Consider the following 85,864-nt stretch of genomic DNA (forward strand, 5'->3'; position numbering starts at 1 on the left):
GGATGACTCAACAGATAACGGGTACATAGCCTTTTTTATTACCGTCAAGTTGCTGTTACAGCAGCGGCAGGGTGTAGCTGACGATCAGGCGGTTCTCGTCGATGTCGTTGGCAAAGTTCGAGCGTACAGTCGCATTGCGCCAGCGCACGCCGAGGTTCTTCAATGCGCCTTCTTGGAATACATACATCAGCTCGCTGTTGCGTTCCCATTCCTTACCTTCGGAACGGTTGGCGCCCAGCTCAACGTTGTCACCGGTCAGGTAACGGGTCATAAAGGTCAGACCCGGAATGCCGATGCTGGCAAAGTTGAAGTCATAGCGCGCTTGCCAGGACTGCTCGTCCTTGTTGGCAAAGTCGCTGATCTGCACATAGTTGACCAGGAACGGATCGGTGCCGTTGATATAGGCAAAACCGGTGTCGCCGCTCATTTTCTGGTAACCCAGACCAAAGCTGTGTCCTTCAATGCCGTAGGTAAGCATGGCGCCAAGGGCTTTGTTATCAATGTTGCTGCGGCTGTCGTCGGTGGAGCGGGCATAGCGCAGATCGGTCTTCAGGGTCTGCTTGTCGGCCAGGGGCAGTACGTGCACCAGGCTGAAGGAATTTTGCTTGTACATATCCTCCAGTTGGGAGTGATAGTAACCAGCTGTCAGATCCTGGGTGATCTTGTAGTTGCCACCGAAGAAGCTGAACGAGTCGGTGGTAGCCCCGCCGGTAGTGGTGATGCCGCGACGGCCACCAGTGGTCAGGGCGATATCTTCATAGTCATTGGAGTTACGACCGTTGACTTCGCGCACATGGCCCATGTCCAGGGTCAGACCGTCGATTTCCTGGGAAAGCAGGTGCCCGCCCTGGAATACCTGAGGCAGCAGGCGTGCGTCGCTGGAGGCAATGGCTTGGTTTTTAAACTGCATACCGCCGACACGCAGGGTGCTTTTGGACATCTTGGCTTTGGCTGCTACGGCCAGACCGGAGTAGTTGTCCTGCGAACCGCCGGACGAACGGTCCGGGACCAGCAGGCCGCTACCAGCGGTGCCGTTACCGGAATCCAGCTTGAAGCCGAACATGCCGATGGCGTCAGCACCGAAACCAACGGTGCCTTCGGTGTAACCTGAGTCCATACGCAGGATAAAGCCCTGCGCCCATTCTTCTTGCTTGTGCTGGGCAGCGCCTTCCTGCCGGAAGTCACGGTTGAAGTAGAAGTTACGCGCTTCAACGGTGGCTTTGCTGTCCTTGATAAACTCTGCCTGGGCCAGCGATGGCAGGGTGAGGCAGGTGCCCAGTGTGGCGAGTGCCACAGCGCGGGCGAGGGGAGATTGAGTCATTATTGTTAGCTCCTCGTGTGTGCGGGTCGGCTTGTGGCCGATCTGTTACAGCGAGGCGCAATAAAGCATGGGGGCTTATGCTTGGCTTTTAGACTTTGGTCTGCTCGGGCAAGGTCTGTGCCGGCTCGGCATGCAGCAGTTGCTGCCGCAATCGCTCTAGCCTGCCAGGCGCACCGCTGATCGGGTTATCCCTAATCAGGCTAAAGTTTTATCCCACACGGCCGCCAACCAGTCAGATACACCGCCTAGGTACTTTGCCATGAACCCCCTGGCCGCAAATTTATCCTCCGCTTCACGTCCCACTTCCGTTACCGCTCAGCCGGTTGTACGCAATGCTGCCGATGCGCAGGCGACGCTGGCCAACCGCCTGGCTGAACGCCTTGGGCTGGAGCCGGGTGCGCTGGCCGGTAAGGCCAATGACTACACCCCGGAGAAAGTTGCCGGGCGCATTCTCAGCTTTATCGAGCAGCGCCTGCAAAGCGAGCAAGCCGCCGGTGCCGATACCGGCAAGCTGCAGAAGCTTCTCGACCAGGCCCGCAGCGGCGTGGAAAAGGGCTTTGCCGAAGCGCGCAAGATTCTCGACGGTATGGGCGTTTTGCAAGGCAAGGTGGCGAGCGATATCGACGACACCTACCAGAAGATTCAGGACGGTTTCAGCGACCTGAACAAGCGCTTTAATCCAGATGCGGCGCTGGTTGAGGGCACTACCAAGCTTGCTGCCTACAGCGAGCGCTTTGCCGCCAAGGCCGAAACCTTCGATATGCAGGTGACCACCCGTGATGGTGATCGCCTGCGTATTTCCATTGCCCAGGCCTCGGCCAACTGGTCGCAGAGTGGTGTTGTTACCAGCAGCAACGGCAACGGCAGCTCGGTGGTTGCCAGTAGCCAGTCCGGCAGCTTGCAGATTGGTGCCTGGCAGGTCAGCGTTGAAGGCGAGCTGGATGATAAAGAGCTTGCTGCACTGGAAAAACTCTTCGGCCAGGTGCAGGAGCTGTCCAACAAGTTCTATGCCGGCGATCTGTCCGGCGCCTTCGACCGCGCCATGGCGCTGGAAATGGATGGCGAACAGTTGGCGTCCATGTCCCTGCGTCTGACGCAAACCACTGTGCGCCAGGCGACCGATGCCTACAGCGCTGTAGCGCAAGGCGGCGGCCAGGCTGCCAGTGCAGTCAACAACTCGCTGATCGAGTACGCCCAGGGTCTGCTCGAAGCGCTGCGCAGCGCCAATCAGGTGGCTGAAGAAGGCACAGGCAAAGCCAGCCTGCTGGAGCTGCTCAAAGGCGGCTTCTCGCTGGATGAGCGTTTTGATGGCGCTCGTCTGGACAAGGCCGAGCAGCTCAACAGCCGTCTGCTTGATGGCCTGCAGAACCTGCTCAACCCCGCCCTAGACAGCAGCAAGTCCACGGACGCCTGAGCCTGGGGCAGTGCTAAACTGCACCTCCAGTAGTCAGTGGAGGTGCGCAGATGCTCCCGGAATGTCAATTATTCGGTACGCTCGGCTGCCACCTGTGCGAGGTGGCCGAAGCGTTGCTGATGCCTTTTGTCGAGCACGGCCTGCTGGTCGAACTGGTCGATATTGCCGAGCAGGAACACTGGGTCGAAGACTATGCTCTGCGCATTCCGGTGCTGCGCCGCAGCGACACCGGGGCCGAGTTGAACTGGCCATTCGAAGCCGAACAGATTGTCGATTTTTTGCGTAGCGCCTGATGCTCGATAGGCGCGCGGCGGTTAATGATTTAGTGAAGGAAGAAGATCAATGAGCATGGTGCTTGGAGACGCCCTGTCGCTGCTGCTGTTTCGTTTGCACAGTGGTCGCTTGTTGGGGATCAACCTGCTCAAGGTTCAGGAAATCATTCCCTGCCCGGCGCTGACCAAACTGCCCAGCCGTCATCCCCATGTACGTGGCGTGGCCACCCTGCGAGGGGCGGCGCTGACGGTGATCGACCTGGGCAAGGCCATCGGCGAGCAGGGCGTGCCAGGTAACAATGACGGCTGCCTGATTGTCACCGAGCTCAGTCGTTCGCGTCAGGGCCTGCATGTACAAAGCGTAGAGCGCATCGTGCAGTGCTACACCCGCGATGTCCGTCCGCCGCCGGCAGGTTCTGGCAGCAAAGCTTTTATCACCGGGGTGACGCAGATCGACGGCAAGATTGTGCAGATTCTCGATATCGAGAAAGTCCTGCACGAACTCGCGCCGATGAGTGTCGAGGAACTGGATGAGCGGCTGCTCTCAGAACGCGAGCGCGCGCTGCTCAAGGGGCGTCGCGTGCTGGTGGTGGATGACTCCCACGTCGCGCTGCACCAGACCATGATTACCCTGCGCAAGCTGGAACTGGATTGCCAGATGGTGCGCAGCGCTGCCGACGCGCTTGAGTTGCTACAGCGGCAATTCGATGCTGGGGAGCCCATCGAGGTGCTGGTGTCGGATATCGAAATGCCGGAAATGGACGGCTACGACCTGGTGCGCACGCTGCGTAAGAAACCGGATATCGGGCAGATCTATGTGCTGCTGCACACCTCGCTCGACAGCACCATGAACACCGAAAAAGCCAAGGCAGTCGGCGCCAATGACGTGTTGACCAAGTTCTCCACCGTGGACCTCAGCAAGGCTCTGGTGTATGCATTCGAAAGCCTGCAATAGGCTTGCTGCAGACACAAAAAAGCCCGCAATTAAGCGGGCTTTTTTGTGTGATCTGGTCGGAGAGACAGGATTCGAACCTGCGACCTTCTCGTCCCGAACGAGACGCGCTACCAAGCTGCGCTACACTCCGAATGGGTCAAGATTTTACTGAGAAAGTTTTACCGCACAAGCGGTTAGCTTTTGATTTTTTCTATTGACCAAACGTGTTGAATATATCGTTCAGAGCCCAGGCGCTGGGCAAGTAGTACATGGCAACGCCTGGGTTATCGGCTTACAGCTCTTTGACGGTACGCACTTGATCCTTGTTGACCTTGGCGCGTTTGCCATCGAGTTGTTCGAACTCGTAGAAGCCCGAATCCTCGTCAAAATTCGGCTCGTCGATGGTCTGGATTTCGCGGCCATCATTGAGTGTGATTACAGTCGGGGACGCGCAACCAGTCAGCGCGACCAGGCCCAAGGTAAGCAGCAATGCTGGAATAATCCGCTGAGTCATGGGTTTCTCCTTGATTGATAGGGGTTTTTACCCTGCTTGTGACGAAACTTTGCCGATCAAGTTCCCTTGCCGGCATTTATCCGCGTGTCGCCAGCAAGTCCGGGGTGTTTAGGTTGGCCAGGCGAGGGTCATCGAGTGGGCACGCCACTGTCAATGGATCAAGGCTGCGCAACCAGCGTTGCGGGCTGCGTTCACCGGCTTGCCAGGCCTGTTCCAGGTCGGCATGCAGTGCGCGGGGAATAACGCTAAACAGCGGTTCGAGAAACGCGCCCTGGCGCACCACGACTGCGCGCTCACCGGCCAGGCTCAGTAGCGCTTCGAGCAGCGACCTGTCGAGTTGTGGGGCATCACACGGCAGGATCAGCATATTCGCCTGGCGTGCGGCGCGCAGGCCGGCGCGAATGCCCGCCAGTGGGCCCTGGAAGTCAGCCTCATCATCACTGACCAAACGATCCGCGTAGGGCGCATAGCGCTCGGCGTTGCGGTTGCAGGAGATGATCAGATCATCGGTCAGCGGTCGTACCAGCTCCTGCAGCCAGGCGATCAGAGGGCGACCTTGCCAGTTGAGCAGGCCCTTGTCGGCGCCGCCCATGCGTTGCCCACGGCCGCCAGCAAGCAGCAAAACAGAACAACGCGGCAGGGTGGTTGCAGCGGGCATGCGCAGTCTCCGAAAGCGGGCCTGTGATATAACGGCGGGCATTATCGCCCATAACTGGAAGCCTGCCATGAACCACAAGGCCGAGGCACATTTCGTGCCCTTGAATATCGCGGTGTTGACCGTCAGCGACACCCGCAGCCTGGATACCGACACCTCCGGCCAGCTGTTTGTCGACCGCCTGCAGGCCGCCGGCCACCAGCTCGCTGCACGGGTTTTGCTCAAGGACGATCTGTACAAAATTCGCGCCCAGGTTGCTACCTGGATTGCCGAAGACCAGGTGCAGGTGGTGCTGATTACTGGCGGCACCGGCTTTACCGGCCGTGACAGTACGCCGGAAGCGGTGAGCTGTTTGCTGGATAAGCAGGTGGATGGTTTTGGTGAGCTGTTCCGGCAGATTTCCGTGCCTGATATCGGCACCTCGACCATTCAATCCCGCGCCCTGGCTGGCCTGGCTAACGGCACCCTGGTGTGCTGCCTGCCGGGTTCGACCAATGCCTGCCGCACTGCCTGGGATGGCATCCTCGGTGAGCAGCTGGATAACCGTCATCGCCCGTGCAATTTTGTCCCGCACCTCAAGTCGGTGGCCGCCTGCGAGAGCCGTGGATGAGCGGCTGTGACAAGCCGGGATTGATGCCCGTTGAGGCGGCGTTGGCGCGTTTGCTGGCCCAGGCTGAGACCAGCGCGATTGTTGAATGCGAGCGGGTCAATCTGAGCGACGCCGCTGGCCGGGTATTGGCCGAGCCGCTGGTTGCTGCGCTTGATCTGCCGCCTTGGGACAACAGCGCCATGGATGGCTACGCCTTGCGCCTGGCCGATTGGAGTGGCGAGCCGCTGGTCGTCAGTCAACGTATCCAGGCCGGTAGCGCGCCGCAGCCGTTACAGCCTGGCACCTGCGCGCGGATCTTTACCGGCGCGCCATTGCCGGCCGGCGCCGATAGCGTGGAAATGCAGGAAAACGCCGTGCTCGACGAAGACGGCCGCGTTGCCTTTAGCGAGCCGCTCAAGCTCGGGCAGAACGTGCGCGCCCAGGGGCAGGAAACCCGTATCGGCGATTCGGTATTGCCGGCCGGCACGCGTCTGGGCCCGATTGAACTGGGGCTGGCTGCGTCCCTGGGTTGCGCCGAATTGACCGTACGCCGGCGGCCACGCGTGGCTGTGCTGTCTACGGGGGATGAGCTGGTCGAACCGGGCCAGCCGCTGGGGCCCGGGCAGATCTACAACAGCAACCGACGTTTACTGATTGCCTGGCTGCAACGTCTGGGTTGCGAGGTGGTGGACGGCGGCATTCTGCTTGATGACCTGGAACTGACCCGCGCGGCGCTAGGTGCTTTAAGTGATGTCGACCTGATCCTCTCCACCGGCGGGGTGTCGGTAGGCGAGGCGGATTTCCTGGGTATGGCCCTGCGTGAAGAGGGCGAACTGGCGCTGTGGAAATTGGCGATCAAACCGGGAAAACCGCTGACCTGCGGGCAGTTCCGTGGCGTGCCGGTGATCGGCCTGCCGGGCAACCCGGCCTCGACGCTGGTGACCTTCGGTTTGCTGGCGCGGCCGTATCTGCTGCGCCGCCTTGGCGTGCAGCGGGTCGAGCCTTTGGGCTTTCCGATGCCGGCCGGTTTCGCTTGGAGCAAGCCGGGCAATCGCCGCGAATACCTGCGTGCGCGTCTGGAGAATGGCCGCGTGGTGCCTTACTCGAACCAGAGTTCCGGGGTGCTGCGCAGCGCCGCTTGGGCCGAGGGTTTTGCCGAAGTGTTGGAAAACACCACGCTGGCCGAGGGCGATAGCCTGAGGTTTATTCCGCTTAGCGAGATTCTTGGGTAGGACCTGGCTGGCTTTATGGTGGATGAAAACAGCGTCATCCACCCTACGGTGATGGTGTAGCGCGTGCCTGGGAGTAGGGTGGATGGCACTTCACCCATCCACCATGGGTGTCAGCTATTGCGCCGGCTTTCGCGAAATTCGCCCGGCGTCTGCCCAGTCCAGCCTTTGAAACTGCGGTGGAACGAGCGTGACTCGGTAAAGCCCAGGTAGCTGGCGATATCCTGAATCGCCAGGTCGCTGCGCAGCAGGTAGTGCTCGGCCAGTTCCTGGCGAAGTTCATCGAGAATCTGCTGGTAGCTGGTGCCGGCCAGCTGCAGATGACGCTGCAGGGTGCGCACCGTCATATTGAATTTCTCCGCCACCCGTTCCTTGCGCGGCAAACCATCCCTGAGCAGCAGGCGCAGGGCGTTCTTCACCCGTTGCGGCAGCGGCTCGTTGTCGTCCAGTCCGGCCATCAGGGTCAGTGCGTGTTCTTCCAGGGTGCGCAACAGGTTGGCGTCGGCCTGGCGCAGCGGCACGGCGAGGTATTCCAGCGGCACGATCAGCGCATTGCTGCTTTGCTCGAAGCGGATCGGGCAGCCGAAAATCGCCTGGTACTCGGCAATATCGACGCCCTCAGGTGGGGCGTGCTCGAACCATACCTCCCGCGGCGAACTGTCCGAATCGGAGATCCAGCGCGCATAGAGCAACCACGAAGCCAGTACGTTCTCCACCATATGCCGGCGGATCGGTTCAGCCTGATGACGGCAGGTCCAGATCAGGCGAACGTGGTCTGCGCCTGCCTCGACCCGGCTGACGCCCATATCACCCACCAATTTTTCATAAGGCACGATGCGGCTCATGGCCTCACCGAGGGTCGCGCAGTTCATGGTGATATAGCCCAGCACGCTCCAGGAGCCTGGCTGCACAAAGCGCGCGCAATGCAGGCCGAACAGCGGGTCATTGGAGACGCGCAGCAGGTGCGCAAGCAGGCGCTCATGGGTTTCGCTGGGGATGCGCCGGCTGTTGTCCGCCAGGTCCTCGGCTGTGAGCCCGGCCGCCGTCAGGGCCTGGTCGATATCCAGATCCAATTGCTCGGCGTGGCGCAGGTACTTAAGCAGGGAGGGGACTGAGGTGTAGCCGAGGTTGTCGGTCATCTTCTTATTCTGAATGTCTTGATTGGCGATAGCGCCTGTCCCGATTCGACAGTGACGCCCTGACGCGGCCAGCTAGTATAGGCAGCCATCGAGGGTGACTGAAATATCCGGGAGACACAGATGCGACGTTGGAACGGCTGGGGTGATGAAGCAACAGTGGTGGAACTGCCGGCCCATGGCGAGGCTTTTCTCGCTGAACTGGTCGGCCCTGGCCAGTTGCTTGCCGATGCCAGCCTGGAGCAGGTGCTGGCGACGGTGCCGACCTCGCGTTTGCAGGCCCATCCGCTGATCTGTCTGAATGCCGAAGACCGCCTGCGCCACGCCCGTGGCCAGAGCCTGCCGGACTGGCTGGCGATGCGTTCCGGTGATTTTGGTGTGTTCCCCGATGGCGTCGCTTATCCGGAGAGCGCCGCGCAGATCCGCGAGTTGCTAGCCTGGGCCAGCCAGCAGGATCTGATCGTGATTCCCTACGGCGGCGGCACCTCGGTGGCCGGGCATATCAACCCGCAGGCCGGCAGCAAACCGGTGCTAACCCTGTCGCTTGAGCGCATGGGCAAGCTGATCGAGATCGACCACGACAGCCTGATCGCCACTTTCGGCCCCGGTGCCACTGGCCCGCAGGTGGAAAGCCAGTTGCGCGCCCAGGGCTACACCCTCGGTCATTTCCCGCAGTCCTGGGAGCTGTCGACCCTCGGCGGTTGGGTGGCCAGCCGCTCCAGCGGCCAGCAATCGCTGCGCTACGGGCGCATCGAACAGCTGTTTGCCGGCGGTAAGGTCGAGACCTTCGCCGGCACCCTGGAGATTCCGACCTTCCCGGCTTCTGCCGCCGGCCCCGACCTGCGTGAAATCCTGATGGGTTCGGAAGGGCGCTTCGGCATCATTTCCGAGGTCAAGGTGCGCATCACTCGCCTGGCCGAACAGGAGCATTTCTATGCGGTGTTCCTGCCCAACTGGCAGCAGGCGCTGAACGCTATTCGCAGCCTGGCTCAGGCGCGGGTGCCGCTGTCGATGCTGCGCCTGTCCAACGCCATCGAAACCCAGACTCAGCTGGCCCTGGCCGGCCATCCGCAGCAGATCGCCTGGCTGGAGAAATACCTGGCCCTGCGCGGCGCCCGTGAGGGCAAGTGCATGCTGACTTTCGGCGTGACCGGCAGCCGCACACAGAACGCCGCCTCGCTGAAACAGGCGAAGAAGTTGCTGAAGAGCTTTGGTGGCGTATTTACCGGCACTTTGCTGGGCAAAAAATGGGCAGAAAACCGCTTCCGTTTCCCCTACCTGCGTCATGGCCTGTGGGCAGCCGGCTACGCGGTGGACACCCTGGAAACCGCCACCGACTGGAGTAATGTCGACAGCTTGCTGAACAAGGTCGAAACCAGCCTGCGCACTGGCCTGAGCGAGGAGGGCGAGCAGGTGCATGTGTTTACCCACCTGTCCCACGTCTACAACCAAGGCTCAAGCATTTACACCACCTATGTGTTCCGTCCTGGCAATAGCTACGCCGAGGCCATGGCGCGCTGGCACAAGCTCAAGCACGCCGCCAGCCTGACCATCGCCGAGAACCGCGGCACCATTAGCCATCAGCACGGCGTCGGTCGCGATCACGCGCCTTACCTGCCGGTGGAGAAGGGCGAACTGGGCATGGCCACGCTCAAGGCCTTGGCCGGGCATTTCGACCCCGAGCAGCGCCTGGCACCTGGCGTGCTCCTGCAGGATTGATGATGACTCAGTGGAACGCCGCCTGGCGCGAACAGGCCTTGCCTGAGCTGGCCGCACGCGACTGGGACTTGATCGTGGTGGGCGGCGGTATCAGCGGTGCCGGGATTCTGCGTGAAGCAGCGCGGCGCGGCTGGAAATGCCTGTTGCTGGAACAGCGCGACTTCGCCTGGGGCACTTCCAGTCGCTCCTCGAAGATGGTGCATGGCGGGCTGCGCTATATCGCCAAGGGCCAGTTTGCTCTGACCCGGGATTCGGTGCGCGAGCGCCAGCGCCTGCTGCAGGAAGCGCCGGGGTTGGTCGACCCCTTGAGTTTTCTTATGGCGCATTACCAGGGTGGCTTTCCTGGCCCCAAGGTATTTGGCGGGCTGCTGGCGGTGTATGACGCCCTGGCCGGCAAGCGCAATCATCTGTACTACCCCTTGCAGCAGCTGCGCTACCTGGCCCCAGGCCTGAAGGAAGACGGCCTGCTCGGTGGTACACGGTTTTTCGATGCGGTGACCGACGATGCGCGGCTGGTGCAGCGCGTACTGGGCGAGGCCCGTGCCGAAGGCGGCGAAGCGCTGAATGGCATACGCGTGGTCGAGTTGCTGCGCGAGGGTGGGCGGGTCACCGGCCTGCTTGCCGAAGATGTTGAAAGCGGCCTGCAGTATCGCTTCAAGACTCGCGCCGTGGCGCAGGCCACCGGTGCCTGGGCCGATCAGCTGCGGCAGAAAACCGGGCTGGAGCATATCCGCCCACTGCGCGGCAGCCACCTGCTGCTGGCGGCCTGGCGCTTACCGGTGGCGCATGCCTTTAGCTTCATGCACGCGTCTGATAAACGCCCGGTATTTGTCTTCCCTTGGGAAGGCGCAACGGTGATTGGCACCACTGATCTGGATCACCCGGCCCCGTTGGCTGAAGAAGCACGGATCAGTCCGGACGAAGTCACTTATCTGCTCGATGCCTGCGCTCAGCAGTTTCCCGCAGCCGGGATAGGTGCGGCCGATGTGCTGTCGACTTGGGCCGGCGTGCGCCCGGTGGTCAGCGATGGTGAACCGGGACGCAAACCCTCGGATGAAAAGCGTGAGCATGCGCTGTGGGTCGAGCCCGGCTGCGTCACGCTGGCCGGCGGCAAGCTGACCACCTTCCGCCTGCTGGCCCTGGAAGTGCTGCAGGCCTGCGCAACCATGGTCGGGCGTACGGTGGATGACCAGGGCGCGGCGACCTTTGCAGCGGTGCCCAGCCAACCAATGCCAACCCTAAGCCCAGCTCAGCAGAAGCGCCTGATCGGTCGTTATGGCCGAGCGCTGCCGCAATTGCTTGCGCTGCTCGAAGAGCTAGGCGTCGAGCAGGTGGCCGGCACGGATACGCTGTGGGCCGAAATGGCCTGGGCCGCCGAGCAGGAGCTGGTGCTGCACCTGGATGATCTGCTACTGCGCCGCACCCGCCTTGGCCTGTTGTTGGCTCAGGGCGCAGCGGCCGAGCTGCCGAATGTGCGTGCGTTGTGTCAGGCCCGCCTGGGTTGGAGTGATGCGCGCTGGCAGCAGGAAGAAACGGATTATTTGGCGTTGTGGCAGCAGTGCTACAGCTTGCCGGCATCGAAATGATGGGTATCGCCTTGCTCCACCCATCCTACATAGCCCGCGTTCGACCGTAGGATGGGTTGAGCGCAGCGATACCAATCAGGCGGTAGCCCGGATGCAATCCGGGAACGATCATCCCGGATTGCATCCGGGCTATAACAAGAAGGATTGTGCCTTGAGCGATAAAAACTACCTGCTGGCCATCGACAACGGCACCCAGAGTATCCGGGCGCTGTTGTTCGATCTTCAGGGCAACCTGCTCGGCAAGGGCAAGGTGGAGCTTGAGGCCTACTACTCCAAACAGCCCGGCTGGGCCGAGCAGGACCCCGAGTATTACTGGGCCAGCCTCGGTGAGGCCTGCGCTCAGCTGTGGCAACAGGTGGAGATCGACCGCAGTCACATCCGTGGCGTATCGCTGACCACCCAGCGCGGCACCCTGATCAATGTCGATCAGCAGGGCCAACCGCTGCGCCCGGCCATGCTCTGGCTCGATCAGCGCCAGGCCAAGGTCGAAGGGCGGATCACCGGGCCCTGGGGCTGGCTGTTCAAGATCGCCGGAGTACAGGCCACTGTGGATTACTTTCGCGCCCAGGCCGAGGTCAACTGGATCGCCCAGAACCAGCCGGACATCTGGGCCAATACCCACAAGGTGCTGCTGCTCTCGGGGTTTCTTACTCACCGGCTGTGCGACCGGTTTGTCGACTCGGTGGGCTGTTGCGTGGCCTATCTGCCGTTCGACTACAAAGGCTTGCAGTGGGCCAAGGACAGCGACTGGAAGTGGCAGGCCATGCCGGTGCGCCGTGAGCAGTTGCCTGAGTTACGCAAGCCGGGTGAGTTGCTCGGCCATATCACGGCAGCCGCCAGCCGCCACACTGGTATTCCCGAAGGCCTGCCACTGATTGCTGCCGGCGCCGACAAGGCCTGTGAGGTGCTTGGCGCTGGCGGGGTCGAGGCGAGCACGGCCTGTTTGTCCTATGGCACCACGGCGACGATTAACACCACGCGCAGCAACTACCTGGAAACCATCCCGCTGATTCCGCCATACCCCTCGGCGATTCCCGATCACTTCAATACCGAGGTGATGATCTATCGCGGCTTCTGGATGGTCAGCTGGTTTAAGCAGGAATTCGGCCTGCGCGAAATGCAGCGGGCCAAGGAGCTGGGCGTCGAGCCTGAGGCATTATTCGATGAGCTGGTCAATAGTGTGCCAGCCGGCTCCATGGGCCTGATGCTGCAGCCGTACTGGTCGCCGGGCATCCGCGAACCAGGGCTTGAGGCCAAGGGTTCGATCATCGGTTTTGGCGATGTGCACACCCGTGCGCACATCTACCGGGCGATTCTGGAAGGGTTGGCTTATGCCCTACGCCAGGGCAAGGAGAAGATCGAGAAGCGTTCGGGCACGAAAATTACCCGCCTGCGCGTCTCCGGTGGCGGCTCGCAGAGCGATGCGGCGATGCAGCTGACCGCCGATATCTTTGGCCTGCCGGCCGAGCGCCCGCATTTGTATGAAACCAGCGGTTTGGGCGCGGCGATCAACTGCGCGGTGGGCCTGGGGTTGCATCCGGATTACCCGACAGCGATCAAAGCCATGACCCGGGTCGGTGACGTGTTCACACCCAATCCAGAAGCGCAGCGCGTGTATCAGCAGCTATACACGCAGGTCTATCAGCGTATGTACAAGCAACTGAAGCCGCTGTATCAGACGATTCGTAAAATCACCGGTTACCCGGCGTAGGATGGGTTGAGCAAAGCGATACCCATCGGCATATCGATGGGTTACGCCTTTGGCTAACCTGCGCGGCCCGACCCATCCTACGGGCCAAGCCATCACCGCTGTTAGGCCACATCCACCAGGATGATTTCGCTGTCTTCGATAGCCATCACCCGGATCACCTCGACATCGCTGACTGCCACCCCATCACGGGCCTGAGCGCTGACGCCGTTGACCTCGATGCTGCCGCTGGCGGCCACCAGATAAGCCCGGCGCGCTGCACCAATCGGGTACTCGGTGCTCTGGCCTGCTTGCAGGGTAGCGGCGGCCATCCGTGCGTTGGTGCGGATCGGCAGGGCGTCCTGGTCTTCGGCAAAGCCGCTGGCCAGGGTGACGAAGGTGCCGGCGCGTTCACCTTTGGGGAACGGCTTGGCGCCCCAGGATGGCGGCAGGCCCGACTGGTTGGGCTGAATCCAAATCTGGAAGATCTTGGTGGTGGTGTCTTCCAGGTTGTATTCGCTGTGTGCAATCCCGGTGCCGGCGCTCATTACCTGCACATCACCGGCTTCGGTACGGCCATGGTTTCCCAGGTTGTCCTTGTGGGTGATGGCCCCTTGGCGTACATAGGTGATGATTTCCATATCGCGGTGCGGATGGGTTGGAAAGCCCGTCTGCGGCGCGATTTCATCATCGTTCCAGACCCGCAGTGGCCCCCAGCTCATGCGCTCTGGGTCATAGTATTCGGCAAAGGAAAAGTGATGACGGGCATTCAGCCAGCCGTGATGGGCACCGCCGAGCTCGGCGAGGGGGCGTACTTCGATCATCTGCATATCCTCATTGATAACACCGGCTGTTGGCGGCAGTGTTGGTGGGCGATGGACAGATGATCTAATAAATCAATACGATTAAAAATGCGTAAATATTGAGCTTAATAATCAGATTATTTGATGTTTTATGCGTGGCTAGCAAGCTAGCGCAACCCCAAGCCGTGTCGCTGAGTCTTTACCTAGAAGCGTGAAAAGGATGCCGGGAATGCAAGAACGTAAAGCGCTGCTGATTCTGCATGGCAAGCAAACCCTCAATGCCGAGGTGCGTGCTGCCGTGCAGGCGCGTCGTGAAGAGGGCTGGCAGCTGGATGTGCGAGTTACCTGGGAAGGCGGCGATGCGCAGCGTCTGGTCAATGAGGCGTTGCAGGCCGGTTATCCGACCCTGATTGCCGGCGGTGGTGATGGCACCCTGCGCGATGTGGCCGAAGCCATGGCACTGGCAAAAACCCAGGCCAGCCTGGCGCTGTTGCCACTGGGTACGGCCAATGATTTTGCCCGTGCCGCCGGCGTGCCGCTTGAGCCTTTGGCGGCGTTGGCCTTGTTGGATAGGCCGGCGCAGCCAATCGATCTGGGCGAAGTCGACGGTCAAGTGTTTCTCAATATGGCCACCGGCGGTTTTGGTTCCAACGTCACCGCCAATACCTCAGAAGACCTCAAGCGCGTACTTGGTGGCGCGGCTTATTTTTTGACAGGGCTGACTCGTTTTGCCGAAGTGCAGTCGTCGTTCGGCCGCTTTACCGGGCCGGATTTTCAATGGGAGGGCGAGTTTCTTGCCCTCGGCATCGGCAATGGTCGCCAGGCCGGCGGCGGGCATGTGCTGTGCCCGCAGGCGTGGGTCAATGATGGCTTGCTGGATATCTGCATCGTGCCGGCGGCGGCTGATGTGGTCGGCACCCTGGGCACGCTGCTGTCTGGCGGTATCAACGGTTTGCAGAGCGTGGCCTTGAGCGCGCGGCTGCCTTGGCTGGAGGTCGAGGCAGCGCAAGGCCTGGATCTCAATCTGGATGGCGAGCCGATGGAAAGTCGCAAGCTGCGCTTTGCGGTAATGCCGAACGCGCTGCGCGTGCATTTGCCGGAAAATTCGTTGCTGTTGGTGGAATAAGCCGGGCGGTACTGTCGCCTGGCTGGTCTCGTCGCTGCGCTTGTCGCATGATGGCGCAGCGCCATCTGCCTTCAGATGCGCGGCAGATGGCCGATACACCAGGGCATGGCTATTTGAGCTAGGCTAGATCGATAAGTGAACAGGAGCGCATGATGGCCGGCATTCTCGACTCAGTGAACCAACGCACCCAGCTGGTGGGTGAGAACCGCCTGGAAATCCTCATGTTCCGCCTGGCGGGTCGGCAGTTGTTTGCGATCAACGTATTCAAGGTGCAGGAAGTTCTGCAGATGCCCAAACTGACCCTGATGCCGCAGCGGCACCGGTTTGTCTGTGGCGTGGTTAACCTGCGCGGGCAAACGCTGCCGGTGATCGACCTGTCCCAAGCCATCGGCATGCGCCCGATAGTGCCGGATGAGCGCAGCACCATCATCGTCACCGAGTACAACCGTTCGGTGCAGGCTTTTTTGGTTGGTGGGGTCGAGCGCATCCTCAATCTCAACTGGGAATCCATCCTGCCGCCGCCGGGCGGGGCAGGGCGTCAGCATTACCTGACTGCCATCACCAAGGTTGAAGACCAGATCGTCGAAGTCATCGACGTGGAAAAGGTGCTGGCGGAAATCAGCCCGATGAGCACCAAGGTTTCCCCGGAAAAACTCGCCGATCCGCTGCTGGAATACGCCAAGGGCCGCGAAGTGCTGCTGGTGGACGATTCCAACGTGGCCATGAGTCAGCTCAAGGGCACCATGGCGCAACTGGATATTCGTTGCCACGCCGCCAGTGATGGCCTGCGCGCGCTGAACCTGTTGAAAAGCTGGGCTGACGCAGGGGTTGATGTGCACGAGAAGCTGCTGATGGTGATCACCGATGCGGAAATGCCGGAGATGGATGGCTACCGCCTGACCACCGAAATCCGCAACGATTCACGCCTCAAGGACTTGTATGTGGTGCTGCACACCTCGCTGTCCGGCAGCTTCAACGAAGCTATGGTGAAGAAGGTCGGCTGCGACAACTTCCTCTCCAAATTTCAGCCGGACAAACTGGTGGATGTGGTGCACGAGCGCTTGGCGCTGATCCACCAGCAGGAGTAGCGCTGGCCAGGGCTGCGCTACTCGCCAAGGCGCTGGCGCAGTCGCTCGATGCGTTCGCGGTTGACGTCGAAATCCGCATAGCCCAGCCGCGATGCCGAGCGCACATCCACGGCGCTCGCGCCGATCATAAATTCCACATCATCGACAAAGCGCATCAGCTTGCTGCTGAACTCCGCGCGCAGGTAACCCGGCGCTTCCTCTACAAGGCTTACGCGTGACTCTTCACTGAGTAGCGCTTTGAGGTGTGCCTGGGTTTCTTCGGTTGAGCCTTTCAGCGGCAGCGGCGCAATGGCGTGTCGCGCGTCACTGGCCTGGCTGTTTACGCAGTTCGGTGAGTCTGGGCAGGCGCTCAGTTGGCCGTTATGGATGCCCAGGTTATCCGGCGCGGTGCCGCTGCAGGCGCTGAGCAGCACCAGCAGCGGCAGGGCCAAGACGGGCTTGTGAGCGCGGCGGGTTGCTCGTATAAGTGCGTTTTGCCAAACGGAAGCTGGGCTCATGTTGCATCTCTCCGGGTTGTACCGTTATCCACTGAAATCGGCGGCAGGCGAGGTCTTGCGCGAAACGGCGCTGGACGCCTTGGGCGTGCAGGGTGATCGTCGCTGGATGGTAGTCGATGCTGAAAGTGGGCGCTTCCTTACGCAACGTTTGCTGGCGCAGATGACTCAGTTGCAGGCGCGCTGGTTGGGCAGCACGCATCTGCAACTGAGTGCACCAGGTATGGCCGAGCTGCAGGTGGCGGTGCCGGATGAGCAGGCACCGCTGCGCGGTGTGACGATCTGGCGCGACAGCTTGCAAGTAGCGGATGCCGGTGATCAGGCGGCGCAGTGGCTGAGCCAGTTTCTCGGCCGTGCCTGCCGCCTGGTGCAGGTGTCAGAGCCGCGTGCGCGGCAGGTCGATACGGCCTATGCCGAGGTGGGCAACAAGGTGGCGTTTGCCGATGGCTTCCCTTTGCTGCTGATCGGTCAGGCATCGCTGGATGATCTGTCTGCGCGGGTCGGTCGGTCGTTGCCGATGCTGCGTTTTCGCCCCAATCTGGTGGTCAGCGGCAGCGAGCCCTATGCCGAGGACAGTTGGAAGCGCATCCGCATCGGTGAGCTGGAGTTTCGTGTGGTCAAGGGTTGCTCGCGCTGCATCATGACCACTCTCGACCCGCAGACCGGCGAGCGCAGTGCGGATCGCGAACCGCTGAGCACCCTGAAAACCTACCGTGAGCGTGACGGCGAAGTGTACTTCGGGCAGAACCTGATCGCCTGTGACAAGGGGCACTTGCGCTTGGATATGCCGGTGCAGGTGCTGGAATAGGCGGGCAAGGCACGCGCAACAGGTGCTGTTGAGCGTGCCTGTTAGCTGTTATTGGTCGAAGTAACGTTCGTGCCAGGCTACCAGTGGCTGCGGCGCGTTGAGCTTCTCGCCGTAGATCACCGAGTAGGACAGCACGTTCTGCACGTACTGGCGCGTTTCATCAAACGGAATGTTCTCGATCCACACGTCATACGACAGGTGATCCGCACCGCGTAGCCACTGCCGGACACGGCCTGGGCCGGCGTTGTAGGCGGCAGACGCCAGTACGCGGTTGCCGTTGAACTGACCGTAGATCTGGCTCAGGTAGGCCGCACCCAGCTGAATATTGATATCCGGGCGATACGCCAGCTGCGGCGATGACAGTGGAATACCAAAGCGCTTGGCAGTTTCCTTGGCGGTGGCCGGCATCAGCTGCATCAGACCCATGGCGCCGACGTGGGATTTGGCATCGGCCATAAAGGCGCTTTCCTGGCGGGTGATGGCAAATACCCAGCTGGAGTGAATGTCTCGGTTCTTCGCTTCACGCACCAACTGGTCGCGGTGGGCCATCGGAAAGCGTACGTCCAGATCGTCCCAGTACTGCGCCTGGCTGATGGTACGAATGGCTGGGAAGTACCAGCCCATCTCGTAGGCCAGGCGCGCCTGGGCGACCATTTCGTCACGGCTAAACAGGCGGCTGACGTTGTACCACTCGCGCCTGCCATCGGCGACCTGGCCACGGGCGTGGAACTCCAAGGCACGGCGAATCGCCGCTGAGTTGCGTACTTTCTGGATGGTCTGCGGGCTCAGCGCCAGCGGCTTGTTATTCAGCTGGTAGGGCGCCTGCACCTGGTCGGCGGCCATAAAGCCGTAGAAATCACGTTCCTTGGCCAGCGCCTGGTACAGCACTTTCGGTTCCTGGCTGTTGGGTTGCGCCAGTTGCAGGCTGCGTGCCTGCCAGTAGCGCCAGCGGTTAGTGTTGCCCAGCTCGGCCGGCATCTGGCGCGTTAGCTGGTTGGCCTCATCCCAACGGCCCAGGCGCAGCAGCAGGCGGGCGCGCCATTCACTGACAGTGTTGTCGCGCAGCTCAGGGTCGTACTTGGCCATGACTTGCAGCGCGCGGGCATCGAAACGCTTGGCCAGGGTCAGGCCGATTTCGCGGGCGATGGCGACCTGTTCCTCGCTGGAGAACTTCATCCGTTGGGCATAGCCGTCGAGCAGCTTGAGTGCGCTTTCCGGGTCCTGGCGGGCCAGGCGGCGCAGGCCCAGGCCAACCACATCGGCCATGGCCGGGTCGGTTTGGGTAAAGCGTGCGGTTTGCTTAAGTAGCTCAGGTTTCTGTGCTACCTCCAGCAGGCTTTTGCCGTGGTTACCCAAGGTCGGCATGGTCTTGATCAGGTGAGTGACCAGGCCATAGTTGCGGGCTTCGGCCGCCAGTTTGGCGCGCTGCCAGCGCTTCTGTTCGGTGAGCTGGCCTTCAGCGGCCCACAGTGCGAACAGCGGATCGCAGGCGTTGGGCTGAGATTTACCCACCAGCCAGAGTTTCTCGGCAGTGGCACTGCCTTCGGCGCGCATGCCATGGCTCAGCTGGTATTGGCCATACAAACAGTCGAGCTCGGTGAAATTCAGCGCCGGGTCGTAGTAGTTGATAAAGGTTTTCCACTCGCCGCGCTCGGCCAGCCAGCGCAGCCAGCGCAGCTTCATCCAGCTGATCTGCGGCAGGTCGCCATGTTCGGCGAGGAATTTCTCGATTTCGTCATTGCTCGCCCATTTCAGTCGGGCGGTCAGTTCGTCATACGCCAGGTACGGCTCCAGCGGATAGTCACGCAGGGCGCTGGCATAGCGCTGGTAAGGGCCTTTGTCGCCCTTGGCCAGTGCGGCTTTGGCTTGGTCGTAATATTGACGTTGTTGCGTCAGGGTGGCGGCCTGGGCCGCAGAGACGCTCAGGGAGGAAACCAACAGGCAGGACAGCAGGCTGAACAGGGGACCGCGCATGACACTTCCAGGCAAATAGTGCGTATGGCCCTAGCTTAGTCGTTTGCCTATGGGCGGTGAAGGCGCAAAGCGTTTCAACGCGTAATTGTCGGCACTAATCGCCCTTGAGCCTTGGCCAGCGCGCTAGAGCGCTTGCTGCCAGGGCGGCGTATGGTCAGGGAGAATTTAGCGCGCCTGGCGCTGAAATTGCCTGCTCGGCCTGTGTGCTTCTCGGTTAGAATGCGCGCCCTGTTTTGCGGGTGCCTTGGGCAGCTGCGGATGATTTTCTGGGTGTTCCAGGTTACCGCTGTGCGCTGAATGCAACGAAGCCGTTGCTCGGCCGCGGTTTTACCGGCTTTCACCCGTCGTTTTTTGTTGAGGCGTGCCATGACCCTGCTCAAGTTCACCGATATTTCCCTGGCCTACGGCGCAATGCCGCTATTGGACAAGGTGTCTTGGCAGATCGCCCGTGGCGAGCGGGTGTGCATCATTGGCCGCAACGGCACCGGCAAGTCGAGCATGATGAAGCTGGTCAAGGGCGACCAGAAGGCCGATGACGGCGCCGTTTGGCGCGCACCGGGGTTGAAGATCGGCGAGTTGCCGCAGGAGTTGCCACAGGCTGATGATCGCACCGTGTTTGATGTGGTCGCCCAGGGCCTGGACGGTGTGGGTGAGCTACTCGCGCAGTACCACCACTTGGCGCAGAACTGTGTCACTGAAGCCGATCTGGACAAGCTCATGCATGTGCAGCAGGACCTTGAAGCCCGTGACGGCTGGCGTTTGCAGCAACTGGTCGACAGCACCCTGAGCCGCCTGCAACTGCCGGCCGACAAGACCCTTGCTGAGCTGTCCGGCGGCTGGCGTCGCCGCGTGCTACTGGCTCAGGCGCTGGTGTCCGAGCCGGATCTGCTGCTGCTCGACGAACCCACCAACCACCTGGATATCGGCGCGATTGCCTGGCTCGAAGAAGCCTTGACCGATTTCCAGGGGGCAGTGCTGTTTATCACCCACGACCGTTCCTTCCTGCAGAACCTGGCCACGCGCATCCTCGAACTGGACCGTGGCGGCTTGATCGACTGGAACGGCGACTACGCCAGTTTCCTGGTACACAAGGAAGCCACCCTGGCCGCCGAAGAGACCGCCAACGCGCTGTTCGACAAACGCCTGGCCCAGGAAGAAGTGTGGATTCGCCAGGGCATCAAGGCCCGCCGCACCCGTAACGAAGGCCGCGTGCGCGCACTCAAAGCCCTGCGCGTGGAGCGCAGCGAGCGCCGTGAGCGTACCGGCAAGGCCAATATCATGCTGGAAACTGCAGAGAAATCCGGCAAGCAGGTGATGGTGCTGGAAAACGTCAGCTTTGCGCATCCAGGTGGGCCGTTCCTGATCAAGGACTTCTCCATGGTGCTGCAGCGCGGCGACCGTATCGGCCTGCTCGGGGCCAACGGTACCGGCAAAACCACTCTGCTCAAGCTGATGCTCGGCGGTTTGCAGCCCACCAGCGGTGAAGTGGCCGAAGGCACACGCATCGATGTGGCTTATTTTGACCAATTGCGTCACCAGCTCGACCTGGAAAAGACCGTGATCGATAACGTCGCCGAAGGCCGCGACTTTATCGAGATCGATGGGCAGAACCGCCATGTGCTGAGCTACCTGGGCGACTTCCTGTTCAGCCCGCAGCGTGCGCGTACACCGGTTAAGGCGCTGTCTGGCGGTGAGCGGGCACGTCTTTTGCTCGCCAAGCTGTTCAGCAAACCGGCCAACCTGCTGGTGCTGGACGAACCGACCAACGACCTCGACGTGGAAACCCTGGAATTGCTGGAAGAAGTGCTGCTGACCTTCCCGGGCACCGTGCTGATGGTTAGCCACGACCGGGCCTTCCTCGACAACGTGGTGACCAGCACTCTGGTCTTCGAGGGCGAAGGGCGCGTGCGCGAATACGTCGGCGGTTACCAGGATTGGCTGCGTCAAGGCGGTTCGCCGCGCCTGCTGGGGGTGGGTGAAAGCAAAGCCGGTAAGCCTGAACTAGCCTCTGCAGTGGTTCCGACGCCAGTTGCGGAGGAACCTGCGGCTGCCGCTTCAAGCAAGAAAAAGCTCAGTTACAAGCTGCAGCGCGAGTTGGAAGCCATTCCAGGGCAGATTGATGTGCTCGAGGGGCAGGTCGCCAGCTTGCAGGAGCAGATCGGTTCGTCAAGTTTCTATCAGCAGCCTGCGGAAAAGACCGCTGAGGTGCTGGCGAAACTGCAGGCCGTACAGCATGAGCTGGAACTATTGGTCGAGCGTTGGGCCGAGCTGGAAGGTTAAACCCGATGTATTAGTACGTAACGCGCTCAAACAGGATTTTGAGACTTCTGGCGGAGACAGACATGGCCATCGAGTACCGCATCACTCTCGACGACAATCATCAGTTCAGCTATAGGATCGAGCTGGATCGGGTGTATGAGGCAGAGGCTGCGCAGAGCGCCCCGGCCTGGACGCGTCTTGAATACCAGCAGTGCAGCAATTGCCCGCTGAGCAAGGACAACTTCAGTCATTGCCCGGCGGCTGTCGACCTGCACCGGGTTATCGAGGATTTCCAGGGCCTGCCTGCGTTCAAGAAGGTAGCTGTATGGGTGCGTACACCTGAGCGCGAGTACAACAAGCAGGTGGGCCTCGAAGAGGGGCTGCGTGCGCTACTCGGGGTGATCATGGCAACCAGTGCCTGCCCGGTGCTGGGTAAGCTCAAACCCATGGCGCAGCATCACCTGCCGTTCGCCAATAGTCAGGAGTTCATCCTGCGTACGGTGTCGTTGTACCTGACGCAGCAGTACTTCAATTTGCGCGAGGGGCGCACTGCGGATTGGGAATTGAAAGGCCTGGTGCGCATGTTTCAGCAGCTGCAACTGGTCAATCAGGCGTTCTGGCAGCGCATTCACGCCACCTGCGAGGGTGACTCCAACCTCAAGGCGTTCCTGACTTTCTTCTCCATGGCCTCGAGCATGACCTATTCGCTGGAAACCCAGCTGCAGAAGATTCGCCCGCTGGTCATGAGCTCACCCGATAGCGGTGAATAACGCGGCGACGTTATTCACCCGCAGCTTGCGTCAGCCGTTTTTTTTCAGGCGCACGGCCAGCACATCGCAGGGCGCGCCGTGCAGCACGTCATTGGCCGTTGAGCCCAGCAGCAGCGCCAGGCCGTGGCGGCCGTGGCTGCCGACGACGATCAGGTCGCACTGCTGTTCTTCGGCCAGGCGATGGATTTCCTGGCGCGGTTGGCCGTAGGCCAGGTGGCGATGTTCGGCGCTCAGGTCGGGATACTTCCCGGAAAACTTGTCCAGGCGCTCGCGGGCCTGGTCGAATTGCTGTTGTTGCAGCATCGACAGGTCCATTGGTACGTCGCCGCCAAAGGCCATGGCCATGGGCTCGACGATATGCACCACAGACAATTTGGCCCCGCTGCTGGCGGCCAGTTTCTGCGCGCGGTGCATAACCGGGTCGCATTCCTCGGTAAGGTCGACGGCGACCAGAATGTGCTGGTAAGGCATGGGGTAACTCTCCTTGCAAGTGGATCAATGGTTTTAGTATGGCCGTCCTGAGCGCTGATGACAGGCTTTTGCCGGTGAGATAACGATATGAGTCCCTGGTTTCTGCTTTTGCTCCTGGCTTTTTTGCTCAGCCCGCTGGCCTGGCTGGTGCCCTCGCGCCATCAGCGTGGGCAGATGGATGTGCGCCTGCAGGCACGCCGTATGGGCGTGGCGATGCAGTTGTCGCGTCAGGAATGGCCGCATTGGTTGCTGCGTCAGCCGCCGCATTCCTGTCCGCAATACCACCGTGCACGCCGCCGCGGTCAGGTCGATAGCTGGTGCTATTGGCAGCTGGAACCAGGGCAGTGGGTGAATAAATGGCGCGAGCCTTGCGCCGATCAGGCCTTGTTGACGCAACTGCAGGCGCTGCCGGCGGATGCATTCAAGGTCGAGGCGACTAATCAGATGCTCTCGGTTTGCTGGGGCGAGCGAGGCGCTAGCGAGGCGTTGGAGAACATTGTTGCGTTTCTGCAGGCCAAAGCCTGAACAAAAATTGTCTGGAACATTTTTTAACGTCGCGCAGCGACGGCCCGAAGGGTGGCTGCCAGGGGTGGCAGGCCATAATAAAGAAAGCCCAGTGCAAGCACTGGGCCGGAGTACGGCCAGGCAGGCCGGTAAAGCGAATACGGATGGCAGCGGTCGCGATCAGAGGTTAGCGGCCGCGTACTGGCCGGAAATCTGTTCAATGCCCTGGATGATGGTGTTGGAATACTTGTTGACCAGAAATGGCACGCTGTTTTCGTTGTAATTAATCAGCGACTTTTCAATATAGCGCCATTTGGTAGCGACCCCTTCCCAGGATTGCTTGAGCTGCGGTGTGTTCTTCGGGTCTTTCTCCAGTGCCGCCATCTTGCTGGCGAATTCGCTGACCAACTCCTCGATTGGTCGTGCATCGCCGCCGCCCATAAAGGTGGCGCCTACCGAGGCGCTGCGCGAGGCGTAATCCACGGCAATACCTTGCATCAGAATGCTCTGCTCGCGGCTGCGTTGGGTTAGCGCAGGCACGCTGTAGCTGCCTTCCTGTTGAATCTTGGTATACAGCTCCTGGCTCAGGGTCATCAGCTGCTGGTTGCGGGCTGCCAGGTCGGCTACTGGTTGCAGGTCGGTAAAGCCCTGGCTCTTTAGTGCGTTGATCAGGTTGTTGAGGTCGATCTGATAACCCTTCCATTGCTGATCAAGCTGCGAGCGCAGCGCTTTGGCGCCTTCGCCGGGCATATCGGTCAGTGCTGTCAGGTGGCTATTCACCTCGCTCAGCGAGTCATTGATCATCCGCGCGTAGCGTTGGTCACCTTCCATGCCATTGAACATATAGAAGTCGCCAAGGGATTTTTGTGCAGCCAGGCGCAGTTGGTGCAGTTTCAGCAGGCTGGTGGCGGCATCTGCAGCCTGGGTTACGGCGCTGAACAGGGGGAGGGTGATCGCGAGCAGGGTGCTCAAAACAATGGCAAGCATGCGGCTCGACATGGGCAAAACTCCGTGCGCCCTTGATTGGGCTCTAATTGTTTTTGTTTTGGCTACGGGCGGTCTAAAACGGCCGTATTGAAACGACTGTACCTGCAGCCAAATCATTTGGCTAGGTATGCGCTGGATCACACTTCTCTTGGCAGAGTTGCCGAAGTAACCGTATATCGCTGCGGATGGCCGCCTGTTCGCCGCAGAGTAATCCACCCGCCTGGGTAAGCCTGAACGTAATTTTTTGTACGCCTTTGCAGTCACTACAGGCCAATTGACAAGTAGAGGCTTTTCCTTGAAGGTGTGCACACCCAAATCAAACGGGCGTATGAATTGAGCGTTTACCTTAAGAGGTACCGCCTTTACAGCCCGATTATCGCGTCGGTGGGTGTGCCAGGCTGATTGGGGCTACTCTGAGACGGCTATGCCGTGGAGTAGCTTGCTGGTTGGCTCCGATGTGTACTGTTCAGCTTCCATACCGTGGAGATCAGTTGATGATTTACGAAGGTAAAGCCATCACGGTTAAGGCTCTTGAGAGTGGCATCGTCGAATTGAAATTCGACCTCAAGGGTGAATCCGTCAACAAATTCAACCGTCTTACCCTCAATGAACTGCGTCAATCCGTTGATGCGATCAAGGCCGATGGTTCGATCAAGGGCGTGATTGTCACCAGTGGCAAAGACGTATTTATCGTCGGCGCCGACATCACCGAGTTCGTCGACAACTTCAAGTTGCCGGACGAAGAACTGGTGGCTGGCAACCTCGAAGCCAACAAGATCTTCAGTGATTTTGAAGACCTCAATGTTCCGACTGTTGTCGCGATCAATGGCATCGCCCTGGGCGGTGGTTTTGAGATGTGCCTGGCCGCGGATTACCGCGTCATGGCCGAAAGCGCCAAAGTTGGCCTGCCGGAAGTCAAGCTGGGCATCTACCCAGGCTTCGGCGGCACCGTGCGTCTGCCACGGATTATCGGTACCGATAATGCCGTTGAGTGGATTGCCGGTGGTAAAGAAAACAAAGCGGCTGACGCCCTGAAGATGGGTGCAGTGGATGCCGTGGTTGCTGCTGACAAGCTGCAAGCCGCTGCTCTGGACCTGATCAAGCGCGCCATCTCCGGCGAGCTGGACTACAAGGCCAAGCGTCAGCCGAAGCTGGAAAAGCTCAAGCTCAACGCGATTGAGCAGATGATGTGCTTCGAAACTGCCAAAGGTTTCGTCGCAGGCCAGGCCGGCCCGAACTACCCGGCGCCGGTTGAAGCGATCAAAACCATTCAGAAAGCCGCCAACTTCGGTCGCGATAAAGCGCTGGAAGTGGAAGCTGCTGGCTTCGTCAAACTGGCTAAAACCCCGGTTGCTGCCAGCCTGATCGGCCTGTTCCTGAATGATCAGGAACTGAAGAAGAAGTCCAAGCAGTACGACGAAATCGCCAAAGACGTGAAACTGGCTGCCGTACTCGGCGCTGGCATCATGGGTGGCGGTATCGCCTACCAGTCCGCTTCCAAGGGCACCCCGATCCTGATGAAGGATATCCGTGAAGAGGGTATCCAGATGGGGCTGGCCGAGGCTTCCAAGCTGCTCGGCGGTCGCGTTGCCAAAGGTCGTATGACTGCAGCGAAGATGGCTGAAGCCCTCACTGCGATTCGTCCAACCATGTCCTACGGCGACTTCGGCGCTGTCGACATTGTTGTCGAAGCCGTGGTTGAGAACCCGAAGGTCAAGCAGATCGTGCTGGCCGAAGTGGAAGGCGTGGTTAAAGAAGACGCAATCCTCGCGTCGAACACCTCGACCATTTCCATCAACTTGCTGGCCAAGGCCCTCAAGCGTCCGGAAAACTTCGTCGGCATGCACTTCTTCAACCCGGTGCACATGATGCCGCTGGTTGAAGTGATTCGTGGCGAGAAGTCCAGCGACGTAGCCGTGGCTACCACCGTTGCTTACGCCAAGAAAATGGGCAAGACCCCAGTTGTGGTCAACGACTGCCCAGGCTTCCTGGTTAACCGCGTGCTGTTCCCGTACTTCGGTGGCTTCTCCAAGCTGCTGGCATTCGGCGTGGACTTCGTGCGTATCGACAAGGTCATGGAGAAGTTCGGCTGGCCGATGGGCCCGGCGTACCTGTCCGACGTGGTCGGTATCGACACCGGTCACCACGGCCGTGACGTAATGGCTGAAGGCTTCCCGGATCGTATGGCGGTTGAAGGCCGTACCGCAGTTGACGTGATGTATGAAGCAGATCGCCTGGGCCAGAAGAACGGCAAAGGCTTCTACTCCTACGAAATGGACAAGCGCGGCAAGCCGAAGAAGGTTTCTGATCCGGTTGCCTACGATCTGCTCAAGTCCATCGTGACCGAGCAGCGTGAAGTGACTGATGAAGACATCATCAACTTCATGATGATTCCTCTGTGCATGGAAACCGTGCGTTGTCTGGAAGATGGCATCGTTGATACCGCAGCTGAGGCCGATATGGGCCTGATCTACGGCATCGGCTTCCCGCCGTTCCGCGGTGGTGCGCTGCGTTACATCGATACCGTCGGTGTAGCCGAGTTCGTTGCCCTGGCCGACAAATATGCCGAGCTGGGCGCGCTGTACACCCCGACTGCCAAGCTTCGCGAAATGGCCGCTAACGGCCAGAAGTTTTTCGGTTAATCGCGCAACGACTAGAGCGAGAGTGAATTTATGAGCCTGAATCCTAGAGATGCAGTCATCGTCGACTTCGGTCGTACCCCGATGGGTCGTTCCAAGGGCGGCATGCATCGCAACACCCGTGCCGAGACCATGTCGGCCAACCTGATCAGCGGCGTGCTGGCACGTAACACCAAGCTGGATCCAGCTGAAGTGGAAGACGTGATCTGGGGCTGCGTTAACCAGACCCTGGAGCAGGGCTGGAACATCGCGCGCATGGCGTCGTTGATGACCCAGATCCCGCACACCGCTGCTGGCCAGACTGTAAGCCGCCTGTGCGGTTCGTCCATGAGCGCGCTGCACACTGCTGTGCAGGCGATCCAGACCGGTAACGGTGACGTATTCGTCATCGGCGGTGTGGAGCACATGGGCCACGTTGGCATGATGCACGGCGTCGATCCAAACCCGCACCTGTCGCTGTACGCGGCTAAGGCCTCGGGCATGATGGGTCTGACCGCTGAAATGCTCGGCAAGATGCATGGCATCAGCCGTGAGCAGCAGGACGCATTCGGTGAGCGTTCGCACCGTCTGGCCCACAAAGCTACCGTCGAAGGCAAGTTCAAGGATGAAATCATCCCGATGCAAGGCTACGACGAGAACGGCTTCCTGAAGGTTTTCGACTACGACGAAACCATTCGTCCGGAAACTACCTTGGCAAGCCTGGCTGCACTGAAGCCTGCGTTCAACCCGAAAGGCGGCACCGTGACTGCAGGTACGTCCTCGCAGATCACTGACGGCGCTTCCTGCATGATCGTCATGAGCGCCCAGCGCGCCCAAGACCTCGGCATTCAGCCAATGGCAGTGGTTCGCGCCATGGCAGTGGCCGGTGTTGATCCGGCTATCATGGGTTACGGTCCAGTACCGTCGACTCAGAAAGCGCTTAAGCGTGCTGGCCTGACCATCAATGACATCGACTTCTTCGAGCTCAACGAAGCCTTCGCTGCCCAGGCCCTGCCTGTGCTGAAGGACCTGAAAGTGCTCGACAAGATGGAAGAAAAGGTCAACCTGCATGGCGGCGCGATCGCCCTGGGTCACCCGTTCGGTTGTTCCGGTGCGCGTATCTCCGGTACCCTGCTGAACGTGATGAAGCAGAATGGCGGCACCTTCGGTGTGTCGACCATGTGCGTAGGTCTCGGCCAAGGCATCACCACCGTCTTCGAACGCCTCTAAGCTTCAACGGTGTAAGAGATGGAAAAAACCGGGGCCCAGTGCCCCGGTTTTTGTTTATCAGCAGAAAATCTTCAAGGACATGCCTCATGCAGCTACAGCCCGGCCTCTACCGCCACTACAAAGGCCCTGAATACCGTGTGTTTGGCGTAGCCCAGCACTCCGAAACGGAGCAGGCGATGGTGGTCTATCAGGCGCTGTATGGCGAGTTTGGCTTGTGGGTACGACCGTTGGAGATGTTCTGCGAAAGCGTTGAGGTGGACGGCGAGACGGTTCCACGCTTTGCTTTGATTCAGGCTGAAACCGCACTCTTTACTCGGCCTTGAGCTGACATCGGGCCACTGCTGCGCTTGACCTCGGCCGGACCACCACTATATATAGCGGTGCCGCGCTAGCAGGCAGCACAGCGCCTCCCGCATTTTTTATCGAATTTCAGGAATTTTCCAATCCATGGGCAAATCGCTGGTCATCGTGGAATCCCCGGCCAAGGCCAAGACCATCAACAAGTACTTGGGCAACGAGTACGTGGTGAAGTCGAGCATCGGCCACATCCGTGACCTACCCACCAGTGGTTCGGCGAGCACCGCCAAAGAGCCGGTCAAGCGTGGTAAAGCCGCTGCAGGTGAAGTACCGGCGCTGTCGCCCAAGGAAAAAGCCAAGCGTCAGCTGTTTGCGCGCATGGGGGTTGATCCTGAACACGGCTGGAAGGCCAAGTACGAGATCCTTCCGGGCAAAGAGAAGGTGGTCGAAGAGCTGCGCCGTTTAGCCAAGGACGCTGACACCATCTATCTCGCAACCGACTTGGACCGCGAGGGGGAAGCCATTGCCTGGCACCTGCGCGAATCCATCGGTGGCGACGACAGCCGCTACAAGCGCGTGGTGTTCAACGAAATCACCAAGAAGGCCATTCAGGAAGCGTTCTCCAAGCCCGGTGAGCTGGATATCAACCGGGTCAACGCCCAGCAGGCGCGGCGCTTCCTCGACCGCGTAGTGGGTTACATGGTCTCGCCGCTGCTGTGGGCGAAGATCGCCCGTGGCCTGTCTGCCGGTCGTGTGCAATCGGTAGCGGTGAAGCTGGTGGTAGAGCGCGAGAAAGAGATCCGCGCTTTCGTCCCGGAAGAATACTGGGAAGTACACGCTGATCTGGGCACCGCCAAAGGCGCCAATGTGCGCTTTGAAGTGGCGCGTGAGAACGGCGCAGCCTTCAAACCGCTGAATGAAGCCCAGGCCATGGCGGCCCTGGCTACGCTGAAAGCCTCCAGCTACAGCATCACTAAACGCGAAGACAAGCCGACCAGCAGCAAGCCTTCGGCACCGTTTATTACCTCCACCCTGCAGCAGGCAGCGAGCAACCGCCTGGGCTTTGGGGTGAAGAAGACCATGATGATGGCCCAGCGTCTGTATGAGGCCGGTTACATCACCTATATGCGTACCGACTCGACCAATCTCTCGGCGGATGCCGTGAGCATGGTGCGTGACTTTATCGAAGGCGAGTTCGGCAAGAAGTACCTGCCGGCCAACCCGATTGCCTACAGCAGCAAGGAAGGCGCCCAGGAAGCGCACGAAGCGATTCGCCCTTCCGACGTCAACCTTAAGCCGACGCAATTGTCGGGTATGGAGCGCGACGCCGAGCGTTTGTACGAGCTGATCTGGCGCCAGTTCGTGGCCTGCCAGATGCCGCCGGCTGAGTACCTGTCGACTACCGTGACCGTCACTGCTGCGCAGTTCGAGCTGCGTGCCAAGGGACGTATCCTTAAGTTCGATGGCTACACCCGGGCGTTGCCGCAGCTGAGCAAGCCGGGCGATGACGATGTATTGCCCGAAATGAATCAAGGTGAAGTGCTCAAGCTGGTCAAGCTCGATCCGAGCCAGCACTTCACCAAGCCGCCTGCTCGCTACTCGGAAGCCAGCTTGGTTAAAGAGATGGAGAAGCGCGGTATTGGTCGACCTTCGACCTACGCTGCAATTATCGGCACTATTCAGGATCGCGGTTATGTGGCGCTGCACAACCGTCGTTTCTACTCCGAAAAGATGGGCGATATCGTCACTGAGCGTCTCTGCGAGAGTTTCTCTAATTTGATGGACTACGGCTTTACCGCCGGCATGGAAGAGCATCTGGACGACGTAGCCCAGGGCGAGCGCGAGTGGAAGCATGTGCTTGATGAATTCTACGGTGACTTCAAGAAGAAGCTTGAAGTGGCAGGCGACAGCGATGGTGGTATGCGCGCCAATACACCAACGCTCACGGATATTGCTTGTCGCGATTGCGCTCGGCCGATGACTATTCGTACCGCCTCGACAGGTGTATTCCTTGGCTGTTCCGGTTATGCATTGCCGCCCAAAGAGCGCTGCAAGGCGACGGTCAATCTGGTTCCGGGCGATGAGATTGCTGCGGACGATGAGGGGGAGTCGGAATCGCGTGTGCTGCTTGGCAAGCATCGCTGCCCAATCTGTTCGACCGCGATGGATGCCTACCTGCTTGATGAGACCCGCAAGCTGCATATTTGCGGTAATAACCCCGATTGCAGTGGTTATGAAGTGGAGCAGGGCCAGTACCGCATCAAGGGCTACGAAGGCCCGAGCCTGGACTGCGACAAGTGTGGCAGTCAGATGCAGCTCAAGACTGGCCGTTTTGGCAAGTTCTTCGGTTGTACTAACAGCGAGTGCAAGAACACCCGCAAACTGCTGAAAAGCGGTGAAGCGGCGCCGCCGAAAATGGACCCGGTGAAGATGCCGGAGCTCAAGTGCGAGAAGGTCAACGACACCTACATCCTGCGCGATGGCGCTTCGGGTCTGTTCCTGGCTGCCAGTCAGTTCCCGAAAAACCGCGAAACCCGCGCACCGCTGGTGTTGGAACTGATCCCGCATCGCGACGAGATCGATCCCAAGTACCACTTTCTCTGCGACGCACCGAAGAAAGACCCGCAAGGCCGTGCCGCGGTGATCCGTTACAGCCGCAAGACCAAAGAGCAGTACGTGCAGACCGAGGTCGATGGCAAGCCGACGGGCTGGCGTGCGTTCTTTGATGGTGGCAAGTGGAAAGTCGAAGACAAGAGCTGATTTAGCACAACGCGCGCCTGTCCCTGGCCAGCGCGCGTATGCTTATCCAATCCGTTATGGAGCGCGCCGCAATGGCCAATGAACTCTATACCCGCACCAATCAGAAAATTTTCTACGCCGGCCTGGCGCTGGAGTCCTGGCGCAAAGCCGAGCAGGGTCAGAGCATGAATGCCCTGGCTTTGATCCAGGCCGAGCGTGAGGCTGCGTTGTTTCATCTGTACGGTGCGCTGCTCGGCCTGTGCCATGAGATTGCCGGTTACTACCGTTTGCCGGATAGTGCCGCGCCGCGTGCCGAGCGCTTTCTCACTGATGAGGTGTTACAAGCAGCGCCGAGCCAGGAACTGGGTGAGCTGGTCGAGCTGGCGCAGGCAGCCGATAGCTGGGTAGCTCAGCTGCTCAAGGCCTATGCCGAGCTGTTTCAACCGCCGCAGGCCGGTAAAAAAGCCAAGGTCGATCCTGCAACGCCGTTGATCACAGCGGTCAGCCTGGATGAAGAAGTTGCGCCCTTGGCGCAGGCGACGCTTGAGGTCTGGCGTCAGCAGTTGAAGGCTCTGGCGCAGCGTTTTCGGCAAACCTTAAGCGAGTGGTGAGAGGCTGATTGGACCGGCGGACTAGGGCGAGCCCGGGTCGGCTGTTACACTGTTAGCCTATTGTGGAGAGCTAAGCCAATGCCTACATCATTCCTGGAAATTGTTGAATTGCCCGACGGGCGCATTGCCTTGCGTCGTGCAGAGGATGAAGAGTCGCTGGTAGTGCTGGATTTCTCTGCTGATGCCAAGGCATTTCTGCAGGGGCAGCACGTCGAGGTGGCCAAGGCCATGCTCAATGTCGGTGTGCAGATGGCGGGGCGCCTGGCGGAAAATAATTTTCAGCAGGAAGAAGGGCCACGGGTTCTGCATTGATTGCAGAACACCTTTGGACTCAGAGTTAGAGCGTTCTGCTCGCGTTAGCTGTTTCTTAAATCAGGTTTCTAATGGCTGAAACGCACATTCCTTGTGCGTGACCTTTGGCCAATTACCCCAGACTGATATTTAGGCTTTGCGCTTTGCCCTGGCGGGCCGCTTGCTCAAGCTGTTGCCGCGCTTCGCGTTCCAGTGGGTGCAGCCAGCTAACTACGGTATGACTGCGGCCCAGCGTCAGTGCCTGTTGCGCCAATTCCAGCGCACTTTGTTCGCCGCGTGGGTGCAGCAGCAGGATACGTTCGCGGTTCAGGCCTGCTTCGCGCAGCCAAGCCTGGGTAAGGCTTGAGGGTGGCGCGATCAGGGTTAGCCAGCGTGCGTCGTGGTTGTCGCTAAGCTCACGCAGAATCGGCGCGAGAAGGTTCAGGCAGTGCCCGGCTGCGCCACGCAGCGACAGTTCACTGAACGCCTCTGTCCCATCATCCTGCCAGGGCAGCTCAGCGCTATCGGCAAGTAATGGCGTCACCGTTGATGCCAGAAACGCATCGAACAAAGGCAATTGTGTACGGTTCAGTGAATGTGGGAACTGCATAGATCCTCCACTAGCAGGTGGTTGAAAACTACCTGCGTTGTCGATACTGCGTTAAAAATGCCCTCGGAATACTCATTTACAGCCGTAAACTCCGCTTCCTCGGCCATTTTTTCCTTGTCTCGCCTGCCTCGCCTACGTTTTCAACGGCCTGCTAGCGGCGGATAACGCCGACGCTCAAACCTTCAATAATCAGGTCCTGTTCTTCCAGGTTTACTTCGATCGGTGCGAACTCCGGGTTTTCCGCAATCAGCCAGACCTTATTGCCTTCGCGTTTGAAACGTTTGACGGTCACTTCATCGTCGAGGCGCGCCACCACTACTTGGCCATTTCGTGCTTCGCGGGTGGTGTGAACGGCCAGCAGGTCACCATCGAAGATGCCAATGTCTTTCATGCTCATGCCGCGTACGCGCAGCAGGTAGTCGGCCTTGGGGTGGAAGAAGTCTGGATTGATCTTGCAGGACTCTTCGACATGTTGCTGCGCCAGAATCGGCGCGCCTGCGGCAACGCGACCAATCACCGGCAGGCCTTCGTCCTCCTCGGCATTGGGTTCGAAGCCTGGAATGCGAATGCCGCGTGAAGCCCCGGGAGTCATTTCGATGGCACCCTTACGAGCCAAGGCCTTGAGGTGCTCTTCCGCAGCGTTGGGGGATTTGAAACCCAGTTTCAAGGCGATTTCCGCTCGGGTAGGCGGGTAGCCGTTGTCTTCAAGACACTGCTTGATGAAGGCGAGAATTTCAGCTTGGCGCGGCGTCAGTTTTAGCATGGTCGGCTCTGTTTTTTTGTACAGTGACTGGGATTATATACAGTGATCGGCGGTTGGCAATCCTTGTGTTCTGATCTCTACTCAATTGACCTCCATATCGTCTGTTGCAGCGCACTGTTACTCGGGCCGCGTGCGGGGCGTCTAGCTAGGGTTAGCCTGTGCCTTTAGCGGATGTCTGTGACCACCCGGCCATAAGATGGTTTGCCCGGCTTGACAAGGCGGGCGGCTGAAACGTATGTTTCAAACAAGTGTTTGTTCAGATGAAAAGAGTCATGGCCCAGTCGGAAACCGTTGAACGCATTCTCGATGCGGCAGAGCAGCTTTTTGCGGAGAAAGGTTTCGCAGAAACCTCTCTACGTTTGATCACCAGCAAGGCAGGGGTAAACCTGGCTGCGGTGAATTACCACTTCGGCTCGAAGAAGGCCCTGATTCAGGCGGTGTTCTCGCGCTTTCTCGGGCCTTTCTGTGTAAGCCTGGAGCGGGAACTGGATCGCCGTCAGGCCAAGCCGGAAACCAAGGTCAGCCTGGAAGAGCTACTTGAGTTGCTGGTCGAGCAGGCACTGGCAGTAAAGCCGCGTAGTGGTAATGATCTTTCAATCTTTATGCGCTTGCTGGGCCTGGCCTTTAGCCAGAGCCAGGGGCACCTGCGCAAGTACCTCGAAGAGGTGTACGGCAAGGTGTTCCGCCGTTACATGCAACTGGTGCATGAAGCTGCTCCACGCATTCCTCCACTGGAACTGTTCTGGCGTGTGCACTTTATGCTCGGCGCCGCAGCGTTCAGCATGTCCGGGATCAAGGCTCTGCGGGCCATGTCGGAAACCGATTTCGGGGTTAACACCTCGATTGAGCAGGTGATGCGCCTGATGGTGCCGTTTCTGGCTGCCGGCATGCGCTCGGAAACCGGCCTGACCGACGAAGCTCTAGCCAGCGCCCAGCTCAAGCCGCGCACCAAGACTCCAGCCATCCCCAGCAAAGTTTGACCTCGGCGGGTGGGCTTGGTGGATGCTATCCGCTAAGCTAGCCGCCCATGGTTGCTCTCGATTTCCTGCATATTTCCCTCGCTGATCAGTGCCTGTATGGCTTTGCCAACGGGCAGCTGCAGCTGCGCCTGAGCGTTTCCACCGCGCTCAATGGCGCCGGTGAGCGCAATGGTTCCGGCTGCACGCCGCGTGGCCTGCACAAGGTGCGGGCGAAGATTGGTGAGGGTTTGCCAAATGCCGCTGTGCTGCGTGGGCGGCGATGGACGGGCGAGGTCTGGTCGTCCGAGTTGCATGCGCAATTTCCCGGGCGTGACTGGATTCTTACGCGCATTCTCTGGCTGAGTGGCTGTGAGCCTGGGCGCAATCGTCTGGGCGCTGTCGATACCTTTCGCCGCTATATCTACATACACGGTACGCCGGACAGCGAGCCCATGGGCGTGGCGCTGTCGCATGGCTGTGTGCGTGTGCGCAACAGCGATTTGCTGGAACTCTTTGCGCGCGTTCCGGTTCACTGTGCGGTACAGATTGCCGAGGCCGCCTGCCCCGAGTGGGCTACGGCGCCTCTTATTTAAGGACGAGTTGTGAGTTCACCCATGCAAGGTTCATTGATGCTGGATATCGCCGGCACCTGGTTGACTGCTGAGGATCGGCAGATCCTGCGTCAGCCGCAGGTGGCTGGGTTGATTCTGTTCGCACGCAATATCGAAGATCCGCGCCAGGTGCGCGAGCTGTCTGCGGCCATTCGCGCAGTGCGCCCGGATTTGCTGCTGGCGGTTGATCAGGAAGGCGGCCGGGTGCAGCGTCTGCGCCAGGGCTTTGTGCGCTTGCCGGCGATGCGCGCGCTGGCTGATAACACCAATGCCGAGCATCTGGCTGAGCAGTGTGGCTGGGTTATGGCCACCGAGGTGCTGGCTGCAGGGTTAGACCTGAGCTTTGCCCCGGTGCTGGATCTGGATCATCAGCGCAGTACCGTGGTTGGTAGCCGTTCTTTTGAGGGTGATGCGCAGCGCGCCACTTTACTGGCCGGCGCGTTTATCCGTGGGATGAACGCTGCGGGCATGGCCGCTACTGGCAAGCATTTCCCAGGTCACGGCTGGGCCGAGGCGGATTCCCATGTGGCCATCCCGGTCGATGAGCGCAGTCTGGAACAGATTCGCGCAGTCGATTTACAGCCTTTTGCGCAATTGAGTCGGCAGTTGGCTGCGGTGATGCCCGCCCATGTGATCTACCCTCAGGTGGACAGTCAGCCTGCAGGGTTTTCTCGGCGCTGGTTGCAGGACATCCTGCGTGGCGAGCTGGCCTTTGATGGGGTGATTTTCAGCGACGATCTGTCCATGGCTGGCGCCCATGTGGTCGGTGATGCGGCCTGCCGCATCGAGGCAGCGCTGGTGGCAGGTTGTGACATGGGCCTGGTGTGTAATGACCGGGCAGCGGCTGAACTGGCCTTGAGCGCTCTGCAGCGCCTCAAGGTGGAACCGCCGCAAGGTCTGGCGCGGATGCGTCGGCAGGCTTTTCCAGGTATTGAGTATCGGCAGAGCCCGCGTTGGCTTGCAGCACTTGGCAGCCTGCGCGATGCGCAATTAATCGACTGAGGAGTAATGGATGACGGTTTACGCGATTATCGGTGGTACCGGTCTGACCAAGCTGGACGGACTGACCATCAAGGCCGCGCTGCATATCGATACCCCCTATGGCGCACCCTCTGCGGCGGTGCTCAAGGGGGACTATGCCGGCCGTGAAGTGCTGTTCCTCGCCCGTCACGGGCATCCACATCGCATCCCGCCGCATCAGGTCAACTACCGCGCCAACCTCTGGGCGCTGCGCGAGGCTGGGGCTAAGGCGATCATCGCGGTGAATGCCGTCGGCGGTATCCACTCGGCCATGGGTACCGGTCATTTTTGCTTGCCGCACCAGATCATCGACTACACCTACGGGCGTGAGCACACCTATTTTGAAGGTGAGTTGGATCACGTCACCCACGTCGATTTCAGTCACCCCTATGACGCGGGTCTGCGTACCAAGTTGGCCAACGCCCTGACTGCCGAACACTGTGCGTTCAGTAATCACGGCCTGTATGGCTGCACCCAGGGGCCGCGCCTGGAAACGGTTGCCGAGATCGCGCGAATGGAGCGCGATGGCTGTGACATTGTTGGTATGACCGGTATGCCAGAAGCGGTGCTGGCCCGTGAGCTAGCTTTGCCCTATGCCTGTCTGGCGTTGGTGGTAAACCCAGCGGCCGGCAAGTCCCGCGCGCTGATCACCATGGCGGAAATCGAACGCGCCCTGGAAGAAGGCATGGGCACGGTCAAGGCCGTATTGGCGCGAGTGCTGGCCAGCTGATTGAGTCGTGTTGCAATAAAAAAAGGGCCGCGTAATGCGGCCCTTTTTTTGAGTTCTTAGAAGCTAGTTAGGATCTTGCGAGCTAGAGCCATGCAAGGCGCTACGTAGTAACAGCCTATGGCTGGTCAAAGCGGCGAGGAAGCGGAGTTTACTGATGTAAATGAGCAGTACTCGCTTCGCTCGCCCTTCGTGCCGCGCTGAAGCGCGTTAGCTGCAAGCGGCTTGCCGAGTCTGTTTTTAACGCACTAGGGCCGACGCGCAGCTGATCGTAAGAAGGTTCTACAGTGGGCTGACGCGAATCAGCATGCCAAGGCTGCCATTATCAACAAAGGTCAGCTCGCCGCTTTTCAGGCGGCTGCTCTGCTTGATGCGCTCGCTGTCGTTGAGGATGCCGCTGGCGTCGAGCTGGTTGACCCAGATGTCGCTGTCCAGCTCGATCACGCGGCCAGCCTTGAGGCTGATGGTGCCTTCGACGGGGTAGTGGCCGAACTGTTCATTGCCGGTGCTGATGGCAACGCGGCTGCTCGACTCGCCCAGGTTTTGCGACCAGGCCTTGTGCAGCAATACCTGATAACCGTTGGACGGGCTGAGTTTGCCGGCTTCGGCATTCAGTGCGGTGCTGCGGCTGTTGCTGCCATCCACCGGCAGCGCGTTCTGCGCCCAGTTGTCGGGCGGCAGCTGGCCGGCGGAAATCGGCGTGACGGCCTGGCGGAAGACGATGACTTCAACCTGATAGAGGCTTTCAGCCAGGGCAGCTGTGCTGCTTAGCAGGCCCAGCAGGAGAAGCGGCAGCAGGGCCAGGGTGCGGAATGCGCGCATGGGTCAGTCCTTTAGGTTGAAGGTGTCAGGCGCTCGAACAGCGCCTCTAAGGTGTTGAATCGTTCTTCCGGGCGCTCCATGGCTACCTGGATTTTAAACATCGTCGCGCCTTCGAACTTGTAGCGGTTCGGCGCGCTCTGGATCAGCTTGATCAAGGTGAGCGGATCGACGCAGGTATCGGCGGCGAATTCGATACGTCCGCCTTGCGGGCCGGCATCGACCTTCTTGATCCCCAGTTTTTCCGCCTGCAGCTTCATCAGGGTGATGCGTATCAGGTTCTTGCTTGCATCCGGCAGTAGGCCGAAACGGTCGATCATCTCCACTTGCAGCTCTTTCAGGCCATCCTCGTCGGCAGCGTTGGCGATGCGTTTGTAGAGGATCAGCCGCGCATGCACGTCGGGCAGGTAATCCTCGGGGATCAACGCCGGTACGCGCAGGTTGATCTCCGGGCCGCCGCCGAGTGGCTGGTCGAGGTTGGGCTGCTCGCCCTTGCGGATCGATTTCACTGCGCGTTCGAGCATTTCCATATACAGGGTGAAACCGACCGCCTGGATCTGCCCGCTCTGGCCGTCGCCGAGCAGCTCGCCGGCACCGCGGATTTCCAGGTCATGGGTGGCCAGCAGGAAACCGGCGCCGAGGTCCTGAGCGCCGGAGATGGCTTCCAGACGTTTTTGCGCATCGTCGGTCATCTGCTTGCGCGGCGGCGTCAGCAGGTAGGCATAGGCCTGGTGGTGACTACGGCCGACGCGGCCACGCAGCTGATGCAGTTGAGCCAGGCCGAACTTGTCGGCACGCTCGATGATGATGGTGTTGGCACTCGGTACATCGATACCGGTTTCGATGATGGTCGAGGCGATCAGCACGTTGAAGCGCTTGTGGTAGAAGTCGCCCATCACCTGTTCCAGCTCGCGCTCGCGCATCTGCCCGTGGCCGATGCCTATGCGTGCTTCGGGCACCAGTTCGGCGAGGTCGGCGGCGCATTTCTCGATGGTTTTCACATCGTTGTGCAGGTAGTACACCTGGCCGCCACGCAGCAGCTCACGCAGCAGCGCTTCCTTGATCGTCGGGTTGTTCTGCTCCATGACGAAGGTGCGCACCGACAGGCGCCGTGCCGGCGGTGTGGCGATGATCGACAGGTCGCGCATGCCGGCTACGGCCATGTTCAGGGTGCGTGGAATTGGTGTGGCGGTCAGGGTAAGGATGTCGACTTCGCTGCGCAGGGCCTTGAGCTGCTCCTTCTGGCGCACGCCGAAGCGGTGCTCCTCGTCGATGATCACCAGGCCCAGGTTGCTAAACTTGACGTCTTCCTGCAGCAACTTGTGGGTGCCGATCACGATATCCACCTTGCCCTCGGCCAGCTGCTGCACGGCGTCGCTGACTTCTTTTGCGCTTTTGAAGCGGCTCATCACCTCGACTTTTACCGGCCAGTCGGCGAAGCGGTCGCGGAAGCTGTTGTAGTGCTGCTGGGCGAGCAGGGTGGTCGGTACCAGCACCGCCACCTGCTTGCCGCCATGCACGGCGATAAAGGCTGCGCGCATCGCCACTTCGGTCTTGCCGAAGCCAACATCGCCGCAGACCAGGCGGTCCATCGGCTTGGGCGCGAGCATGTCGTCATGCACCGCGTCGATGGCGGCTTGCTGGTCCGGGGTTTCCTCGAAGGGAAAACCGGCGCTGAAGGTGGCGTAATCGGCTTTCGGGTCGGCAAACGCATAGCCTTCGCGGGCGGCGCGGCGGGCGTAGATGTCGAGCAGTTCGGCGGCGACATCACGCACCTGTTCGGCGGCCTTGCGCTTGGCCTTTTGCCAGATTTCCGAGCCTAAGCGGTGCAGCGGGGCGAGGGCGTCGTCGCTGCCGGTGTAGCGCGCGATCAGGTGCAGGCTGGCCACCGGCACGTAGAGCTTGGCTTCCTCGGCGTACATCAGGGCGAGAAATTCGGCGGTCTGGCCGTCGAATTCCATGGTCACCAGGCCCAGGTAGCGGCCGACGCCATGGTCGATATGCACCACCGGTGCGCCTTCGCGCAGCTCGGTAAGGTTCTTGATGACGTTGTCGCCGCCATCGCGAGATTTCTCCCGGCGCCGGCGCTGCATCACGCGTTGGCCGAACAGCGGACTTTCCGCCACCAGGGCCAGGTCTTCGAGCAACAGGCCGTCATCCAGCGGGGCGATGCAGATGCCTAAGCGCTGTTTGCTGGCGGTAAAGGCTGGCCAGCTGTCGAATTCGTTGGGCTTGAGCTTGAGGCGTGCGAGCAATTCCAGTAGCACTTCGCGCCGTCCCGCGGATTCGGCGCAGAACAGTACGCGGCCAGGGTATTCCTCGATAAAGCGCCGCAGCGCCGCCAGTGGCTCGCCGGCCTTGGCTTGAATCGCCAGATCGGGCAGTGGTTTGGCGTTGAAACGCAGGCGACCGACGCCTTCTTCGATATCGTCCTGGCTGACCACCACCCGTGGCCAGTTTTTCAGGCGGGCAAAGCAGTCTTCCACTGGCAAGAAGATATCGGCCGGCGGCAGCAGCGGGCGTTCCGGGTCAATGCGGCGATCCTCGTAGCGGCTGCGTGCATCTACCCAGAACTGCTCGGCGGCTTTTTCGATGCCCGGCAGGGAAAACACCTGGGTGTCGGCGGGCAAGTAGTCGAAGAGGGTGGCGGTTTCCTCGAAGAACAGCGGCAGGTAGTACTCGATACCGGCCGGGGTGATGCCGGTGCTGAGGTCTTGGTAGATCGGGCAGCGGCGGAAATCCACGTCGAAGCGTTCGCGAAAGCGTCCGCGGAAATCGGTAACGGCTTTCTTTTCCAGCGGGAATTCGCGCGCCGGCAGCAGCTTGATCGACTCGACCTTGTCGATGGAGCGCTGGTTTTCCGGATCAAAGGTACGCAGGGTTTCGATTTCATCATCGAACAGGTCGATACGGTAGGGCAGGCGGCTGCCCATCGGGAACAGGTCAATCAGTGCGCCGCGTACAGCGAATTCGCCATGTTCGTACACCGTGTCGACGCAGCGATAGCCGGCGGCTTCCAGGTTGCTGCGCATCTGGTTGACGTCGAGTTGCTGGCCGACCTGCATGACCAGGCTGCTGCCGAGCAGAAAACGCTTGGGCGCCAGGCGGTGTAGGGCGGTGGTGATCGGGACTACCAATACACCGTGTTTCAGTTCAGGCAGGCGATAAAGCGCGGCGATGCGTTGGGAAATGATGTCCTGGTGCGGCGAAAACAGGTCGTAGGGCAGGGTTTCCCAGTCAGGGAAATGCAGCACCGGCAAATCCGGAGCGAAAAAACTCAGCTCCTCTTGCAGGCGCTCGGCGCTCTCGCTGCCTTCCGTCAGCAGCAGGGTGAAGCGTTTGGCATTGCTGGCGGCTTCGGCAATCGCCAGGCTCAGCGCGGCACCGGGCAGGTTGCCCCAGTGTTGTTTGCCGGCAGTGGCCGGCAGGGACGGTAGACGCAGTACAGGCACGGGCGGCTCACGGTCAGGACACAAGGTCGGCGATTGTAGCGGGCGTTTATATGCGGTGTCAGTTACGACAGTCGTGCATTGCTCATGCTGCCCTGCGCCGTCATAATGTAGCCCCTTTTTTCAGCCCCTACATGTGGAAGGTACTGCCCGTGACTCAGAAGCCCGACCAGTGTCTCGGTGAGTGGATCGATCGAGAAGCCCTTGCGGAAGCGATGATTCCGATGATTGGCCAACTCTACCGTAACAACAACGTGGTCACCTCGATCTACGGCCGTGGTCTGATCAACCGTTCGGTGATCGACATTCTCAAGGCCCACCGCTTCGCGCGTCACCGCCTGACCGGCGACAGCGAACTGTCGGTGCACGATACCTTCCTGGTGCTCAAGGCCATGAGCGAGCTCAAACTGGGCGCCGCTTCGGTGGACCTGGGCAAGATGGTCAGTAAGTTCAAGGCTGAAGGCCAGGGCCGCAGCATCGAACAGTTCGTCAAGGACGAGCTGGTTGAAGTGGCCGGTAAGCAGAACAGTGAAGCCCGCGAAGGCACCGACGTGGTGCTCTACGGCTTCGGTCGTATCGGTCGTCTGCTGGCGCGCATCCTGATCGAGAAAACCGGTGGTGGCGACGGCCTGCGTCTGCGCGCCATCGTTGTGCGCAAAGGCGCGACCAATGACCTGGTCAAGCGCGCCAGCCTGCTGCGCCGCGACTCGGTACACGGCAAGTTCGATGGCACCATTACCATCGACGAAGAAAACAACACCCTGACGGCCAACGGCAACCTGATTCAGGTGATCTACGCCAAGTCGCCAGCCGAGGTGGATTACACCCAATACGGCATCAAGAACGCTCTGCTGGTCGACAACACTGGTGTATGGCGTGACGCCGAGGGCCTGGGCCAGCACCTGGCTTGCCCTGGTGTTGATCGCGTTGTTCTGACCGCGCCTGGCAAGGGCGCGCTGAAGAACATCGTGCACGGCATCAACCACGGCGAAATCACCCCAGAAGACAAGATCATCTCGGCCGCTTCCTGCACCACCAACGCCATCGTGCCGGTGCTCAAAGCGATCAATGATCAGTACGGCATCGTTAATGGTCACGTCGAAACCGTTCACTCGTACACCAACGACCAGAACCTGATCGACAACTTCCATAAAGGCGACCGCCGTGGTCGCAGCGCACCGCTGAACATGGTGATCACCGAAACCGGTGCTGCCACCGCTGCTGCCAAGGCGCTGCCTGTGCTGAAAGGCAAGTTGACCGGTAATGCCATTCGCGTACCAACGCCGAACGTGTCGATGGCCATTCTCAACCTCAACCTTGAGAAAGCCACCAGCCGTGAGGAAGTCAACGAGTACCTGCGCCAGATGGCCATGCACTCCGACCTGCAGAAGCAGATCGACTTCGTCCAGTCGCAGGAAGTGGTCTCCACCGACTTCGTCGGTTCGCGTCACGCCGGTGTGGTCGATGCTGAGGCCACCATCTGCAATGACAACCGCGTTGTGCTGTACGTGTGGTACGACAACGAGTTCGGTTACAGCTGCCAGGTGGTTCGCGTGATGGAAGACATGGCCGGGGTTAACCCGCCCGCCTTCCCGCGCTAAGCGCAGGCAATGCATAAAAACGGGAGCTTCGGCTCCCGTTTTTTATGGTCTGGAATTTCGGGAATTAGTCGGCCAGCAAGCTAGTGCGCAACTTATCTGACAGGCCGTTGGGCGACAGCCAGATGCCCAGGTAGGCCCTGGCCAGGGCTGGGTCCTGGCTGGTGTAGACGACCTTGCCATTCACTTCCAGGGTCAGGCCGCTGCCTGCGTTGAAGTTCAGCGCGTAACGGTCGCCTGGGCGAATATCCCTGAACGTGGCATGCAGGGCGTCTACTTCGGGGCGCAGGCGCTGCAGTGTAGTGGCGTCGTGCTGGCGTTCGAGGGTGACCCAGGCCGCCTTGATCACGTCTTGGCTGTCGATGTTGCGGAAGTAGTAAAGCTCCAGACGTTGTGTGAGTGGCTTGGCGACCGCCTGGCTGGCACTGGCCTCGGTTGGGGCATAAAAAGCGGCCGCGTAGACATCGGCCCACAGGTAAGTCAGTACGCTCTGGTTCTTGCGTTCCAGGCTGTTCTGCTCAAGCTCGTGGGTGGCGGCGAAGTTGGCTTCTTGCAGGCGTTCGCGGTTGCTGGCGAATAACTCGCCGCTGAGCAGCAGTAGGGTGGTAAGCGCGAGTAGCAGGCGCATGGCAGGGCTCCGGTTGGTCTATTAGTCTTATGTCGCGCGCGGCGGCTTGGCAGTCAAGCCGCCATCTGTTGCCTTCTGTTACGTTAAACCGGATAAAAGCAAGCGCTTGGGTGGCCAGTGGCCGAAGGTGCGACTTATAATCGGCCAGATTTTTTCCCGCGACCGACATCCTGCAAAGCGCCTGACGTGTTTTTGGCGTTGTGCCGCATTTTTCTGCGTTGGTGTCGTCCGTATTCTAAAAAAGCTTATAAATCAGTGGTTAGGCAAACCTATGATCAAAATAAAACATGGGCTTGATTTGCCCATAACAGGCGTGCCGGCGCAGCGCATTGAGGCTGCAAGGCCGGTGCGTAGCGTCGCCGTCATAGGCTTCGATTATCACGGTATGAAGCCTTCGATGGAGGTTCAGGTCGGTGACCGGGTCAAGCTTGGCCAGGTGCTGTTCTCGGACAAGAAGTCGCCAGGCGTGCAATACACCGCTCCAGCCGCAGGCGTGATCAGCGCCATCCATCGCGGAGAGAAGCGGGTACTGCAATCGGTGGTAATCGATGTCGAGGGCGATGAGCAAATCACCTTTGATCAGGTAGCGGTGGATCAGCTGGCGACTGTCGGCGACGCCAAAGTGCGTGAAGTGCTGTTGCAATCGGGCCTGTGGACCGCATTGCGCGCTCGTCCGTTCAGCAAGGTGCCGGCTGCTGATGCGCAGCCGAGCTCGATTTTCGTCACCGCCATTGATACCCACCCGCTGGCAGCCGATCCGGCTGTGGTGATTGCCGAGTACGCCGCCGACTTTACTAACGGTCTGCAGGTGCTGAGCAATCTGGCCAAGGTATTTCTGTGCAAGGCTGAGGGTGCCAGCCTGCCTGGCGAGCAACTGAGCAAGGTGCACACCGAAGCCTTCGCCGGCCCGCACCCAGCGGGCTTGCCGGGTACGCACATCCACTTCCTCGATCCGGTCAGCGCCAGCAAGAGCGTCTGGTCGATCAATTATCAGGACGTGATTGCCGTCGGCAAACTGTTCACCACCGGGCAGCTTTGGACCGAGCGTGTTGTCGCACTGGCCGGCCCTGTGGTTGAGCAGCCGCGCCTGCTGCGCACGCGCCTGGGCGCCAGCCTCAGCGAGTTGACGGCTGGTCAACTGCAGCCTGGTTTCAACCGGGTTATTTCCGGCTCGGTGCTGGGTGGTCGTACCGCGCAGGGCGCTTTCGCCTTCCTCGGTCGCTATCACCTGCAGGTGTCCTGTCTGGTTGAAGGGCATGAGCGTGAGCTGATGCATTACCTGCGTGCCGGGGTCAACAAGCACTCGGTGATGAACATCTTCGTTTCCAAGCTCAATGCTGCGAAGAAGTTCGCCTTCTCCACTACTACCAATGGCAGCCCGCGCGCCATGGTGCCGGTGGGTAACTACGAAGCTGTGATGCCGCTGGATATTTTGCCAACGCAATTGCTGCGCTACCTGATCGTCGGTGACACCGAGATGGCTCAGAAACTGGGCTGCCTGGAACTCGATGAAGAAGACCTTGCGCTGTGCACCTATGTCTGTGCCGGCAAGTATGAGTACGGCCCGATCCTGCGCGATAACCTCGCCCGTATTGAGAAGGAGGGTTAAGTCATGGGTATTCGTGCATTCCTCGACAAAGTCGAGCATAACTTCGAAAAAGGCGGCAGATACGAGAAGTGGTACGCCCTCTATGAGGCTGTCGACACCTTCTTCTATCGCCCTGGCAGCGTAACCAAGACCACCGCCCACGTGCGTGACGGCATCGACCTCAAGCGCATGATGATCACCGTGTGGTTGTGTACCTTCCCGATGATGTTTTTCGGCATGTGGAACACCGGTTATCAGGCCAACCTGATCTTCGCTAACAGCCCTGAACTACTGGCCGCCCAGGAAGGCTGGCGCTTCGCGCTGATCGGCTCGATGGCCGGGTTCGACCCGAACAGCCTGTGGGATAACTTTATCCAGGGCGCGGCTTACTTCCTGCCGGTGTATGCCACGGCGTTTATCGTCGGTGGCTTCTGGGAAGTGCTGTTCGCGTCGATCCGCAAGCATGAAGTCAACGAAGGCTTCTTCGTCACCTCGGTACTCTTTGCCCTGATTCTGCCGCCGAGCATTCCGCTGTGGCAGGTCGCCCTCGGTATCAGCTTCGGCGTGGTGATCGGCAAGGAAGTGTTTGGCGGTACTGGCAAGAACTTCCTCAACCCGGCGCTGACCGGTCGTGCCTTCCTGTTCTTCGCCTACCCGGCGCAGATGTCCGGTGATGCGGTATGGACTGCGGTGGACGGCTTTGCCGGTGCCACTTCGCTGAGCCTGGCGGCTGCTGGCGGCATCGACAACGTGATCAATAATGGCATTACCTGGATGGACGCCTTTGTCGGCACCATTCACGGCTCGCTCGGCGAGACCAGCACCCTGGCCATTGCCATCGGCGGCCTGGTGTTGCTGATCACCAAGATTGCCGCCTGGCGCATCGTCGCTGGTGTGATGCTGGGCATGGTTGGTCTGAGCTTGTTGCTCAATGCCCTCGGCTCGACCACCAACCCGATGTTTGCCATGCCCTGGTACTGGCACCTGGTGGTGGGTGGTTTTGCGTTCGGTATGTTCTTTATGGCCACCGACCCGGTGTCGGCGTCCATGACCAATACCGGCAAGTGGATTTTCGGTGCCTTGATCGGTGTGATGGTGGTGTTGATCCGTGTGGTCAACCCAGCGTTCCCGGAAGGCATGATGCTGGCGATTCTGTTCGCCAACCTGTTCGCACCGTTGATCGACCACTTCGTCGTTCAAGCCAATATCAAGCGGAGGCTGGCGCGCAATGTCTAGTCAAAAAGAATCCACCGTCCGCACACTGGTGGTGGCCCTGTTGGTCTGCCTGGTGTGCTCGGTGTTTGTTGCCGGTGCAGCCGTGGCGCTGAAGCCGACCCAGGTGGACAACCGTCTGCTGGACAAGCAGCGCAGCATTCTGGCGATCGCCGGTCTGGGCGATGCCAGCATGTCCAGCGCTCAGGTTAAGGACATGTTCAAAGGCACCATCAGCGCCAAGCTGGTGGACCTGCAAACCGGCAAGTTTTCCGATGCCCAAGACCCAGTCACCTTTGACCCGCTTAAAGCCTCCAAGGACCCGAAACTGTCCTCGGTGCTCAAGGGCAGTGATGACATTGCCGGGATCAAGCGTCAGGAGCGCTTCAGCACCGTGTATGTGGTGGAGAAGGATGGTCAGGTTGAAACCCTGATTCTGCCGGTGCGTGGTTACGGTCTGTGGTCGACCCTGCATGGCTTTATCGCCGTCAAGGGCGACCTCAATACCGTGGTTGGCATGGGCTTCTACCAGCACGGCGAAACGCCGGGCCTGGGTGGCGAAGTCGACAATCCGAAGTGGAAAGGCCAATGGCCAGGCAAAACCCTGTTCGATGAGGACGGCAAACTGGCCGTGCAAATCGTCAAGGGTGGTGTCGATGCACAGAGCCCCAAGGCCGTGCATCAGGTTGATGGCCTGGCGGGCGCTACCCTGACGAGTAATGGGGTGGACAACCTGCTGAAGTTCTGGCTCGGCCAGAATGGCTTCGGTCCGTTTATCGCGAACCTGCGTGCAGGGGAGGCTTGATCATGTCGCAGCCGACTATTAAAGAAGTCCTGCTTAATCCGATTTTCAACAACAACCCCATCGGGTTGCAGATTCTCGGTATCTGTTCCGCTTTGGCGGTGACCTCGAACCTGAAAACCGCGCTGGTGATGTCTGCCGCGCTGACTCTGGTAACCGGGTTCTCCAACCTGTTTATCTCGATGATTCGCAGCCAGATCCCTGGCTCGATTCGCATGATCGTGCAGATGGTGATCATTGCTTCTCTGGTAATCGTGGTTGATCAGGTGCTCAAGGCCTTTGCCTTCAGTCTGTCCAAACAGCTCTCGGTGTTTGTCGGTCTGATCATCACCAACTGCATCGTGATGGGCCGCGCCGAAGCCTTTGCCATGCAGAACCCGCCAGTGCTGTCGTTCTTCGATGGTATCGGTAACGGTCTGGGCTACAGCGCCATGTTGATTGCCCTAGGCATCATTCGTGAGCTGTTTGGCGCAGGCAAACTGATGGGTTACGAGATCATTCCGGTGATCAACGACGGTGGCTGGTACCAGCCTAACGGTATGCTGCTGCTGCCGCCTTCGGCGTTCTTCCTGATCGGTCTGTTTATCTGGGGTATTCGCGTCTGGAAAAAAGACCAGATCGAGAAGCCGAGCTTCAAGATGGCGCCTCAGGTTTCCAATAAGGAGGCCTACTAATGGAGCACTACATCAGCCTGTTCGTCCGTGCGGTGTTTGTTGAGAACATGGCCCTGGCGTTCTTCCTCGGCATGTGCACCTTTATCGCCATCTCGAAAAAGGTCGAAACCGCCATTGGTCTCGGTATTGCCGTAGTGGTGGTGCTGGGTATCACCATGCCGGTGAACAACCTGATCTACACCAACCTGCTCAAGGACGGTGCGCTGGCCTGGGCCGGTTACCCACAAGTCGATCTGAGCTTTCTCGGCCTGCTGACCTTTATCGGCGTGATCGCGGCGATCGTACAGATCCTCGAGATGACCCTGGATAAGTACGTGCCCTCGCTGTACAACGCCCTCGGCGTGTTCCTGCCGTTGATCACTGTGAACTGCGCCATCATGGGTGGCTCGCTGTTTATGGTCGAGCGTGACTACAACCTGGCGGAAAGCACCGTCTATGGTGTCGGCGCCGGTGTTTCCTGGGCCCTGGCGATTGCCGCTCTGGCGGGGATTCGCGAGAAGCTCAAGTACAGCGATGTACCTGAAGGTCTGCAGGGACTGGGCATCACCTTTATCACCATCGGTCTGATGTCTCTGGGCTTCATGTCCTTCTCCGGCGTGCAGTTGTAAGGAAGGGATGAATAGATGATCAATTTTGAGATTTTCATCGCCATCGGCATGTTCACCGGCATTGTGCTGGCGTTGGTGCTGATCATTATCGCGGCGCGCGCCAAGCTGGTTTCCAGCGGTGACGTAAGCATCGAGATCAACGGCGAAAAAACCATTGTGGTACCGGCTGGCGGCAAGCTGCTGCAGACCCTGGCGGCCAACAATATCTTCCTCTCTTCGGCCTGCGGTGGCGGCGGTACCTGCGCCCAGTGCAAGTGCGTGGTCGAGCATGGCGGCGGCGAAATGCTGCCGACTGAAGAGGCGGCCTTCACCCGTCGCGAAGCCAAGGCTGGCTGGCGTCTGTCCTGCCAGACCCCGGTCAAGCAGGACATGAAGATCGAAGTGCCGGAAGAAGTCTTCGGCGTGAAGAAGTGGGAGTGCACTGTTGAGTCCAACCCCAACGTGGCCACCTTCATCAAGGAACTAACGCTGAAACTGCCGGAAGGCGAAAGCGTCGACTTCCGCGCCGGTGGCTATGTGCAGCTGGAGTGCCCGCCGCACGAAGTGCACTACAAGGACTTCGACATTCAGGAAGAGTACCGCGGCGACTGGGACAAGTTTAACCAGTGGAAGTACGTGTCCAAGGTCGAAGAGACCGTGATCCGTGCCTACTCCATGGCCAACTACCCGGAAGAAGTGGGCCTGGTGAAGTTCAATATCCGTATTGCTTCGCCGCCACCGGGCAAGGACGATCTGCCACCGGGCAAGATGAGTTCCTACGTGTTCAGCCTCAAGCCGGGCGACAAGATCGATGTGTATGGTCCGTTCGGCGAGTTCTTCGCCAAGGAAACCGACGCCGAGATGGTGTTTATCGGTGGTGGTGCCGGTATGGCGCCGATGCGTTCGCACATCTTCGACCAGCTCAAGCGCTTGAAGTCGACCCGCAAGATCAGCTTCTGGTACGGCGCGCGCTCCATGCGTGAAGCCTTCTACGTTGAAGAATACGATCAGTTGCAGGCCGAGAACCCCAACTTCAAGTGGCACCTGGCATTGTCCGATCCGCTGCCGGAAGACAACTGGACCGGTCTCAAGGGCTTTATCCACAACGTGCTGTACGAGAACTACCTCAAGGACCATCCGGCTCCGGAAGAGTGTGAGTTCTACATGTGCGGCCCGCCCATGATGAACGCTGCCGTGATCAAGATGCTGATCGACCTGGGTGTGGAGGAGGAGAACATCCTGCTCGACGACTTCGGCGGTTAAGTATGAGCCATGTGCTACTGCGGCCCGTTATCGCTGTCAGCTTGCTGACAGCCCTAACGGGCTGTTGGTTTTCAGAGCGGGTAGAAGAATTTGGCGGCCCGACCATGGGCAGCACCTACACCGTCAAATATGTGCGCAGCAAGGATTCGCCGAGCCTTGAGTTACTCAAGCGCGAGACCGATGCCATCCTGGCTGAGGTTGACCAACAGATGTCGACCTATCGCGATGATTCCGCAATCGAGCAATTCAACCAGGCTCCGGCGGGTACCTGTCAGGCGATGCCTGCTGGGGTGCTGGAGTTGGTCGAGGCAGGGCGCGTGTTGCATGAGCAAAGTGCCGGCGCGTTCGATCTGACTTTGGAGCCGTTGCTCAACCTGTGGGGCTTTGGCCCCAAGGCGCGCGCCGAAAAGGTGCCGACCGCTGAGCAACTCGCCGCCGCGCGTGCGCAAGTGGGCATGCAACACCTGCGTCGTGAAGGTGAGCAGCTGTGCAAGGATGTTGATGTGCAGGTCGACTTCAACAGCATTGCCGCCGGCTATGCGGTGGACAAGATCGTGCAGCGCTTCACTGAGCTGGGTGTGACCAGCTATATGGTTGAGGCCACCGGTGAGCTCAAGGCCGCAGGCAAAAAGCCCGATGGTCAGCCTTGGCGCATCGGCCTGGAAGCCCCGCAAGACGGTCAGCGTGTCGCCCAGCGCGTGCTGGCAGTGGATGGTTACGGTATTTCCACTTCGGGTGATTACCGCAACTACTTCGAGGAAGAGGGGCGGCGTTACTCGCACACCCTCGATCCGTTGACCGGTGCACCGATCACCCACACGCTGGCAGCGGTAACCGTGGTGGATAAATCGACCTTACGCGCCGATGGCTTGTCTACAGTGCTCATGGTCATGGGCACTGAGCCTGGCCTGGCATTTGCTGAGCGCATGGGCATTGCAGCGTTTTTCGTGACCCGTGAAGGTGACGCCTTCGTCACACAGACAACTCAGGCTTTCGAGCAGCTATTCGCTGCAGGAGACGAGCAATGACGTTTTTAGTGGTATTTCTGACCATGCTGCTAGTTGTTGGCATGATGGCTGTAGGCGTGATGATGGGCCGCAAGCCCATCGCCGGTTCGTGCGGTGGTATCGCCAACCTGGGTATCGAGAAGGAATGCTCGATCTGTGGTGGCAGTCGTGAGAAGTGCGAGGAGATCAACAGCGACCCGCAAGGCAAAACCGCAGCCCTGGCCTACGACGCGAGCAAAGGCTAATCGTCCTGCGGCCAGCTAACGGGCTAGGCTTGCAGTGAACGTATTGATTGCCAGGCTGCGTATGCAGTGCTGGCCCTGCCGAGAGCGCGGTACAAGTGCTCCGGTGTGATCTGAAGGAGTAAACATGGCGGTCTACAACTACGACGTAGTGGTGCTGGGTTCCGGCCCTGCGGGTGAAGGCGCGGCAATGAACGCGGCCAAGGCCGGGCGCAAGGTGGCAGTGGTCGACAGCCGCCGTGAAGTCGGCGGCAACTGCACCCACCTGGGCACCATCCCGTCCAAGGCGCTGCGCCATTCGGTGCGGCAGATCATGCAGTTCAACACCAACCCGATGTTCCGCCAGATCGGCGAACCGCGCTGGTTCTCCTTCCCTGACGTGTTGAAAAGCGCCGAGCGGGTGATCGCCAAGCAGGTGAGCTCGCGCACCGGTTACTACGCGCGCAACCGTATCGATGTGTTTTTCGGCACTGGCAGTTTTGCTGATGAGCACACCATCGAAGTGGTCTGCGCCAATGGTGTGGTGGAGAAACTGGTGGCCAAGCAGATCGTTATCGCTACCGGTTCGCGGCCTTACCGCCCGGTGGACGTGGATTTCCACCACCCACGCATCTACGACAGCGACACCATCCTCAGCCTCGGCCATACCCCGCGCCGCATCATCATCTACGGCGCCGGGGTCATCGGTTCCGAGTACGCCTCGATCTTCAGTGGCCTGGGTGTGCTGGTTGACCTGATCGACAACCGTGACCAGTTGCTGAGCTTCCTCGATGCGGAAATTTCCGATGCCTTGAGCTATCACCTGCGCAACAACAACGTGCTGATTCGTCATAACGAAGAGTACGAAAGTGTTGAAGGGGTGGAGAACGGGGTGATCCTGCACCTCAAGTCCGGCAAGAAGATCAAGGCGGACGCCTTCCTCTGGTGCAACGGCCGTACCGGTAATACCGATCAGCTGGGCCTGGAAAACATCGGCATCAAGGTCAATAGCCGTGGGCAGATCGAGGTTGACCAGAGCTACCGCACCGAGGTGTCGAACGTCTACGCGGCGGGCGACGTGATTGGTTGGCCGAGCCTGGCCAGTGCGGCAGCCGACCAGGGCCGATCGGCTGCCGGCAGCATCGTCGACAATGGCAGCTGGCGCTTCGTTGATGACGTGCCGACCGGCATTTACACCATTCCGGAAATCAGCTCGATTGGTAAGAACGAGCGCGAGTTGACCCAGGCCAAGATCCCTTACGAAGTCGGTAAGGCGTTCTTCAAAGGCATGGCTCGGGCACAGATTTCCCACGAGCCAGTGGGCATGCTCAAGCTGCTGTTCCATCGCGAAACCCTGGAAGTGCTGGGCGTGCACTGCTTCGGTTACCAGGCGTCGGAGATCGTGCACATCGGCCAGGCAATCATGAATCAGAAGGGTGAGGCCAACAGCATCAAGTACTTCGTCAACACCACCTTCAACTACCCGACTATGGCGGAAGCCTACCGGGTGGCTGCGTTCGATGGTCTCAACCGGCTTTTTTGAGCGGCTCCGGCCGGTGGCCTGAGCCGGCCGGGGAGAACCCGTTCAGCGACTCCAGCGACTGGCGTTGGCCTAATCGCGAAAGTTTCTGATCAGGCTTAACGAAAAACCGGCCCTTTTGGCCGGTTTTTTCGTTTCTGTAGCTGGGGCTATCCGGGAGGTTATTCCAGGGTTGCCACGGCCAGGCCGGGAAAATCGGTGATGATGCTATCCACGCCGAAGTCCGCCAGGCGGCGCATCAGTGCCGGCTCGTTGACCGTCCACACCGAGACATGCAAACCGGCTTTCTGCGCCTTCAGTAGACGCTCCGGAGTGCACAGCGTCCAGTTCAGCGCGAGCAGGTGGCAGCCGTAATGCCTGGCGACTTTTATAGGGTCGAGCCAGGCGTATTCGGCGACCAGGCCGCGTTGCAGGTGCGGAGTCAGGCGCTGCAGAGCGCCGAGCACTTCGCGGGAGCTGGAGGTTACGGTGACCTTGTCCGTGAGCTGGTAGCGTTCAGCCAGTTCGGCAATCGCCTTGACCATGCGCGCCGAGCGAACCTTCGAGGCGCTTTTGACTTCCAGCTGCCAGTGCTCGAAATCGCAGTGCTGGAACAGCTCTTCCAACCGTGGGATCGGGCAGGGCGTGACGGCGCCAGGGCCACCTTTACGGGCGTCATAGGTCACCAGTTCGGCGGCGTCATGCTCGACGACTTTGCCACGATGGCCGGTGGTGCGCTTGAGGGTTGGGTCGTGAATCACCATCAGCTCGCCATCGCGCGACAGGTGCAGGTCCAGCTCGCAGCGGCGCACGCCGTGCTTGAGGCATTGCTGGAAGCTGGCCAGGGTGTTTTCCGGCACCTCGCCTTTGGCGCCGCGATGTCCATAGATGACTGTCACTGTTGCTCCTTGTCGGGCAGGGCGGCGCCGGGCTGGTGATGGCGCACGCTGTTGATTACGTGTTTATGCTCGAAGTAGACACTGAACTCACGGTAATCCCAGCGGGTGATCGGCGGGTTGCCAACGCTGGGGTGCTCTTCATCCGCCAGGCCGAAACGCTCCAGTACCGCGCGTTGGGATTCGCCGAGTTGCGGCAGGCGCAATTCGCCGGCACCTTGCTGGCCGATAGGGATTTGCAGGGTATCGGCATCAGCGCCGAAAGGCAGGAGCAGGGCGAGAAGCAGGAACAGACGGGGCATGGTGGCTCGCTATCAGGGTTGCAGAGGTTGCTCGCGGGCCTGGCGACGCTCCAGGGCCTGGCGTTGCAGGATATGCCGGGCAAGCAACTGGCGCTGGGCGTCGCTCACAGCTTCAAATTCCGCGCCAATCTCAAACTGCTGTGAGGGCAGTGGTTGGCAATGCACCACCTTGGCCCGTAGCAGTAGACCCAGGGCCTGCGGCATCAGCACCATCTTCACCGCCAGGTGCGCGCCTGTTGCCACGGGCTGAGGGTTATTGAAGCTGACGCCGCCCTCGGACAGGCTGACCTTGCGCGGCGTGCCGATGTCGCGCAGCAGGCTCTGCGCCACGGCCTGACCGAGCAGGTCGATGCGCTTGTTCATGACCTTGAGGTAATTGGCCAGGGTGCGGTCGCGCTCAGTGATATGCCGCAGCAGATGCTGCGACTCGAAGTCCATCAGATGCAGATCGCTGAGCAGGTTAAACAGCGGCGAGCTGTCGTGAAGCTCGTCACTGGCCAGGGCTTCTGCGCCCGAGAGCAGGGTGAATTCCAGTGCGATCGTATCGTCGATACGATAGTATTCGCGGCGATCATCTTCATCTTGAGTCGGCATGGCGAACCCATGGCAGCAGTAGTGGTCGAAGAACCTGTTCAAAGTCTTGCGAGCTAGCGGCATGCAAGGCGAAAAGTGGTGAGGAAGCGCAGTTTACGAATGTAAATGAGCATTCCGAGACAGTTTTCAACGTAGCAGGTCCGACGCGCAGCAGACTTTACCCTGGTTTAGAGTGTAAGGCTGCTCGCCAAGCCCCCACAAGGACGTTTCTTTTTCCCTCGAATCAGCCCCGACATGTTCAGACCTCTGTTCGTATTTATCGGCACGCGCTACACGCGGGCCAAGCGTCGCAACCACTTCGTATCCTTTATTTCTCTGACTTCGATGATCGGGCTAGCACTTGGCGTGCTGGTGATGATTCTGGTGCTGTCGGTGATGAACGGCTTCGACCATGAAATGCGCACCCGCGTGCTCGGCATGGTGCCGCACGCCACGGTCGAGAGCGCCACGCCGATCAAGGATTGGCGCAGCCTGGCCGACAAGGCGCAGAGCAACCCGCAAGTGCTGGCGGTTGCGCCGTTCAGCCAGATGCAGGGCTTGCTGACCAACGACGGCAAGGTGCAGAAAGTGCTGATCAATGCGGTCGATCCGCTGGAAGAAGCCAAGGTCTCGATCATCGGTAATTTCTTTCAGCAGGGCAGCCTGGATGCACTGCAGCCCGGTGAGTTCGGCATGGTGCTGGGCGACAAGGCCGCCGCCAAGCTCGGCGTCGGCCTGGGTGGCAAGGTGACCTTTGTCGCCCCGGAAGTCACTGTTACTCCAGCCGGCATGTTCCCACGGCTCAAGCGCTTTACCGTGGTTGGCATATTCCATGTCGGCGCTGGCGAAATCGACGGCCACCTGGCCCTGACCCATGTGCAGGATTTGGCGCGTTTGCAGCGCTGGCAGGCCGATCAGGTGCAGGGCATTCGCCTGAAGTTTTCCGACCTGTTTGAGGCGCCGCGCACCGCCTGGGCGCTGGCGCAAACGTTGGGTGAGGGTGATTACTACGCCCGCGACTGGACCCGCACCCACGGCAACCTGTATCAGGCGATCCGCATGGAAAAAGCCATGATTGGTCTGCTGCTGCTGCTGATCGTCGCGGTTGCCGCCTTCAACATCATCTCCACCCTGGTCATGGTCGTCACCGACAAGAAGGGCGATATCGCCATTCTGCGCACCCTGGGCGCCACACCGCGACAGATTATGGCGATCTTTATGGTTCAGGGCACGGTGATCGGCGTGTTCGGCACCGCCATTGGTGCGGTGCTGGGCTGCCTTGCCGCCTTGAATATCAGCCGTGCGATTGCCGCGCTGGAAGGGCTGTTGGGGATCAAATTCCTCAATGCCGATGTGTATTTCATCGACTACCTGCCCTCGCAGCTGATGCTGGCCGATGTGCTGCTGGTCTGCGGCGCGGCGTTGATTCTAAGTTTCTTCGCCACCCTATATCCGGCCTGGCGCGCAGCGCGTACCCAGCCTGCGGAGGCGCTACGTTATGAGTGATCAGGTTATGAATGATCAGGTTATGAGTGATTCGGTTATGCAAGATCGTGCAGTGTTGAGTTGTCGCAACCTCGGTAAAAGCTACGACGAGGGCCCGCAATCGGTGGTGGTGCTGCAGGACCTGCAGCTGGAGCTGCACCCCGGTGAGCGCGTGGCGATTGTCGGCAGTTCTGGCTCGGGCAAGAGCACCTTGCTGAATATGCTTGGCGGCCTGGATACGCCGAGCACCGGCAGCGTCTGGCTGGCCGGCGAGGAGTTGTCGGCGCTGAATGAAAAGCAGCGCGGCCTGCTGCGTAACCGCGCCCTGGGTTTCGTTTACCAGTTTCACCACCTGCTGCCGGAATTCACCGCGCTGGAGAACGTGTGCATGCCGTTACTGATTGGCCGCACGCCGATCAGCGAAGCACGTCAGCGTGCCACGGCGTTGCTGGAGCGGGTTGGCCTGGGCCATCGCCTGGCGCACAAGCCGTCGGAGTTGTCCGGTGGTGAGCGTCAACGTGTGGCGATTGCTCGTGCGCTGGTCAATCAGCCCGGTTTGGTGCTGCTCGATGAGCCCACCGGTAACCTCGATCATCACACCGCGCAGGGCATTCAGGATCTGATGAAGGAGCTGAGCAGCTCGTCGCAGACCGCCTTTCTGGTGGTGACCCACGACATGGCGCTGGCCCAGCAGATGGACCGCATCCTGCGTCTGGAAGACGGCAAGTTGGTGGCCGCCTGATGTTTCGTCCGCTGAGTATCTTTATCGGTATCCGCTATACCGGGGCCAAGCGGCGCAACCACTTTATTTCCTTTATCTCGATGACTTCGATGATCGGTCTGGCCTTGGGTGTTCTGGCGATGATCGTGGTGCTGTCGGTGATGAATGGTTTCCAGAAGGAAATGAGCACGCGCATCCTTGGTATGGTGCCGCATGCCAGCATCGCCGGGGCGCAACCGCTGGATGATTGGCAGCAGGTTGCCGCAGCCGCGAAGAACAACCCGCAGGTGCTCGCCGCTGTGCCGTTTGCTGAGCTCGAAGGCATGCTCTCGGTACGCGGGGCGATGCAGCCGGTGCAGTTGCACGGCATCGATCCGGCGTTGGAGCCTCAGGTGTCGATCATCGACAAACATATGCAGCAAGGCCGTCTGAGCGATTTGCGTGAGGGTGAGTTTGGTGTGGTGCTCGGCGAGATCACCGCGCGGCGCTTCCAGCTGCGGGTGGGCGACAAGCTGGCGCTGATCGTGCCGGAGCTGAGCAGCGTGCCGGGCGGTATCAGCCCGCGCATGCAGCGCCTTAACGTGGTCGGCATCTTCAAGGTTGGCGCCGAGCTGGACAGCTCGCTGGCGCTGATTCATGTCGCCGATGCGGCGCATATCCAGCGCATGCAGCCGGGCCAGGTGCAGAGCGTGCGCCTGAAGTTGAAAGACCTGTACCAGGCGCCGCAAGTGGCCGCGCAGATTGTCGGTGAACTGGGCGTCGGTTACAGCTCCGCAGACTGGACCCTGACTCAGGGCAGCCTGTTCAGCGCGATGAAAATGGAAAAGACCATGATTGGTCTGTTGCTGCTGCTGATCGTTGCCGTGGCGGCCTTCAATATCATCGCCACGCTGATCATGGTGGTGGCAGACAAGGGGGCGGATATCGCCATCCTGCGCACCTTGGGCGCGACGCCAGGGCAGATTATGGGCATCTTTATGGTCCAAGGTACGGTGATCGGCGTGATCGGTACGGTGATCGGCGCGGTGCTGGGTATTCTCGCGGCGCTGAATGTCAGTCAGCTGGTGGGTTGGATCGAGCGCTTGAGCGGCCAGCAGGTGATGAGCTCTGACGTGTACTTCATCAGCAACCTGCCGTCGGAGCTGCTGCTGTCCGATGTCCTGCTGATCTGCGGCGCGGCGTTTAGCCTGAGCTTTTTGGCCACCGTCTACCCGTCCTGGCGGGCCGCGCAGATTCAGCCAGCCGATGCGCTGCGTTACGAATAAGCTACGCTGCCTGAAACAAAAAAGCCGTTACTCAGTAACGGCTTTTTTGTTTCAGCGTTGCGCGTCGCGCTGCCGGCGTTTTTCCTGGCGTTTGCGCCAGTTGTGCCGCACCCACCAGCGCCAGTAAGCGTTGGTGCCGAAGTAACCAACGAGCGCCAGGACAATAGCTAAAGCCAGAGAGCCAAGGTAGAGCGGCTGCCAGTGGGTCTGCAGCATTTGTCCAACCCAGGCCAGGCTGATGTTCTCAGGCATGTGCATGGTTGGGGTGCCCATCAGCCAGGCGCCGATCTTGTAGTTGCAGTAAAACACCGCAGGCATGGTGATAGGGTTGGTCAGCCAGACCAGCCCGACCGAGATGGGTAAATTACCCCGCGCCGGTACGGCAACAGCCGCTGCAGCTAACATTTGCAGAGGCATGGGGATCATCGCCCAGAACAGACCAATGGCCATGGCGCGTGACACAGAATGGCGGTTGAGGTGCCAGAGGTTGGGATCGTGGATCAGGCTGCCCAGAAAGCGCAGGGATTTATTGCCCTTGATGCGGTCTGGGTGGGGCATGTAGCGCTTGAATAAACGACGCGGCATGAAGGCTCTCTGGCGGGTAAAAGCGCCGACATTATGCACCCTTTGATGACAGCCTGCTTTCACACTTTGTGACAGCAAATAAGCAAAAGCTGATCGATGGGTTAAATGCTGTATTCGACTCACGGAGCGAGTCTATGCGCACAGGGATTTTCGCGCTGGTGGCTGGGATGCTGGTGCTGCGCTTCCTTCTTACTTTGCCGCCGTTGTGGCTGCTGGCTGTTCTGCCGGTGGCCGGTTTGATGCTGTTGCCGTTTCGCAGCTATCCCATGGCCTTGTTTCTGTTTGGGTTCAGCTGGGCGTGTGTATCGGCGCAGTGGGCGCTGGATGATCGGTTGGCGCGGCAATTGGACTTGCGCACCCTGTGGTTGCAGGGGCAGGTGGTCGGCCTGCCAGAAGTAGGCGATGGCGTGGTGCGCTTCCAGTTGGAACAGGTGCTCTCACGTCGCGACAAACTGCCCGCGCGTCTGCGCCTGGCCTGGTATGGCGGGCCAGCAGTACGCGCCGGTGAAACCTGGCGCCTGGCAGTACGCCTCAAGCGTCCCCATGGTTTGGTTAACCCACAGACATTCGATTACGAAGCCTGGTTGCTAGCGCAGCGCATTGGCGCTACGGGCACGGTGAAAAGTGGCGAGCTGATGACCTCTGCCAGTGGAGCGGGGGCCTGGCGTGACCGCTTGCGTCAGCAGTTATTGGCAACCCCCGCGCATGGCCGCGAAGGCGCGTTGGCGGCTTTGGTATTGGGGGATGGCTCGGGGCTGTCGACGGCAGATTGGCAGGTGCTGCAGAACACCGGAACGGTGCATCTGATGGTGATTTCCGGCCAGCATATCGGTCTGCTGGCGGCGCTTTTATATGGTCTGGTTGCTGGCTTGGCGCGCCTGGGGTTTTGGCCGCGCAACTGGCCCTGGCTGTCCTGCGCCTGTGTGTTGGGCTTTACCGGGGCATTGGCATATGGCCTGTTGGCCGGCTTCGAGGTGCCGGTGCAGCGCGCCTGTGTGATGGTCGGCCTGGTATTGCTCTGGCGCTGGCGCTTTCGTCATTTGGGTGTGTGGTTGCCTTTATTGCTGGCATTGCTTGCGGTGTTGCTGGGCGAGCCGCTGGCCAGTTTGCAGCCTGGCTTCTGGTTGTCCTTTGGCGCGGTGATGCTGTTGATCCTGATTTTCAGTGGCCGCCTGGGCGCCTGGCCCTGGTGGGGCACCTTGTTGCGCGCGCAATGGGCCATGGCCATTGGTTTGCTGCCGTTGTTACTGGCGCTCGGTTTGCCGGTGAGTGCCAGTGGCCCTTTGGCCAACCTAGTGGCGGTGCCTGTGGTGGGGTTGCTGGTGGTGCCGCTGGCTTTGCTCGGCACATTATTGCTGCCCGTGCCTGGGGTGGGGGCTGCGCTGCTTTGGGTGGCGGGCTGGGTGTTGGGTCTACTGTTCTCTCTGCTCGCGCAATTGGCCTTATGGCTACCGGCTTGGTTGCCCAGCGCCTTGCCATTCTGGGCCTGGCTGCTGGTGGCGTTGGGCGCACTGGTATTGTTAGTGCCGGCCGCCTTGCCAATGCGCAGCCTGGGCGCGTTACTGCTGCTGCCCTTGTTATTTAGCCCGCAGCAGCGTCCTGAGTTCGGACGAGCCGAGGTGTGGATGCTGGATGTCGGCCAGGGCCTGGCGGTACTGGTGCGCACCCAGGGGCATGATCTGCTGTATGACGCCGGGCCGCGCTTTGGCGAGTTCGATAGCGGCGAGCGCATAGTGCTGCCATCGTTACGCGCATTGGATGTGCGTGGGCTTGATCTGCTGCTGATCAGCCATGCCGATAACGACCACGCTGGTGGCGCCGCAGCGATCAACCGCGGTCTGCCAGTTAGGCGCATACTCAGTGGTGAGCCCGCTAAGCTGGCGCGCTCGCTTGCGGCCGAAGCCTGCAGCCGTGAACATTGGCGGTGGGATGGCGTTGAGTTCAGCACCTGGCAATGGGCCGACGCAACCACTGGCAATCAGGCGTCCTGCGTGTTGCGCATCGAGGCCAATGGCGAACGGCTGTGGCTAACCGGTGATATCGATAGCCAGGCCGAGCGAGCACTGCTCAATAGCGGTCTGGCAATGCCAGCAGAGTGGCTGCTCGCACCGCACCATGGCAGTCGCAGCTCGTCATCTGCGGCGTTACTGGCACAGGTTAAGCCGGCTGCTGTATTGATCTCCCGTGGCGCACACAACAGCTTTGCTCATCCGCATGCGGAGGTCATGACGCGTTATCGCGCGGTGGCGGCGCAGCCCTATGACACAGCTTTGCACGGTGCAGTACGGATTCGCCTGGGCGCATTCGAGCAGGCGCAGAGTTTGCGCGACCACGCACGTTTTTGGCGGGAAAAATGAGAACGGCAGCGGTCGGCGAGGCCGCGACCCTATGCTAGAGTGGCGCCACTTTTGTGAAGGGGATCTGCCACCGTGTGGGAACTGGTTAAAGCTGGCGGCTGGATGATGCTGCCAATCATTCTGTGTTCTATCGCTGCGGCCGGCATCATTGCCGAGCGCCTGTGGACACTGCGGCCGAGCCGCATCACCCCACCCAACCTGCTCGGTCAGGTGTGGAAGTGGATCAAGGATAAAAAACTCAATAATCAGAAACTCAAGGAACTGCGCGCCAACTCGCCGTTGGGGCAGATCCTCGCAGCCGGCCTGGCTAACTCCAAACATGGTCGCGAGATCATGAAAGAGTGCATTCAGGAAGCCGCCGCGCGGGTGATTCACGACCTGGAGCGCTACCTCAATGCTCTTGGCACCATCGCCGGTATTGCGCCGCTGCTCGGTTTGCTCGGTACGGTGCTGGGCATGATCGAAATTTTCAGCTCCTTTATGGGTTCGGGCATGGCTAATGCGGCGTTGCTCGCGGGCGGTATTTCCAAGGCGTTGATCACCACGGCGGCAGGTCTGATGGTGGCTATTCCGGCACTGTTCTTCCACCGTTACCTGCAACGCCGGATCGATGAGCTGGTGGTCGGTATGGAGCAGGAGGCGATTCGCCTGGTGGAAGTGGTGCAGGGCGACCGTGATGTCGACATGGGCGAGGACAAGGCGTGAAATTCCGGCGCAAACCGCGGGAGAGCGTCGAGATCAACTTGGCCTCGTTGATCGACGTAGTGTTTATCCTGCTGCTGTTCTTTGTGGTCACCACAACCTTTACTCGGGAGACCCAGCTGAAGGTCGATCTGCCGGAAGCCGTCACTGGCACACCACCAGAACAGACCGAGCTGAAGCAGTTGGAAATCCTGATCGCCGCCGATGGCAGCTATTCGCTGAATGCCAAGCAGTTGCTGAAAAGCGATCTGCCAAGCCTGATGGCGGCGCTGCAGAAGGAGTCGGAAGGCGATAACAGTCTGCCGCTGATCATCAGCGCCGATGCCAAGACGCAGCATCAGGCGGTAATTACTGCTATGGATGCTGCCGGCAAACTGGGCTTTGCCCACCTGCGCATGACCACCATTGAGGCGCAAGCCGCGCCTTGAGGCTTGCCTGCTGATGAGCCTGTCCGCACGACTCACTGCTGCCTGGTACGCCGGTCATCCGGCGCTGGGCCTGCTGCGTCCGTTGGAATGGCTCTATCGTATGGTGGTACAGCGCAAGCGGTCGCGCTTTCTGGCGGGTGAGGGCGAGATATACCGTGCTCCGGTGCCAGTCGTGGTGGTCGGCAACATCACCGTCGGCGGCACCGGCAAGACCCCGATGATTCTCTGGTTGATCGAGCATTGCCGCCGCCAAGGGCTGCGCGTCGGTGTGGTCAGTCGCGGTTATGGCGCGCAGCCGCCGCAGCTGCCCTGGCGCGTGCAGGCTGATCAGGCGGCCAGCGTGGCCGGCGATGAACCGCTGCTGATTGTGCAGCGCAGCGGCGTGCCGTTGATGATCGATCCTGATCGCAGTCGTGCCGTGGCGGCCTTACTGGCGGCCGAGCCGCTGGACCTGATCCTCAGTGACGACGGCCTGCAACACTACCGCCTGGCCCGAGATCTCGAACTGGTGCTGATCGATGCAGCGCGTGGCCTGGGTAATCGCCATTGCCTGCCAGTCGGTCCGCTGCGTGAGCCGGTCGAGCGTCTGCAGAGCGTCGATGCGCTGCTGTATAACGGCGCATCCAGTGATCCGCAGGATGGCTACGGCTTTACGCTGCAGCCGCGCACCTTGGTTAACCTGCGCAGTGGCGAGCAACAGCCGCTCAGTCACTTTCCAGCTGGCCATGCCCTGCATGCGGTCGCCGGTATTGGCAACCCGCAGCGTTTCTTCAACACCCTCGAAGGGCTACACTGGCGGCCTGTCGCGCATGCCTTTGCCGACCACGCGCCGTACAGCGCCGAGCTTCTGAATTTCAGCCCGGCGCTGCCGGTGTTGATGACGGAAAAGGATGCGGTCAAGTGCCGTGCCTTTGCGGCTGACGATTGGTGGTACCTGGCGGTGGATGCCGAGCCTTCGGCCGCGTTTGTCGCCTGGTTTGATCAGCAATTGCAGCGTCTTGTGCCGCGCGCCTGACTGTTCTGATCATTCGGCGGCCTCGTCCGCCCCAGCAGCTGCTTCCTCTCAAGGATCTCCCATGGACCCGAAACTACTCGACATTCTCGCCTGCCCACTGTGCAAGGGCCCGCTGAAGCTCGCCGCTGACAAGAGCGAGCTGATCTGCAAAGCCGACGCATTGGCTTTCCCGGTTCGCGATGGCATCCCGGTGATGCTGGAAACCGAAGCCCGCACCCTCACCGTCGACGAGCGTCTGGACAAGTAAATGAGTACTGCCTTTACCGTTGTGATTCCGGCGCGCTTTGCTTCCAGCCGTCTACTGGGCAAGCCGCTGCAGGATATTGCCGGCAAACCGATGATTCAGCATGTCTGGGAGCAGGCGTGCAAAAGCAGCGCCCAGCAGGTGGTCGTCGCCACTGACGATGCGCGCATCGTTGAGGTGTGCCGCAGCTTTGGTGCGCAGGTGGTACTGACCGACGCCTCCCACAACTCCGGCACCGACCGCCTGGCTGAAGTGGCCGCGGCGCTGGGCCTGGCGGCTGACGCCATCGTGGTCAACGTGCAGGGCGACGAGCCGCTGATTCCGCCATCAATCATCGATCAGGTGGCGGCCAATCTGGCGGCCAATCCACAGGCGGCCATCGCCACCCTGGCTGAGCCGATTGAGGATGTGCAGGCGCTGTTCAACCCCAATGTGGTCAAGGTGGTCAGCGACAAGACTGGCTTGGCCCTGACCTTCAGCCGCGCGCCGCTGGCCTGGGCGCGGGATGCCTTCGCCAAGAACCGTGACGAGCTGCCAGCAGGCGTCCCATACCGTCGCCATATCGGCATCTACGCCTACCGTGCGCAGTTTCTGCATGACTTCGTCGCCTGGGGTCCGTGCTGGCTGGAAGACACCGAGTGCCTGGAGCAGCTGCGCGCGCTCTGGCATGGCGTGCGTATCCATGTCGCCGATGCCCTGCAAGCGCCACCTGCGGGCGTCGACACGCCGGAAGACCTGGAGCGGGTTCGTCGCCTGCTGGGGGCCTGATGCGCGTTCTGTTCGTCTGTCTGGGCAATATCTGCCGCTCGCCCACGGCCGAGGGCGTGTTGCGCCACAAGCTGCGTGAAGCAGGACTGGAAGGGCGCATCGAGGTCGATTCGGCCGGAACCGGCGACTGGCACGTGGGCAAGGCGGCGGATATCCGCACGCGTCAGGCTGCGCAGCAGCGTGGCTATGATCTGTCCGCGCTGCGCGGCCGGCAGGTCAAGGCGGCGGATTTTCACGCCTTTGACCTGATTCTAGCGATGGATAATAGCAACCTGCGCGACCTGCAGCAGCTGCGCCCGGGTAATGCTGCGGCTGAGCTGGATCTGTTTCTGCGCCGTTATCAGCTGGAACTGGATGAGGTGCCAGACCCCTATTACGGTGGTGAAGCCGGTTTTGCCCAGGTGCTGGATTTGCTCGAACAGGCCTGTGATGCCCTGGTTATCGAACTCAAGGGGCGCTTATGAGCTTGCAGGTGCGCACTCAGGTGTCGCTGAAACCCTATAACAGCTTTGCCGTCGAGGCCCAGGCCAGCCATTTTGCCGAAGCCGAGAACGATCAGCAGGTGTGCGAAGCGCTGAGCTATGCGCAAGCGCAGCAGTTGCCGCTGTTATTGCTCGGTGGCGGCAGCAATCTGCTGCTGACCCGCGATGTCGATGCGCTGGTGCTGCGTATGGCCAGTCGCGGTATTCGCGTACTCAGCGATGACGGCGAGCAGGTGGTGATTGAGGCAGAGGCGGGGGAGTCCTGGCATCCCTTTGTACAGTGGACGCTGGCGCAGGGCTTTGCCGGCCTGGAAAACCTTAGCCTGATCCCCGGCACCGTGGGTGCGGCTCCGGTGCAGAATATCGGCGCCTACGGCGTTGAGCTGAAGGATCTGTTTGTCGGTTTGACCGCCTTGGATCGACACCGTGGCGAGCTGCGCGAGTTCTCTCTGGCGGACTGCGCCTTTGCCTACCGCGACAGCCTGTTCAAGCGCGAAAGCGGGCGCTGGGTGATCCTGCGGGTACGCTTTGCCTTGAGCCGCGCGGCTGCGCTGCACCTGGATTATGGCCCGGTGCGTCAGCGTCTGGCGGAGCAGGGCATCAGTGCCCCGACTGCGCTGGATGTCAGCCAGGCCATCTGCGCCATTCGCAGCGAAAAATTGCCTGACCCGGCTGAGCTAGGCAATGCCGGCAGCTTCTTCAAGAACCCGTTGGTATCGAGTGAGCTGGCGCAACGCTTGCGCGCTGAGCATGCCGATCTGGTGGCCTATCCCCAGGTGGTGAATGGCCAGGCAGACGGACAGGTCAAGCTGGCCGCGGGCTGGTTGATCGAGCGTGCGGGTTGGAAAGGGTTTCGTGAGGGTGATGCAGGTGTGCATCGTTTGCAGGCGTTGGTGCTGGTCAATTACGGCGGCGCCACGGGTGCGCAGTTGTTGGCGCTGGCACAGCGTATCCAGACGGATATCGCCCAGCGTTTCGCGGTCGACTTGGAGATCGAGCCAAACGTGTTGTAAGGCGTTTGGCGGCAGGCTGCGACCAGCGTATTGATCGCGCTGTAATAAAAGCCAGAACGCAAAAGGGGATGCCGAAGCATCCCCTTTCTTATTACGTGAGGCGGATCAGACCTGCGGTTTGACCGCTTCTTTATCCTGCTCGTCAGCTTCTACTGCAGTAAACAGTGAGCTTTGCGGCCCCTGGCTTACTTCTGCTTCTACTTGCGCGGCGGTTTCGGCCTTGGGCTCGACTGCTTCGATGCTCGCAGGTGCTTCGGCTGCAGTTTCAACTACGGCTTCGGCAACCACTTCTGCAGGCGGCTCTTCAGCTACCGGTGCAGCAGCTTCAACCTGTACGGAGGCTGCTGGGGCTTCGGCGGCTTCGCGGGCCAGACGCTCGGCTTCACGCTGACGACGACGCACTTCGCGTGGATCGTTCGGTGCACGGCCAGTGCTGCTGACAGCGACTGCAGGTGCAGCTTCAACTGCCACAACCTCAGCCACTGCAACTTCGGCAATCGGCTCGGCAACTTCAACCACAGCTGGCGCTTCAACAACTTCTGCGACCGGGGCAGGTGCTTCTACAACAGCAGGTGCTGGTGCAGCTTCGCTGACTTCGGCCTGTACAGGTGCTTCGCTGGCCTCGACAACCGGGCTGCTTACTGCTTCTACAACAACGGCTTGTGGCGCTTCAGCTGCAGCGACTTTGCGTGGCTGCTCCTGCTCGACAACTACCGGTGCTGTTTCAACGGTTGCTTGGACGGCTTCGTCTGCGCCAGTGATAACGGCGGCGGTCACTGCTGCTGCAGTTACTGCGTTGTCGGCATCGGCTGGGGCTTCTGCGCCTTCTTCGCTGCCTTCGATCGGGTTGCCGTTGGCATCGTTCTGGCGCTCGCGACGATTGCTGCGACGACGCTGACCACGGGAGCGGCGACGTGGGCGATCGCCACCTTCGCTGCCTTCCTGCTCATCGTCCTGCAGTGCTTCTTCAGCGTTCAGTGCTTCGTCGTCGCTGGCGGCTGCAGCCTGTTCAGCGCGTGGCTGGCGTTCTTCGCGCGGTGCGCGCGGCTGGCGCGGTTCGCGTTGCGGGCGTTCGGCACGCACTTCTTCGCTGGCGGTTGCGCTATCACCCGGTGCGGCATCCAGCGGCTCACGCAGTTCGCGCGGCTGGCGCTCTTCACGTGGCTTGCGATCGCGTGGCTGACGCTCTTCGCGCGGTGGGCGCGACTGACGAACTTCCTGCGGCTCGCGAACTTCTACAACGTCACGCGGGCTGCGTTCTTCGCGCGGTGCGCGGTCCTCGCGCGGGGCGCGCTCCTCACGTGGAGCACGCTCTTCACGGGCTGCGCGAGGCTGACGTTCTTCACGCGGTGCACGTTCTTCGCGCGGTGCGCGGTCCTCACGTGGGCCACGCTCTTCGCGCGGCTTGCGCTCTTCGTTGTTGCGACCACCGCGGCTGCGGTTTTGTTGGCGACCATTGCGGCGCTCATCACTGCGCTGTGGGCGTTCGCTGGTTTTCTTCTCGACGACGGCAGGCTTTTCTTCTTCCTTGCCGGCGAACAGGCTGACCAGCGACTTGACCAGGCCTTTGAACAGGCTTGGCTCGACGGCAGCTACAGGCTGTGCGGCTACTGCTTCAACCGGGGTTGGTGCAGTGCGCTGCGGCGCGGTCTTGATTGCGGCTTCCTGGCGAACCAGGGTGCGCGTTGCGGCGGCCTGCTTCTCTTCTTCCACTTCAATGGTCGCCATTTCATAGCTGGATTGAGTGGACTGAGCTTCCGGACTGTCGTCACGGATGCGGGTGACTTCGAAGTGCGGAGTCTCCAGGTGATCGTTCGGCACGATCACGATGCGCGCACGGGTACGCAGTTCGGTCTTGGTGATCGAGTTGCGTTTTTCGTTGAGCAGGAAGGCGGCAACTGGAATCGGCACCTGGGCGCGAACTTCAGCAGTGCGGTCTTTCAGGGCTTCTTCTTCGATCAGGCGCAGAATGGCCAGCGACAGCGATTCGACGTCGCGGATGATGCCTTGACCATTGCAGCGTGGGCAGACGATGCCGCTGCTTTCGCCCAGCGACGGACGCAGGCGCTGACGCGACATTTCCAGCAGGCCGAAGCGCGAGATGCGACCCACTTGTACGCGGGCACGGTCGGCTTCCAGGCTTTCACGGACTTTTTCTTCCACGGCGCGTTGGTTCTTCGCCGGGGTCATGTCGATAAAGTCGATGACGATCAGGCCGCCGATGTCACGCAGACGCAGTTGGCGGGCGATTTCTTCAGCCGCTTCCAGATTGGTCTGCAGGGCAGTTTCTTCGATGTCGCTGCCTTTGGTCGCACGCGCCGAGTTGATGTCGATGGACACCAGGGCTTCGGTCGGGTCGATGACGATGGAGCCACCGGACGGCAGTTTCACTTCGCGCTGGAAGGCGGTTTCGATCTGGCTTTCGATCTGGAAGCGGTTGAACAGCGGCACGCTGTCTTCATACAGCTTGATCTTGCTGGCGTACTGCGGCATCACCTGATTGATAAAGCTCAGTGCTTCCTGCTGCGCTTCGATGCTATCGACCAGTACTTCGCCGATGTCCTGGCGCAGGTAGTCGCGGATGGCGCGGATGATCACGTTGCTTTCCTGATAGATCAGGAAGGGCGCAGCGCGGTCGAGCGAGGCTTCTTTGATAGCGGTCCAGAGTTGCAGCAGGTAATCAAGGTCCCACTGCATTTCTTCGCTGGAGCGGCCCAGGCCTGCGGTGCGCACGATCAAACCCATGTCGCTAGGGGCGACCAGGCCATTCAGTGCTTCGCGCAGTTCGTTGCGCTCTTCGCCTTCGATGCGGCGCGAGATACCACCAGCACGCGGGTTGTTCGGCATCAGCACCAGGTAACGACCGGCGAGGCTGATAAAGGTGGTCAGGGCAGCGCCCTTGTTGCCACGCTCTTCTTTCTCGACCTGAACGATAACTTCCTGGCCTTCCTTGAGCACGTCTTTAATGTTGACGCGGCCTTCTGGGGCCTTGCTGAAGTACTCGCGGGAGATTTCTTTGAGCGGGAGAAAGCCGTGACGCTCAGAGCCGAAGTCGACGAAAGCGGCTTCCAGGCTGGGTTCTACACGGGTGATTTTACCCTTGTAGATGTTGGATTTTTTCTGCTCACGGGCGCCGGACTCGATGTCCAGGTCGTAGAGTTTTTGCCCATCTACCAGGGCGACACGCAGCTCTTCGGGTTGAGTTGCGTTAATCAGCATTCTTTTCATGTAATACCGTCGGTTTCCGGTGCTGGCGGAAGCGGCGTTCGGCACACACGACTTCAGGGTCGGTGTCAGGTGCGTCAGGAACGGTCGTAAAGCGTTCCAGTGTCTAGCGGCGATCAGCCAATTGTGCTGGGCCGCGACGGACGTCTCCTGCTCGCTGTGATAACAGAAAGCACTAAGTCAGGAGGAGGAATCAGCTGTTGGTAGCGGACGAGATGAAGCGTCTTGGTAAAGCGAGCTGCTACGCGGACCAACAGTTGTACATCTCCACCCTACACGTATCGCTGAAACTCGGGTGCCGCTCGCGAAAATCCGCAGCGGGTTAACTATTACCGCAACCGTCCAAAGGGGCAGGCTGCGCATCATGGCTTAAAGGCTTTATTTCCGAGTTATTCACAGCCGTGGAGGCTTTTCTTTCGTTGAATAACCCGTCGGACGGCCTTACGTCCCAAATGAATTGCGTTGGTTGGGGGTGGCAGTTTTGGCGATCACCCGCAAACCAGGCCGCTTTTGGCGGCGTCCCGACTATAGCAGTAATGATTAAGTGCTTCAATTCCATAAAAAATTGTTATGATTGCGCGATGACAAATCCTTCCCCTCCAACCTCCGGCGTCCAGCTGCTCGAGGTTGCGCCGGAACTTGCCGGCCAACGTATCGATAACTTCCTTCGCACCCAGCTCAAGGGTGTGCCCAAGACTTTGATTTACCGAATTTTGCGTAAAGGCGAAGTGCGCGTAAATAAAGGTCGGATCAAGCCCGAGTACAAGCTGCAGGCCGGCGACATCATTCGTGTGCCGCCGCTGCGTTTGGCTGAGCGCGATGAGCCCGAGCCGCTGGCCCAAGGTCTTTTGCAGCGTCTGGAAGCAGCGATTGTCTATGAAGACAAGGCACTGATCGTGCTGAACAAGCCGGCTGGCATTGCCGTGCATGGCGGTAGCGGCCTGAATTACGGGGTTATTGAAGCCTTTCGCCAGTTGCGCCCGGACGCTAAGGATCTGGAGCTGGTGCATCGCCTCGATCGTGATACGTCCGGCCTGTTGATGATTGCCAAGAAGCGCAGCATGTTGCGTCACCTGCATGAGGCCTTGCGTGGCGATGGTATGGACAAGCGTTATATGGCCTTGGTGCGGGGCAACTGGGCGACGGCCAAGAAGCAGGTCAATGCGCCGCTGCTAAAGAGCAATCTGCGTTCCGGTGAGCGCATGGTTGAGGTCAACCCGGAAGGTAAGGAGGCTTTGACCATCTTCCGTGTGCTGCGCCGTTTCGGTGAGTTCGCCACCTTGGTCGAGGCCAAGCCCGTGACCGGGCGTACCCACCAGATTCGTGTGCATGCGCAGCATGCTGGGCACTGCATTGCCGGTGACAGCAAGTACGGTGATGACGATTTCACCAAGGAAATTCGCGATCTGGGCGGTAAGCGCTTGTTCTTGCATGCCTATGAATTGGTCGTGCCGCTGCCTGAAGGTGGCCAGCTCAAGCTTGCCGCGCCAGTCGATGAAATGTGGGCGCGGACCATGGTGCGTCTCGGTGCCTGATTCTCAGGAGCGTGGCTATCAGCTGCTGATCTTCGATTGGGATGGCACCTTGGTCGATTCCATCGGTCGGATCGTTGCGGCGATGCACCTGGCTGCCGATGCCTGTGAGCTACCGCGCTGCACGGATGAGCAGGTGCGCGGCATTATCGGTCTGGGCTTGCCTGAGGCGATTCGTTGCCTGTATCCGGATATGCATGATGCGGTCCGGGCGCAGCGCTTGCGACAAAGCTACAGCGAAAATTACCTGGCTCTGGAGTCCGAGCCGTCGGCACTGTTTCGCGGCGTAGCTGAAGGATTGGAAGCGTTTCGTGCTGAGGGCTATAGGTTGGCGGTGGCAACAGGTAAAGGTCGGCACGGTTTGCAGCGGGTGCTGGCGGATCGCGGCTGGTTGGATTATTTCGACTACAGCCGCTGCGCCGATGAAACGGCGAGCAAGCCGGACCCGCTGATGCTGCACGAGATCCTTGCGCAAAGCGGCGTTGCTGCCAGTCAGGCGTTGATGGTGGGTGACTCGTCCTTCGATCTGTTGATGGCGCAGCGCGCGGGCATGGATTGTGTGGCGGTGGGTTATGGCGCGCAGCCTTTGCAGGTGCTGCGTGCGTGTCAGCCAACGCTGGCAATAGAATGTTTTACCGAGTTGCGCGCCTGGCTAAGTCGGCGTGCGTCTAATCAGTCAGTTGAGGTGGTGTTGCATGGCAGATGAATGGAAGGCGTCGGCAGCGGCTGATGGCGACGGAAAAAGCTGGCAGCTGCTGGAGAAAACCCTGCTGGCCGGTGTGCAGGAGCAGCGTCGGGCGCGGCGCTGGGGGATTTTCTTCAAGCTGCTGACCTTTATTTACATTTTTGGCGCGCTGGCGTTGTTCTCGCCCATGCTGGCGATGAAAAAAGGCGCAACCACGGGCAGCCATACTGCGGTGATCGAAGTGCGTGGGATGATTGCCGATCAGGAGTCGGCCAGTGCCGACAATATTGTTAGCAGTCTGCGTGCGGCGTTTGAGGATGCTAATACCAAGGGTGTGATCCTGCGCATCAACAGTCCGGGTGGCAGTCCGGTGCAGTCGGGCTACATCTATGACGAGATTCGCCGTCTGCGCGCAGAATACCCGGCGATCAAGCTGTATGCGGTGATCACTGATCTGGGTGCTTCCGGTGCTTATTACATTGCCAGTGCCGCTGATGAGATCTATGCCGATAAAGCCAGTCTGGTCGGCTCTATCGGTGTGACTGCGGCAACCTTTGGCTTTGTTGGGGTGATGGAGAAGCTCGGCGTGGATCGCCGCGTGTATACCTCCGGGGAGCACAAGGCCTTTCTCGACCCGTTCCAGCCGCAAAAAGCTGAGGAAACTGAGTTTTGGCAGGGTGTGTTGAAAGCAACCCATCAGCAGTTTATTGCCAGTGTTAAGCAGGGGCGTGGTGATCGTTTGAAGGATGCCGAGCATCCTGAGTTGTTCTCCGGCCTGGTTTGGTCGGGTGAGCAAGCTTTGCCATTGGGCTTAATTGATGCGCTGGGTAATACCAGCTACGTCGCGCGCGAAGTGATTGGTGAGAAAGAGTTGGTCGACTTTACCGTGAAGGAGTCGCCATTCGACCGTTTCGCGAAAACCCTGGGCGCCAGCATGGCTGAGCGTATTGCCCTATGGATGGGTTTTCAGGGGCCGGCACTGCGTTAACACTTGAGTCTGCTGAAAGCGAGCCCGGTCATTGATCGGGCTTGTTGCTTTTAGGGGGTGTCGATACCGCTGGCTTGCAGCATGTCCACCAGGCGAATCAGTGGCAGGCCGATCAGGCTGTTGCTGTCGCTGCCTTCTGTGCTGCGAAACAGGCTGATGCCCAGGCCTTCGGCTTTGAAGCTGCCGGCACAGTCGAAGGGTTGTTCGGCTGTCAGGTAGCGCATGATTTGCGCCTCGCTGAGCGGCCGAAAATGCACGGTGAAGGGTACGCAGTCGGTTTGCTGTTGGCCGGTGGCGCTGTTGAGTAGTGTGAGGCCGGTCAGAAAGGTGACGCTGTTGCCGCTGGCGGCCAGTAACTGCTCGCGAGCGCGCTCTAGGGTGTGTGGTTTGCCGAGGATCTGCGTGCCGAGTACTGCGACCTGGTCCGAACCGATGATCAGGTGCTGGGAGTGGGTTGCGCTGAGTGCCTGGGCTTTTTCCAATGACAGGCGGCGCACCAAGGTGTCTGCGTCTTCATCGGGGTGCCGTGTTTCATCGATGTGCGGGGCGCTCCAGGTAAAGGGTAGGCGCAGGCGGGTGAGCAGTTCGCGTCGGTAGGGTGAGCTGGAGGCGAGCACCAGAGGCAGCACGGCGATTTCCTTCTATATAGGAGTTTGCAGGGGGGGGGCGATTCTAGCTGTCGGCCCATATGCTGGACAGGCCGAATTTCCTTTGACAGCGGCGGGTTGCATCCCTAAAATGCGCCGCCTATGTCAAATGGCCCGATTCCACCTCACGTTGATCCGCGCAAATTAGCCGATCGCAGCGCCACCCTCGAAGGTGAGCTGCAACTGTCAGATTTGCAGCGACTCTGCGGCCCGCTTGCCGATAACCAAGGCATGGTGCGTACGAAGTTCTTCTTCGAGCGCGACGAGCGCAATGCTGTAGTTTTTCACAGCGAGCTTGAGGTTGAAGTCAAGATGGTTTGCCAGCGTTGTCTGGAGCTGGTCACTTTACCGATCCATAGCGCGTGTGATTACGCTGTGGTGAAAGAGGGTGCGAATACCCAGTCAGTGCCGCAAGGCTATGACGTGATTGAGTTGGGTGAAGACCCATTGGATCTGCTGGCGCTGGTTGAGGAGGAGCTTCTGCTTGCCTTGCCCATTGTCCCGGCTCATGACCCTAAAGATTGCCAGCAGCCGACCGGCCTCGAAGAGCCCGAGTCGAGCGAGGACGAGGTAACGCGGTCCAACCCGTTCAGTGTATTGGCGCAGTTAAAGCGTGACCCAAACGTTTAGGAGTTAATTAGTTATGGCTGTTCAGCAGAACAAAAAATCCCGTTCCGCCCGTGACATGCGTCGTTCGCACGATGCCCTCGAGGCCAGCACCCTGTCGGTCGAGAAAACCACCGGTGAAATTCACCTGCGTCACCACGTATCGCCAGAAGGCGTTTACCGTGGTCGTAAAGTGATCGACAAGGGCGCTGACGAGTAAATCTTGTCCGCTCCGATCATCGCGATTGATGCAATGGGTGGGGACTTCGGTCCCCACTGCATTGTTCCAGCCTGCATCTCCTGCTTGGCTGAATACCCTTCGTTGCATCTGGTCCTCGTCGGCCAATCCTCTCTGCTTGAATCTCTGATTGCCCGCTACCCCCATGTTGATCGTGCACGCCTGCGCGTTGAGCATGCTGGCGAAATTATCGCCATGGACGAGCGGCCGGCGCAGGCGCTGCGTGGCAAGCCGGATTCGTCGATGCGTATCAGTCTTGAGTTGCTGCGCAGCGGTGCGGCGCAGGCCTGTGTCAGTGCTGGTAATACCGGGGCGCTGATGGCGCTATCGCGCTACGTGCTGAAAACCCTACCGGGGATTGATCGTCCGGCCATGGTCACGGCCATTCCGACGCAGGCGGGCTTCTGCCATTTGCTCGATTTGGGCGCCAATGTCGATTGCAGTGCCGAGCATCTTTACCAGTTTGCTGTGATGGGCTCGGTTACCGCTGAGGCGCTGGGTACTGTGCGTCCGCGTGTGGCGTTGTTGAACGTGGGTACTGAAGACATCAAGGGTAATCAGCAGGTCAAGTTGGCAGCCAGCCTGCTACAGCAGGCGGAGGGCCTGAACTACATCGGTTTTGTCGAGGGTGATGGGCTGTATCGCGGTGAGGCTGATGTGGTGGTGTGCGACGGTTTTGTCGGCAATATCTTGCTCAAGTCCAGCGAGGGCCTGGCGGCGATGATTGCTGGGCGGATTGAGGCGCTGTTTAAATCCAGCCTGGCTGCGCGCATGGTCGGTGCTTTGGCGTTGCCGCTGTTGCGGCGCTTGCAGGGTGAATTGGCCCCGGCGCAGCACAATGGTGCGAGTTTTGTTGGGTTGCAGGGTATTGTGGTGAAAAGCCATGGTGCGGCTGGGCCTGATGGCTTTAAAAGCGCTATTCGCCGAGCATTGCGGGAGATTGAAGAAAATCTACCGCAGCGATTGCATGGTCGCCTGGGTGAGCACCTGCTTTAGAATGTGACCGCAGCGGGCAGCCTGTCATCCAACTGTCAGTTTCTTGCGCTTGGCTAGGCTGGGCGCGTATTACCGACGATCACGATCATTAGGAACAGGTTTCCATGTCTGCATCTCTCGCATTCGTCTTTCCGGGTCAGGGTTCCCAGTCGCTGAGCATGCTCGCCGAGCATGGTGCACAACGACCGCTGATCCTCGAAACCTTCGCCGAGGCTTCTGAAGCCCTCGGTTATGACCTCTGGGCGTTGACCCAGCAAGGTCCTGAAGAGCAACTCAATCAAACTGACAAAACCCAGCCGGCGATTCTCACCGCCTCTGTTGCGCTGTGGCGCGCTTGGCTTGCCGAGAGCGCCGCGCGGCCGACTTTTGTTGCTGGGCACAGCCTGGGTGAATACTCGGCGTTGGTAGCGACGGGCAGCTTGTCGCTGGCTGCTGCGGTCAAGCTGGTGGAGCATCGCGGTCAGCTGATGCAGCAGGCGGTTCCAGCCGGGCAGGGCGGCATGGCGGCGATTCTCGGTCTGGAAGATGCTGATGTATTGGCTGCCTGCGCCGAAGCTGCGCAGGGTGAAGTGGTCAGTGCGGTGAATTTCAATGCGCCGGGCCAGGTGGTGATCGCCGGTGGCGCTGCTGCCGTTGAACGCGCCATTGAGGCGTGCAAGGCACGTGGCGCCAAGCGCGCCATGCCCTTGCCGGTTAGCGTGCCGTCGCATTGCGCGTTGATGCGCCCTGCGGCTGAGCGCTTTGCCGAGGCGGTGGCGGCGATTGACTGGCAGGCCCCGCAGATTGCTTTGGTGCAGAACGTCAGCGCTGCGGCAGTGACTGATCTGGAAGGGCTCAAGCGTGATCTGCTGGCTCAGCTCTACAGCCCGGTGCGTTGGGTTGAGTCGATTGTTTGCTTGTCTGCGCAAGGTGTGACCGATCTGGTCGAGTGCGGTCCAGGCAAGGTGCTGTCTGGTTTGAACAAGCGCTGCGTAAAGGGCATCAATACCCATAACCTGGACACCCCGGACGCCTTCGCTGCGGCGAACGCGGCCCTGGTCTGATTAAGGAGAAACGTTATGAGCCTGCAAGGTAAAGTTGCACTGGTCACCGGCGCGAGCCGCGGTATTGGTCAGGCGATTGCCCTGGAGTTGGGGCGTCAGGGTGCCGTGGTTATCGGTACCGCTACCACCGCTTCGGGTGCTGAACGCATTGCTGAAACCCTGAAAGCCAATGGCATTGAAGGGGCCGGTCTGGTACTCGATGTCAGTGACAGCGAGTCTGTCGCCAGCACCCTCGAACATATCCAGCAACATCTTGGTCAGCCGTTGATTCTGGTCAATAACGCCGGCATCACCCGCGATAACCTGATGCTGCGGATGAAAGATGACGAGTGGTTCGATGTCATCAACACCAACCTGAGCAGCTTGTACCGGCTGACCAAGGCGGTGCTGCGCGGCATGACCAAGGCGCGTTACGGTCGCATCATTAATATCGGTTCGGTGGTGGGCGCCATGGGCAACGCCGGGCAGGTCAACTACGCAGCTGCTAAGGCCGGTCTTGAAGGTTTTGGCCGTGCGCTGGCGCGTGAAGTGGGTTCTCGGGCGATTACCGTGAACGCCGTGGCACCAGGCTTTATCGACACCGATATGACCCGCGAATTGCCAGAAGCACAGCGTGATGCGCTGCTGACTCAGATTCCGTTGGGCCGTTTGGGGCAGGCCGAAGAGATCGCAAAAGTGGTCGCTTTCCTCGCTTCTGATGGCGCGGCTTACGTTACAGGCGCTACTATCCCTGTGAACGGCGGGATGTACATGAGCTGAATGTGACGGATGGCTTCAGAAAACTGTCATAGATGCTGTCTAAAATCCGTTATAAAGCTGCAACAGGTTTGTAGGCAGGTCGTTGAAGTGTTTGTGGGGCTCCCCGGCATTCAGCTTGAAATGCTAAAAACCCTTTCTATACACTTGGCCGCAGCACAGTGGCCAAGATTTGTCCCATTAGGAGTGAGAACAACGTATGAGCACCATCGAAGAACGCGTCAAGAAAATCGTTGCCGAGCAACTGGGCGTCAAAGAAGAGGAAGTAACCAACAGCGCTTCCTTCGTTGAAGACCTGGGTGCCGACTCTCTTGACACCGTTGAGCTGGTGATGGCTCTCGAAGAAGAGTTCGAGACCGAGATCCCGGACGAACAAGCCGAGAAGATCACCACCGTTCAGGAAGCGATCGACTACGTTACCGCTCACGCGTAAGACGTAATCGTCGGCTCCCGACTCGGAAAAGCCGCACTCCCTTATCAGGTGTGCGGCTTTTCTTTAAGCGCTTTCCAGGCGTTGATAACTAGAAAAGGAGATTGCTGTGTCGCGTAGACGCGTCGTGGTTACCGGTATGGGCATGCTGTCGCCATTGGGTAACGATGTGCCGAGTAGCTGGCAGGGCATTTTGGCTGGTCGCAGTGGCATTGGCCTGCTTGAGCACATGGATCTTTCCGCTTTTTCCACGCGCTTTGGTGGTGCGGTAAAGGGCTTCAACGTCGAGGAATACTTGTCGGCCAAAGAGGCGCGCAAGCTCGATCTGTTTATCCAGTACGGCCTCGCTGCCAGCTTTCAGGCTGTGCGCAACTCCGGCCTGGAGGTCACCGATGCCAACCGTGAGCGCATCGGCGTGGCCATGGGCTCCGGTATCGGCGGCCTGACCAATATTGAGAACAACTGCAAATCGCTGCATGAGCAAGGGCCACGGCGCATCTCGCCGTTCTTCGTGCCAGGCTCGATCATCAATATGATTTCCGGCTTCCTGTCGATCCATCTTGGGCTGCAGGGACCGAACTACGCCATTGCCACGGCCTGTACCACCGGTACGCATTGCATCGGCATGGCGGCGCGCAATATCGCTTATGGCGAAGCCGATGTAATGGTCGCCGGCGGCGCCGAGATGGCCGCCTGCGGACTGGGTATGGGCGGCTTCGGTGCTGCCCGCGCACTGTCGACCCGCAATGATGAGCCGGCCAAGGCCAGCCGTCCGTGGGACAAGGATCGCGATGGTTTCGTGCTCTCCGATGGCGCTGGCGCGCTGGTGCTGGAAGAGTTGGAGCACGCCAAGGCGCGTGGCGCGACCATCCACGCTGAGCTGATCGGCTTTGGTATGAGCGGTGATGCCTACCACATGACCTCGCCGCCGGAAGATGGCGCAGGTGCGGCGCGCTGCATGACCAATGCTCTGCGCGATGCCGGGCTGAATCCTGAGCAGGTGCAGTACATCAATGCTCATGGCACCTCGACTTCGGCTGGCGACAAAGCCGAAGTGGCGGCGGTGAAGTCGGTGTTTGGCGAGCACGCTTACAAGCTGGCCGTCAGCTCGACAAAGTCCATGACCGGTCACCTGCTCGGTGCTGCCGGCGCGGTGGAGGCGATCTTCAGCATCCTCGCGCTGCGTGATCAGGTGGCGCCGCCCACCATCAACCTGGATAACCCTGACGAAGGTTGCGATCTGGACTTCGTTGCGCACCAGGCCAAGGCCATGGCGCTGGACATAGTGCTGTCCAACTCCTTTGGTTTTGGTGGCACCAACGGCTCGCTGGTGTTCCGCCGGTTCGCCGGTTAATGCTGAGCTGGGTCGATGGCCAGCCGGTCGAGTTGCTGTCCGTCAAGGATCGTGGCTTGGCCTACGGCGATGGGCTGTTTGAGACCATCGCCGTAAATGCCGGGCAGCCGGTTCTGCTGGAGCGCCATCTGACTCGTTTGGCCGAAGGCTGTGTGCGGCTGAAAATCCCCCTCGACCTACCCGCTGTGCGTGCCCAGCTGCTGGCCTTCAGTCAGCAGTTGGGCGAGGGTGTGGCCAAGTTGATCCTCACTCGTGGTGATGGGCAGCGTGGCTATGCGCCGCCTCAGCCTGCTCAACCGCGAGTGATTTTGCAGGCAACTGCCAAACCGGTTTATCCCGCAGCCTATGCCGAACAAGGTATACGCCTGTTTGCCTGCGCTACGCGTTTGGCTGAGCAGCCGTTGCTGGCGGGCCTGAAGCATCTCAATCGACTGGAGCAGGTGCTGGCGCGCAGTGAGTGGCAGGACGCCGAACATGCCGAGGGTCTGATGCTGGACACCAGCGGCCGGGTGGTCGAGGGCGTTTACAGCAACCTGTTGCTGGCCAGTGACGGTGTGCTGATTACCGCTGACCTGTCGCGTTGTGGGGTTGCCGGGGTGATGCGCGCTGAGTTGCTGGCCCAGGCGGCCGCGCTTGGGATTGAGTGTCAGGTACGCGATATCAGCTACGCCGAGTTGCTGGCGGCGGACGAAGTCATGCTGTGCAACAGCGTCTACGGCGTGTGGCCAGTTCGCGCTTTGCTTGCACACGACTGGCCGGTCGGCCCGCTCACCCGTAAACTGCAGGCCATTGCCCGCGATCTACTGGACTGCTGATTCGTGATACGTAAAATTTTGCTGCTGCTGGAAGGCGGTGTGTTGCTGGCTGGCCTGCTGGTGGCGTTTGCCGCCTGGCAACAACACACGGCGCTGCATCAGCCGCTGAACCTGACTGAAGAGTACCTGGTGGATGTGCCGGCAGGCGCGACGCCGGGTGGTGTGCTCAATCGTCTTGAGGCTGATGGCATCCTCGATCAGGCCTTCTGGCTGCGCCTTTACTGGCGCTTCAATCTGCGCAATCAACCCCTGCACAGTGGCGAGTATCGCCTGACCCCAGGTGCCACCGCGCTGGATATGCTCGGCCAATGGCGCCGCGGTGAAGTGCTGCAATACAGCCTGACACTGGTTGAAGGCTGGAATTTTCGCCAGGTTCGCGCCGCACTGGCCCGCGAAACACGCCTTGAGTTGACCCTGAGTGAACTGAACGATGCCGAGCTGATGAAGACGCTCGGCTTGCCCGGCTTGAACCCGGAAGGGCGCTTCTTTCCTGATACCTACAGCTTTGTCCGTGGCATGAGTGATGTTGAGCTGCTCAAGCAGGCGCATGTGCGGCTGGAGCAGGTGCTGGCTGAGGAGTGGGCGCAGCGGGCCAAGGACCTGCCGTACAAGGAGCCCTACGACGCCTTGATCATGGCCTCGATGATCGAGAAGGAAACCGGCGTGCCGCAAGAGCGTGGCGAAATTGCCGGGGTATTTGTGCGGCGTCTGCGCATCGGCATGCGCCTGCAAACCGATCCAACGGTGATTTACGGCATGGGCGAGCGCTACAACGGTCGCATTACCCGCGATGACCTGCGTCAGCCAACGGCTTACAACACCTACACCATCGACGGCATGCCGCCGACGCCTATCGCTCTGGTCGGCCGTGAAGCGATTCATGCGGCGCTCAATCCGGTGGCCGGCAGCAGCCTGTACTTCGTCGCCCGTGGTGATGGCAGCCATGTATTTTCCGACACCCTGGAACAGCACAACCGGGCCGTGCGTGAGTATCAACTCAAGCGCCGCGCCGACTATCGTTCCAGCCCGGCCCCAGTCGCGCCCAATAATCAGTAAGGACAGCCTGTGAGCGGTTTGTTTATCACCCTGGAAGGCCCGGAGGGCGCAGGCAAGAGTACCAACCGTGATTACCTGGCCGAGCGTCTGCGTGAGCACGGCATCGATGTGTTGCTGACCCGTGAGCCAGGTGGCACGCCGTTGGCCGAACGGGTGCGCGAACTACTACTGGCACCCAGTGATGAGCCGATGGCGGCCGATACCGAGCTGCTACTGGTGTTTGCCGCGCGCGCGCAGCACCTGGCGCAGGTGATTCGTCCGGCCTTGGCGCGGGGCGCTGTGGTGCTCTGTGATCGCTTTACCGATGCGACCTATGCCTACCAGGGCGGCGGTCGGGGGCTCTCCGAGGTGCGTATCGCCTTGCTGGAAGAGTTCGTTCAGGGCTCACTCCGCCCGGACCTGACCCTGGTGTTCGATCTGCCGGTCGAGGTGGGTCTGGCCCGCGCCGCGGCACGAGGTCGGCTGGATCGCTTCGAACAGGAAGGTCGGCAGTTCTTTGATGCCGTACGCCAGACTTACCTGCGCCGCGCCGCTGAGCAACCGCAGCGCTACCGTATTCTGGATGCCGCGCGATCCTTGAGCGAAGTGCAACAGGCTCTGGATAAGCTGCTGCCGCAACTGCTGGAGCTGCAGCGTGGCTGAAGCCTACCCCTGGCAGGATTCACTCTGGCAGCAACTCGCTGGCCGTAGCCAGCATGCCCACGCTTATCTGCTGCATGGGCCTGCCGGCATCGGCAAGCGCGCGCTGGCCGAGCGGCTGATGGCGCGGTTGTTGTGCCAGCAGCCCGATGGTTTGAACGCCTGTGGTCAGTGCAAGTCTTGCCATCTTCTGGCGGCTGGCACCCATCCGGATAACTACATTCTGGAGCCGGAGGAGGCCGACAAGGCGATCAAGGTCGATCAGGTGCGTGATCTAGTCAGCTTCGTGGTGCAGACCGCGCAATTGGCCGGGCGCAAGGTGGTGTTGGTCGAGCCAACCGAGTCGATGAACGTCAACGCCGCCAACGCCTTGCTGAAAAGTCTGGAAGAACCGTCCGGTAATACCGTGCTGCTGTTGATCAGTCACCAGCCCAGCCGCCTGTTGCCGACGGTGAAAAGCCGCTGTGTGCAGCAGGCTTGTCCATTGCCAAGTGAGGCGATGAGCCTGGCATGGCTGGCGCAGGCATTGCCCGGTTGTAGCACCGAAGAACATAACGAGTTGCTGTTTCTTGCTGCAGGCTCGCCGCTGGCCGCGCTGAAGATGCATGAGCAGGGCGTGATCGCGCAGCGTGCGCAGGTGGTTGAGGGGGTAAAGAAGCTGCTTAAACAGCAGATCGCGCCCAGCCAGCTGGCCGAAAGCTGGAATGCGGTCTCCCTGCAATTGCTGTTCGACTGGTTCTGCCAGTGGTCGCAGCTGATGCTGCGCTACCAATTGACCCGTGATGAAGACGGGCTTGGCCAGGCTGACATGCGCAAGGTGGTGCAGTACCTGGCGGATAAAACCCCGCAGCCGAAAGTGCTGAATATGCAGGATTGGTTGTTGGCGCAGCGTCAGAAAGTCCTCGGCAAGGCTAACCTTAACCGTGTCTTGCTTCTCGAAGCCTTGCTGGTGCAGTGGGCAAGCTTGCCCGGACCGGGCTAGAATCGGCCATTAAGTGAATAAAATCAGGAATGCCGCATGAGTCTGCCTCCTAACTTGGGCCCGCGTAACGGAATTTTGTCGCTGACAATCAAGGACAAATCCGTGCTTTATGCCGCTTACATGCCCTTTATCAAGAACGGCGGCCTGTTTATTCCAACCAATAAGAGCTACAAGCTCGGCGATGAAGTGTTCATGCTGCTCAACCTGATGGACGAGCCGGAAAAGATTCCGGTCGCCGGCAAGGTCGTCTGGATCACCCCCAAGGGTGCTCAGGGCAACCGCGCCGCTGGTGTGGGTGTGCAGTTCAATGATGGCGACAACACCGCGCGCAACAAGATCGAAACCTACCTGGCCGGTGCGCTGACCTCGGATCGCCCGACGCACACCATGTAAGTGGTTTCCCCTCCTTACTGCGGTGCCCGCTCTGTGGCACCGACTTTCAAGTGATTGTTTCCCATGCTGGTTGATTCCCACTGTCACCTTGATCGCCTCGACCTGGCCGCCCATGGCGGTTCACTCGACGCGGCGCTGGATGCTGCGCGTGCGCGCGGTGTTGGTCATTTCCTGTGTATCGGCGTCAGCGCCGATAATGCCGCTGCGGTCAAAGGCCTGGCTGAGCGTTATGCCGATGTCGATTGTTCGGTCGGCGTGCACCCGCTGGACCTTGAGCCCGGTGCAGCGCCCGCGCTGGACTGGCTACTCGGTGAGTTGAATCACCCGCAGGTGGTGGCCATCGGCGAAACCGGGCTGGATTATCACTACGAGCCAGAGTCCGCAGCGCTGCAGCAAACGTCATTTCGTCTGCATCTGGATGCGGCGCGGATTACCGGTAAGCCGGTGATCGTGCATACCCGCGAGGCGCGTGCTGACACCCTGGCGCTGCTACGCGAAGCGGCGCTCCCGCAGGGTGGCGTGCTGCACTGCTTTACCGAAGACTGGGAAATGGCCAAGGCCGCGCTGGATATCGGCTTTTATATTTCGTTGTCCGGCATCGTCACCTTCCGCAATGCCGAGTCGCTGCGTGAAGTAGCGCGCCAGGTGCCGGTCGATCGGCTGCTGGTGGAAACCGATTCGCCGTATCTGGCGCCGATTCCGCATCGCGGTAAGCCGAACCTGCCGGAGTACGTGCGTGATGTAGCCGAGTACCTGGCGGTGCTGCGTGGCGTCAGCTTCGAGCAGTTGGCCGAACAGACTACGGCCAACTTCAAACGCCTATTCCCGCTGGCTCGGGTGGTTTGATCAATCTTTCCTGAAAAGCCGAACACAAAAAAAACCCGGCCTCTGGGGGATGAGACCGGGTTAAGACCATTAGGAGTAAATCAAGGTACGCGGTCCACGGTACCTTGCCTGGCGGGGCGCTTGGGGGATACGCCGCACACCAGTACTGCTCAGTATTGGTGAAGATTGCCGAACGTCCAGGCCGTTTACCGTCATTCTTAAACGGATTTGGAATACAGTGCACGCTGCTGAGTCCTCAAGCAGTCGCCAGCTGTTGCAGCAGCGCCAGCGTCTCTTCAATAACCCGGGGTTCTGTGTAGAAGTGCGGCGACAGGCGGATGCCTGCACCGCGTTGTACGCAGATCACCTGCTGCTCCTTCAGGTGTTCAAACAGGGCTTGGTGCTGCCAGCCATCCAGGCTGAAGGTCAGAATTCCCGCACGTTGCTGACGCTCCAGCCTGCCGTGCAGGTGTGCGCCGGGTACCTTGTGCAGGCCATCAATCAACCATTGCATACGGTCCTGCAGAGCCTTCTCGACCTGCGCCATGCCCACCTCTTCAAGCAGCGATAGACTGGCTTCCAGGGCCATGGCGCCGAGCATGTTCGGGCTGCCGCACTCAAAGCGCCGGGCGCTGTGAGCGGGCTCCCAGGTGCTGCGCTGGTAGTCGCCGGCATGCTCGAGCATATGCCAGCCGTATTCATGCAACTTGAGTTGTGCACGCAGATCGCTGCGGCAGTAGAACACCCCTAGCCCTTCCGGACCGAGCAACCATTTATGCCCGTCGGCCATGGCAAAGGCACACTCGCTGGCCTGTACGTCGAAGGGCAGGGCACCGAGCTGCTGGATCGCATCGATGCACAGCAACACGCCACGCGCCTGACAGCCCTGGCCCAGGCGCGGCAGGTCTAGACGCAGGCCGCTGGCGTACTGCACGGCGCTGATTGCCATCAGTCGTGTGCGCGGGCCGCAGGCAGCGAGCAAAGCGGCTTCGGCATCACCCTGATGCAGATTGACCTGCACGACCTCGACGCCCTGCGGGGCGAGTGCTTCCCAGACAATTCGGTTGGAGGGGAATTCTTCATCACTGATCACCACCTGATCACCGGCCCGCCAGTCCAGGCCGAAAGCGACGAAGGACAAAGCCTCGGAGGTGTTTTTCACCAGGGCGATATCCGCGCGCGACGGCGCGTTGAGCAGGCGCTGCAGGCGCTCGCGTAGGCGGCGTTCGACCTGCAGCCAGTTTGCGTAGTCGCGCGCGCCGGTTTGCGCGTTCTCGATGGCAAACCGGCTAACTGCATCGACTGCCCGTTGTGGCCAGGGTGAAACGGCCGCGTGGTTGAGATAACGCAGGCCGGGAAGTTGCGGAAACTCGTCATGAACTGCGTACATGGTCGGATGATCCGTGCAATTTGTCGTTAGTTAGGCATAATACGCGCCTTCGTTTTTTTGACCCCGTAGTCCTTTTATGCATAAAGAACCCCGCAAGGTCCGTGAGTTTCGCCGCCGCGAACAGGAAATTCTCGACACAGCACTGAAGCTCTTCCTCGACCAGGGTGAAGACAGCGTGACTGTGGAGATGATTGCCGACACGGTTGGTATCGGTAAAGGCACCATCTACAAACATTTCAAATCCAAGGCGGAAATCTACCTGCGCCTGATGCTCGACTATGAGCGCGATCTCAACGAGCTGCTGCACTCGGCCGATGTCGACCGTGACAAGGAAGCGCTGTCGCGCGCCTACTTCGAGTTCCGCATGCGTGACCCGCAGCGCTATCGCCTGTTTGACCGTCTGGAAGAGAAGGTGGTCAAGGGCAACCAGGTGCCGGAGATGGTTGAGCAACTGCACAAGATCCGCGCCTCCAACTTCGAGCGTCTGACCCAACTGATCAAGGGCCGCATCGCCGAAGGCAAGCTGGAAGACGTGCCGCCGTATTTCCATTACTGCGCCGCCTGGGCGCTGGTGCATGGCGCCGTGGCGCTGTATCACTCGCCGTTCTGGAGCAATGTGCTGGAAGATCAGGAAGGTTTCTTCCAGTTCCTCATGGACATCGGCGTGCGCATGGGCAACAAGCGCAAGCGTGAGGGCGACACCCCGGCTAGCTGAGGTATTCAGCGGGTGGATAACGAATCTGCTGCGTTGGCGGCGCCCCTATACTCGGCGCTCACCTTAGCTGGAGTCATGCATGATCGTTGACCGCCAGGGCAGACGCTTCCGCAATTTGCGGATCAGCCTGACCGCCGCCTGCAACTATGCCTGCACCTACTGCGTACCCGATGGTAAGCGGCTGGTCGCAGCGCAAGACGAGCTCTCGGCCGAGGCCATGCTGCGTGGCGTGGCCTATCTGATCGAAGCCGCTGGTATTGAGCGCTTGCGCATCACCGGTGGCGAGCCGCTGGTCAGTCCCAAACTCGACGTTTTTTTGCGCGGCGTCAGCCAGTTCGGTTTGGCCGATATCAGCTTAACCAGCAATGGCCAGCTGCTTACGCGCAAATTGCCGCTGCTGCTGGAATGCGGCATCCGCCGCTTGAATATTTCCCTGGACACTCTCGACGCTGCGGCGTTTCGCACGATTGCCCGTGGCGGCGACCTGGCGGCAGTCCTCGATGGGCTGCAGCAGGCGCGGGCGGCGGGCATCCAGATCAAGGTCAATATGGTGCCGCTGCGCGGGCAGAACCTCGATCAGGTGCTGCCGCTGCTCGACTACTGCCTGGCTAACGGTTTCGAGCTGCGTTTTATCGAGCTGATGCGCATGGGGCACCTGGCTCGCGATGGCAATGGCTTCCAGCGTCAGTTTATCGGCATGCCCGAGCTGTTGGCGCTGATCGGCAGTCGCTACGAGTATGTCCAGGCCCACGCTGCGCTGGACGCCACCGCGCTGCGCTACGCCATCCCCGGTGTTGGCCACTTCGGCGTAATCGCCAATGAAAGCGTGCCGTTCTGCCGCACCTGCTCGCGCCTGCGCCTGTCCTCGACCGGCTGGCTGCACGGCTGCCTATCCTCGAGCAATCGCCACTACATCGGCGACCTGCTAGACAAGCCGCGCCACCAGGCGTTACCTGCACTGCAGGGCTTGTTGGTCAAGGCACTGGGTGACAAACAGGATATTGCCTTCTCTGGCGGTGCAACCGTGATGAAGATTATTGGCGGCTAAGGATGGTCTGAAATAGTCATGTATTTCTGGATGACTTCAGTCCTTGCCGATTTTGAACGCGGTAAATTGATCAAAACCGACCAGATCGTCCGCTCATTTCTGGTTTTTTAGCCGCCACAAGCACCTCGCGGCGGCTATTCCCCGCATTACAGGCGCACCTCTCCTGCCGTTGCCAGTAAATGTCTGCGCGCCATCCACAGGTTCGACAGCGCGAACAGCGTGACCAACTGCGCCGTGTTCTTCGCCAGACCACGCAAGCGCACTTTGACGTAGCCGAACTGCCGTTTGATCGTAACCGCTCCACAACCCCCACCTTCAAATAATCCCTGTACGACCTGATGCTGAATCGCCCCGGGTTTCGTGGAGGCCTCAACTCTTGAGAAGATGAGGCTATGAAAAAGACCACGACCTACTCCCCTGAAATCCGTGAACGTGCCGTGCGCATGGTTCTGGAGCACCTGAACGACTATCCATCCGAGTGG

General features: G+C 60.1%; 84 protein-coding genes, 1 tRNA gene and 1 pseudogene. 63 read left to right on the plus strand and 23 right to left on the minus strand.

Annotated elements, in window-relative coordinates; translation table 11 throughout:
- Positions 1-55: 55 nt before the first annotated feature.
- Complete coding sequence (locus Q8M42_RS15410) at positions 56-1,321, minus strand: OprD family porin (protein ID WP_304862837.1); 1,266 nt, start codon at positions 1,319-1,321, stop codon at positions 56-58.
- Between the two features lie 259 nt (positions 1,322-1,580).
- Between Q8M42_RS15410 and Q8M42_RS15415 the strand changes: the two genes are divergently transcribed.
- Genes Q8M42_RS15415 through Q8M42_RS15425 form a run of 3 tightly spaced genes read left to right on the plus strand, consistent with a single transcriptional unit; the run spans position 1,581 to position 3,962 of the window.
- Positions 1,581-2,735, plus strand: a complete 1,155-nt coding sequence (locus Q8M42_RS15415) for a DUF5610 domain-containing protein (RefSeq protein WP_304862840.1) — start codon at positions 1,581-1,583, stop codon at positions 2,733-2,735.
- A gap of 50 nt (positions 2,736-2,785) precedes the next feature.
- Positions 2,786-3,028 (plus strand): glutaredoxin family protein, encoded by a 243-nt coding sequence (locus Q8M42_RS15420; protein ID WP_304862842.1) that lies wholly within the window; start codon positions 2,786-2,788, stop codon positions 3,026-3,028.
- A gap of 49 nt (positions 3,029-3,077) precedes the next feature.
- Entirely contained in the window at positions 3,078-3,962 is an 885-nt protein-coding gene (locus tag Q8M42_RS15425) for a chemotaxis protein CheV (RefSeq protein WP_304862845.1), read from the plus strand.
- Between the two features lie 53 nt (positions 3,963-4,015).
- On the opposite strand, the gene Q8M42_RS15430 is transcribed toward Q8M42_RS15425, so the two are convergent.
- From Q8M42_RS15430 to mobA, 3 genes are all read right to left on the minus strand, one after another.
- Positions 4,016-4,092, minus strand: a tRNA-Pro gene (locus tag Q8M42_RS15430).
- Between the two features lie 141 nt (positions 4,093-4,233).
- The gene (locus Q8M42_RS15435) at positions 4,234-4,455 is read right to left on the minus strand and encodes a YgdI/YgdR family lipoprotein (protein ID WP_304862847.1); all 222 of its coding nucleotides are present in this window, start codon (positions 4,453-4,455) and stop codon (positions 4,234-4,236) included.
- A gap of 76 nt (positions 4,456-4,531) precedes the next feature.
- On the minus strand, positions 4,532-5,113 hold the full coding sequence (gene mobA / locus Q8M42_RS15440) for a molybdenum cofactor guanylyltransferase MobA (protein ID WP_304862849.1): 582 nt from the start codon (positions 5,111-5,113) through the stop codon (positions 4,532-4,534).
- A 67-nt stretch (positions 5,114-5,180) separates the two neighbouring features.
- Between mobA and moaB the strand changes: the two genes are divergently transcribed.
- Together moaB and glp are read left to right on the plus strand one after the other, a co-directional pair.
- On the plus strand, positions 5,181-5,720 hold the full coding sequence (moaB, locus tag Q8M42_RS15445; RefSeq protein WP_274088643.1) for a molybdenum cofactor biosynthesis protein B: 540 nt from the start codon (positions 5,181-5,183) through the stop codon (positions 5,718-5,720).
- Entirely contained in the window at positions 5,717-6,931 is a 1,215-nt protein-coding gene (gene glp, locus Q8M42_RS15450; protein WP_304862856.1) for a gephyrin-like molybdotransferase Glp, read from the plus strand. Before moaB ends, glp begins: the two co-directional genes overlap by 4 nt.
- A gap of 110 nt (positions 6,932-7,041) precedes the next feature.
- Here glp and Q8M42_RS15455 read toward each other — a convergent pair whose 3' ends face one another.
- The gene (locus Q8M42_RS15455; RefSeq protein WP_304862858.1) at positions 7,042-8,067 is read right to left on the minus strand and encodes an AraC family transcriptional regulator; all 1,026 of its coding nucleotides are present in this window, start codon (positions 8,065-8,067) and stop codon (positions 7,042-7,044) included.
- A 120-nt stretch (positions 8,068-8,187) separates the two neighbouring features.
- On the opposite strand from Q8M42_RS15455, the gene Q8M42_RS15460 reads away from it, so the two are divergent.
- From Q8M42_RS15460 to Q8M42_RS15470, 3 genes are all read left to right on the plus strand, one after another.
- On the plus strand, positions 8,188-9,783 hold the full coding sequence (locus Q8M42_RS15460; RefSeq protein WP_304862861.1) for an FAD-binding oxidoreductase: 1,596 nt from the start codon (positions 8,188-8,190) through the stop codon (positions 9,781-9,783).
- 2 nt (positions 9,784-9,785) lie between these two features.
- Positions 9,786-11,369: a glycerol-3-phosphate dehydrogenase/oxidase gene (locus Q8M42_RS15465; RefSeq protein ID WP_304862863.1), complete on the plus strand. Its 1,584-nt coding sequence runs from the start codon at positions 9,786-9,788 to the stop codon at positions 11,367-11,369.
- 151 nt (positions 11,370-11,520) lie between these two features.
- Positions 11,521-13,080, plus strand: coding sequence for an FGGY-family carbohydrate kinase (locus tag Q8M42_RS15470; protein ID WP_304862865.1), 1,560 nt, complete (start codon positions 11,521-11,523; stop codon positions 13,078-13,080).
- A 101-nt stretch (positions 13,081-13,181) separates the two neighbouring features.
- Here the strand turns inward: Q8M42_RS15470 and Q8M42_RS15475 are convergent, their stop codons facing one another.
- Positions 13,182-13,880, minus strand: coding sequence for a pirin family protein (locus Q8M42_RS15475; protein ID WP_304862868.1), 699 nt, complete (start codon positions 13,878-13,880; stop codon positions 13,182-13,184).
- A 208-nt stretch (positions 13,881-14,088) separates the two neighbouring features.
- Between Q8M42_RS15475 and yegS the strand changes: the two genes are divergently transcribed.
- Entirely contained in the window at positions 14,089-14,985 is an 897-nt protein-coding gene (gene yegS / locus Q8M42_RS15480) for a lipid kinase YegS (protein WP_304862870.1), read from the plus strand.
- A 152-nt stretch (positions 14,986-15,137) separates the two neighbouring features.
- Entirely contained in the window at positions 15,138-16,073 is a 936-nt protein-coding gene (locus tag Q8M42_RS15485; protein WP_304862872.1) for a chemotaxis protein CheV, read from the plus strand.
- Positions 16,074-16,090: 17 nt separating this feature from the next.
- On the opposite strand, the gene Q8M42_RS15490 is transcribed toward Q8M42_RS15485, so the two are convergent.
- Positions 16,091-16,504, minus strand: a complete 414-nt coding sequence (locus Q8M42_RS15490) for a DUF1499 domain-containing protein (RefSeq protein ID WP_305284425.1) — start codon at positions 16,502-16,504, stop codon at positions 16,091-16,093.
- Positions 16,505-16,568: 64 nt separating this feature from the next.
- On the opposite strand from Q8M42_RS15490, the gene Q8M42_RS15495 reads away from it, so the two are divergent.
- Positions 16,569-17,375, plus strand: a complete 807-nt coding sequence (locus tag Q8M42_RS15495; RefSeq protein WP_304862876.1) for an MOSC domain-containing protein — start codon at positions 16,569-16,571, stop codon at positions 17,373-17,375.
- A 48-nt stretch (positions 17,376-17,423) separates the two neighbouring features.
- Here the strand turns inward: Q8M42_RS15495 and Q8M42_RS15500 are convergent, their stop codons facing one another.
- On the minus strand, positions 17,424-19,349 hold the full coding sequence (locus tag Q8M42_RS15500; RefSeq protein ID WP_304862878.1) for a transglycosylase SLT domain-containing protein: 1,926 nt from the start codon (positions 19,347-19,349) through the stop codon (positions 17,424-17,426).
- A gap of 366 nt (positions 19,350-19,715) precedes the next feature.
- Here Q8M42_RS15500 and Q8M42_RS15505 point away from each other — a divergent pair, with 366 nt between their 5' ends.
- Both Q8M42_RS15505 and Q8M42_RS15510 read left to right on the plus strand, forming a co-directional pair.
- Positions 19,716-21,629, plus strand: a complete 1,914-nt coding sequence (locus Q8M42_RS15505) for an ATP-binding cassette domain-containing protein (protein ID WP_304862880.1) — start codon at positions 19,716-19,718, stop codon at positions 21,627-21,629.
- Positions 21,630-21,691: 62 nt separating this feature from the next.
- Complete coding sequence (locus Q8M42_RS15510) at positions 21,692-22,378, plus strand: hypothetical protein (protein WP_304862882.1); 687 nt, start codon at positions 21,692-21,694, stop codon at positions 22,376-22,378.
- Positions 22,379-22,408: 30 nt separating this feature from the next.
- On the opposite strand, the gene Q8M42_RS15515 is transcribed toward Q8M42_RS15510, so the two are convergent.
- Entirely contained in the window at positions 22,409-22,849 is a 441-nt protein-coding gene (locus Q8M42_RS15515; protein WP_304862885.1) for a universal stress protein, read from the minus strand.
- Between the two features lie 87 nt (positions 22,850-22,936).
- Here Q8M42_RS15515 and Q8M42_RS15520 point away from each other — a divergent pair, with 87 nt between their 5' ends.
- A complete protein-coding gene (locus Q8M42_RS15520) occupies positions 22,937-23,374 on the plus strand; it encodes a hypothetical protein (protein ID WP_304862886.1) in 438 nt (145 codons plus the stop codon).
- Between the two features lie 159 nt (positions 23,375-23,533).
- Here the strand turns inward: Q8M42_RS15520 and Q8M42_RS15525 are convergent, their stop codons facing one another.
- Positions 23,534-24,352, minus strand: a complete 819-nt coding sequence (locus tag Q8M42_RS15525; RefSeq protein WP_304862889.1) for a hypothetical protein — start codon at positions 24,350-24,352, stop codon at positions 23,534-23,536.
- Between the two features lie 482 nt (positions 24,353-24,834).
- Between Q8M42_RS15525 and fadB the strand changes: the two genes are divergently transcribed.
- From fadB to Q8M42_RS15555, 6 genes are all read left to right on the plus strand, one after another.
- Entirely contained in the window at positions 24,835-26,982 is a 2,148-nt protein-coding gene (gene fadB, locus Q8M42_RS15530) for a fatty acid oxidation complex subunit alpha FadB (RefSeq protein ID WP_304862891.1), read from the plus strand.
- Between the two features lie 30 nt (positions 26,983-27,012).
- On the plus strand, positions 27,013-28,188 hold the full coding sequence (fadA, locus tag Q8M42_RS15535; protein WP_090248066.1) for an acetyl-CoA C-acyltransferase FadA: 1,176 nt from the start codon (positions 27,013-27,015) through the stop codon (positions 28,186-28,188).
- 86 nt (positions 28,189-28,274) lie between these two features.
- Positions 28,275-28,511, plus strand: coding sequence for a DUF1653 domain-containing protein (locus Q8M42_RS15540; RefSeq protein ID WP_090387350.1), 237 nt, complete (start codon positions 28,275-28,277; stop codon positions 28,509-28,511).
- Between the two features lie 124 nt (positions 28,512-28,635).
- Complete coding sequence (gene topA / locus Q8M42_RS15545; protein WP_304862902.1) at positions 28,636-31,245, plus strand: type I DNA topoisomerase; 2,610 nt, start codon at positions 28,636-28,638, stop codon at positions 31,243-31,245.
- 71 nt (positions 31,246-31,316) lie between these two features.
- Entirely contained in the window at positions 31,317-31,835 is a 519-nt protein-coding gene (locus Q8M42_RS15550; RefSeq protein WP_304862905.1) for a DUF6586 family protein, read from the plus strand.
- Positions 31,836-31,913: 78 nt separating this feature from the next.
- Positions 31,914-32,147 (plus strand): hypothetical protein, encoded by a 234-nt coding sequence (locus Q8M42_RS15555; protein WP_090248059.1) that lies wholly within the window; start codon positions 31,914-31,916, stop codon positions 32,145-32,147.
- Positions 32,148-32,259: 112 nt separating this feature from the next.
- Here Q8M42_RS15555 and sulA read toward each other — a convergent pair whose 3' ends face one another.
- Together sulA and lexA are read right to left on the minus strand one after the other, a co-directional pair.
- On the minus strand, positions 32,260-32,736 hold the full coding sequence (gene sulA / locus Q8M42_RS15560) for an SOS-induced cell division inhibitor SulA (RefSeq protein ID WP_304862911.1): 477 nt from the start codon (positions 32,734-32,736) through the stop codon (positions 32,260-32,262).
- A 151-nt stretch (positions 32,737-32,887) separates the two neighbouring features.
- Entirely contained in the window at positions 32,888-33,499 is a 612-nt protein-coding gene (gene lexA, locus Q8M42_RS15565; RefSeq protein WP_160084936.1) for a transcriptional repressor LexA, read from the minus strand.
- A 272-nt stretch (positions 33,500-33,771) separates the two neighbouring features.
- Between lexA and Q8M42_RS15570 the strand changes: the two genes are divergently transcribed.
- The 4 genes from Q8M42_RS15570 to Q8M42_RS15585 are packed head-to-tail and all read left to right on the plus strand — an operon-like array spanning position 33,772 to position 36,819.
- Complete coding sequence (locus tag Q8M42_RS15570; protein WP_304862916.1) at positions 33,772-34,479, plus strand: TetR/AcrR family transcriptional regulator; 708 nt, start codon at positions 33,772-33,774, stop codon at positions 34,477-34,479.
- A gap of 47 nt (positions 34,480-34,526) precedes the next feature.
- Positions 34,527-35,051, plus strand: a complete 525-nt coding sequence (locus Q8M42_RS15575) for a L,D-transpeptidase (protein ID WP_304862919.1) — start codon at positions 34,527-34,529, stop codon at positions 35,049-35,051.
- 21 nt (positions 35,052-35,072) lie between these two features.
- Positions 35,073-36,071 carry a beta-N-acetylhexosaminidase gene (gene nagZ, locus Q8M42_RS15580; protein WP_304862922.1) on the plus strand — a complete coding sequence of 333 codons (999 nt, stop codon included), beginning with the start codon at positions 35,073-35,075 and terminating at the stop codon, positions 36,069-36,071.
- Between the two features lie 10 nt (positions 36,072-36,081).
- On the plus strand, positions 36,082-36,819 hold the full coding sequence (locus tag Q8M42_RS15585; protein WP_304862925.1) for an S-methyl-5'-thioinosine phosphorylase: 738 nt from the start codon (positions 36,082-36,084) through the stop codon (positions 36,817-36,819).
- 279 nt (positions 36,820-37,098) lie between these two features.
- Here the strand turns inward: Q8M42_RS15585 and Q8M42_RS15590 are convergent, their stop codons facing one another.
- Both Q8M42_RS15590 and mfd read right to left on the minus strand, forming a co-directional pair.
- The gene (locus Q8M42_RS15590) at positions 37,099-37,638 is read right to left on the minus strand and encodes a CsiV family protein (RefSeq protein WP_304862928.1); all 540 of its coding nucleotides are present in this window, start codon (positions 37,636-37,638) and stop codon (positions 37,099-37,101) included.
- An 11-nt stretch (positions 37,639-37,649) separates the two neighbouring features.
- Complete coding sequence (mfd, locus tag Q8M42_RS15595; RefSeq protein WP_304862931.1) at positions 37,650-41,087, minus strand: transcription-repair coupling factor; 3,438 nt, start codon at positions 41,085-41,087, stop codon at positions 37,650-37,652.
- 131 nt (positions 41,088-41,218) lie between these two features.
- Between mfd and Q8M42_RS15600 the strand changes: the two genes are divergently transcribed.
- Positions 41,219-42,685 (plus strand): glyceraldehyde-3-phosphate dehydrogenase, encoded by a 1,467-nt coding sequence (locus Q8M42_RS15600; protein WP_304862934.1) that lies wholly within the window; start codon positions 41,219-41,221, stop codon positions 42,683-42,685.
- A gap of 64 nt (positions 42,686-42,749) precedes the next feature.
- Here the strand turns inward: Q8M42_RS15600 and Q8M42_RS15605 are convergent, their stop codons facing one another.
- Positions 42,750-43,310 (minus strand): chalcone isomerase family protein, encoded by a 561-nt coding sequence (locus tag Q8M42_RS15605; RefSeq protein WP_304862936.1) that lies wholly within the window; start codon positions 43,308-43,310, stop codon positions 42,750-42,752.
- A 271-nt stretch (positions 43,311-43,581) separates the two neighbouring features.
- On the opposite strand from Q8M42_RS15605, the gene Q8M42_RS15610 reads away from it, so the two are divergent.
- The 9 genes from Q8M42_RS15610 to sthA all read left to right on the plus strand — a co-directional run bounded on the left by Q8M42_RS15610 (position 43,582) and on the right by sthA (position 52,207).
- On the plus strand, positions 43,582-44,919 hold the full coding sequence (locus tag Q8M42_RS15610; RefSeq protein ID WP_304862938.1) for a Na(+)-translocating NADH-quinone reductase subunit A: 1,338 nt from the start codon (positions 43,582-43,584) through the stop codon (positions 44,917-44,919).
- A 3-nt stretch (positions 44,920-44,922) separates the two neighbouring features.
- Positions 44,923-46,134, plus strand: a complete 1,212-nt coding sequence (locus tag Q8M42_RS15615; RefSeq protein ID WP_304862940.1) for an NADH:ubiquinone reductase (Na(+)-transporting) subunit B — start codon at positions 44,923-44,925, stop codon at positions 46,132-46,134.
- Complete coding sequence (locus tag Q8M42_RS15620; protein WP_304862941.1) at positions 46,127-46,915, plus strand: Na(+)-translocating NADH-quinone reductase subunit C; 789 nt, start codon at positions 46,127-46,129, stop codon at positions 46,913-46,915. Before Q8M42_RS15615 ends, Q8M42_RS15620 begins: the two co-directional genes overlap by 8 nt.
- Positions 46,912-47,586, plus strand: a complete 675-nt coding sequence (locus Q8M42_RS15625) for an NADH:ubiquinone reductase (Na(+)-transporting) subunit D (RefSeq protein WP_304862943.1) — start codon at positions 46,912-46,914, stop codon at positions 47,584-47,586. Before Q8M42_RS15620 ends, Q8M42_RS15625 begins: the two co-directional genes overlap by 4 nt.
- Positions 47,586-48,194: an NADH:ubiquinone reductase (Na(+)-transporting) subunit E gene (gene nqrE / locus Q8M42_RS15630; protein WP_090387314.1), complete on the plus strand. Its 609-nt coding sequence runs from the start codon at positions 47,586-47,588 to the stop codon at positions 48,192-48,194. The genes Q8M42_RS15625 and nqrE overlap by 1 nt, the downstream gene beginning before the upstream one ends.
- Positions 48,195-48,209: 15 nt before the next feature.
- Complete coding sequence (gene nqrF / locus Q8M42_RS15635; RefSeq protein ID WP_275963138.1) at positions 48,210-49,436, plus strand: NADH:ubiquinone reductase (Na(+)-transporting) subunit F; 1,227 nt, start codon at positions 48,210-48,212, stop codon at positions 49,434-49,436.
- A 104-nt stretch (positions 49,437-49,540) separates the two neighbouring features.
- Positions 49,541-50,464 (plus strand): FAD:protein FMN transferase, encoded by a 924-nt coding sequence (locus Q8M42_RS15640; RefSeq protein ID WP_304862948.1) that lies wholly within the window; start codon positions 49,541-49,543, stop codon positions 50,462-50,464.
- A complete protein-coding gene (gene nqrM / locus Q8M42_RS15645) occupies positions 50,461-50,688 on the plus strand; it encodes a (Na+)-NQR maturation NqrM (protein WP_304862950.1) in 228 nt (75 codons plus the stop codon). Before Q8M42_RS15640 ends, nqrM begins: the two co-directional genes overlap by 4 nt.
- A gap of 124 nt (positions 50,689-50,812) precedes the next feature.
- Positions 50,813-52,207 carry a Si-specific NAD(P)(+) transhydrogenase gene (sthA, locus tag Q8M42_RS15650; protein WP_304862952.1) on the plus strand — a complete coding sequence of 465 codons (1,395 nt, stop codon included), beginning with the start codon at positions 50,813-50,815 and terminating at the stop codon, positions 52,205-52,207.
- A gap of 158 nt (positions 52,208-52,365) precedes the next feature.
- Here sthA and Q8M42_RS15655 read toward each other — a convergent pair whose 3' ends face one another.
- From Q8M42_RS15655 to Q8M42_RS15665, 3 genes are read right to left on the minus strand one after another with little or no spacing between them, the layout of a single operon-like run.
- Positions 52,366-53,082, minus strand: a complete 717-nt coding sequence (locus Q8M42_RS15655; protein ID WP_304862954.1) for a glycerophosphodiester phosphodiesterase family protein — start codon at positions 53,080-53,082, stop codon at positions 52,366-52,368.
- Positions 53,079-53,381 (minus strand): phosphodiesterase, encoded by a 303-nt coding sequence (locus Q8M42_RS15660; RefSeq protein WP_304862956.1) that lies wholly within the window; start codon positions 53,379-53,381, stop codon positions 53,079-53,081. The genes Q8M42_RS15655 and Q8M42_RS15660 overlap by 4 nt, the downstream gene beginning before the upstream one ends.
- A gap of 12 nt (positions 53,382-53,393) precedes the next feature.
- On the minus strand, positions 53,394-53,975 hold the full coding sequence (locus Q8M42_RS15665) for a PilZ domain-containing protein (RefSeq protein ID WP_304862958.1): 582 nt from the start codon (positions 53,973-53,975) through the stop codon (positions 53,394-53,396).
- Between the two features lie 234 nt (positions 53,976-54,209).
- Between Q8M42_RS15665 and Q8M42_RS15670 the strand changes: the two genes are divergently transcribed.
- Genes Q8M42_RS15670 through Q8M42_RS15680 form a run of 3 tightly spaced genes read left to right on the plus strand, consistent with a single transcriptional unit; the run spans position 54,210 to position 57,425 of the window.
- A complete protein-coding gene (locus tag Q8M42_RS15670; RefSeq protein ID WP_304862960.1) occupies positions 54,210-55,460 on the plus strand; it encodes a lipoprotein-releasing ABC transporter permease subunit in 1,251 nt (416 codons plus the stop codon).
- 37 nt (positions 55,461-55,497) lie between these two features.
- Positions 55,498-56,181 (plus strand): lipoprotein-releasing ABC transporter ATP-binding protein LolD, encoded by a 684-nt coding sequence (gene lolD / locus Q8M42_RS15675; protein WP_170049072.1) that lies wholly within the window; start codon positions 55,498-55,500, stop codon positions 56,179-56,181.
- On the plus strand, positions 56,181-57,425 hold the full coding sequence (locus tag Q8M42_RS15680; protein ID WP_304862962.1) for a lipoprotein-releasing ABC transporter permease subunit: 1,245 nt from the start codon (positions 56,181-56,183) through the stop codon (positions 57,423-57,425). Before lolD ends, Q8M42_RS15680 begins: the two co-directional genes overlap by 1 nt.
- Positions 57,426-57,476: 51 nt before the next feature.
- Here Q8M42_RS15680 and Q8M42_RS15685 read toward each other — a convergent pair whose 3' ends face one another.
- Positions 57,477-58,010 (minus strand): DUF2062 domain-containing protein, encoded by a 534-nt coding sequence (locus Q8M42_RS15685; RefSeq protein WP_304863033.1) that lies wholly within the window; start codon positions 58,008-58,010, stop codon positions 57,477-57,479.
- Between the two features lie 134 nt (positions 58,011-58,144).
- Between Q8M42_RS15685 and Q8M42_RS15690 the strand changes: the two genes are divergently transcribed.
- The 8 genes from Q8M42_RS15690 (at position 58,145) to murB (ending at position 65,019) form a co-directional block, all read left to right on the plus strand.
- Complete coding sequence (locus Q8M42_RS15690) at positions 58,145-60,367, plus strand: DNA internalization-related competence protein ComEC/Rec2 (RefSeq protein ID WP_304862964.1); 2,223 nt, start codon at positions 58,145-58,147, stop codon at positions 60,365-60,367.
- A gap of 72 nt (positions 60,368-60,439) precedes the next feature.
- A complete protein-coding gene (locus Q8M42_RS15695; protein ID WP_304862967.1) occupies positions 60,440-61,072 on the plus strand; it encodes a MotA/TolQ/ExbB proton channel family protein in 633 nt (210 codons plus the stop codon).
- The gene (locus tag Q8M42_RS15700; RefSeq protein ID WP_304862969.1) at positions 61,069-61,497 is read left to right on the plus strand and encodes a biopolymer transporter ExbD; all 429 of its coding nucleotides are present in this window, start codon (positions 61,069-61,071) and stop codon (positions 61,495-61,497) included. Before Q8M42_RS15695 ends, Q8M42_RS15700 begins: the two co-directional genes overlap by 4 nt.
- 13 nt (positions 61,498-61,510) lie before the next feature.
- On the plus strand, positions 61,511-62,512 hold the full coding sequence (gene lpxK / locus Q8M42_RS15705; protein WP_304862972.1) for a tetraacyldisaccharide 4'-kinase: 1,002 nt from the start codon (positions 61,511-61,513) through the stop codon (positions 62,510-62,512).
- A 61-nt stretch (positions 62,513-62,573) separates the two neighbouring features.
- Positions 62,574-62,759: a Trm112 family protein gene (locus Q8M42_RS15710; RefSeq protein WP_304862973.1), complete on the plus strand. Its 186-nt coding sequence runs from the start codon at positions 62,574-62,576 to the stop codon at positions 62,757-62,759.
- On the plus strand, positions 62,760-63,524 hold the full coding sequence (gene kdsB, locus Q8M42_RS15715) for a 3-deoxy-manno-octulosonate cytidylyltransferase (protein WP_304862975.1): 765 nt from the start codon (positions 62,760-62,762) through the stop codon (positions 63,522-63,524).
- Positions 63,524-63,988: a low molecular weight protein-tyrosine-phosphatase gene (locus Q8M42_RS15720; protein ID WP_304862977.1), complete on the plus strand. Its 465-nt coding sequence runs from the start codon at positions 63,524-63,526 to the stop codon at positions 63,986-63,988. The genes kdsB and Q8M42_RS15720 overlap by 1 nt, the downstream gene beginning before the upstream one ends.
- Positions 63,985-65,019, plus strand: coding sequence for a UDP-N-acetylmuramate dehydrogenase (gene murB, locus Q8M42_RS15725; RefSeq protein ID WP_304862979.1), 1,035 nt, complete (start codon positions 63,985-63,987; stop codon positions 65,017-65,019). Before Q8M42_RS15720 ends, murB begins: the two co-directional genes overlap by 4 nt.
- 105 nt (positions 65,020-65,124) lie before the next feature.
- On the opposite strand, the gene rne is transcribed toward murB, so the two are convergent.
- Positions 65,125-68,247 (minus strand): ribonuclease E, encoded by a 3,123-nt coding sequence (rne, locus tag Q8M42_RS15730; protein WP_305284451.1) that lies wholly within the window; start codon positions 68,245-68,247, stop codon positions 65,125-65,127.
- Positions 68,248-68,825: 578 nt separating this feature from the next.
- Between rne and rluC the strand changes: the two genes are divergently transcribed.
- From rluC to Q8M42_RS15745, 3 genes are read left to right on the plus strand one after another with little or no spacing between them, the layout of a single operon-like run.
- Positions 68,826-69,779 (plus strand): 23S rRNA pseudouridine(955/2504/2580) synthase RluC, encoded by a 954-nt coding sequence (gene rluC, locus Q8M42_RS15735; protein ID WP_304862984.1) that lies wholly within the window; start codon positions 68,826-68,828, stop codon positions 69,777-69,779.
- Positions 69,772-70,482, plus strand: a complete 711-nt coding sequence (locus tag Q8M42_RS15740) for an HAD-IA family hydrolase (RefSeq protein WP_304862986.1) — start codon at positions 69,772-69,774, stop codon at positions 70,480-70,482. The genes rluC and Q8M42_RS15740 overlap by 8 nt, the downstream gene beginning before the upstream one ends.
- Positions 70,472-71,449 (plus strand): S49 family peptidase, encoded by a 978-nt coding sequence (locus Q8M42_RS15745; RefSeq protein WP_304862988.1) that lies wholly within the window; start codon positions 70,472-70,474, stop codon positions 71,447-71,449. Before Q8M42_RS15740 ends, Q8M42_RS15745 begins: the two co-directional genes overlap by 11 nt.
- Before the next feature lie 50 nt (positions 71,450-71,499).
- Here the strand turns inward: Q8M42_RS15745 and Q8M42_RS15750 are convergent, their stop codons facing one another.
- The gene (locus Q8M42_RS15750) at positions 71,500-72,078 is read right to left on the minus strand and encodes a nucleoside triphosphate pyrophosphatase (RefSeq protein WP_304862991.1); all 579 of its coding nucleotides are present in this window, start codon (positions 72,076-72,078) and stop codon (positions 71,500-71,502) included.
- A 120-nt stretch (positions 72,079-72,198) separates the two neighbouring features.
- Here Q8M42_RS15750 and Q8M42_RS15755 point away from each other — a divergent pair, with 120 nt between their 5' ends.
- From Q8M42_RS15755 to Q8M42_RS15815, 13 genes are all read left to right on the plus strand, one after another.
- Entirely contained in the window at positions 72,199-72,726 is a 528-nt protein-coding gene (locus Q8M42_RS15755) for a YceD family protein (protein WP_170049017.1), read from the plus strand.
- Positions 72,727-72,739: 13 nt separating this feature from the next.
- The gene (gene rpmF, locus Q8M42_RS15760; RefSeq protein WP_002552688.1) at positions 72,740-72,922 is read left to right on the plus strand and encodes a 50S ribosomal protein L32; all 183 of its coding nucleotides are present in this window, start codon (positions 72,740-72,742) and stop codon (positions 72,920-72,922) included.
- 3 nt (positions 72,923-72,925) lie between these two features.
- On the plus strand, positions 72,926-73,936 hold the full coding sequence (gene plsX / locus Q8M42_RS15765; protein ID WP_304862995.1) for a phosphate acyltransferase PlsX: 1,011 nt from the start codon (positions 72,926-72,928) through the stop codon (positions 73,934-73,936).
- A 104-nt stretch (positions 73,937-74,040) separates the two neighbouring features.
- The gene (gene fabD / locus Q8M42_RS15770; protein ID WP_304862997.1) at positions 74,041-74,979 is read left to right on the plus strand and encodes an ACP S-malonyltransferase; all 939 of its coding nucleotides are present in this window, start codon (positions 74,041-74,043) and stop codon (positions 74,977-74,979) included.
- Between the two features lie 15 nt (positions 74,980-74,994).
- The gene (gene fabG, locus Q8M42_RS15775) at positions 74,995-75,738 is read left to right on the plus strand and encodes a 3-oxoacyl-ACP reductase FabG (RefSeq protein ID WP_304862999.1); all 744 of its coding nucleotides are present in this window, start codon (positions 74,995-74,997) and stop codon (positions 75,736-75,738) included.
- Between the two features lie 196 nt (positions 75,739-75,934).
- On the plus strand, positions 75,935-76,168 hold the full coding sequence (gene acpP, locus Q8M42_RS15780) for an acyl carrier protein (protein WP_058066290.1): 234 nt from the start codon (positions 75,935-75,937) through the stop codon (positions 76,166-76,168).
- Between the two features lie 106 nt (positions 76,169-76,274).
- Positions 76,275-77,519 (plus strand): beta-ketoacyl-ACP synthase II, encoded by a 1,245-nt coding sequence (gene fabF, locus Q8M42_RS15785; protein ID WP_304863009.1) that lies wholly within the window; start codon positions 76,275-76,277, stop codon positions 77,517-77,519.
- Complete coding sequence (gene pabC / locus Q8M42_RS15790) at positions 77,519-78,334, plus strand: aminodeoxychorismate lyase (protein ID WP_304863011.1); 816 nt, start codon at positions 77,519-77,521, stop codon at positions 78,332-78,334. Before fabF ends, pabC begins: the two co-directional genes overlap by 1 nt.
- A gap of 3 nt (positions 78,335-78,337) precedes the next feature.
- The gene (gene mltG / locus Q8M42_RS15795) at positions 78,338-79,390 is read left to right on the plus strand and encodes an endolytic transglycosylase MltG (RefSeq protein ID WP_304863013.1); all 1,053 of its coding nucleotides are present in this window, start codon (positions 78,338-78,340) and stop codon (positions 79,388-79,390) included.
- Positions 79,391-79,399: 9 nt separating this feature from the next.
- A complete protein-coding gene (gene tmk, locus Q8M42_RS15800) occupies positions 79,400-80,032 on the plus strand; it encodes a dTMP kinase (RefSeq protein ID WP_304863014.1) in 633 nt (210 codons plus the stop codon).
- Positions 80,025-81,011, plus strand: a complete 987-nt coding sequence (locus tag Q8M42_RS15805; protein WP_304863016.1) for a DNA polymerase III subunit delta' — start codon at positions 80,025-80,027, stop codon at positions 81,009-81,011. Before tmk ends, Q8M42_RS15805 begins: the two co-directional genes overlap by 8 nt.
- Positions 81,012-81,047: 36 nt before the next feature.
- Positions 81,048-81,404, plus strand: coding sequence for a PilZ domain-containing protein (locus tag Q8M42_RS15810; protein WP_090238100.1), 357 nt, complete (start codon positions 81,048-81,050; stop codon positions 81,402-81,404).
- Between the two features lie 63 nt (positions 81,405-81,467).
- Positions 81,468-82,250: a TatD family hydrolase gene (locus Q8M42_RS15815; protein ID WP_304863021.1), complete on the plus strand. Its 783-nt coding sequence runs from the start codon at positions 81,468-81,470 to the stop codon at positions 82,248-82,250.
- Positions 82,251-82,485: 235 nt separating this feature from the next.
- Here Q8M42_RS15815 and Q8M42_RS15820 read toward each other — a convergent pair whose 3' ends face one another.
- Positions 82,486-83,619, minus strand: coding sequence for an aminotransferase class V-fold PLP-dependent enzyme (locus tag Q8M42_RS15820; protein ID WP_304863023.1), 1,134 nt, complete (start codon positions 83,617-83,619; stop codon positions 82,486-82,488).
- Positions 83,620-83,695: 76 nt separating this feature from the next.
- Between Q8M42_RS15820 and Q8M42_RS15825 the strand changes: the two genes are divergently transcribed.
- Both Q8M42_RS15825 and Q8M42_RS15830 read left to right on the plus strand, forming a co-directional pair.
- Positions 83,696-84,334, plus strand: a complete 639-nt coding sequence (locus Q8M42_RS15825; RefSeq protein WP_090247979.1) for a TetR/AcrR family transcriptional regulator — start codon at positions 83,696-83,698, stop codon at positions 84,332-84,334.
- 79 nt (positions 84,335-84,413) lie between these two features.
- The gene (locus Q8M42_RS15830; protein ID WP_304863027.1) at positions 84,414-85,382 is read left to right on the plus strand and encodes a GTP 3',8-cyclase MoaA; all 969 of its coding nucleotides are present in this window, start codon (positions 84,414-84,416) and stop codon (positions 85,380-85,382) included.
- A 146-nt stretch (positions 85,383-85,528) separates the two neighbouring features.
- Here Q8M42_RS15830 and Q8M42_RS15835 read toward each other — a convergent pair.
- A pseudogene (locus Q8M42_RS15835) lies at positions 85,529-85,864 on the minus strand (hypothetical protein); the annotation flags it as partial.

It is taken from the genome of Pseudomonas sp. (assembly GCF_030684895.1).
GTDB lineage: Bacteria > Pseudomonadota > Gammaproteobacteria > Pseudomonadales > Pseudomonadaceae > Aquipseudomonas.

Bases quoted from the DNA above. Each gene is read 5' to 3' on its own strand.
- topA (WP_304862902.1), top strand. From the start codon at position 28,636: ATGGGCAAATCGCTGGTCATCGTGGAATCCCCGGCCAAGGCCAAGACC.
- Q8M42_RS15815 (WP_304863021.1), top strand. From the start codon at position 81,468: ATGCTGGTTGATTCCCACTGTCACCTTGATCGCCTCGACCTGGCCGCC.
- Q8M42_RS15600 (WP_304862934.1), top strand. From the start codon at position 41,219: ATGTGGAAGGTACTGCCCGTGACTCAGAAGCCCGACCAGTGTCTCGGT.
- lpxK (WP_304862972.1), top strand. From the start codon at position 61,511: ATGAGCCTGTCCGCACGACTCACTGCTGCCTGGTACGCCGGTCATCCG.
- moaB (WP_274088643.1), top strand. From the start codon at position 5,181: ATGAACCACAAGGCCGAGGCACATTTCGTGCCCTTGAATATCGCGGTG.
- Q8M42_RS15475 (WP_304862868.1), bottom strand. From the start codon at position 13,880: ATGATCGAAGTACGCCCCCTCGCCGAGCTCGGCGGTGCCCATCACGGC.
- Q8M42_RS15410 (WP_304862837.1), bottom strand. From the start codon at position 1,321: ATGACTCAATCTCCCCTCGCCCGCGCTGTGGCACTCGCCACACTGGGC.
- yegS (WP_304862870.1), top strand. From the start codon at position 14,089: ATGCAAGAACGTAAAGCGCTGCTGATTCTGCATGGCAAGCAAACCCTC.
- Q8M42_RS15610 (WP_304862938.1), top strand. From the start codon at position 43,582: ATGATCAAAATAAAACATGGGCTTGATTTGCCCATAACAGGCGTGCCG.
- glp (WP_304862856.1), top strand. From the start codon at position 5,717: ATGAGCGGCTGTGACAAGCCGGGATTGATGCCCGTTGAGGCGGCGTTG.
- Q8M42_RS15415 (WP_304862840.1), top strand. From the start codon at position 1,581: ATGAACCCCCTGGCCGCAAATTTATCCTCCGCTTCACGTCCCACTTCC.
- Q8M42_RS15485 (WP_304862872.1), top strand. From the start codon at position 15,138: ATGGCCGGCATTCTCGACTCAGTGAACCAACGCACCCAGCTGGTGGGT.
- sulA (WP_304862911.1), bottom strand. From the start codon at position 32,736: ATGCAGTTCCCACATTCACTGAACCGTACACAATTGCCTTTGTTCGAT.
- Q8M42_RS15585 (WP_304862925.1), top strand. From the start codon at position 36,082: ATGACGGTTTACGCGATTATCGGTGGTACCGGTCTGACCAAGCTGGAC.
- Q8M42_RS15455 (WP_304862858.1), bottom strand. From the start codon at position 8,067: ATGACCGACAACCTCGGCTACACCTCAGTCCCCTCCCTGCTTAAGTAC.
- Q8M42_RS15570 (WP_304862916.1), top strand. From the start codon at position 33,772: ATGGCCCAGTCGGAAACCGTTGAACGCATTCTCGATGCGGCAGAGCAG.
- rne (WP_305284451.1), bottom strand. From the start codon at position 68,247: ATGAAAAGAATGCTGATTAACGCAACTCAACCCGAAGAGCTGCGTGTC.
- fabG (WP_304862999.1), top strand. From the start codon at position 74,995: ATGAGCCTGCAAGGTAAAGTTGCACTGGTCACCGGCGCGAGCCGCGGT.
- sthA (WP_304862952.1), top strand. From the start codon at position 50,813: ATGGCGGTCTACAACTACGACGTAGTGGTGCTGGGTTCCGGCCCTGCG.
- Q8M42_RS15680 (WP_304862962.1), top strand. From the start codon at position 56,181: ATGTTTCGTCCGCTGAGTATCTTTATCGGTATCCGCTATACCGGGGCC.
- Q8M42_RS15720 (WP_304862977.1), top strand. From the start codon at position 63,524: ATGCGCGTTCTGTTCGTCTGTCTGGGCAATATCTGCCGCTCGCCCACG.
- murB (WP_304862979.1), top strand. From the start codon at position 63,985: ATGAGCTTGCAGGTGCGCACTCAGGTGTCGCTGAAACCCTATAACAGC.
- Q8M42_RS15495 (WP_304862876.1), top strand. From the start codon at position 16,569: ATGTTGCATCTCTCCGGGTTGTACCGTTATCCACTGAAATCGGCGGCA.
- Q8M42_RS15670 (WP_304862960.1), top strand. From the start codon at position 54,210: ATGTTCAGACCTCTGTTCGTATTTATCGGCACGCGCTACACGCGGGCC.
- Q8M42_RS15825 (WP_090247979.1), top strand. From the start codon at position 83,696: ATGCATAAAGAACCCCGCAAGGTCCGTGAGTTTCGCCGCCGCGAACAG.
- Q8M42_RS15745 (WP_304862988.1), top strand. From the start codon at position 70,472: ATGGCAGATGAATGGAAGGCGTCGGCAGCGGCTGATGGCGACGGAAAA.
- Q8M42_RS15510 (WP_304862882.1), top strand. From the start codon at position 21,692: ATGGCCATCGAGTACCGCATCACTCTCGACGACAATCATCAGTTCAGC.
- Q8M42_RS15555 (WP_090248059.1), top strand. From the start codon at position 31,914: ATGCCTACATCATTCCTGGAAATTGTTGAATTGCCCGACGGGCGCATT.
- Q8M42_RS15590 (WP_304862928.1), bottom strand. From the start codon at position 37,638: ATGCGCGCATTCCGCACCCTGGCCCTGCTGCCGCTTCTCCTGCTGGGC.
- Q8M42_RS15640 (WP_304862948.1), top strand. From the start codon at position 49,541: ATGGGCAGCACCTACACCGTCAAATATGTGCGCAGCAAGGATTCGCCG.
- Q8M42_RS15810 (WP_090238100.1), top strand. From the start codon at position 81,048: ATGAGTCTGCCTCCTAACTTGGGCCCGCGTAACGGAATTTTGTCGCTG.
- acpP (WP_058066290.1), top strand. From the start codon at position 75,935: ATGAGCACCATCGAAGAACGCGTCAAGAAAATCGTTGCCGAGCAACTG.
- Q8M42_RS15540 (WP_090387350.1), top strand. From the start codon at position 28,275: ATGCAGCTACAGCCCGGCCTCTACCGCCACTACAAAGGCCCTGAATAC.
- nagZ (WP_304862922.1), top strand. From the start codon at position 35,073: ATGCAAGGTTCATTGATGCTGGATATCGCCGGCACCTGGTTGACTGCT.
- Q8M42_RS15505 (WP_304862880.1), top strand. From the start codon at position 19,716: ATGACCCTGCTCAAGTTCACCGATATTTCCCTGGCCTACGGCGCAATG.
- Q8M42_RS15830 (WP_304863027.1), top strand. From the start codon at position 84,414: ATGATCGTTGACCGCCAGGGCAGACGCTTCCGCAATTTGCGGATCAGC.
- Q8M42_RS15425 (WP_304862845.1), top strand. From the start codon at position 3,078: ATGAGCATGGTGCTTGGAGACGCCCTGTCGCTGCTGCTGTTTCGTTTG.
- lolD (WP_170049072.1), top strand. From the start codon at position 55,498: ATGCAAGATCGTGCAGTGTTGAGTTGTCGCAACCTCGGTAAAAGCTAC.
- Q8M42_RS15525 (WP_304862889.1), bottom strand. From the start codon at position 24,352: ATGTCGAGCCGCATGCTTGCCATTGTTTTGAGCACCCTGCTCGCGATC.
- fabD (WP_304862997.1), top strand. From the start codon at position 74,041: ATGTCTGCATCTCTCGCATTCGTCTTTCCGGGTCAGGGTTCCCAGTCG.
- Q8M42_RS15690 (WP_304862964.1), top strand. From the start codon at position 58,145: ATGCGCACAGGGATTTTCGCGCTGGTGGCTGGGATGCTGGTGCTGCGC.
- Q8M42_RS15515 (WP_304862885.1), bottom strand. From the start codon at position 22,849: ATGCCTTACCAGCACATTCTGGTCGCCGTCGACCTTACCGAGGAATGC.
- mobA (WP_304862849.1), bottom strand. From the start codon at position 5,113: ATGCCCGCTGCAACCACCCTGCCGCGTTGTTCTGTTTTGCTGCTTGCT.
- Q8M42_RS15435 (WP_304862847.1), bottom strand. From the start codon at position 4,455: ATGACTCAGCGGATTATTCCAGCATTGCTGCTTACCTTGGGCCTGGTC.
- Q8M42_RS15620 (WP_304862941.1), top strand. From the start codon at position 46,127: ATGTCTAGTCAAAAAGAATCCACCGTCCGCACACTGGTGGTGGCCCTG.
- fadA (WP_090248066.1), top strand. From the start codon at position 27,013: ATGAGCCTGAATCCTAGAGATGCAGTCATCGTCGACTTCGGTCGTACC.
- Q8M42_RS15820 (WP_304863023.1), bottom strand. From the start codon at position 83,619: ATGTACGCAGTTCATGACGAGTTTCCGCAACTTCCCGGCCTGCGTTAT.
- lexA (WP_160084936.1), bottom strand. From the start codon at position 33,499: ATGCTAAAACTGACGCCGCGCCAAGCTGAAATTCTCGCCTTCATCAAG.
- Q8M42_RS15615 (WP_304862940.1), top strand. From the start codon at position 44,923: ATGGGTATTCGTGCATTCCTCGACAAAGTCGAGCATAACTTCGAAAAA.
- Q8M42_RS15550 (WP_304862905.1), top strand. From the start codon at position 31,317: ATGGCCAATGAACTCTATACCCGCACCAATCAGAAAATTTTCTACGCC.
- kdsB (WP_304862975.1), top strand. From the start codon at position 62,760: ATGAGTACTGCCTTTACCGTTGTGATTCCGGCGCGCTTTGCTTCCAGC.
- Q8M42_RS15500 (WP_304862878.1), bottom strand. From the start codon at position 19,349: ATGCGCGGTCCCCTGTTCAGCCTGCTGTCCTGCCTGTTGGTTTCCTCC.
- Q8M42_RS15460 (WP_304862861.1), top strand. From the start codon at position 8,188: ATGCGACGTTGGAACGGCTGGGGTGATGAAGCAACAGTGGTGGAACTG.
- nqrF (WP_275963138.1), top strand. From the start codon at position 48,210: ATGATCAATTTTGAGATTTTCATCGCCATCGGCATGTTCACCGGCATT.
- Q8M42_RS15685 (WP_304863033.1), bottom strand. From the start codon at position 58,010: ATGCCGCGTCGTTTATTCAAGCGCTACATGCCCCACCCAGACCGCATC.
- pabC (WP_304863011.1), top strand. From the start codon at position 77,519: ATGCTGAGCTGGGTCGATGGCCAGCCGGTCGAGTTGCTGTCCGTCAAG.
- rpmF (WP_002552688.1), top strand. From the start codon at position 72,740: ATGGCTGTTCAGCAGAACAAAAAATCCCGTTCCGCCCGTGACATGCGT.
- fadB (WP_304862891.1), top strand. From the start codon at position 24,835: ATGATTTACGAAGGTAAAGCCATCACGGTTAAGGCTCTTGAGAGTGGC.
- Q8M42_RS15660 (WP_304862956.1), bottom strand. From the start codon at position 53,381: ATGCCCCGTCTGTTCCTGCTTCTCGCCCTGCTCCTGCCTTTCGGCGCT.
- Q8M42_RS15665 (WP_304862958.1), bottom strand. From the start codon at position 53,975: ATGCCGACTCAAGATGAAGATGATCGCCGCGAATACTATCGTATCGAC.
- Q8M42_RS15465 (WP_304862863.1), top strand. From the start codon at position 9,786: ATGACTCAGTGGAACGCCGCCTGGCGCGAACAGGCCTTGCCTGAGCTG.
- Q8M42_RS15605 (WP_304862936.1), bottom strand. From the start codon at position 43,310: ATGCGCCTGCTACTCGCGCTTACCACCCTACTGCTGCTCAGCGGCGAG.
- Q8M42_RS15420 (WP_304862842.1), top strand. From the start codon at position 2,786: ATGCTCCCGGAATGTCAATTATTCGGTACGCTCGGCTGCCACCTGTGC.
- Q8M42_RS15575 (WP_304862919.1), top strand. From the start codon at position 34,527: ATGGTTGCTCTCGATTTCCTGCATATTTCCCTCGCTGATCAGTGCCTG.
- rluC (WP_304862984.1), top strand. From the start codon at position 68,826: ATGACAAATCCTTCCCCTCCAACCTCCGGCGTCCAGCTGCTCGAGGTT.
- nqrE (WP_090387314.1), top strand. From the start codon at position 47,586: ATGGAGCACTACATCAGCCTGTTCGTCCGTGCGGTGTTTGTTGAGAAC.
- nqrM (WP_304862950.1), top strand. From the start codon at position 50,461: ATGACGTTTTTAGTGGTATTTCTGACCATGCTGCTAGTTGTTGGCATG.
- Q8M42_RS15755 (WP_170049017.1), top strand. From the start codon at position 72,199: ATGTCAAATGGCCCGATTCCACCTCACGTTGATCCGCGCAAATTAGCC.
- Q8M42_RS15710 (WP_304862973.1), top strand. From the start codon at position 62,574: ATGGACCCGAAACTACTCGACATTCTCGCCTGCCCACTGTGCAAGGGC.
- Q8M42_RS15520 (WP_304862886.1), top strand. From the start codon at position 22,937: ATGAGTCCCTGGTTTCTGCTTTTGCTCCTGGCTTTTTTGCTCAGCCCG.